This window comes from Kitasatospora sp. NPDC057965 (genome assembly GCF_042887135.1).
In the GTDB taxonomy this organism is placed as follows: domain Bacteria; phylum Actinomycetota; class Actinomycetes; order Streptomycetales; family Streptomycetaceae; genus Kitasatospora.
The window spans coordinates 1-111,443 of record NZ_JBHVPZ010000002.1; the positions used below are offsets into that span (position 1 = coordinate 1).

Annotated in this window: 103 protein-coding genes and 1 pseudogene (1 of these 104 running past the window's edge); 56 read left to right on the forward strand and 48 right to left on the reverse strand. The window is 75.3% G+C overall.

From position 1 onward, the window contains the following. On the forward strand, positions 1–652 hold a 652-nt coding region (locus ACFVVU_RS01895; protein WP_387787741.1), incomplete at its 5' end, for a transglycosylase SLT domain-containing protein. Positions 653–725: 73 nt separating this feature from the next. Continuing rightward, positions 726–1,826 carry a calcium:proton antiporter gene (locus tag ACFVVU_RS01900; RefSeq protein WP_387787744.1) on the forward strand — a complete coding sequence of 367 codons (1,101 nt, stop codon included), beginning with the start codon at positions 726–728 and terminating at the stop codon, positions 1,824–1,826. 110 nt (positions 1,827–1,936) lie between these two features. On the opposite strand, the gene ACFVVU_RS01905 is transcribed toward ACFVVU_RS01900, so the two are convergent. Next, complete coding sequence (locus ACFVVU_RS01905) at positions 1,937–3,127, reverse strand: LPXTG cell wall anchor domain-containing protein (RefSeq protein ID WP_387787745.1); 1,191 nt, start codon at positions 3,125–3,127, stop codon at positions 1,937–1,939. A 358-nt stretch (positions 3,128–3,485) separates the two neighbouring features. Here ACFVVU_RS01905 and ACFVVU_RS01910 point away from each other — a divergent pair, with 358 nt between their 5' ends. Next, on the forward strand, positions 3,486–4,955 hold the full coding sequence (locus tag ACFVVU_RS01910) for a geranylgeranyl reductase family protein (protein ID WP_387787747.1): 1,470 nt from the start codon (positions 3,486–3,488) through the stop codon (positions 4,953–4,955). 92 nt (positions 4,956–5,047) lie between these two features. Here ACFVVU_RS01910 and ACFVVU_RS01915 read toward each other — a convergent pair whose 3' ends face one another. After that, on the reverse strand, positions 5,048–5,437 hold the full coding sequence (locus tag ACFVVU_RS01915) for a hypothetical protein (protein WP_380683624.1): 390 nt from the start codon (positions 5,435–5,437) through the stop codon (positions 5,048–5,050). A gap of 404 nt (positions 5,438–5,841) precedes the next feature. Here ACFVVU_RS01915 and ACFVVU_RS01920 point away from each other — a divergent pair, with 404 nt between their 5' ends. After that, positions 5,842–6,492: a TNT domain-containing protein gene (locus tag ACFVVU_RS01920; protein ID WP_387787750.1), complete on the forward strand. Its 651-nt coding sequence runs from the start codon at positions 5,842–5,844 to the stop codon at positions 6,490–6,492. A gap of 49 nt (positions 6,493–6,541) precedes the next feature. Here the strand turns inward: ACFVVU_RS01920 and ACFVVU_RS01925 are convergent, their stop codons facing one another. Next, the gene (locus tag ACFVVU_RS01925; RefSeq protein WP_387787753.1) at positions 6,542–7,072 is read right to left on the reverse strand and encodes a GNAT family N-acetyltransferase; all 531 of its coding nucleotides are present in this window, start codon (positions 7,070–7,072) and stop codon (positions 6,542–6,544) included. Between the two features lie 98 nt (positions 7,073–7,170). Here ACFVVU_RS01925 and ACFVVU_RS01930 point away from each other — a divergent pair, with 98 nt between their 5' ends. The 5 genes and pseudogenes from ACFVVU_RS01930 to ACFVVU_RS01950 all read left to right on the forward strand — a co-directional run. Beyond that, entirely contained in the window at positions 7,171–7,872 is a 702-nt protein-coding gene (locus ACFVVU_RS01930; protein ID WP_387787755.1) for a GNAT family N-acetyltransferase, read from the forward strand. Positions 7,873–7,990: 118 nt separating this feature from the next. Then, positions 7,991–8,461: an HAD family hydrolase gene (locus tag ACFVVU_RS01935; protein ID WP_387787758.1), complete on the forward strand. Its 471-nt coding sequence runs from the start codon at positions 7,991–7,993 to the stop codon at positions 8,459–8,461. Between the two features lie 68 nt (positions 8,462–8,529). After that, positions 8,530–9,027 carry a hypothetical protein gene (locus tag ACFVVU_RS01940; RefSeq protein WP_380683629.1) on the forward strand — a complete coding sequence of 166 codons (498 nt, stop codon included), beginning with the start codon at positions 8,530–8,532 and terminating at the stop codon, positions 9,025–9,027. Beyond that, complete coding sequence (locus ACFVVU_RS01945; RefSeq protein WP_387787761.1) at positions 9,027–9,365, forward strand: PRC-barrel domain containing protein; 339 nt, start codon at positions 9,027–9,029, stop codon at positions 9,363–9,365. Before ACFVVU_RS01940 ends, ACFVVU_RS01945 begins: the two co-directional genes overlap by 1 nt. A 27-nt stretch (positions 9,366–9,392) precedes the next feature. Further along, positions 9,393–9,959: pseudogene (locus ACFVVU_RS01950) on the forward strand (type 1 glutamine amidotransferase domain-containing protein); the annotation flags it as partial. Between the two features lie 79 nt (positions 9,960–10,038). Here the strand turns inward: ACFVVU_RS01950 and ACFVVU_RS01955 are convergent. From ACFVVU_RS01955 to ACFVVU_RS01985, 7 genes are all read right to left on the reverse strand, one after another. Continuing rightward, positions 10,039–11,172 (reverse strand): hypothetical protein, encoded by a 1,134-nt coding sequence (locus ACFVVU_RS01955; protein ID WP_387787763.1) that lies wholly within the window; start codon positions 11,170–11,172, stop codon positions 10,039–10,041. Positions 11,173–11,233: 61 nt separating this feature from the next. Next, positions 11,234–13,096 carry a non-homologous end-joining DNA ligase gene (ligD, locus tag ACFVVU_RS01960; RefSeq protein ID WP_387787766.1) on the reverse strand — a complete coding sequence of 621 codons (1,863 nt, stop codon included), beginning with the start codon at positions 13,094–13,096 and terminating at the stop codon, positions 11,234–11,236. 125 nt (positions 13,097–13,221) lie between these two features. Continuing rightward, on the reverse strand, positions 13,222–13,803 hold the full coding sequence (locus ACFVVU_RS01965) for a TetR family transcriptional regulator (RefSeq protein ID WP_387787768.1): 582 nt from the start codon (positions 13,801–13,803) through the stop codon (positions 13,222–13,224). 527 nt (positions 13,804–14,330) lie between these two features. After that, entirely contained in the window at positions 14,331–15,455 is a 1,125-nt protein-coding gene (locus ACFVVU_RS01970; protein WP_387787770.1) for a saccharopine dehydrogenase, read from the reverse strand. A gap of 36 nt (positions 15,456–15,491) precedes the next feature. Continuing rightward, positions 15,492–15,863 (reverse strand): MmcQ/YjbR family DNA-binding protein, encoded by a 372-nt coding sequence (locus ACFVVU_RS01975; RefSeq protein WP_387787773.1) that lies wholly within the window; start codon positions 15,861–15,863, stop codon positions 15,492–15,494. Between the two features lie 54 nt (positions 15,864–15,917). After that, entirely contained in the window at positions 15,918–16,391 is a 474-nt protein-coding gene (locus ACFVVU_RS01980) for a VOC family protein (protein ID WP_387787776.1), read from the reverse strand. 70 nt (positions 16,392–16,461) lie between these two features. After that, positions 16,462–17,346: a helix-turn-helix domain-containing protein gene (locus ACFVVU_RS01985; RefSeq protein WP_387787778.1), complete on the reverse strand. Its 885-nt coding sequence runs from the start codon at positions 17,344–17,346 to the stop codon at positions 16,462–16,464. Between the two features lie 190 nt (positions 17,347–17,536). On the opposite strand from ACFVVU_RS01985, the gene ACFVVU_RS01990 reads away from it, so the two are divergent. After that, positions 17,537–17,971 (forward strand): CBS domain-containing protein, encoded by a 435-nt coding sequence (locus ACFVVU_RS01990; protein WP_380683639.1) that lies wholly within the window; start codon positions 17,537–17,539, stop codon positions 17,969–17,971. A gap of 485 nt (positions 17,972–18,456) precedes the next feature. Then, positions 18,457–19,737 (forward strand): sensor histidine kinase, encoded by a 1,281-nt coding sequence (locus ACFVVU_RS01995; protein ID WP_387787781.1) that lies wholly within the window; start codon positions 18,457–18,459, stop codon positions 19,735–19,737. 182 nt (positions 19,738–19,919) lie between these two features. Here the strand turns inward: ACFVVU_RS01995 and ACFVVU_RS02000 are convergent, their stop codons facing one another. Together ACFVVU_RS02000 and ACFVVU_RS02005 are read right to left on the reverse strand one after the other, a co-directional pair. Further along, complete coding sequence (locus ACFVVU_RS02000; protein ID WP_387788290.1) at positions 19,920–21,983, reverse strand: NPCBM/NEW2 domain-containing protein; 2,064 nt, start codon at positions 21,981–21,983, stop codon at positions 19,920–19,922. Between the two features lie 145 nt (positions 21,984–22,128). Then, positions 22,129–24,231: an alpha-galactosidase gene (locus ACFVVU_RS02005; RefSeq protein ID WP_387787784.1), complete on the reverse strand. Its 2,103-nt coding sequence runs from the start codon at positions 24,229–24,231 to the stop codon at positions 22,129–22,131. Between the two features lie 237 nt (positions 24,232–24,468). Here ACFVVU_RS02005 and ACFVVU_RS02010 point away from each other — a divergent pair, with 237 nt between their 5' ends. The 3 genes from ACFVVU_RS02010 to ACFVVU_RS02020 are packed head-to-tail and all read left to right on the forward strand — an operon-like array spanning position 24,469 to position 28,245. Next, complete coding sequence (locus ACFVVU_RS02010) at positions 24,469–25,509, forward strand: substrate-binding domain-containing protein (protein WP_387787787.1); 1,041 nt, start codon at positions 24,469–24,471, stop codon at positions 25,507–25,509. Next, entirely contained in the window at positions 25,502–27,136 is a 1,635-nt protein-coding gene (locus ACFVVU_RS02015; protein WP_387787790.1) for a sugar ABC transporter ATP-binding protein, read from the forward strand. Before ACFVVU_RS02010 ends, ACFVVU_RS02015 begins: the two co-directional genes overlap by 8 nt. Continuing rightward, positions 27,133–28,245, forward strand: coding sequence for an ABC transporter permease (locus ACFVVU_RS02020; RefSeq protein ID WP_387787792.1), 1,113 nt, complete (start codon positions 27,133–27,135; stop codon positions 28,243–28,245). The genes ACFVVU_RS02015 and ACFVVU_RS02020 overlap by 4 nt, the downstream gene beginning before the upstream one ends. Positions 28,246–28,266: 21 nt before the next feature. Here ACFVVU_RS02020 and ACFVVU_RS02025 read toward each other — a convergent pair whose 3' ends face one another. Next, positions 28,267–29,076 (reverse strand): DeoR/GlpR family DNA-binding transcription regulator, encoded by an 810-nt coding sequence (locus ACFVVU_RS02025; RefSeq protein ID WP_380682268.1) that lies wholly within the window; start codon positions 29,074–29,076, stop codon positions 28,267–28,269. Positions 29,077–29,304: 228 nt separating this feature from the next. On the opposite strand from ACFVVU_RS02025, the gene ACFVVU_RS02030 reads away from it, so the two are divergent. After that, positions 29,305–29,898: a pyridoxamine 5'-phosphate oxidase family protein gene (locus tag ACFVVU_RS02030; RefSeq protein WP_387787794.1), complete on the forward strand. Its 594-nt coding sequence runs from the start codon at positions 29,305–29,307 to the stop codon at positions 29,896–29,898. 177 nt (positions 29,899–30,075) lie between these two features. On the opposite strand, the gene ACFVVU_RS02035 is transcribed toward ACFVVU_RS02030, so the two are convergent. Then, positions 30,076–30,468 carry a transglycosylase family protein gene (locus ACFVVU_RS02035; RefSeq protein WP_350567971.1) on the reverse strand — a complete coding sequence of 131 codons (393 nt, stop codon included), beginning with the start codon at positions 30,466–30,468 and terminating at the stop codon, positions 30,076–30,078. Positions 30,469–31,059: 591 nt separating this feature from the next. Between ACFVVU_RS02035 and ACFVVU_RS02040 the strand changes: the two genes are divergently transcribed. Beyond that, on the forward strand, positions 31,060–31,473 hold the full coding sequence (locus tag ACFVVU_RS02040) for a universal stress protein (protein ID WP_387788291.1): 414 nt from the start codon (positions 31,060–31,062) through the stop codon (positions 31,471–31,473). 129 nt (positions 31,474–31,602) lie between these two features. On the opposite strand, the gene ACFVVU_RS02045 is transcribed toward ACFVVU_RS02040, so the two are convergent. Next, on the reverse strand, positions 31,603–31,917 hold the full coding sequence (locus ACFVVU_RS02045) for a chaplin (RefSeq protein WP_380682270.1): 315 nt from the start codon (positions 31,915–31,917) through the stop codon (positions 31,603–31,605). Between the two features lie 316 nt (positions 31,918–32,233). Between ACFVVU_RS02045 and ACFVVU_RS02050 the strand changes: the two genes are divergently transcribed. The 8 genes from ACFVVU_RS02050 to yidD all read left to right on the forward strand — a co-directional run bounded on the left by ACFVVU_RS02050 (position 32,234) and on the right by yidD (position 41,515). Then, positions 32,234–33,700: a PLP-dependent aminotransferase family protein gene (locus ACFVVU_RS02050; protein ID WP_387787799.1), complete on the forward strand. Its 1,467-nt coding sequence runs from the start codon at positions 32,234–32,236 to the stop codon at positions 33,698–33,700. A gap of 250 nt (positions 33,701–33,950) precedes the next feature. Next, positions 33,951–34,460, forward strand: a complete 510-nt coding sequence (locus ACFVVU_RS02055) for a hypothetical protein (protein WP_380682272.1) — start codon at positions 33,951–33,953, stop codon at positions 34,458–34,460. 178 nt (positions 34,461–34,638) lie between these two features. Beyond that, positions 34,639–35,517 carry a DUF1963 domain-containing protein gene (locus ACFVVU_RS02060; protein WP_387787801.1) on the forward strand — a complete coding sequence of 293 codons (879 nt, stop codon included), beginning with the start codon at positions 34,639–34,641 and terminating at the stop codon, positions 35,515–35,517. A gap of 185 nt (positions 35,518–35,702) precedes the next feature. Continuing rightward, on the forward strand, positions 35,703–36,767 hold the full coding sequence (locus ACFVVU_RS02065; protein ID WP_387787804.1) for a hypothetical protein: 1,065 nt from the start codon (positions 35,703–35,705) through the stop codon (positions 36,765–36,767). A gap of 483 nt (positions 36,768–37,250) precedes the next feature. Then, positions 37,251–38,663, forward strand: a complete 1,413-nt coding sequence (locus ACFVVU_RS02070; protein ID WP_380682275.1) for a family 2B encapsulin nanocompartment shell protein — start codon at positions 37,251–37,253, stop codon at positions 38,661–38,663. Between the two features lie 221 nt (positions 38,664–38,884). Next, positions 38,885–39,919, forward strand: a complete 1,035-nt coding sequence (locus ACFVVU_RS02075; protein ID WP_387787807.1) for a hypothetical protein — start codon at positions 38,885–38,887, stop codon at positions 39,917–39,919. Between the two features lie 123 nt (positions 39,920–40,042). Continuing rightward, positions 40,043–40,816, forward strand: coding sequence for a hypothetical protein (locus tag ACFVVU_RS02080; RefSeq protein WP_380689831.1), 774 nt, complete (start codon positions 40,043–40,045; stop codon positions 40,814–40,816). A 111-nt stretch (positions 40,817–40,927) separates the two neighbouring features. Next, positions 40,928–41,515: a membrane protein insertion efficiency factor YidD gene (gene yidD / locus ACFVVU_RS02085; RefSeq protein ID WP_380689829.1), complete on the forward strand. Its 588-nt coding sequence runs from the start codon at positions 40,928–40,930 to the stop codon at positions 41,513–41,515. Between the two features lie 130 nt (positions 41,516–41,645). On the opposite strand, the gene ACFVVU_RS02090 is transcribed toward yidD, so the two are convergent. Continuing rightward, entirely contained in the window at positions 41,646–44,027 is a 2,382-nt protein-coding gene (locus ACFVVU_RS02090; RefSeq protein ID WP_387787810.1) for a glycosyl hydrolase family 18 protein, read from the reverse strand. Positions 44,028–44,345: 318 nt separating this feature from the next. On the opposite strand from ACFVVU_RS02090, the gene ACFVVU_RS02095 reads away from it, so the two are divergent. The 3 genes from ACFVVU_RS02095 to ACFVVU_RS02105 all read left to right on the forward strand — a co-directional run bounded on the left by ACFVVU_RS02095 (position 44,346) and on the right by ACFVVU_RS02105 (position 46,974). Further along, positions 44,346–44,948 (forward strand): class I SAM-dependent methyltransferase, encoded by a 603-nt coding sequence (locus ACFVVU_RS02095; RefSeq protein WP_387787813.1) that lies wholly within the window; start codon positions 44,346–44,348, stop codon positions 44,946–44,948. Positions 44,949–45,112: 164 nt separating this feature from the next. Then, positions 45,113–45,697, forward strand: coding sequence for a TerD family protein (locus tag ACFVVU_RS02100; protein ID WP_380683875.1), 585 nt, complete (start codon positions 45,113–45,115; stop codon positions 45,695–45,697). Positions 45,698–45,852: 155 nt separating this feature from the next. Beyond that, the gene (locus ACFVVU_RS02105) at positions 45,853–46,974 is read left to right on the forward strand and encodes a DUF5954 family protein (RefSeq protein ID WP_380683876.1); all 1,122 of its coding nucleotides are present in this window, start codon (positions 45,853–45,855) and stop codon (positions 46,972–46,974) included. A gap of 85 nt (positions 46,975–47,059) precedes the next feature. On the opposite strand, the gene ACFVVU_RS02110 is transcribed toward ACFVVU_RS02105, so the two are convergent. The 7 genes from ACFVVU_RS02110 to ACFVVU_RS02140 form a co-directional block, all read right to left on the reverse strand. After that, positions 47,060–48,655, reverse strand: coding sequence for a lytic transglycosylase domain-containing protein (locus tag ACFVVU_RS02110; protein ID WP_387787816.1), 1,596 nt, complete (start codon positions 48,653–48,655; stop codon positions 47,060–47,062). A 194-nt stretch (positions 48,656–48,849) separates the two neighbouring features. Beyond that, positions 48,850–49,821 (reverse strand): pyrroloquinoline quinone biosynthesis protein PqqB, encoded by a 972-nt coding sequence (gene pqqB / locus ACFVVU_RS02115; protein ID WP_380683885.1) that lies wholly within the window; start codon positions 49,819–49,821, stop codon positions 48,850–48,852. Between the two features lie 10 nt (positions 49,822–49,831). Beyond that, positions 49,832–51,325, reverse strand: a complete 1,494-nt coding sequence (gene pqqE, locus ACFVVU_RS02120) for a pyrroloquinoline quinone biosynthesis protein PqqE (protein ID WP_387787818.1) — start codon at positions 51,323–51,325, stop codon at positions 49,832–49,834. After that, positions 51,322–52,104 (reverse strand): pyrroloquinoline-quinone synthase PqqC, encoded by a 783-nt coding sequence (gene pqqC / locus ACFVVU_RS02125; RefSeq protein WP_387787820.1) that lies wholly within the window; start codon positions 52,102–52,104, stop codon positions 51,322–51,324. Before pqqC ends, pqqE begins: the two co-directional genes overlap by 4 nt. Further along, the gene (pqqA, locus tag ACFVVU_RS02130; RefSeq protein ID WP_380683880.1) at positions 52,101–52,259 is read right to left on the reverse strand and encodes a pyrroloquinoline quinone precursor peptide PqqA; all 159 of its coding nucleotides are present in this window, start codon (positions 52,257–52,259) and stop codon (positions 52,101–52,103) included. The genes pqqC and pqqA overlap by 4 nt, the downstream gene beginning before the upstream one ends. A 280-nt stretch (positions 52,260–52,539) precedes the next feature. Continuing rightward, a complete protein-coding gene (locus ACFVVU_RS02135) occupies positions 52,540–54,222 on the reverse strand; it encodes a PQQ-binding-like beta-propeller repeat protein (RefSeq protein WP_387787823.1) in 1,683 nt (560 codons plus the stop codon). Between the two features lie 154 nt (positions 54,223–54,376). Beyond that, entirely contained in the window at positions 54,377–55,060 is a 684-nt protein-coding gene (locus tag ACFVVU_RS02140; protein ID WP_387787826.1) for a hypothetical protein, read from the reverse strand. Between the two features lie 456 nt (positions 55,061–55,516). Here ACFVVU_RS02140 and ACFVVU_RS02145 point away from each other — a divergent pair, with 456 nt between their 5' ends. Beyond that, positions 55,517–55,900: a hypothetical protein gene (locus ACFVVU_RS02145; protein WP_355367607.1), complete on the forward strand. Its 384-nt coding sequence runs from the start codon at positions 55,517–55,519 to the stop codon at positions 55,898–55,900. 97 nt (positions 55,901–55,997) lie between these two features. Further along, positions 55,998–56,234, forward strand: coding sequence for a hypothetical protein (locus tag ACFVVU_RS02150; RefSeq protein WP_387787828.1), 237 nt, complete (start codon positions 55,998–56,000; stop codon positions 56,232–56,234). 10 nt (positions 56,235–56,244) lie between these two features. On the opposite strand, the gene ACFVVU_RS02155 is transcribed toward ACFVVU_RS02150, so the two are convergent. Together ACFVVU_RS02155 and ACFVVU_RS02160 are read right to left on the reverse strand one after the other, a co-directional pair. Further along, positions 56,245–56,955: a ribonuclease H gene (locus ACFVVU_RS02155; protein ID WP_380683884.1), complete on the reverse strand. Its 711-nt coding sequence runs from the start codon at positions 56,953–56,955 to the stop codon at positions 56,245–56,247. A 69-nt stretch (positions 56,956–57,024) separates the two neighbouring features. Continuing rightward, on the reverse strand, positions 57,025–57,963 hold the full coding sequence (locus tag ACFVVU_RS02160; RefSeq protein WP_387787831.1) for an NADP-dependent oxidoreductase: 939 nt from the start codon (positions 57,961–57,963) through the stop codon (positions 57,025–57,027). A gap of 137 nt (positions 57,964–58,100) precedes the next feature. Here ACFVVU_RS02160 and ACFVVU_RS02165 point away from each other — a divergent pair, with 137 nt between their 5' ends. Continuing rightward, positions 58,101–58,562, forward strand: a complete 462-nt coding sequence (locus tag ACFVVU_RS02165) for a winged helix-turn-helix transcriptional regulator (protein ID WP_387787834.1) — start codon at positions 58,101–58,103, stop codon at positions 58,560–58,562. Positions 58,563–58,566: 4 nt separating this feature from the next. Then, positions 58,567–59,226, forward strand: coding sequence for an organomercurial lyase (gene merB, locus ACFVVU_RS02170; RefSeq protein WP_387787836.1), 660 nt, complete (start codon positions 58,567–58,569; stop codon positions 59,224–59,226). A gap of 122 nt (positions 59,227–59,348) precedes the next feature. Here the strand turns inward: merB and ACFVVU_RS02175 are convergent, their stop codons facing one another. Then, positions 59,349–63,281 (reverse strand): phosphodiester glycosidase family protein, encoded by a 3,933-nt coding sequence (locus ACFVVU_RS02175; RefSeq protein WP_387787838.1) that lies wholly within the window; start codon positions 63,279–63,281, stop codon positions 59,349–59,351. A gap of 356 nt (positions 63,282–63,637) precedes the next feature. Between ACFVVU_RS02175 and ACFVVU_RS02180 the strand changes: the two genes are divergently transcribed. Then, the gene (locus ACFVVU_RS02180) at positions 63,638–63,931 is read left to right on the forward strand and encodes a hypothetical protein (protein ID WP_355367586.1); all 294 of its coding nucleotides are present in this window, start codon (positions 63,638–63,640) and stop codon (positions 63,929–63,931) included. Here the strand turns inward: ACFVVU_RS02180 and ACFVVU_RS02185 are convergent. Further along, positions 63,916–64,548 (reverse strand): AAA family ATPase, encoded by a 633-nt coding sequence (locus ACFVVU_RS02185; RefSeq protein ID WP_387787841.1) that lies wholly within the window; start codon positions 64,546–64,548, stop codon positions 63,916–63,918. The two genes, ACFVVU_RS02180 and ACFVVU_RS02185, sit on opposite strands and share 16 nt — an antisense overlap. A gap of 32 nt (positions 64,549–64,580) precedes the next feature. After that, positions 64,581–65,132: a MarR family winged helix-turn-helix transcriptional regulator gene (locus tag ACFVVU_RS02190; RefSeq protein ID WP_387787844.1), complete on the reverse strand. Its 552-nt coding sequence runs from the start codon at positions 65,130–65,132 to the stop codon at positions 64,581–64,583. Positions 65,133–65,180: 48 nt separating this feature from the next. Here ACFVVU_RS02190 and ACFVVU_RS02195 point away from each other — a divergent pair, with 48 nt between their 5' ends. From ACFVVU_RS02195 to ACFVVU_RS02205, 3 genes are all read left to right on the forward strand, one after another. Further along, positions 65,181–66,116, forward strand: a complete 936-nt coding sequence (locus tag ACFVVU_RS02195) for an EamA family transporter (protein ID WP_387787847.1) — start codon at positions 65,181–65,183, stop codon at positions 66,114–66,116. A gap of 357 nt (positions 66,117–66,473) precedes the next feature. Continuing rightward, positions 66,474–68,561 (forward strand): elongation factor G, encoded by a 2,088-nt coding sequence (gene fusA, locus ACFVVU_RS02200; RefSeq protein WP_387787850.1) that lies wholly within the window; start codon positions 66,474–66,476, stop codon positions 68,559–68,561. A gap of 264 nt (positions 68,562–68,825) precedes the next feature. Next, on the forward strand, positions 68,826–69,839 hold the full coding sequence (locus ACFVVU_RS02205) for a DUF4073 domain-containing protein (RefSeq protein ID WP_387787853.1): 1,014 nt from the start codon (positions 68,826–68,828) through the stop codon (positions 69,837–69,839). A gap of 40 nt (positions 69,840–69,879) precedes the next feature. Here the strand turns inward: ACFVVU_RS02205 and ACFVVU_RS02210 are convergent, their stop codons facing one another. Next, positions 69,880–70,779, reverse strand: a complete 900-nt coding sequence (locus ACFVVU_RS02210) for an NAD-dependent epimerase/dehydratase family protein (protein WP_387787855.1) — start codon at positions 70,777–70,779, stop codon at positions 69,880–69,882. 200 nt (positions 70,780–70,979) lie between these two features. Here ACFVVU_RS02210 and ACFVVU_RS02215 point away from each other — a divergent pair, with 200 nt between their 5' ends. The 3 genes from ACFVVU_RS02215 (at position 70,980) to ACFVVU_RS02225 (ending at position 73,641) form a co-directional block, all read left to right on the forward strand. Further along, on the forward strand, positions 70,980–71,846 hold the full coding sequence (locus ACFVVU_RS02215; protein WP_380684560.1) for a helix-turn-helix transcriptional regulator: 867 nt from the start codon (positions 70,980–70,982) through the stop codon (positions 71,844–71,846). Positions 71,847–72,236: 390 nt separating this feature from the next. Further along, positions 72,237–73,136: a neutral zinc metallopeptidase gene (locus ACFVVU_RS02220; protein WP_387787859.1), complete on the forward strand. Its 900-nt coding sequence runs from the start codon at positions 72,237–72,239 to the stop codon at positions 73,134–73,136. Between the two features lie 139 nt (positions 73,137–73,275). After that, the gene (locus ACFVVU_RS02225) at positions 73,276–73,641 is read left to right on the forward strand and encodes a hypothetical protein (RefSeq protein ID WP_387787862.1); all 366 of its coding nucleotides are present in this window, start codon (positions 73,276–73,278) and stop codon (positions 73,639–73,641) included. A 116-nt stretch (positions 73,642–73,757) separates the two neighbouring features. Here the strand turns inward: ACFVVU_RS02225 and ACFVVU_RS02230 are convergent, their stop codons facing one another. The 4 genes from ACFVVU_RS02230 to ACFVVU_RS02245 all read right to left on the reverse strand — a co-directional run bounded on the left by ACFVVU_RS02230 (position 73,758) and on the right by ACFVVU_RS02245 (position 77,460). Next, complete coding sequence (locus ACFVVU_RS02230; protein WP_387787864.1) at positions 73,758–73,949, reverse strand: hypothetical protein; 192 nt, start codon at positions 73,947–73,949, stop codon at positions 73,758–73,760. 157 nt (positions 73,950–74,106) lie between these two features. Continuing rightward, a complete protein-coding gene (locus ACFVVU_RS02235) occupies positions 74,107–75,729 on the reverse strand; it encodes an alpha/beta hydrolase (protein WP_387787867.1) in 1,623 nt (540 codons plus the stop codon). Positions 75,730–75,850: 121 nt separating this feature from the next. After that, the gene (locus ACFVVU_RS02240; RefSeq protein ID WP_387787869.1) at positions 75,851–76,489 is read right to left on the reverse strand and encodes an NAD(P)-dependent oxidoreductase; all 639 of its coding nucleotides are present in this window, start codon (positions 76,487–76,489) and stop codon (positions 75,851–75,853) included. A gap of 44 nt (positions 76,490–76,533) precedes the next feature. Next, positions 76,534–77,460: an EamA family transporter gene (locus tag ACFVVU_RS02245; protein ID WP_387787872.1), complete on the reverse strand. Its 927-nt coding sequence runs from the start codon at positions 77,458–77,460 to the stop codon at positions 76,534–76,536. Between the two features lie 99 nt (positions 77,461–77,559). Between ACFVVU_RS02245 and ACFVVU_RS02250 the strand changes: the two genes are divergently transcribed. Beyond that, positions 77,560–78,066 (forward strand): MarR family winged helix-turn-helix transcriptional regulator, encoded by a 507-nt coding sequence (locus ACFVVU_RS02250; RefSeq protein WP_380685201.1) that lies wholly within the window; start codon positions 77,560–77,562, stop codon positions 78,064–78,066. A gap of 7 nt (positions 78,067–78,073) precedes the next feature. Here the strand turns inward: ACFVVU_RS02250 and ACFVVU_RS02255 are convergent, their stop codons facing one another. Beyond that, positions 78,074–78,949, reverse strand: a complete 876-nt coding sequence (locus tag ACFVVU_RS02255; RefSeq protein ID WP_387787875.1) for a methyltransferase domain-containing protein — start codon at positions 78,947–78,949, stop codon at positions 78,074–78,076. Here ACFVVU_RS02255 and ACFVVU_RS02260 point away from each other — a divergent pair. The 7 genes from ACFVVU_RS02260 (at position 78,948) to ACFVVU_RS02290 (ending at position 84,968) form a co-directional block, all read left to right on the forward strand. Next, positions 78,948–80,513 (forward strand): PLP-dependent aminotransferase family protein, encoded by a 1,566-nt coding sequence (locus tag ACFVVU_RS02260; RefSeq protein WP_387787879.1) that lies wholly within the window; start codon positions 78,948–78,950, stop codon positions 80,511–80,513. The genes ACFVVU_RS02255 and ACFVVU_RS02260 overlap by 2 nt on opposite strands. 145 nt (positions 80,514–80,658) lie before the next feature. Next, positions 80,659–81,876, forward strand: coding sequence for a glycoside hydrolase family 3 N-terminal domain-containing protein (locus tag ACFVVU_RS02265; protein WP_387787882.1), 1,218 nt, complete (start codon positions 80,659–80,661; stop codon positions 81,874–81,876). A gap of 109 nt (positions 81,877–81,985) precedes the next feature. Beyond that, positions 81,986–82,555: a GNAT family N-acetyltransferase gene (locus ACFVVU_RS02270; RefSeq protein WP_380685209.1), complete on the forward strand. Its 570-nt coding sequence runs from the start codon at positions 81,986–81,988 to the stop codon at positions 82,553–82,555. A 161-nt stretch (positions 82,556–82,716) separates the two neighbouring features. Continuing rightward, on the forward strand, positions 82,717–83,544 hold the full coding sequence (locus tag ACFVVU_RS02275) for an aminoglycoside adenylyltransferase domain-containing protein (RefSeq protein WP_387787886.1): 828 nt from the start codon (positions 82,717–82,719) through the stop codon (positions 83,542–83,544). A gap of 199 nt (positions 83,545–83,743) precedes the next feature. Beyond that, positions 83,744–84,205, forward strand: coding sequence for a hypothetical protein (locus tag ACFVVU_RS02280; protein WP_380685213.1), 462 nt, complete (start codon positions 83,744–83,746; stop codon positions 84,203–84,205). A gap of 214 nt (positions 84,206–84,419) precedes the next feature. Then, positions 84,420–84,776: a metalloregulator ArsR/SmtB family transcription factor gene (locus tag ACFVVU_RS02285; RefSeq protein WP_355367536.1), complete on the forward strand. Its 357-nt coding sequence runs from the start codon at positions 84,420–84,422 to the stop codon at positions 84,774–84,776. 30 nt (positions 84,777–84,806) lie between these two features. Next, positions 84,807–84,968, forward strand: a complete 162-nt coding sequence (locus ACFVVU_RS02290) for a DUF6126 family protein (protein ID WP_387787891.1) — start codon at positions 84,807–84,809, stop codon at positions 84,966–84,968. A gap of 98 nt (positions 84,969–85,066) precedes the next feature. Here the strand turns inward: ACFVVU_RS02290 and ACFVVU_RS02295 are convergent, their stop codons facing one another. Next, positions 85,067–88,129, reverse strand: coding sequence for a cytochrome P450 (locus ACFVVU_RS02295; RefSeq protein WP_387787895.1), 3,063 nt, complete (start codon positions 88,127–88,129; stop codon positions 85,067–85,069). A gap of 488 nt (positions 88,130–88,617) precedes the next feature. Here ACFVVU_RS02295 and ACFVVU_RS02300 point away from each other — a divergent pair, with 488 nt between their 5' ends. The 3 genes from ACFVVU_RS02300 (at position 88,618) to galE (ending at position 91,697) form a co-directional block, all read left to right on the forward strand. After that, positions 88,618–89,394 carry a sigma 54 modulation/S30EA ribosomal C-terminal domain-containing protein gene (locus tag ACFVVU_RS02300; protein WP_387787898.1) on the forward strand — a complete coding sequence of 259 codons (777 nt, stop codon included), beginning with the start codon at positions 88,618–88,620 and terminating at the stop codon, positions 89,392–89,394. A gap of 87 nt (positions 89,395–89,481) precedes the next feature. After that, a complete protein-coding gene (locus ACFVVU_RS02305; protein WP_380689171.1) occupies positions 89,482–89,958 on the forward strand; it encodes a hypothetical protein in 477 nt (158 codons plus the stop codon). A gap of 719 nt (positions 89,959–90,677) precedes the next feature. Continuing rightward, positions 90,678–91,697: a UDP-glucose 4-epimerase GalE gene (gene galE / locus ACFVVU_RS02310; RefSeq protein ID WP_387787902.1), complete on the forward strand. Its 1,020-nt coding sequence runs from the start codon at positions 90,678–90,680 to the stop codon at positions 91,695–91,697. Between the two features lie 67 nt (positions 91,698–91,764). Here the strand turns inward: galE and ACFVVU_RS02315 are convergent, their stop codons facing one another. Further along, complete coding sequence (locus ACFVVU_RS02315) at positions 91,765–91,959, reverse strand: antitoxin (protein WP_380689365.1); 195 nt, start codon at positions 91,957–91,959, stop codon at positions 91,765–91,767. A 184-nt stretch (positions 91,960–92,143) separates the two neighbouring features. Between ACFVVU_RS02315 and ACFVVU_RS02320 the strand changes: the two genes are divergently transcribed. The 4 genes from ACFVVU_RS02320 (at position 92,144) to ACFVVU_RS02335 (ending at position 96,353) form a co-directional block, all read left to right on the forward strand. Then, positions 92,144–92,965, forward strand: coding sequence for a DUF6542 domain-containing protein (locus ACFVVU_RS02320; protein WP_387787906.1), 822 nt, complete (start codon positions 92,144–92,146; stop codon positions 92,963–92,965). Beyond that, on the forward strand, positions 92,958–94,577 hold the full coding sequence (locus tag ACFVVU_RS02325) for an LCP family protein (protein WP_387787908.1): 1,620 nt from the start codon (positions 92,958–92,960) through the stop codon (positions 94,575–94,577). The genes ACFVVU_RS02320 and ACFVVU_RS02325 overlap by 8 nt, the downstream gene beginning before the upstream one ends. Before the next feature lie 176 nt (positions 94,578–94,753). Next, positions 94,754–95,233, forward strand: a complete 480-nt coding sequence (locus ACFVVU_RS02330) for a ricin-type beta-trefoil lectin domain protein (protein WP_387787911.1) — start codon at positions 94,754–94,756, stop codon at positions 95,231–95,233. Positions 95,234–95,375: 142 nt separating this feature from the next. Then, the gene (locus ACFVVU_RS02335) at positions 95,376–96,353 is read left to right on the forward strand and encodes an endonuclease/exonuclease/phosphatase family protein (protein WP_387787914.1); all 978 of its coding nucleotides are present in this window, start codon (positions 95,376–95,378) and stop codon (positions 96,351–96,353) included. On the opposite strand, the gene ACFVVU_RS02340 is transcribed toward ACFVVU_RS02335, so the two are convergent. Then, positions 96,343–97,614, reverse strand: a complete 1,272-nt coding sequence (locus tag ACFVVU_RS02340; protein ID WP_387787917.1) for an MFS transporter — start codon at positions 97,612–97,614, stop codon at positions 96,343–96,345. The genes ACFVVU_RS02335 and ACFVVU_RS02340 overlap by 11 nt on opposite strands. A gap of 171 nt (positions 97,615–97,785) precedes the next feature. On the opposite strand from ACFVVU_RS02340, the gene ACFVVU_RS02345 reads away from it, so the two are divergent. After that, positions 97,786–98,229 (forward strand): winged helix-turn-helix transcriptional regulator, encoded by a 444-nt coding sequence (locus ACFVVU_RS02345; RefSeq protein WP_380685434.1) that lies wholly within the window; start codon positions 97,786–97,788, stop codon positions 98,227–98,229. 58 nt (positions 98,230–98,287) lie between these two features. Here ACFVVU_RS02345 and ACFVVU_RS02350 read toward each other — a convergent pair whose 3' ends face one another. After that, positions 98,288–98,713, reverse strand: a complete 426-nt coding sequence (locus ACFVVU_RS02350) for a hypothetical protein (RefSeq protein ID WP_380685432.1) — start codon at positions 98,711–98,713, stop codon at positions 98,288–98,290. A gap of 423 nt (positions 98,714–99,136) precedes the next feature. Between ACFVVU_RS02350 and ACFVVU_RS02355 the strand changes: the two genes are divergently transcribed. Beyond that, a complete protein-coding gene (locus ACFVVU_RS02355; protein WP_387787922.1) occupies positions 99,137–100,498 on the forward strand; it encodes a streptophobe family protein in 1,362 nt (453 codons plus the stop codon). 41 nt (positions 100,499–100,539) lie between these two features. Here ACFVVU_RS02355 and ACFVVU_RS02360 read toward each other — a convergent pair whose 3' ends face one another. Then, positions 100,540–100,917, reverse strand: coding sequence for a DUF1304 domain-containing protein (locus ACFVVU_RS02360; protein WP_355367494.1), 378 nt, complete (start codon positions 100,915–100,917; stop codon positions 100,540–100,542). A gap of 233 nt (positions 100,918–101,150) precedes the next feature. Here ACFVVU_RS02360 and ACFVVU_RS02365 point away from each other — a divergent pair, with 233 nt between their 5' ends. Continuing rightward, positions 101,151–102,500, forward strand: a complete 1,350-nt coding sequence (locus ACFVVU_RS02365; RefSeq protein WP_387787926.1) for an acyltransferase — start codon at positions 101,151–101,153, stop codon at positions 102,498–102,500. Between the two features lie 66 nt (positions 102,501–102,566). On the opposite strand, the gene ACFVVU_RS02370 is transcribed toward ACFVVU_RS02365, so the two are convergent. The 9 genes from ACFVVU_RS02370 to ACFVVU_RS02410 all read right to left on the reverse strand — a co-directional run. Beyond that, on the reverse strand, positions 102,567–103,526 hold the full coding sequence (locus ACFVVU_RS02370; RefSeq protein WP_387787929.1) for an alpha-ketoacid dehydrogenase subunit beta: 960 nt from the start codon (positions 103,524–103,526) through the stop codon (positions 102,567–102,569). A 73-nt stretch (positions 103,527–103,599) separates the two neighbouring features. Further along, entirely contained in the window at positions 103,600–104,598 is a 999-nt protein-coding gene (locus ACFVVU_RS02375; protein ID WP_387787932.1) for a thiamine pyrophosphate-dependent dehydrogenase E1 component subunit alpha, read from the reverse strand. Then, positions 104,595–105,518 (reverse strand): phytanoyl-CoA dioxygenase family protein, encoded by a 924-nt coding sequence (locus ACFVVU_RS02380; protein WP_387787935.1) that lies wholly within the window; start codon positions 105,516–105,518, stop codon positions 104,595–104,597. Before ACFVVU_RS02380 ends, ACFVVU_RS02375 begins: the two co-directional genes overlap by 4 nt. A 68-nt stretch (positions 105,519–105,586) precedes the next feature. Next, a complete protein-coding gene (gene hppD / locus ACFVVU_RS02385) occupies positions 105,587–106,600 on the reverse strand; it encodes a 4-hydroxyphenylpyruvate dioxygenase (RefSeq protein WP_380686716.1) in 1,014 nt (337 codons plus the stop codon). A 73-nt stretch (positions 106,601–106,673) separates the two neighbouring features. Then, the gene (locus ACFVVU_RS02390; protein ID WP_387787939.1) at positions 106,674–107,936 is read right to left on the reverse strand and encodes a beta-ketoacyl-[acyl-carrier-protein] synthase family protein; all 1,263 of its coding nucleotides are present in this window, start codon (positions 107,934–107,936) and stop codon (positions 106,674–106,676) included. Beyond that, complete coding sequence (locus tag ACFVVU_RS02395; RefSeq protein WP_380686712.1) at positions 107,933–109,561, reverse strand: class I adenylate-forming enzyme family protein; 1,629 nt, start codon at positions 109,559–109,561, stop codon at positions 107,933–107,935. The genes ACFVVU_RS02390 and ACFVVU_RS02395 overlap by 4 nt, the downstream gene beginning before the upstream one ends. 129 nt (positions 109,562–109,690) lie before the next feature. After that, positions 109,691–110,242: a hypothetical protein gene (locus ACFVVU_RS02400; RefSeq protein WP_387787943.1), complete on the reverse strand. Its 552-nt coding sequence runs from the start codon at positions 110,240–110,242 to the stop codon at positions 109,691–109,693. Beyond that, positions 110,239–111,360, reverse strand: coding sequence for a beta-ketoacyl synthase N-terminal-like domain-containing protein (locus ACFVVU_RS02405; protein WP_380686708.1), 1,122 nt, complete (start codon positions 111,358–111,360; stop codon positions 110,239–110,241). The genes ACFVVU_RS02400 and ACFVVU_RS02405 overlap by 4 nt, the downstream gene beginning before the upstream one ends. Beyond that, positions 111,357–111,443 carry the 3' portion of an acyl carrier protein gene (locus ACFVVU_RS02410; protein WP_380686706.1) on the reverse strand. Its footprint extends 201 nt past the window's final position, so the window shows 87 of its 288 coding nt (coding positions 202–288); its start codon lies off the right edge, out of view; its stop codon occupies positions 111,357–111,359. Before ACFVVU_RS02410 ends, ACFVVU_RS02405 begins: the two co-directional genes overlap by 4 nt.

The following is a 111,443-nucleotide window of genomic DNA, read 5'->3' on the forward strand; positions in this document are numbered from 1 at the left end:
GCCGCGGCGCCGCCGCACCGCCGTGGGCGCGACGGCGCTGCTCGCCGGGGCCGCCGCCCTGCTGGCGCTCACCGGCGCGCCGGAGCCGGCCGAGCCGTCCGCGTCGTCCGCGTCGTCCGCGTCGGCGGTGGCGTCCGGGGCGCCGCCGCCGGTGCGCGGTCCGGTCCGGCCGGGTGCGATCCCGCCGGGCGCCGACGTCCCCGTCGCGCTGCGCACGCCGATCGACGACGCGGCCCGCCGCTGCCCCGAGGCCGAGGTCACCCCGGTGCTGCTGGCCGCGATGATCAAGGCGGAGTCCGGCTTCGACCCGGCCGCCGCCCGCCCCGAGACCGGGGAGTACGGCGTGGCGATGTGGACCCCCTCGGTCTTCAACGCCTGGGCGCAGGACGCCGACCACGACGGCGTGAAGGACTACCTGGACCCCGACGACGCCATCGCCGCGATGGGCGGCTACGTCTGCTGGCTCGCCCAGCGCTTCAAGCAGCGCGGCTATCCCGCCGCCGAGCTGCCCGCCCTGGTGACGGCCGGCTACCGGACGAGCGACAAGACGGTCGCCGACGCCGGCGGTGTACCCGATCGGGTGAAACCGCACGTCGGCAAGGTCCTCGCCTACCTCGCGGAGTACGGCGGGACTACGGTGGCCGGGTCATGAGGTCGGCCACATCCGCGGCCTCCCCGGTGGCGCCGCCGTGGAACCCGTGCTTCCGGATGGGATGCTCGGCGGCATGTTCACCAAGCTCCGACCTGCCGTCACGCAGTGGACCGTCGTCGTGCCCCTGCTGGCCTTCGCCGTCCTCGCCCTGACCTGGCACCGCGATCTCCCCGGCTGGGTGGTCGGCGTGGTGTCGCTGTTCCTGGCGGGCGCCGTGCTCGCCGCCGTGCACCACGCGGAGGTGATCGCCCACAAGGTGGGCGAGCCGTTCGGTTCCCTGGTGCTCGCGGTCGCGGTGACGGTGATCGAGGTCGCGCTGATCGTGACCCTGATGATCGACGGCGGCGACAAGTCGGCGACGCTCGCCCGGGACACCGTGTTCGCCGCGGTGATGATCACCTGCAACGGCATCCTCGGCCTGTCCATCGTGGTGGCGGCCAGCAAGCACCGGGTGGCGGTCTTCAACGCCGAGGGGACGGGCGCGGCGCTGGCCTGCATCGGCACCCTCGCCACGCTCAGCCTGGTGCTGCCGACCTTCACCACCAGCTCGCCCGGCCCGCAGTTCTCGCCCGCCCAGCTGGCCTTCGCGGCCGCCGCCTCGCTCGTGCTCTACGGCCTGTTCGTCGCCACCCTGGCGGTCCGTCACCGGGAGTACTTCCTGCCGGTCACCCCGGAGGGCAAGGTGGTGGAGGAGGACGACCACGCCGAGCCGCCGACGCTGCGGGCCACCATCGTCAGCCTGGCCCTGCTCGGTGTGGCGCTGGTGTCGGTGGTCGGCCTGGCCAAGGGCGTGTCGCCGACCATCGAGTCGGCGGTGCAGTCGGCCGGGCTGCCGAACTCGGTGGTGGGTGTCGTGATCGCGCTGCTCGTCCTGCTGCCGGAGACCATCGCCGCCCTGCGCGCGGCCAAGCGCAACCGGGTGCAGACCAGCCTCAACCTGGCGCTCGGCTCCGCGCTGGCGAGCATCGGCCTGACCATCCCGGCCGTGGCGGTCGCCTCGTACTGGCTCTCCGGGCCGCTGGTGCTCGGCCTGGACTCCTCGCACCTGGTGCTGCTCACGCTGACCATCGTGGTCGGCACGCTGACGGTCATCCCGCGCCGGGCGACGCCGCTCCAGGGAGCGGTGCACCTGGCCATCCTGGCTGCCTACGTGGAGCTGGCGATCACCCCCTGAGCGCCCTGGGGACGGCGGGGACGGGGACGGCGGGGACGGCGAACGGGCCGGTGACCTTGAGGGTCACCGGCCCGTTCGCGTGTCCGGGTGCCGGAGGTCCGGGCGCCGGATCAGGAGGAGCGGCGGGTGCGGCGGGTGTAGACGACGGCGCCCGCGCCGCCGAGCAGCAGGACGGTGCCCGCGCCGGCCATCAGCAGGGTGCCGGTGCCGTTGCTGCCGGTGGACGCGAGGTCCTTGCCGGAGGAGGTGCCACCGGCGATCGGGGTCGGCACGCTGACCTGGGTCGGCATGATCAGCGGGTCGGCCGGGTCGACGACGGTGTCGGCCGGCGCGATGTGCACCGGAACGGTCGCGGTGGGCTTGGGGGCCGGGCCGCTCGCGCTCGGCTCCGGCGCCTGGCCGCCCGGGGTGGCGGTGCCGGACGGGCTCGCCGAACCGGTCGCACCCGGGCTGGCCGAGGGGGTGGCCGACGGGCTCGCGGTGCCGCTGGGCGTGGTGCTCGGCGTGACCGACGGGACCGCGCTCGGCGAGCCGGTCGGGGCGACGGTCGGCGGGACCGTCGGGTTCGGCGGCGTCGTGGTCGGCGGCGTGGACGGGGTCGGCGCCTCGGTCGGCGACGGCGTCTCGCTCGGGGCCACCGTGGGCACCGTGCTCGGGGTGACCGGGACCGTCGGGACCGGCGTCGTCGGCGGGGTGGTCGGCGGGGTGGTCGGCGTCGCGCTGGTGGGCGGCGGCGGGACCGGGGTCGCCTTGGTGGGCGTCGGCACCGGCGTTGGCGTCACCGGCGGCGTGGAGGTGGGCTTGCCGGTCGGGCTCGGCGTGGCGGTCGGGGTGGGGGTGCGGCCGCCGCAGTCCACCTTGAACACCTTGTGCTTCGGGTTGTTGAGCTTCGGCGGCGTCGTCGGCAGCTTGCCGTGGTCAAGCTCCACCGAGGCCCAGTACAGCTTGTACTGGCCGTCCGGCAGGTTGATGTCCTCGGTCCGGATGTGGCCCTTGCCGTCCACCGGGATGTCGCCGTACACGACGGCGGTCTCCTTGTTGTCGGTGTGCATCTGGGCGATCAGCCAGACGATGTCCTGGCCCGGGTCGAAGCCGAACGAGTCCAGGTAGAAGGCGCATACCTTGGGCTCGTTGTTCTTGGGCTCCTCGCCCGTCGAGGAGTCGTGGATCTTGACGGTGCCGTTGTTGCCCTTCGCGGCCTGGCCGCCGGCGGCGGCCTCGGCGGTGGGGGTGGCGAGCAGCAGGGCGGCGACGGCGGGGACGGCGACGAGGGACCGCGCCGTGGTGGAGCGAATGCGCATGGCTGTGTCCAACGGGGATCGGCGGCCCGGCGGGGCCGCGCGTGGAGGTGGGAGCCCTCGGCCGACATCGGTCGGCGGACGAGACGCATCAAAATCCCGTAGCCGGTTCGGCCCCGCAAGGACGGTTTGGCCGAATTGCCAGAAAGCAAAGCAGATTGTCCGACAAATCCATGGCAACGATTCGGTCACCCGGATGTGAGGGGCCGGTGTGCGGGATCGGTCCGATCGGGCCGGGTGGTGTCGGGTGGGGCGGCCGATGCCCGCGTGTCGGGTTCGACGGGGCGTTCGCGGTCCATATCGTCTGTGTCCGCCGAATCCGCTGAGTCCGCCGCAGGACCGACACCCGTGGGAGCGCCGCATGCCCGGCCCAGCAGAGCAGTCGTCCACCCGTCCCGCCCAGCCGGACCCCGCCGGCCCGTCCGGCGGCGCCGAGCCGGTCAGGGCGGCCGAGCCGGTCGGGGGCGCCGGGCAGGCCGGGGGAGCGGAGCGGACCGGGGGAGCGGAGCCGGTCGAGGGGGCGGAGCCGACCGCCGCCGACGGCGCGTCCGGGACCGGCGCGGACACGGCCGATGTGATCGTGGTCGGCGCGGGTCCCGCCGGCTCCACCGCCGCCTACCACCTGGCCCGCACCGGCCTGGACGTCCTCCTGCTGGAGAAGTCGGCCTTCCCTCGGGAGAAGGTCTGCGGCGACGGCCTCACCCCCCGCGCCGTCCGGCAGCTGATCGACCTCGGGATCGACGTCTCCGAATCCGCCGGCTGGCTGCACAACCGCGGCCTGCGGATCGTCGCGGGCGGGCGCCGGGTGGAACTCGACTGGCCGGAGCTGTCCGCCTACCCCGGCTTCGGGCTGGTCCGCCGCCGCGCCGACTTCGACGAGCTGCTCGCCCGGCGGGCTGCCGCGGCCGGCGCCCGGCTGGTGGAGCGGGCCAACGTGGCGGGCCCGGTGCTGGACGAGCGGACCGGCCGGATCACCGGCGTCACCGCCCGGCTCGGCGAGGAGCGCCGGCCCGTCACCTACCGCGCGCCCCTGGTGGTCGCCGCCGACGGCAACTCCACCCGGCTCTCGCTGGCGATGCGGCGCTACCGCCGTACCGACCGCGCGATGGGGGTCGCCTACCGCACCTACTTCACCACCCCGCGCCACGAGGACCGCTACCTGGAGGCCTGGCTCGACCTGCGCGACCCCACCGACCCGGCCCGCCGCCTGCTGCCCGGCTACGCCTGGGTGTTCGGCATGGGCGACGGCACCGCCAACATCGGCCTCGGTGTCGTCGACACCGGCGCGGTGCCCCGCGAGGTGGACTGGCGGCAGCTGCTCCGCCGCTGGTGCGACGATCTCCCCGCCGAGTACGGCTACCACCCCGAGGCCGTCACCGAACCGATCCGCGGCTCCGCCCTTCCGATGGGACTCAACCGCCAACCCCACTACGCCGACGGCCTGTTGCTGGTCGGCGACGCCGGCGGCACGGTCAGTCCGGCCACCGGTGAGGGCATCGCCTACGCGATGGAGTCCGGCCGCTTCGCCGCCGAGGCGATCGTCCAGGCCCTCGCCCGGCGCACCGACCGCGGCCGCGATCTGGCCCTGCGCGCCTACCCGCAGGCCCTGCGCGCCGCCTACGACGGCTACTTCGCGCTCGGGCGGCTCACCGCCGCCGCGCTGAGCCACCCGCGGCTGGTGGGCGCGGCCGGGGCGGCCGGGCTCGGCAACCCGGCCCTGCTGCGGGCGGCGTTCCGGCTGATGGTCAACCTGACGGAGCCCAACTCCCGCGATGCGCTGGACCGCCTGCTGCACCTCCTCGGCCGCCTGGCCCCCAGCAGCCGGGGCTGAACCCGGCGGTCCCCGGTCCGAACCCGGTCCCTGGCCCGAACCCGGTCCCTGGCCTGAGCCCCGCCGTCCCCGCCGCGGGCCGGCGGGCATGCCTAGTCACTGAACCAGGCGCGCCCGTCGGCGGACAGGAACGCCCGCAGGACGAACGCGCCGAGGGCGATGCCGGCCAGGGCGGCGAACGAGCCGGTGGCCACCAGGAGCACGCCGACGGCCACGGACAGGGCCTCGATGACGGCCACCGTCGTCCTGGTCCAGCCGGCCCGGCGCGAGGCGAGGCCGGCACAGGTGCCGAGCAGCAGTCCGACCAGCACGGAGGTCATCGCGACGAAGCGCACCAGCGCGACCTCGTCGCCCTGGTTCCGGCCGAGGGCCCCGAGCAGCAGGAGGCCCGAGCAGCCGCTGAGCGCGGCGTGGATCCACACGCACGCGACCGCCCGCCGGACCGACGTCGGCATCCGCCGTGCGGCGCACTGGTCCGTCATCGCTGACCACCCCCGGTCGTCGAGCGGCCGTGGCCGGCGGCCGGGCCGTACCGGCGAGGATCGGGCCGGCCCGACGCGCTGTCAATGGAACTGATGCGTCCCCCGGCGGCTCCGGCGGGGTCCGCCGCTGGTTGCGGCGGCTGTGCCGGGTCCGAGGCTGGGGGCGCGACCCTCCAGTTTGCACGCCCCCGGCGCCCGACGTGCGCGGGTTGGCCGAAACCGGGGGCTCCGGACCCGTTACGGGCTATCACGGTTGACGCGCGATCAGATGATCCGATTGCCTGGTGCCGGCTTGGCCACGGAGGGTGACCGATCACGCTCCGGTCCGCCCGCCGTGCCGCCGCCGGCTCGTCACCGCACCACCCAACCCGCCTGCCAGCTCACCACCTCATGACGGAGACAACGTGCGCCTTCGCCTGCTCGCCGTACCGCTCGCCGCGGTCGTCGCCCTGCTCGCCCCGACCACCCCGGCCCTCGCCGCCGCGACGGCCGCCACCCCGTCCGACGAGTGCTCGACGGCGGACTTCCACGGCGATCCCCGGCTCGGCCCCGCCGACCTGCCGACCGCCGGCACGGTCGGCCGTGAGCTGATCGGCTACCGGCGGACCGGTGGCCTCGACGAGGCGAAGTTCCTCGCCACCTACTACAGCCCCACCGCCAACAACGGCAGCCCGGGCTGGATATACCCGCCCGCCAACGGCTACGTCACCCTGCCCGACGGCACCCCGGTCGAGTTCGAGATCACCCTCTACCCGAACCAGCGGATCGACCGCTACGGCAGCGAGTACGGCGCGTTCCTCGCCCCCGAGGGCCTGCCCTACGCCAGCCGCTCCATCCCGCCGCAGAGCCTGGACGCCAACCCGGCCGCGAGCTGCAACTACCACGACTACCAGGTGGTCAAGCCCTTCAAGGTGCACGCCGGACCGATAGCGCCCTGGTTCGGCCAGCCCGGCTACGGTCTGCAGTACCAGCTCGACGCCGCGCTCGTCCCCGACGGTCCGGCCCGGCTGAACGTGCTCTGGCTCGTCGACAACGGCTACCTCGCCCGGGTCTGACCCCCTCCGGCGCGACGGCGGTCCCTGGGCTGCGGCCCCCGGGCTCCGGCTACCAGAGGTCGCCGTCGCGCCAGTCGCACACCAACCGCCCGTCGAGGTCCAGCGCCACCGCACCCGGCAGCACGAACACCTCGCCCTCGTCGTCCGGCGTCGGCACCGGGCCGTGCGGCGTCAGCGCGGTGAGCGGACCGCGCCACGGCTGCCGGCCGCGCGCCGCGTAGAACGCCACCGCGTCGTCCGCCGCGCAGAGCGCCCCCAGCTGGTAGCCGCCCCGGACCACCGCCTCCGACGCCGCCATCGGCGCCGCACCGTGGCCGCGCCCGCGCCGGTCCGCGCGCACCACCACGTTCTCCACGTACCCCGTGCGCAGCGCCCGTCCGGCGTGCAGCAGCCGCCGCTGGACCACCGCCGCGTGCCCGATCAGCACACCGCCCTCCCGGACCAGCGCGTGCACGCCGCCGAGCCCGTGCTCCCAGTCCTCCTCGCCCAGGTCGACGAACTCCTCGGCCAGCAGGGCCCGGACCGCCTCCCTGGTGCCGGGGTCCAGGGCGGAGGTGTGGGCGGTGAGGAGTTCGGCCATGGGCCGATCGTGGCACGCCGGGGCTGCGGTGCCGACCGGTTTTCGCGGCGACGGTAAATCCGTTGCCGGGCAGGTGGGACGGGGGATAGGAAGGGCGGATGAGCACCACGCACTCCACCACACCCGTCGGCTCCGCCGCTTCCTCCGCGCCCGCAGCGCCCGTAGGACCGCCGACCGACGGCAGCCGCGGGTTCGTCCCGGCCGTCCTCGACCTGGGCGACGTCGTCCTGCGTCCGTGGCGGCCCGGCCTGGAGGTCCGGGGCGGTGCGGTGGCGAGCCTGACCAAGGCCGCCGCCGATCCGGAGATCGCCCTCTGGAACCCGCTGCGCGCCGCCGACCCGGTGCAGGCCGAGGCGTGCCTCGACCGCTGGGCCACCGGCTGGGAGAACGGCAGCCTCGGCTACTTCGCGATCCTGGACGCCGTGGACTCCGAGCTGTTCGGCACCATCGCCCTGCGGTGGACCGACCGTGCCGACGGGCTCGCCATGGTCGGCTACTGGCTGCTGCCGGCCGCCCGAGGCAGGGGCGTGGTCACCCGGGCCACCCGCACGGTCACCCGCTGGGGCTTCGACACCGCGGGCGCCCGGCGCATCGAACTCGCGCACGCGGTCGACAACCCCGCCTCGTGCCGGGTCGCCGACCGTTGCGGCTTCCCGCTCGAAGGTACCCTGCGTGCCTCCTACCGTTTCGGCGACGGCCGCTACCACGACGAGCACCTCCACGCCCGGCTGGCCACCGACCCCGACACCGAGGCCGGCGCGGGTCCCGGCCCCGAGGCGCGGGGCCGCCGGGACGGCTGAGCCCGCGCGGATGGCATGGGGCTGCCCGGTTCCCCGGCGGGCAGGGGGCGGGGTGCCGGGTGCGGGCCTAACCTGGAAGGGCGCGCCCGTACGTGGTGCGGAACGGGAGCGGTGGGCCATGACGGTCATCTCCGCGGCACTCTTCGGGGCCGATTGGCGTGCGACGCCACGCGGTTCCGCCGATCTGCCGCGCGAGTGCGCCGCCCGTGGCTGGACCGTGGTGCTGACCGCCCCCGGTCCTGCCGCGACCCCCGCGCTCACCGTGACCGACCCCGGCCACGACCCGGTTCGGGCCGCGCTCGACCTGGTCGGTGGAGAGCCCGCGCACGCGGTGTTCGTCGCCGGGAGCGTGCCCGAGGTCCGGGCGGCGCGCCGGGCCGGGGTGGCCTGCGTCGCCGTGCTCGGCGTCGGTGCCACCGCGCCCGAACTGCGGGCCGCGGGCGCCGTCGAGGTGCACCGTGACGCCGCGGCCCTGCTGCGCGTGCTGGACGACAGCCTGCTCGCCCGCCCCCGGGCGTTCCGCGACCGCCGTCCGACCGCGTCGACCGGGTTGACCGCCTCGACCGCCTCGGCGGGCCGGAGCGGTTAGCCCGCACCCCGCCGGGCACTCGCCCGGACGGGAGGACGTCGTCACCGGAAGTGCCGGAGGTGACCGAGATGGACGGACCCGCGCTGAGCGGACGGGAGCGGCGGCTCCTGGCCGAGATCGAGGGCGAGCTGAGCAGGGACACCCGCCTCGACCGGCGGTTGAGCACGATGGGTGCCAAACGGCCGAGCCGGTTGGGGAACGCGTTGGGCGGCCTGGGCCGCCGGATGCCGGCCGGTGTGCTGATGACGGCACTGGTGATGTCGGCGGTCTGCCTCAGCGTCGCGGTGCGCAAGCCCACCGCGGCCGTGGCGATCGCCTCGGCGGCGGTCTGGATCGGCAGCGTCCTGATGGCGGCCGCCCTGTCGACCGTGCTGCGCCGTCGGCGGCGCGCCCGCGTGGAGGAGACGGCGGACGATCTGCTGGACGGCGGGTACCGGGGACCGCGCGCCCGCGGGTGGCCGGGGGAGCCCACGGACGGCGGCGACCGCCCCGGCGATCATCCGGAGGGGCGCCGCGACCGGCAGGACGGCCGCGAGCGCAGGCCCTGGGACTATCCGGAGACGTGATGACCACCGAGCTGTGGGAGTACCGCCCCGGCTCCCACCACGCCGCCGATCTCACGCTGGTCGGCTACGAGGTCGAGGCGACGGACGGCCCGCTGGGCCGGGTGGACCAGGACGCCGGGGACCACCTGCTGGTGGACACCCGGCCGTGGGTGCCGGGCGCCCCGGTCCTGGTACCGGTCGGACTGGTGTCCCGGATCGATCACCTCGAACTGGTCGTCCATCTCGACTGCCCGCGCGCCCGGGTGCGCTCGGCGCCGCCGCCCGCGGCCGTCGACCGGGCGGGAGGGGCGGCCGGGCCCGGTGCGGGCCGTGCGGGCCGTGCGGGCCGTGCGGGCTGAGTCGGCGCGGGACGGGTGGTGAGCGGGGTGAGCCGGACGGAGTTCGTCGCCCTCACCGGCCGCACGGTCGCGTTCCTGGTCGCGCCCGAGGGCGTCGAGCAGACCGAACTGACCTCCTCCTGGCAGGCCGTCGCCGAGGCGGGCGGCACGCCGCGGCTGGTGTCCACCCGGCCCGGACGCGTGCAGGCGTTCCGGCACCTGGACCGGGCGGACACCTTCCCCGTCGACGACCTCGTCGGTGTGGCCGAGCCGGCCGCCTACGACGCGCTGGTCCTGCCGGGCGGCGTCGCCAATCCCGACACCCTGCGGCTGCACCGGGCCGCCGTGGCCTTCGTCCACGAGCTGTCCGCCGCCGGCCGGCCGGTCGGGGTGATCTGCCACGGCGCGTGGACGCTGATCGAGGCGGACGCGGTGCGCGGTCGCACGCTCACCTCCTGGCCGAGCATCCGCACCGACCTGGTCAACGCCGGCGCCTACTGGGTCGACGAGCCGGTCCACGTCTGCCGGGACGGTCCCGGCGTGCTGGTCTCCGGCCGCAAGCCCTCCGACCTGCCGGTCTTCAACGAGACACTGGTGACGGAGTTCGCCCACGCGCACCCGGCCAAGGGCCCGCACCCGCCCTGGCCGGTCGCCCACGAGGCCGCCCCCTCCCGCCACACGGCACCGGAGGACGTCAGCCGAGGAAGCGGTGGACCGGTCCCAGACTGACCGGCAGCTCGTCGCTGACGTCGACGGTGCAGACGTAGGTGACGGCGGCACGCCGGTCGTCGGCCGGGTCGAAGAAGCGCACCATCACGTCCTGGCAGTCGGAGTCCGCCCGGCAGTACGGGCTCCTGGCGACGGTGATCGTGTCCAGGGTGCAGAGGCCGGGCGTGGCCGGTCCGGGCGTGGCGGGGCCGGGCGTGGCGGGGGCGAGTGCGTCGGGCAGCCACTGGGCGGAGAGCGGGCCCTCGCCGAGCAGGCCGCCGCTCAGGAAGGTCTCCGTCACGGCGTGGTTCAGCGCCCGTTCGGCGGCGCTCCGGCCCGGGTTGCGAAGCTGGTAGTACACCTTGTCGAGCAGTGCGCGGACGTGCCCGGTCACCGCTTCGTGGTCGTGATCGTGGTCGTCTCCGTCGTCGTCGTGTCCGTCGTCGGGATTGCGATCGCGCCGGGTGATGCCCTCCGCGACGGTGTCCACGGCGGCCGCGATCAGCGGGGTCTCCGTCCAGCGGGCCAGGCCGACGGCGCTCACCCGGACCACCGGCACGGTCCGGCCGGAGAACAGCCGCATCGAGCGTTCGGTGAGCCGGCCGGGGACGGTGAGTCGGCCGATGCGGCCCGGATCCCCGAGCGGGAGCGACTGGCCGAGCAGCGCCTCGCGCAGCGCCCGGTGGACGGGGTGCACCGGCGGGGCGGCGGCGATCCGGCGCAGCAGCGCGAGCCGTTCCTCCTCGTCCTCCTCGGTCCCGTCCGGCGCGGGGCCGGGGAGCGGGCCGGACCAGTCCATCCCGACGGCGGGTCCGGCCTCCAGGGCATAGACCGGGGTGCTGTCGAGGGTGAGCGTCCAGGTCACCTCGGACGAGGCCCAGGGGTTGCCGACCAGGTGGTCGTACAGCTGCCGGGCGTCCCCGGGATCCGGGGGCGGTCCGCCGGGGACCTCCGCCAGCTGTCGCCGGAAGCCGTCCAGGCGGGCCGCGGAGCGGAAGTCGACGCCGACCCGGCCGACCGCGTACACGGGCGCGCCCTCGGCGGGGCAGGCGTCGGCTTCGGCGGGGTCGGGGCTGGGGCTGGGGTCGGGACTCGGGCTGGGGCTGGGGCTGGGGTTCATGGTGCTGGGCTCCCTCGACGCGGCTCGGTGGGCGGGTACGGCTCGGTGGGCGCGTCCGGGCTCAGTCGCCGCGCAGCCGGACGAAGAGCGCCGTCGGAGGCCGTCCGGTCACGGTCACCTCGGCGCGCAGCGCGGTGGTGACCGGCCGGACGGAGCCGTACTGCGGATCGTGGACGGGCGTGCCGAGCCGTCCGGCCGTCGCCTCCGCCACCTGTCGGGACTGCGGCGGGGAGAGCGGCGGCGAGGAGAGCAGGACCCGGCCGTCGTCCAGTTCCAGGACCACCGCCCTCGGCCGCGCCGGCGGTCCGGTGACGGCGCGCACGGCCGCGTCCACGGTGTCGCCGCGTCGGTACTTCACCCAGACCCGCCCGGCGCCGCGGGCCCGGTACGGGGAGCCGGCCGCTTTGCAGACCAGCCCCTCCACCCCGGTGTCGGCGAGCCGTTCCATCCAGGCCAGTGCCTCGGCCCGGTCGGTGGTCGCCAGGACGGCCTGGACCGGGGGCGGGACGTCGGCCAGCGCGGCCACCAGCAGCCGCCGCCGGTCGGCCAACGGCAGCCCCCGGACGTCCCGACCCGGCAGGGCGAGCACGTCGAAGGCGATCAGCCCGAGCGCCACGTCCTCGGCGGCCCGCGCCTGGCGGGTGCGCAGCAGTTCCTCGAAGGCGAACCGTCCGCCGCGCCAGGCGACCAGCTCCGCGTCCAGCACCAGCCCGGCCGGGAGCCGGGTCACGGCGGCGGCGATCGGCGGGAAGTCGGCCGTGAGGTCCCGCCCCGAGCGGGACTGCAGGAACGACGGACGCCCCGGCCCGCGCGCGAAGGCCACGCAGCGGAAGCCGTCCAGCTTGAGCTCGTACACCACCCCGGCCCCGCCGAGGCCGTCCGCCGGGGGGACGGCGGGCACGGCCGCCGGGCGCATCACCTCCACCGGGGGCTCCAGGACCACCGGATCACGGGCGGCGGCCGAGGGCGCTCTTCGGGGTGAGGTGGTCGGGGTGGTCGGGGCGGTCGAGGTGGCGGCGGTGGAGGGGGTGTGCGGCGAGGCGGCGGGCAGCGGACGGGCGCGTGCCGGATCGAGGAGCGGCGCGAACAGGTCGCCGCGCGCCGCCAGCCGATCCGGCACGTCGGCGATCGTGAACACCAGCTCCTCCACCGACCCGGCCGCGTCCAACTCCGCCCAGGACAGCGGCGCCGACACCGTCGGCCGCTGCTGCGCCCGCACGGTGTACGGCGCGGCGGTGGTCTTCTTGGCCGCGTTCTGCGACCAGTCGACCAGCACCCGGCCGGTGCGACGGGCCTTCGCCATGGTGTGCACGACCAGGTCCGGGTGGGCCGCCTCCAGCTCGGCGGCCAGCTGCTTGGCGTACGCGGAGACCCGGGCGCTCGGCATGGGCTCCAGCGGCACCATCAGGTGCAGGCCCTTGCCGCCGGAGGTCTTCACCCAGGCCTCCAGACCGTCCGCCGCGAGCCGCTCGCGCAGCATCCCGGCCACCGTGCGGCAGGTGAGGACGTCCGCCCCCGCGCCCGGGTCGAGGTCCAGCACCAGCCGGTCCGCCAGCCCCGGCGCGGCGGTGTGCCACTGCGGCACGTGCAGCTCCAGACAGCCCAGGTTCACCAGTGCGAGCAGGGCGGCGCCGTTCTCCAGCACCACCTGGCGCAGCTCGCCGCTGTTGCTCGGCACCTCGGCCGTGCGCACCCAGCGGGGCGTCCCGGGCGGCGGGTTCTTGGCGACGAAGACCTCGGCCGCCACGCCGTCCGGGGTGCGCAGGAAGGACACCGGGCGGTCGCGCAGGTGCGGCAGCAGCGCGGCGTGGACGGCGGCGTAGTAGCGCAGCACCTCGCCCTTGAGGGTGCCGGTCTGCGGGTAGTACACCTTGTCCAGATGCGAGAGCGCGAGCGTGCGCCCGTCAACCACCATCTGCGGCATCGCCGCCTCCGAGGCTGCGCGCGTCCCGGCGCGGCCGGGTCCGTTGCGGCCAGTCTGCCCGGCGCGGGGGCGCGGCGCGAGCCGTCCACGCCCCGGGCAGGTCGCTTGCCCGTTGCCCGGGAGTGTCACGGCCCGAGCAGGTCAAGCGCGGTACGGACCAGCGTGGCATCGGTGTCCGGCGCCCGCTCACCCGCCAGCCCGGAGCGGAACAGCGAGGCGCCCTCGATCAGCATCACGAACACCCCGGCCCTGGCCTGCCGTTCGGCCGGCGACAGCCCGGGCCGTCGCCGGCCGAGGAACGCGGCCACCTGCTCCCGGTAACCGTCGTAGAACTGCCGGACGGCACCGGCCACCGCCGCGTCCCGGGCAGCGAGCGCCCACACCTCGGCGAACAGCCGGACCAGCCGCGCGTCCTCCTGCTCGGCCAGCAGCGCCACCACCACCGCAGCGGCCGTGTCGGTGTCAGGGGCGGTGTCGGTTTCGCGGGCGGTTTCGGGGGCGAGCAGCGGGGCCAACCGCTCCGCCGACCGCCGCAGCACCCGCTCCAGCACAGCCGCGACCAGGTCGGCATGCGTGGGGAAGTAGTACTGGAGATGCCCCAGCCGTACCCCGGCCGCCGCCGCCACGGCCCGCATCGTCAACTCCGCCCCGCCCTCGGCGACCAGCACCCCCTCCGCCGCGTCCAACAGCGCCTCCCGCCGCTCCACCCCCTTCCGTCCCCGCCCCGGGCCCCCCTTGCCGGCACTCCGGGCAACCCGCTCTCCGGACCCAGCTCCCACCGAGCGACTGCCGGAGCCGCCCGGCCCCGGGGCCGCCGTGCCGGCGGCCCCCGCCGAGCCGGCCAGGGCGTGGCCTTCCGGAGCGGTGGCCGGTCCGTGGGCACCGGCGGTGCCTTCGGCTCGCTCCATGGTTGGGGCTGCCACGGTGGCGATTTCCGCCTGCCGTTCGGCTTCCTCCGGTTCGCCTGCGTGCCCAGGGGTGGTGGCGGCGGTTTCGGCCGGGCTGTCGGGGGTGCGGCGTTTCGGAGCGGTGGCCGATCTGTGGGGGCCGGGGGTGGGCTTCGGCCGTGCCGGGCCGGGAGCCGTTGGCGTGCCGGCTTCCGTGGCGGTGTTCGGGGCGGGCGTGGGTGGGGTGGGATCCGGTCGCCGCGTGGCCTTGTGGGGGCGGGGCCGCCCGGGGGGTACCTCGGTGGGGTTGCCCGGGTTCGGGTCTGGCGGTGTGGCGGGGGCGGTGCTCATGCGGCAGCATCCAAGCCGGTGGCGGGGTGGATGTCGACCGAGACACCGAGGGCGGCGAGTGCGGGGAGGAGTTGGGCGGGGCGGGGCGTCCGTTCCGGGAAGGAGACGCCGGCCGGGGCGGGGGCCGCACCGTCCGTGCCGAGGGCGCGGCGGAGGGCGAGCAGGCCGCCGACGGCGGTGAGGTGGGCCTGGCCGGCGCGGTCCTCGACGACGGCGGTGAGGGTGCGGCCGCCGTGCGTGACGTCGATCCGCAGGAGCGCGGTGCCGCCGTCGCCGGGTGAGTACAGCATGGCGCGGCGGGCGGACTGCCAGCGCTCGCCCCGGCCCCAGCGGAAGAAGCCGGCGTGCTTGGCGGCCAGCAGGGCCCGGGTGCTGAGGCCGGAACTGAAGCCGATCCGGGTGGTGGCGGTCGTGGTGCCGAGGGTGAGCGGCAGGGTGAACTGCTCGGGCGTGTCGATCCGGGCGACCCGGGTGGGACGGTCGCCGATCCGGACGGTGCCCGCGTCACTCAACGGGGCGACCGTGCTGCGCCGGCCCTCGCGGATGACCTCGTAGTCCAGCCCCAGCCGGTCCATGAACTCGACGGAGTCCGCGCCGGCCCGGTCGGCGAGGTCCCAGCGGATGGCGGTCTCGACCCGGTCCGCCCCGCCGAGCCGGTTTGCCAGCGCGGCGGCGACCAGGCTGACGACGCCGCCCATCCACGCGGAGGAGAGCAGCACCGGTTCGGTCGGGCGCAGCAGGGCGGCCAGGGTGGCGGCCCGCTGGAGCCGGACGGTCCAGCGGGTGATGTCCGCGTACGGCACCCCGCCGACGATCGCTGCTCGCAGCACCCGGTCGTCCGGGTCGTTGACCACGCCCACGACGGCCCGGACCGCGGCCTGGAACGGTGCCGGGTCGGCGAGGTCCCAGCGGCGGACCGCGGCGTGCGGGGCTCCGCCGAGGTCGTGGACCAGCGCTGCTCCCCGTTCCTCGGACCGGCCGGTGAGCAGTACGGGGTGGTCGGCCGCCACCAGGCGGGCGAGTTCGGCGCCGACCGTCCCGTAGCCGCCGACCAGGAGGACGGGCCCGTGCGGGTCGTGGGTGAGGGTGTCGGGGGCGGAGACGTGTGCGGGTGTGGTCATGGAAGAAAAAATAGGTCACCTGACCTAAAAATATTGTCAAGGTGCGCGGCCGGTCACCAGGGCGTGCGCGTCGGCGACCAGGTCCTCGATCCGCTTCCAGTCGAGCGGTGTCACATCGAGGCGGACGCCGACCCAGCCCCGGTGGCCGACGTGGGGCGGCCGGAAGAACCGGTCCGGCGCCTCGGCGACCAGGAACTCCTGGGCGCCGGCCGCCGCCGGACACCAGAACGCGAGGTGGTCGTCGCGGTGGTCGGAGAGCATCACGAGGACCCGCGCCCGGCGGCCGGCACCGGCGAACCAGGTCGGCTCACCGTGGCTGACCCGCTCGTCCACCTCGGGCAGTGCCAGGCAGACGGCCCGCAGTCGCTGCACGGCCGCCGCCTCGCCGGAGGAATCGGCTGCGGTCACGTCGCCGGTCGTGTCACCGCTCGTGTCACCGCTCGTATCGCCGGGGCGCACGGCTCAGCCCGCCGTGGGTCGGGGCGCGCCCGGGTAGGTGCCGAAGTACCAGTGGTTGCCCTCCGGATCGGCGGCGGCGAAGTCGCGCGAACCGTAGTCCGTGTCGAACGGCGCGGTGGTGATCCGTGCCCCGGCGGCGACGGCCCGCGCGTGCAGGGCGTCCGGGTCCGCCGTGACCACGTACGCGCTGAACGTGCCGGGGCCGCCGGGCCAGGGCTCGGCGCCCTCGGGCGTCGGGCGGTCGGAACCGAGCATCACACCACCGCCCTCCGGCCAGGCCAGCTCCGCGTGGGCCACGAACGCGCCCTCGCCGTAGGCGACCACCTCCTCGAAGCCGAACGCCTCCGAGAGGAAGCGGATCAGCGCGTGGGCGTCGCGGGCCCGCAGGCTCGGCCAGACCTGCGGCGCAGGCGCCGTTCCGCCGGAGTTGATGTCGGCGGTGTTTGTGGGGCCGGTGTCGGTGGTGTCGGTGCCCATGGCGGGTGCCTCCTCCGGGTCGTGGCGGCCGGTCCCGGACGGGCACCGGGCCGGACCGCCGTCATGCCTCTCACTCTGGCGCGGGCCCGGTGGCCCCGCCTTGGACATTTCGGAACTTCGCCGCGTCCGGCCCCTCCTCGGCCAGCCAGGTACTCGGCGCGCACCCGGCCAGCGCGCGGAACTCGCGGGCCAGGTGGGCCTGGTCGGCGAAGCCGCAGTATGCCGCGAGCTCCGCCAGCCGGGGCGTCCCGCCGGGCGCGGCCAGCAGCCGGCGGGCCCGGTCGAACCGCATCACGCGGGCGGCGGCCTTCGGGCTGAGGCCGGTCTCCCGGCGGAACCGGTCCAGCAGGTGCCGTTCGCTCCACCCGGTCTCCCGGGCGAGCGCGGCCACCGGCAGAGCCCCGCCGCTGCGCCGCAGCGCGGACCAGGCGTGGACGACCTCCGGCGGCACCTGGCCGGAAGGGCGCGCGAGCCGCAGCAGCGCGCCGTCCAGCGCCGCGAAGCGCTCCGGCCAGTCGCGGGCCTCCCGGGCCGCCTCCCGGAGGCTCGCGGCCGCCGCCCCGAGCACTGCCTCGGCCGGGACGTCCAGCCCGGACAGGGCCCGCGCCGCGAGCGGGTGGACGGCGAGCTGGATGCCGGACTGCCGGCCGTCGTGGCTGATCAGCGCGGGCGCCGTGTGCACGCCGCCGATCAGCGTGGCGTACCGGGCGGGCGGCTGCCCCGGGTCCGGGTGGCCGGCCACCGTGAGCGGATCGTCCAGGGTCAGGATGAAGGTGAGGTGCGGGGACGGCAGACCCCGGTGCAGCGCGGGTGGCACACCGTGCCGGCGGTAGCCCGAGTACCAGGCCACGTACGGGCGCAGCGCCGTCGTGGGCCGCACCCGGACCGCCTCGTCGAGCGGGTCGTCGCCAGCCGCCGTCCTGCCGGGCGGTGCCCCGGCGAACTCGTCCGTCACGCCCCCAGTATCGGTCCGCCCCGTCGCCCGCCGCAGCGGCAGGGCCCGTGCCGGGCCCTGCTCCCGCACGGCCCGGCGGTGACCGCACGTAGCACCCGGGGCGATGCGCTCGCGGACCGTCGGCGGGGTGCATAGGGTGGGCGCAGCGGACCGTTCGCTGCTCGGGGGAAGACCCTGAGGAGGAGTCCCCGTGACCACAGCCCGAGACATCATGCACCCCGGCGCCCAGTGCGTCGACGCCGAACAGAGCCTCGCCGACGCCGCCCGGATGATGCGCGACATGAACGTCGGCGCCCTCCCGATCTGCGGTGGCGACCAGAAGCTGAAGGGCATCATCACCGACCGCGACATCATCGTCCGATGTATCGCGGAGGGACGGGACCCGGCCGCCGTGAAGGCCATGGAACTGGCCGGCCACCTGCACTGCGTCCGTGCCGAGGACGGCATCGACGCCGTGCTCCAGAAGATGGAGCAGCACCAGATCCGCCGGATCCCGGTGATCGACGGTGACCGGCTGGTCGGCATGATCAGCGAGGCCGACCTGGCGATGGGCCACCGTCAGGGCCACCGCCTGACGGACCAGCAGATCATCGACTTCATGGACAGCGTCTACATGAAGCGGTGACGCCGGCCGTCCCGGACCTGACGGGGCGGGGCCGGCGGGCCCCGCCCCGCGAGGACGCCCGCGCCGGGCCGCGCGAGGGTCCTCGCCGACGCTTCCGGACCCGGGTCGCAGGGCGACGGCGGCGACTGCCGGGACGAGGGCCGCGAGGACGGCGATGGACGCCAGGACCGTCAGGGCCCGGCCGGGTCGGCGAAGGCGCGGTCGGATGATCCGATGGCCTGTCAGAACGCTGTGGTGCATGGATGTTCACTCCTCGTTCCGAGCTCCCGGGGACAGGCCGGGAGGGGCGCTGAACCTGACGCTGATGAGGCTAGGGGTCCGCGCAGGGGGCCAAGAAGTGCCGATCTGCACATGTTCGCGCGGTCTGTGCCCCGGCCCTCCATGACCTTTGGCCAATCTTTGTGCGAGGGAGGGGAGGGTGCCGGGAACGCGGGTACAGTCCCGGCGTGGTCGGGACCGGCCCGGTCGGCACTGAGGAGGGGTGGATGGAACAGCGCGCCGTGCGGTGGATCCCGCCCGTGCTCTACACCGTGGTCCTGGCCGGTGGCTTCTACCACGCGGCGGTCGCCGCCGGTGAGTTCGGCGGTGCCCGGCTCACCGTCTTCGCCGCCGGTCTGCTGGCCCTGCTCGCCCTGGAGGCGCCCGGGCCGGACTCGGCGCCGGCCGCGCGGCTGCCCGCGGAACCGCTGCTGGCGGCGCGGGTGGCGCTGTTCGCGGTGGTCGCGGTGGTGGACGGCTCCGGGGTGTCGCGGGCGCTGTTCGTCCTGGTGCCGTTCACCGCGTACCTGGCCTTCGGCCGGTGGGTGGCGCTCGTCTGCGCCGCCGGGAGCGTCGGGCTGCTGCTGGTCGGGCTGACGGTCCTGGCACCGGGGTGGTGGGTGCGTCCGGTCTACGTGTCCGACGTGCTGGTGTTCGGCCTCGCCCTGGCGCTGGTCCTGTCGGTGGCCGGGTCGGCGGTCCGTGAACAGGAGACGCGGGTACGGCTGGAGGAGTCGCGCGAGCGGCTGGCCCGCTACGCGGAGCGGGTCGCGGAACTGTCCGCGGCGGAGGAGCGCAGCCGGGCGGCCGGGGAGATCCACGACAGCCTCGGCCACCGGCTCACCGCCGCCGGTGTGCAGTTGGAGAAGGCCGAGGCGTTCCGAGTACTGGACCAGGAGGTTTCGGCGCGGGCCCTCGCGGACGCGCGTCGGTCGGTGGGGCGGGCACTGGAGGAGGTGCGCGAGTCGGTGGGCGTGCTGCGCGGGGCGCGCCCGTTCTCCCTGGTCCGCTCGCTCGCCGAGCTCGTCCGGTACCTCGGCGACGATCGGCTGGCGGTGGAGCTCACGGTCACCGGCGAGGAGTCGGGCCACGACGCCGGGACGCTCACCACCCTCTACCGCGCCGCCCAGGAGGCGATCACCAACGCCCGCCGGCGTGGCCGGGCGACCAGGGTGGAGGTCCGGCTCGTCCTGGACGGTCCGGCCGCCCGGCTGACCGTCACCGACAACGGGAGGGGGATCGCCCGGGGCTCCGAACCGGGCCACGGCATACGCGGGCTGCGCGAGCGGGTGGCGCTGCTCGGCGGCCGGGTGGACATCCGGGGCGGGGTTGATGGGGTCGGCGGGGTCGACGACGCGGGTGAACCCGGGGGCGTAGCCGTCACCGTGACGGTTCCCCGCCGGTCGCCCGCCGGAGCCGGAGCCGGAGCCGACGTCACGACGACGGCAGCGACCGCCGCAGCGGCGGCGACCAGGGCCGACCGTGCGACCGGTCGAGTTACCGGATGAACGCCGACGATTGGGACGGGTTCTGACGGCACGACACCCAGACCGTCGACGCCGCGACCGCCGACACCCGAGCCCGCCACGAGCCCGCCACGAGCCCGCCATGAGCCCGCCACGAGCCCGCCATGAGCCCGCCACGAGACGGGCGCGGCGCCGAGGACCGCTCGGCACCGCGCCCGCCCCGGTCAGCAGGTGAGCACCGGTGCGGCCCAGTCGGCGTGGTCGCTGTTGGTGCCGTCGCCGCCGTCCGTCACCACGAGCCGCAGCTCGTTGGCCCCGGTCAGCGCCGCCGTCAGGTGCTTGGCCCCGGAGGCGGCGGTCATCCGCCCGCTGTCGGCGACCTTGCTGTCGTCGGCGTAGATCTCGAAGGAGACCGAACCCCGGCCCTGCGCCTCGTCGTCGACGCCCACGTCGGTGCTCAGCGCGGAGCAGGACCCGCCGAGGTAGTAGACGATCTCGCTGAACGCGTTGACGCCCAGGCCCTTGGGGTACTTGGTGCCCGCGATGCTGATCGCGGAGCCGTCGCGGGCCTGGTTGTCACCATTGCTCATGTCCCGCTCGACCGGACCCCAGCTGTTGCCCGCGGCGGACCAGGCGAGGTCGGAGAGCTGGTAGGTGCCGGCGGCCGGGCCGCTGCCGCAGGCGATCCGGACGTTCGCCCAGTCGGCGTGGTCCCAACTGGTGCCGTCGCCGCCGTCGGTGACCACCAGCCGCAGTTCCCCGGCCCCGGTGAGGTCGGCGGTGAGCCGCTTCGCCGCGTCCCGGCCGGTGACCGGGCCGCTGTCGGCGGCCTTCACCCCGTCCGCGTAGACCTGGAACACCACCGAGCCGTTGCCGTACGCCTCGTCGTCGATCCCGACGTCGGTGACCAGGTTGCGGCAGGTGCCGCCCAGGTGGACGCCGATCTCGCTGGGGGCGTGCACCCCCAGGCCGTAGGGGTACTGGACGCCGCGGACGGTGATGGTCCGTCCGTCGCCGGCCGCGTGGTCGCCGTTGCTGTGGTCGCGCTCCACCGGGCCCCAGAAGTTGGAGACGGAGGTGAACGGCAGGTCGCTCAACCGCGTGACCCCGTTGGGCGGGGAGACCGGCGAGCTCGGGGTGACCCGGAACATCGCCGTGCCGTGCCCCGGGACGACCGCGCCGATCGCCCCGGTGCTGGTCGTGCTCTGCTTGGACCACAGGTCCTTGACCGTGTACGACGCCGCGCCGCCGATGCCGATGGCCTGCGCCGTGGTGCTGATGGTGGTGTCGTAGGAGCGCTCGTTGGTGAGGGTCACCGAACGGCTGCCGTCCGCCAGCGGCTTGCTCATCACCACGAGCCCGTTCACCCGGGAGACCACGGAGCCCTGCCGGCCGAGCGGGTCCTGGTCCACCGCGATGACGTCCTTGTTGGTGAGGATCTCCAGGGTCTCCGGTTCGGCGCTGCGCAGGTCGGAGCCGATCAGCAGCGGTGCGGCCATCTGGGCCCAGAGGCTGAAGTGGGTCCGGTACTCGGTGCCGGTCATGCCGCCGTTGCCGACCTCCAGCATGTCCGGGTCGTTGAAGGCGCCGGGCTTGGCGTAGTTGGCCAGGCCCTGGTTGGCCTGCGCGATGGAGATCATGCTCTCCCAGTTGTCGCTGATGTCACCGGTGGTGCGCCAGGAGTTGCCCACCGGCTGCGCCCAGTTCCACGGCCCGGTGCTGCCCCACTCGCAGATGCTGTAGAGGATCGGCCGGCCGGTCCGCTTCAGCGCGTCGCCCATGGCCCGGTAGCGGGTCTGCGCGTCGACGCCCTGGTTGCGGCAGTTGTCGTACTTGAGGTAGTCGACGCCCCAGGATGCCCACAGATCCGCGTCCTGCTGCTCGTGGCCGAGGCCGCCGGGGAAGCCCTTGGTGTCGCAGGTGTGGTCCCCGGCGCTGGAGTAGAGGCCGAACTTCAGCCCCTTGCCGTGCACGTAGTCGGCGAGCGCCTTGATGCCGTGCGGGAAGCGGACCGGGTCGGGAACGAGGTTGCCGGCCCCGTCGCGCTGGGGCATCGCCCAGCAGTCGTCGAGGTTGACGTACTGGTAGCCGGCGGCCTTGAGGCCCTTGTCGACGAAGATGTCGGCGATGTTCCTGATCATCGCCTCGTTGAACTGCTCCCCGCAGGCGGTGGAGTTCCAGTTGTTGAACCCCATCTGCGGGGTCAGGTTGAGGCCGTTGTCGAGGGCCGCGGCCGGTGGCGCGGTGGCGAGTTGGAGCCCGACGGTGAGGGCGCCGCCGCCCGCCATCAGGGTGAGCGCGGTCAGTGCGGCCGCGAAGCGGCGGCCCGGCCGGATTTCGGGGGTGCGCAAGAATCCTCCAGGTGAGGGAGCCGAAAGGATGGTCGGGTCGGGGGAGTTGGACCCGGGCAAGGAAGGAACGGAACGCGGCCGCTCAGTTGAGCAGTGTCCAGGCCTGACCGGGGGCGGCCGGGTTCGGCGCGCCGAGGACGACCGCGGAAGTCGGTGCGCTCTGCGGGGCCTCCAGGGCCAGCCCGGTGGCGACATTGGTGATGATCAGTGCGCCGGTGGCGGTGTTCTGCACGACCCGCCACTTCTGGTGCGGGCTCGCCGGGTCCCAGCGGTTGAGCACCCAGGCGGCCGAGCCGGGCCCGTTGCCGCCGGTCAGCGTGCCGTGTACCTGGGTGGGCGTGTCGCAGTTGTCGGTGATGTGCACGGTGCCGTCGGGGTTCGGGGTGAACTTCCACTGCTCCGAGGTGTGCCAGTCCCACCAGGTGTTGATGTCGGTGGTGGAGCCGTCCGGCGCGGCGCACATGCCGCGGACCTCCAGGGCCTGGCCGCCGGTGCCGCCCGCGCTGATGCCGTGGTAGCGGCCGTCGCCGACGACCGCGGCCGGAACGGTGGCGGGCAGCGCCTTGAGGCGGTACAGCGTGACGCCGTGCGGCGCCACCGAGGCCCCGACGGTGTTGGTGAAGACACCGGTGGCGCCGGTCCAGAGGTCCTTGACCGTGTAGCCGGGGCCGGTCAGCCCGAGGTCGGTGAGCGTGGTGGTGATGTTCTTCCAGCCGGCCGGGTCCTGGTTGACCAGCAGCACGGCGGTGTCACCGTCGGCCAGTTGGCGCTTGAGTACGATCGGCGCGGCGGGGCTGTTGGGCGGGGCGCCGACCAGGGTGGCCGGCTTGCCGAGGCGGTCCTGGTCCACCGCGATGACATCGGTGTTCTTGTAGATCGCGAGGGCGGAGTCGGTGATGCCGGTGGTCCAGCTGACGCCCTGGTCGGTGTGCCGGGTGTCCGCCGCGGTGCGCAGGTCGGCGCCGCTGATCAGCGGGGCGGCCATCATCGCGAGGATGGACATCTCGCTGCGCGCCTCGTCGTCGGTCATCGGCTTGTGGCAGGTGCAGTTGTCGGTGGTGCCGTAGACGCCGTAGGGGGACAGCCAGCCCGCGAACATCATGTCCATGTCATTCCAGCTGCCGGGCCGGACGTTGCCCGGGTACTCCAGCGCGGTCCGCAGCTGGCCGTTGTAGAGCACGCCGTCCAGGTCGGGGCCGCGGTCGCCGCCGATCCGGCACAGGTTGGCGACCTGGCCGCACCACTTGCCGGTCGGCGCGTAGCCGGGCGCCTCGAACGGGGGCGTGCCGGCGGCGACGACGACCGGGTCGGTGCGGGCGGGGTCGTCGGCCGCCAGCAGGTACGGGACGCCGGTGTGCACGGGCTGGGCGGAGATGCTCAGGGTGACCCGGGGCCGGTTCCGCGCGGCGGAGGAGGCGTCCAGTGCCCGGCGGAAGTCCTGGGCGCGGGCGTAGATGGAGCGGGTGAGCTCCCGGCCGATGCCCTGGGTGTAGTAGTTGTGGCCGTCCGGCCCGGTGATCTGGGGCCCGTAGGGGCAGTCGTCGTACTTGACGTAGTCGACGCCCCAGGCCACGAAGTCGTCGGCGTCGGTGCTCTCGTGGCCCAGGCTGCCGGGGTGGCCCTGGCAGGTGGTGTAGGTGGTGGTGGCGTAGATGCCGAGCTTCATGCCCTTGCTGTGCGCGTACCAGGAGAGGTACTCGATGCCGTTGACGGTGCGGCCGTTGACGGTGCGGGAGGGGAAGTGCGCCGGGTCGGGCACCAGGTGGCCGCTGGTGACGTCGAGGCCCGTGCCGTCGGTGCCGCTGACCGGGTTGCGGTTGGCGTCGTAGAGCTGCATGGCGCCCTCGGCGGTCTTCGCGAAGTCGGCGCTCTGGCCGTCGCGGTGGCCGAGCGACCATCCGTCGTCGATCGTGACGGTGTCGTAGCCGGCCGCGACCAGTCCGCGGGCGACCATGAAGTCGATGGTCTGGACGACCTGTTCCTGGGTGACGCCGGTGCCGAGGATGTTCCAGGAGTTCCAGCCCATCGGCGGGGTGAGGGCCTGTCCGTTCTCGACGGTGACGGCCGTGGGCGCGGCAGCGGCGGGGGTCGCCGCCGGGCCGAGGGCGAGCGTGCCGAGGCCGGACGCGGCGAGGGCCAGCGCCAGCAGGGTGCGGGGGACGATTCGGGGCGCGGATCTGCGCATGGGCGCTCCAGAAGTGCGCGGGTGGGGGCGCATGAGGTTCGCTGGTGAAGGGGAGTCGCGCTGGTGCTTTCTGTCTCATTTTCAAACAGAAAGCAACGCAGCATAGGTCTGGCGGGAGCCGACATTCAAGAGCACCTTTCTGCTGCACGGGGCTTGACGGTCTGTCAGTGCCGGGTGTGATATTTCACATCGCGTTGAAATCTGTTTGGTTCTGCTTGATGAGGAGCGGTCCAGTCCATGACCAGAAGCACCAGCCGTCGCGCTGCGGTCGGCTCCCTCCTGCTCGCCCTCGGCCTGACCGCCGCCTGCTCCGACGGGCAGGAGACGACCACCGGCAACGCCTCGGCGGCACCCGTCGGCGGGAAGATCTCGATCACCTACCTGCAGAAGCAGGGCGACCAGGAGTACTTCATCGGCGAGGCCGCCGGCGCCAAGGCCAAGGCCGCCGAACTCGGCATCGACCTCAAGGTGGTCAACCTCGGCAGCGACGCCAACAAGACGGTCAGCGAGGTGCAGGGAGCCGTCGCCCGGAAGACCAACGGGGTGATCGTCGTCGTCCCCGACCCGGCCGTCGGACCGCAGGTCGTGCGGACGCTCCGGGACGCCGGGACCGCCCTGCTCACCTCCGACGACCAGGTCTGCGCCACCGGCCCCGACCCGGCCGCCTGCGCCAAGGCCGACCTGGTGCCGCGGATCGGCTTCAGCGGCGCGCAGATGGGCGCCGAGGTCGGCCGGCGCGCCGCCGAGGAGTACGCCAAGGCGGGCTGGTCGGCGGCCGACACCCGGGTCGTCTCGGCCTGGAAGCAGGACGTCACCGTCTGCGGGGACCGCGTCAAGGGGGCCAAGGAGGCCTTCGACGCGGCCGTCCCCGGCGTGCGGACCATCGACGTCGCCACCGACAACACCCCCACCGGCGCGCAGGACAAGGTCGCCGCGACCGTCACCGCCAACCCGGGCGTCAAGCACTGGGTGGTGTGGGGCTGCAACGACGAGAACGTGCACGGCGCCGTCACCGCGCTGCAGAACGCCGGCCTCGGCGCGAACGACGTGATCGGCGTCGGCCTCGGCGCCTACCTCGCCTGCAAGGACTGGAGCGCGGGCAAGCCGACCGGGATGAAGGCCGCGCTGTTCATCAACGGACGGGAAGTCGGCGCGCTCGCCGTCCAGACGATGTACGACAAGCTCAAGAACAGCAAGGAGTTCCCGGCCGAGCTGTTCGCACGCGCCACCATGGTCGATGCCGCCACCTGGCAGGGCGCGGGAGTCACCTGTGGCTGACCGGGCCACCGAGCCGCCGGCCACCCCGGAGCCGCCCGGGTCCCGGTCGCCCGCCGGACAGCGGCCCACCCCGCAACCGCCCGGCACCACCGGCGTCGCGGCCCTCACCAAGACCTTCGGCGCCGTCCGGGCCCTGAGCGGCGTCACCCTCGACTTCCCCCGCGGAACGGTCACCGCGCTGATGGGCGAGAACGGCGCCGGCAAGTCCACCCTGCTGAAGATCCTCACCGGCGACCACCGGCCCACCGAGGGCCGCGTCCTGCTCGACGGCCGCCCCGTCGACCTGCGCTCCCCGGCCCAGGCCCGCGCCCTCGGCATCCGCATCGTCCCGCAGGAACCGGAGATCGTCCCGCACGTCTCGGTCGCCGAGAACGTCTACGCCGGCGCCCTCCCCACCGGCCGGGGCCGCCGGCTGGACCGCGCCGCGCTGCGCCGCCGGATCACCGCCGACCTGGACCGGCTCGGCTTCACCGGCGTCCTCGACCCCGACCTGCCCGGCTCCCGGCTCACCGCCGCCCAGCGCCAGCTGGTCGAGATCATGCGCGCGCTGACCGGTGGGGCCGGCGAGGCCAAGCTGATCGCCTTCGACGAGCCCACCTCCTCGCTGTCCGAGCACGAGGCCGACACCCTCTTCGCGCTCATCGGCCGGCTGCGCGCCGAGGGCGTCGCGGTCGTCTACGTCTCGCACCGGATGCGCGAGATCTTCCGGCTCGCCGACCGGATCGCCGTGCTGCGCGACGGCGCGCTGGCCGGCGTCCAGGACACACGCGACACCACCGAGGGCGACCTCGTGCGGCAGATGGTCGGCCGCGACCTGTCCGCCCTGTTCGTCCGCGGCGACGTCGCCACCGACCGGGTGGTGCTGCGGGCCCGCGGCCTGACCACCGACCACGTGCGCGACATCGACCTCACCGTCCGGGCCGGGGAGGTGGTCGGTCTGGCCGGGCTGATCGGCGCGGGGCGCTCGGAACTCGCGCTGGCGCTCGCCGGGGACCTGCCGGTCCGCTCCGGCACGGTCACCCTCGACGAGCGACCGCTGCCCGCCGGCCGCCCCGGCCGGGTGATCCGTGCCGGCCTGGGCCTCGCCCCCGAGGAGCGCAAGGCCCAGGCCCTCTTCCTGCACCGCTCGATCCGCGACAACACCTCGATCGCCGTCCTGGACCGGCTGCGCCGCTGGCGCTTCGTCAGGCGCGCGGCCGAACGCGACCTGGCCCGCGTGTACACGGACCGGCTGCGGGTGCGCGCCCCGTCGATCGAGCACGAGGTCCGCAAGCTCTCCGGCGGCAACCAGCAGAAGGTCGTGCTCGCCCGCTGGCTGGCCCGCCGGCCCAAGCTGCTGATCCTCGACGAGCCGACCCGCGGCATCGACGTCGGTGCCAAGACCGAGATCCACCGGATCATCGCCGACCTGGCCGAGGAGGGCGTCGCCCTGCTGGTCATCTCCTCCGAACTGCCCGAACTCCTGGGCCTGGCCGACCGGATCGTCGTCCTGCAGAACGGCCGGATCACCGGCGAACTCGACCGCGCGGCCGCCACCGAGGAGGCGGTCCTGCAGCTCGCCATGGCCGACGACATCACCGCGGTCGCCACCGCCGACCGCCCGACCTCCCCGGGAGCACCCTCATGACCAGCGCCGCCACTCCGCCCGCCGTCGGGAGCCCCGGTCCCGGCGGCCCCGGTCCCGGCGACCCCGGGTCCGGAGAACCCGGCTCCGGCCGCGGACCGGGCTCCGGGCACGGCCGCCGGCGGCGCACGGGAGGCCGTCCGCTCGCCCTGCTCGCCGGGATCGGCGGCCAGAACCTCAGCCTGCTCGGCGCCCTGGCCCTGGTCCTCACCGTCTTCGGCCTGCTCGACGACAACTACCTCGGCTGGACCAACCTCCAGGTGATCGCCGAGGCCGCGACCATCACCGGCCTGCTCGCCGTCGTCCAGACGGTCGTGATCATCTGTGGCGGTCTGGACATCTCGGTCGGCTCACAGGCGGGCCTGGCCTCCGTGGTCAGCGCCATGGCCTTCACCTCGGCCGGGTCGAACGCCCTCGCCGGGACGGCCGCCGCGGTGGCCGTCGGCGTTCTCGTCGGCACCGTCAACGGCCTGGTCATCGTCCGAGGCCGGGTCAACGCGACGATCGCCACCCTGGCCGGCCTCGCCGCCTACAAGGGCATCGCCCAACTCGTCTCGGACGGGCGGGCGCAGGGCTATGTGCTCGGCGACCCGGTGTTCGTCTTCCTCGGCCGCGGCAAGATCGCCGGACTGCCGGTGATGGTCTGGATCCTGATCCTCGTCGCGCTCGCCGTGCACATCCTGCTCACCTACACCGACCTCGGCCGCAACCTCTACGCGATCGGCGGCAACGACACCGCCGCCCGGCTGGCCGGCATCGCGATCAACAAGTACCTGGTGGCCGTCTACGCCCTGATCGGCGCGGTCGCCGCGCTCGCCGGCATCCTGCTCACCGCCCGCACCGGCTCGGGCCAGCCGGTCTCCGGCAGCGAGGGCCTGGAACTCAAGGCGATCACCGCCGCGGCACTCGGCGGCTGTGCCCTCAAGGGCGGCCGGGGCGGGATCGGCGGCACCCTGCTGGCCGTCGCCCTGCTCGGGGCCCTGGAGAACGGGCTCACCGTCGAGGGCATCAACTCCTTCTGGCAGAACGTCGCCCAGGGCCTGCTGCTGGTGGTGGCCGTCGTCGTCCAGCAGTCCCGCTCCGGCGACCGCGCGGTCGGCCTGCCCGGCTAGAGCGTGTCGCCCCGGGCGGCCTCAGTCCGTCGGGACCGGAGCGACGACCAGCTCCCCGACGGCCTCCGCCAGGGCGGTGCGGGCCTGGGCGTTGAGGCCCGCGTCGGTGACGAACACGTCGATCTCGTCCAGCGCGGCGAACCCGCTGAGCGCGACCACGCCCCACTTGGTGTGGTCGGCCACCACCGCGACCCGGCGGGCGGAGGCGACCAGTGCCCGGTTGGTCTGCGCCTCGGCGAGGTTGGGGGTGGTCAGACCGGCCTTCTCGCTGACCCCGTGCGCCCCGAGGATCAGCAGGTCGACATGGAGCGAGCGGACCGCCTGGTCGGCCAGCGGGCCGACCAGCGCCGCCGAGGGGGTGGGCGAGCCGCCGGTCAGCAGCAGCGTGGGCGCGCCGGCCGCCGGCTCGTCGCCCGTCGAGCGGATCAGCTCCGCGACCGGCAGCGAGTTGGTGACGACGGTGAGGCGCGGGACGTGCAGCAGCCGGGCGGCGACCGCGTACGCCGTGGTGCCCGCCGCGACGGCGACCACGCTGCCGGGCTCGACCAGGGTGGCCGCGGCCTCCGCCACGGCGGCCTTCGCGGCCGATTCCAGCGCCGACTTCGCCTCGAAACCCGGCTCGTCGATGGCCGTGCCGGCGGCGGCGACGGCCCCGCCGTGCACCTTCTTCACCACGCCGGACCGCTCCAGGGCGTCGAGGTCGCGGCGCACGGTCATGTCCGAGACGCCCAGCTGCTCGACCAGCTCGGCGACGCGTACGGCTCCGCTGCGGCGCACCATCTCGGCGATCATCGCCTGCCGCTGATGGGCCAGCAGCCCGCTGTCGGCCAAGACCCCACTCCTCACGCTGATACGCCCTGCAGGACCGGGCGGCCCGCGAGTCCGTCAAGGATACTGTCCGACCGGGTACGGCCGACCGGGTACGGCCGACCGGGTACGGCCGACCGGGTACGGCCGACCGGGTACGGCCGACCGGGTACGGCCGACCGCAGAGGTGCGGGGGCGTCCGGCATACGGAACTCGATCTCTCCGCGGGCGGCCCGACGGCAGAATCACCGCATGGGAAAGACATACGAGAAGATCGACGACCGCCTGCGCGCGTTCATCGAGGCCCAGCCCGTCTTCTTCGTGGCGACCGCGGCGCTCGCCGCCGACGGGCACGTCAACCTCTCGCCCAAGGGCCGGTCCGGGTCGCTCGCCGTGTTCGACGAACGCACCCTCGCCTACCTGGACTTCGGCGGCTCGGCGGCGGAGACGGTGGCGCACGTGCGGGAGAACGGGCGGATCACCCTGATGTGGTGCGCCTTCACCGGCCCGCCGAAGATCCTGCGGGTGCACGGCCACGGCGAGGCGGTGTTCCGCGACGACCCGCGGTTCGCCGTGCTGCTCGCGCGCTTCGACCCGGCCGCGGACGGACCCTCGCTGCGCGCGATCGTCCTGGTGACGGCCGAGCGGGTGAGCGACTCCTGCGGCTACGCGGTTCCGCTGATGGACTACCAGGAGGACCGGGACCTGCACGCGCAGTACTTCGGCCGCCAGACGGACGAGGAGTTCAGCGACTACTGCGCGCGCAAGTCGCAGGTGGCCACCAGCCTCGACGGCCTGCCGGCGATCCCGCTGCCGCTCCCCGCCCGCCCCGGCCCGGCCGGCTGACGGCGTACGCGGCGCGGAACGCACGACGCCGTGGAACGCACGACGCCGCTGGACGCCGACCGGCCCTTCAGGGGCCCGGTCGGGTGCAGCGGCGTTGTCGTGGTGCTCCCCGGCGAGGGGGTGCGGTGCTCCCCGGCGAGGGGAGGCGAGGCGCGGGGGCCTGCCCGGTCAGGGGTCTTACTTGCTCAGACCGGCCTTGACGGAGCACACGGGCCAGGCGCCGGGGCCCTGCGCGGCGAGGACCTTCTCGCCGACGGCGATCTGCTGCGCCTTGGTGGCCTGGTGGGCCTGCGGCGCGTAGGCGGTGCCACCGAAGGCGGCCCAGGTGCTGGAGGTGAACTGCAGGCCGCCGTAGAAGCCGTTGCCCGAGTTGATGGCCCAGTTACCGGTGGCCTCGCACTGCGCGACCTTGTCCCACACGGAGACCGGCGCGGCGGAGGCGCCGTTCGCCGCGACGAGGCCGGCCACCGGGAGAGCGGTGAGCGCCCCGGCCATCAGAGCCATCCGGACGCGGTTGCGGCGCTTGGTGGCGGTGGTGGTGGCAGCGGCGGTCTCGTTACGGAAGGTCATGGGTTTCCTTTCGGAGAGGGTTTGCGAGCGTGCGGAACCAGGCCCTCGGAAGGCCGTCGGTTTCGGGGACTCAGCACTCGCGTGGTCTTGCACCGTCCGACTCCCGGGGCGGTGAGGCCCTGGTGAGCGGCTTGCTCGGTGCAACGACTTCGAAGTTACGGGGGCTGTGGGGCCGTTTCAAGGAATCGCAGGTTTAGCCACGTCAGGGCGGGGTTACCGCTAGTAAGGATCAAGAAAATGGGTGGATTTGAAGGCAAATGTCCCGATTTTCAAGATCAAACCTTCCGGGAAAGTGGCCTGGCGCACATCCCGGGCCCTGTGAGGCCGCGCACACGGTCGACGGCGCGTGACGGGTGCTCGCCGCGCCGTGCGCGAATCCGCCCCTCCGGGGGCCGGGGGCCGGGGGCACGGGTGGCCCGCACCACAGCCCTCACCGGCCGTGCCCCCTGCGGTCACCCGCCGTGTCCGGCATAGCCTCTGGCCATGACCAACGAGAGCGATGCGGAGCGGGACGAGGCGGACTTCGAGGCCGAGGAGCCGGGCGGTGCGGTCGCGCCGGCCGGGTTCGAGCTGGGCACTGACGGCCCCAGGATGCTCCTGGCGGGCCTGGACGGCTCGGACTCCTCCTGGCGTGCCACCGCCTACGCGGCCGGCCTGGCCCGGCGGCAGAACGCCACCCTGGCGATCGCCTACATCCAGCCGGTCCTGGGCGCGGCCACCGCCCTGGCCGGCGCGGCGGTGGAGGAGACCACCCGGGAGATCGCCGAGGAACTGCTCACCGCGATCCGCGAGGCCGAGCACCGGCTGCGCGACGTCTGGCAGGTGGACTGGCGGTTCCTGACCGTGCGCGGCGACCCGTACGCGGGGCTGGCGCGGCTGGCGGACGAGCTGCGGGCCGACGGGGTGGTGGTCGGCGCCTCCGAGCAGGCCGGGCACCGGGTGATCGGCTCGGTCGCGGTGCGGCTGGTCAAGGCGGGCCGCTGGCCGGTCACGGTGGTCCCGTAGGCGTCCGCGGGGAGGGGGCGGCAGGTGGGGAAGGAGAACGGGCTGCGGCCCCGGGGGTTCCGGGACCGCAGCCCTCGGCGTGCGGGGGCGCGTCGGCGAGGCGTCGGCGCGCGGGTGGGCGGGCTTCGGTCAGAGGATGGACAGACTGTTGCCGCAGACGTTGATCGGGACGCTGATCGGGATCTGGACCTGGTTGCCGGACAGCACCCCCGGCGAGTTGGCCACCACGCCGCTGGCGTAGGCCCCGCCCTCGTTGATACAGGTCGTTCCGCCGCCCTCGTGGGGGGTGGGGGAGTGGAACGCGGGGGCGTGCTGCCCCGGCTGGTGGTGCCCGTGCCCGTGCTCGGGCTCGTCGCAGTCGCCGGCGAAGGCGGGGCCGGCGGACAGGACCGCCAGCGCGGCACCGAGGCCCGCGGCGATCAGGTACTTCCTGGTGTTGGTCATGCCGAAGGAATAGCCAGCCGACACGCTGAGGGCGACACAATCCGACCATCGGATCACCCGATCGCAGTCGGAAGCACACACCGATGCAGGACGCCGCCGCCCACCCGGCGCGGCCGACCGGGCGACGGCCCCGGGCCGCCCCGGGGCGGCGGGGCCCGGCCCCGGGGCCCGGACGGGCCCGGCGCTAAGGTGCATGACCATGACGGACACCCCGGTCGATCCGCCCCGGACACCCCGCCGCCGTCCCGCCGGATCAGGCGGACCGGCACACCCCGTCGCCGGTCCGGCCCACCACCCCGGGCGCCGGACGGACGACGTGAACGCCACCACCGCCGCCCCCCGATCCGCCGCCCCTCGCTCCGCCGCCGGCCCGTCCGGCACCGACCTGCACCTCGACCTGCCCGCCACGGGCAGCCGCCGGTCCGCCCTGATGACCGCCCTGCGCGAGGCGATCCGCAGCGGCCGGCTCGCCCCCGGCACCCGGCTGCCGCCCTACCGCACGCTCGCCGCCGACCTCGGCATCGCCCGCAACACCGCCGCCGACGCCTATGCGGAACTGGTCGCCGAGGGCTGGCTCACCGCCCGCCAGGGCTCGGGCACCGCCGTCGCCGAACGGGCCGAACCGGTCGCCGCGAACCGCGCCCGCCGCTCCTCCCTTCCGCCGCGCCCCACCCACGACCTGCGACAGGGCCGGCCCGACGCGTCCGCCTTCCCCCGCACCGCCTGGCTCGCCGCCGGACGCCGGGCGCTCACCGCCGCGCCCAACGAGGCGTTCGGACCGGGCGACCCGCAGGGCCGGCGCGAGCTGCGCGAGGCCCTCGCCGACCACCTCGCCCGGGCCCGCGGGGTGCGGACCGGCCCGGACCGGATCGTGGTCTGCTCCGGCTTCGCCCACGCGCTGCGCCTGCTGTTCGACGGCCCGGGCGCCGTGCTCCCCGCCCGCGGCCGGGGCCCGCTCGCCGTCGAGGGCTACGGGCTGCCCTTCCACCGCGGTCTGCTGGCCGCGGCCGGGGTCACCACCGTCCCGCTCCCGCTCGACGAGCACGGCGCCCGGGTCGGCGCGCTCGCGGACCAGCGCGAGGTCCGGACCGCGCTGCTCACCCCCGCCCACCAGTTCCCGACCGGGGGACCGCTGCACGCGGGCCGCCGGGCGGCCGTGGTGGACTGGGCGCGCGGGCGTGGTGGACTGGTCCTGGAGGACGACTACGACGGCGAGTTCCGCTACGACCGGCAGCCGGTCGGCGCGGTGCAGGGCCTGGACCCGGAGCGGGTGGTCTACCTCGGGACGGCCAGCAAGAGCCTCAGCCCGGCCCTGCGGCTCGGCTGGATGGTGCTGCCCGACCACCTGGTGGACCGGGTGGTCGCCGCCAAGGGGGAGCGCGAGGGCTGGGCGAGCGCGCTGGACCAGCTGACCCTGGCGGAGTTCATCGACTCGGGCGGCTACGACCGGCACGTGCGGCGGATGCGCCGCCGCTACCGCGAGCGCCGCGACCGGCTGGTCGACGCCCTGGCCGAGCGGGCCCCGCACGTCGAGGTCACCGGGATCGCGGCCGGACTGCACGCGGTGCTCCGGCTCGCGCCCGGTACCGAGCGCTCGGTGCTCAGGACGGCGGCCGGCCGGGGGCTGGCCCTGGACGGGCTGGCGGACTTCCGGCACCCGCTGCTGGCTCCGGAGGCGATGCCGGCGGTGGACGGCCTGGTGGTGGGCTACGCGACCCCGCCCGACCACGCCTACCCGGCGGCCGTGGACGCGCTCTGCGCGGTCCTGCCGTCGCCGCTCTGACGGAGCACGGGCCCGGCCGGCCCGCCGGCCGCCCGGCGCCCGGTCCGCCGGACCGCTCCGCCGCCAGGCGCCCGGCCCGTGGGCGAGCCGCCGTCCGGTGCGGCGGGAGGGGAGGGTAGGGCTCCGGACACCCGGGCGCGAAGCGAACCGGAAGGTAATGGCCCCGGTGTCCGCTCGCCGGTCATATGCCGGTACGGACCGGGGCGGAAGCCGCCACCGCGGACCGGACCGCCGCCTACGCTCACTGGTCATGCGCACTTCACTCAAGAGCCGTCTCGGCCTCCCCGCGGTCCTCGCCTTCCTCGTCGCCCTGCTGCTGTCGGCGACCCCCGCCCACGCCGGCACCCCGGTGCTGTCCGTCGCCGTCGACAAGGCGACCGCCACCCCGGGATCCTCCGTCACCCTCACACTCACCCTGACCAACCCGCACGACACCGCCGCGCAGTTCGTCTACGAGTCCATCCAGCCGACCTACGCCACCACCCTGAACACCGGCCTCAAGTACGGCTTCTCCGCCTGCGGCGGCAACGTCACCAGCTGTGACACCGGTGCCACCAGCGGCCTGGTCCACCACTCCGTCCCGGTCGCGGCCGGCGCGACCACCACGGTCACGCTGACCTACGCCATCGGCGCCGACTCGGTCTGCGGCAACGGCGCGCGGATCGACTTCTACACCTACCTCTACTACGAGTACGCGAACGGCACCGCCAGCGACTCCGGCATCTTCCAGGTGCCCGGCAACGAGGTCGTCTGCGCCTGACGGCCCGTGCCCCCCGCTCTTCCATGACCCCCCGTCAGGTGCCGGTCGCCCCCGTGGCGGCACCTGACGGGGGCTCCGTTCCCGGTGCCCGTCGGTGTGCCCGTTCCGGTGCCCGTCCGCCCACCGGGGCAGCGGCTGCCGCCCCGGCGTTGTCGTACCCCCGTGACAGGCTTGGCGCATGGCCGAACTCGTGACCACCGACACCCGCCCGACCATTCCCGGCGAGGGCGTGCCGCCGATACCCGGCGAGGTCGCGGAGCTGATCCGCGCCCGGGCCGGCGAGCGGCTGGCGCCGCTGGTCCACGGGCTGTTCCGCTCCTCCCTCGTCCTCGATCCCGTGGCGGACACCGAGGACGCCGAAGACGCCGGCGACGCCGAAGACGCCGGGGATGCCGCGGGCGCCGGGGATGCCGACGGTGCCGCGCACGACGGCGTGGCCGGCCGGCTCGGCGGCCTGCCCGCGCTGCCGGCGGGCACGGCATGGCCGGAGTTCGGCGACCGCCCGATGCAGCTGCTCGCCCAGCTCGACTGCGCCGCGCTCGCCGCGGCCTTCCTGGCCACCGGACCGGACACCGGCGGCTGGCCGCTGCCCGCCGACGGACTGCTGCTCTTCTTCCACGACGAGTGGCTCACCGACTTCACCGGCCGCGGCTGCCGGGTCCTGCACGTCGCCGCCGGCGCGCCACCGCGGCCGGCGCCGCTCGCCGAGCGCGGCACTCCCGCCGTTCCGGGCGTCCCGGTCAGGGCCGCCCGGGCGCTGTCCGCGCCGTCCTACCAGGACCGCGAGCTGGAGCGGCTGTTCCCCGACGACTTCCTGATCGCCCTCGACCTCGCCCAGGACCTCGCCGAGCAGCTGTCCCGCCCCGCGGTCCGGGTGCTCGGCTGGTGCGACACCGACACCGGCCGTCCCGAGGGCCACCGCCCGCTGCTCCAGATCGAGAGCGGCGTGCTGGCCGCCGACTGGGGCGAGTGCGTCAACGTCTCCTTCTGGATCACCCCCGACGACCTCGCGGCCGGCCGCTTCGACCGGGTCCGGCAGGGCTTCGAGATCGCCTGAGCGGCGGGAGGCCGGATCCGCGCCCCCGGGGGCGGAGTCCGCGTGATCGGGGGTGCCCCCCGTCCGGAGGCGGGGGCGCATGGCCCGGCAGGCGCGAGTTCGAGGGCAGCACCTAGGCTGGGAGGAGCCCGGGCGAGGCGTCGGCCCGGGTGTGGCCGGAGCGCGCGGCGGACGGTGGGACGGACGTGGCCCCAACGACAGACCCGGGCCCCGGGCGCCCGGAACAGCCCGGGGCACCCGGGGCCGACGAGAGCGCCCCCGTCGTCGAGCTGATGCGCTCGATGCGCGCCCACCCGGCCCGGATGCCGGAGCTGCTCGCGGTTTTCGCCGTCCGCCACCGCGGGCCCCGGGCCGCCCGTCGAGTCGCGGAGCTCCGGGCGGCGCATCCGGGCGCCCCGGAGCGCGACCTGGCCCAGCGGGCCGTCGACCGCGCCCGCCGGGTCAGCCAGAACGAGGGAGCGTTCGTCGCGGGCCCCTTCCTCTGGATGGCCCCGTTCGCCTTCTGCATCGCGCTGCTGGCCCAGGGGCAGCTGCTGCTGGAGCTCGCCGCCCTCGCGGGCAAGGACCCCACGGACCGGGCCCGCGCCCCCGAACTGCTCGTCCTCCAGGGAGCGCACCCGGATCTCGTGAGCGCCGAGCGGGCCATCGCGGCCGGCCCGCCGCCGGAGGAGGACGTCGTTCGGCCCGGCCGGTTCCGGGGGTTCGCCGCGCTGGTGTGGCGGATGGCCCGGCTGCTCGGGCTGACCAGCGAGGACGTCGTCCCGCCGCCGTCCCGGTGGCGGACGGCAGGGGAGTGGGCGCTGCTCGCCCTGGTGTTCCTGGTCGGCACCGTCGCCCCGCTGATCTGGCTGCCCTACATGGCGTTCTCCTACAACCGCGCCACCGACCGGCTGGCTGCCCGCGCCGTCGCCTTCCACTTCGGCGGTGAGCCGGCCGACTGGCCCGGTCCCCGGCGGGCCAGGACCGACCCCGGGGTGGTGACCGCCGCCGCCCGGGCCGCGTTCGCGCTGCTCGTCCCGGTCGCCGGGGTGGGGGTCCTGCTGGTCGCCGACATCCGGCTCGCCGACAGCCGCTGGCCGGCTCTGGCCCTGGTGCTGATCGGCCTCTCGGTCGTGGTGAGCGGGCTCTGGTGGATGGCGCACTGGCGCTCCCTGCACCCGCCGCGGAACCGGCAGCCATCCCGCCGCCGCAAGGGTCCGTCCGCCGCCCGGCGGACCCCGCCCGACAGCCGGCCGCGACGCGAGGATTAGGCTGCCCGCAGGCCCCGGTCGAGGCCGACGCCGTTCGAACGCAGGTCCTGATCCGGACCCCTGTCCGCGGCCCCCAATCGCACAGTGTTCGAATCTCGAACACATGTTTGACGGTCTCGCGCCCCGGGGGCTGGGGCGTGGGCGCTCGCGCTCCTCCGTTCGGGCGGGGTGAATCGTTCCTGCGTCTGGGCGATTCGCATGCGCATGAACGTGCGGCCGTGGTCGCGTGCGGTTCTCGGATTCAAACCTTCCGATCGGAGAGATTCACCCTATCGGGGGGCAGTCGGCTGCCGTGCGGGGTTGCCAGGGTCTTGGTGATCTAGGGTTCCGATGGATCGCCCGAGCGGGGCGCACAGCATCGCGAAGGCCGCCAAAACTCCCACCGATACGCGTATCTGATGATCCGTCGAAACCGATGCTCCGGCTGTCGCCGGCCGTCCGACGGGTCGGCGTGACCCGATCACACGAAGGAGATCCCTGCCGATGTCCGTGGAGACGACCACCCCGGAGACACCGCAGGTGGCCCAGCAGTCCAGCCTGACGACGGCTGCGGCCCGCAATCTTGCCACGACCACCAAGTCCGCACCGCAGATGCAGGAGATCACCTCCCGCTGGCTGCTCAAGGTGCTGCCCTGGGTGCAGGCCGCCGGTGGCGCCTACCGGGTCAACCGCCGACTGACCTACACGGTCGGTGACGGCCGGGTCGAGTTCATCAAGACCGGTTCCCAGGTCCGGGTCATCCCGCAGGAGCTCGGCGAACTCGCCCTGCTGCGCGGCTTCGAGGACGACGAGGTGCTCACCGCGCTGGCCGACCGCTGCGAGCAGCGCGACTTCGGCCCCGGTGAGGTGCTCGCCGACCGCGGCACGTCCGCGGACCGGATCTACCTGATCGCGCACGGCAAGATCAACCAGATCGGCACCGGCAAGTACGGTGACGAGACGGTGGTCAGCGTGCTCGGCGACGGTGACCGCTTCGGCGAGAACGCCGTGCTCGACCCCGACGCCGTCTGGGAGTTCACCGCCAAGACGGCGACCGCCGGTACGGTGCTGTCGCTGCTCCGCCGGGACTTCGAGCAGATCCGCGACAACTCGCCCGCGCTGCGGGAGCACCTGGAGGCCTTCCTCGCGCTGCCGCTGCAGGCCCAGAACGAGCGTGGCGAGGCCGAGATCGCCATGTCGGCGGGCCACCACGGCGAGTACGAGCTCCCCGGCGCCTTCGTGGACTACGAGCTCAAGCCGCGCGAGTACGAGCTGAGCGTCGCCCAGACGATCCTCAAGGTGCACACCCGGGTCGCCGACCTCTACAACCAGCCGATGAACCAGATCGAGCACCAGCTGCGGCTGACCATCGAGGCGCTGCGCGAGCGCCAGGAGCACGAGCTCGTCAACAACCCGGAGTTCGGCCTGCTCAACAACGCCGACTTCGACCAGCGGATCCAGACCCACTCCGGCCCGCCCACCCCGGACGACCTGGACGAGCTGCTCAACCGCCGCCGCGACCCCGACTACCTGCTCGCCCACCCGCGGACCATCGCCGCGATCGGCCGTGAGCTGAACGCGCGCGGGCTCTACCCGCACCACGTCGACCTCGGCGGGCAGCAGGTGCCGGCGTGGCGCGGCGTTCCGATCCTGCCGTGCAACAAGATCCCGATCAGCAAGGAGAACACCAGCTCGATCCTGGTGATCCGTACCGGCGAGGACAACCAGGGCGTCATCGGCCTGCACCAGACCGGCATTCCGGACGAGTACCAGCCGAGCCTGTCCGTCCGGTTCATGGGCATCGACGAGAAGGCGATCATCTCCTACCTTGTGAGTGCCTACTACTCCGCCGCGATCCTGGTGCCGGACGCGGTGGGTGTGCTGGAGAACGTCGAGATCGCGCACGGGCGCCGCTGAGGCGCAGTTCGGACGGGCCCTCTCCGGAGGGCCCGCCACGGACCGGGCGTAACCGGTCCACCCCGATGATCGTTCAACCGGATACCGGACGGCCCGCCCCCGTGGCGGGCCGTCCGGTGTCGGCCCCCTCCCGGCGCGGCCGACCTCCTGACGACGCGAGAGGTGCACGGAGCGATGCCGCTGCCCCAGCCGCCCCGGCGGATATCGATGGACGGGCCGTCGTGACGGCGGACCGGAGCCCGGCGTCCGTCGCCGCCGGGCACGGTGGCTCCGGCGGCCCTCGCGCGCGGCGGATCCGGCTGGTCGGTGCGGCGGCCGGGGTGGCCGCGCTCTGCGCGCTGGTGAGCGGCTCGGCCGCCGCCCGCCCCACGGGGGACCAGCACGGCGGCGGTCGGCCGCACGGCCCGGTCGTCGAGACCTGCGTCTGCGCCGGGACGGATGTCGCGGTCGGGGCCGGCCGGGACGGCGTGGACGTCGAGGTGGACGTGGACGTGGCGGTCGGCGTGGACGTCGACCTCGCCGGGATCCTGCACCACCCGCACCCGCACCCGCACCCGCATCCGACAAGGCCGACGCACCACCCCTGCCCGTCGCCGTCGCCGAGCCCGACGCCCACCCCGACGCCCACCCCGACGCCCACCTCGTCGCCGTCGCCGAGCCCCAGCCCGACGCCGACCCCGACGCCCCGGCCCACGCCGACTCCCACGCCGACGCCGACGCCCGTCGAGACGCCGACGCCGACGCCGATCGTCACCCCGATCCCCACCCCGGTGCCGACCTCGCCGCCGGCCCCGGCCCCGGTGCAGCCGGCCCCGCCCGCCCCGCCGGTACCGACGCCGCGGCCCACGCCGTCGGCCACCCCGCCGCCCGTGTCGCCCCGGCCCCCGGCGCCCGCGCCCACCCCCACGCCGAGACCGGCGACCCCGCCGCCCGCGCCGGTGGTCCCGCCGCCACCTCCGCCCCCGGCGCCCGCGCCCGAAGCGCCCGCGCCCGAAGCGCCCGCGCCGCCCGCGCCGACCCCGTTGCCCCCGGCTCCCAGCCCGGTGCGGTCGGACCCGACGCTGCGACCCGTGCCACCGGCTCCGCCCGTCCAGGCGCCGGAGCGGCACCACGGCGGCTCCACGACCCGGACCATGCTGGTCGTCACCGTGCCCGCCGTGCTCGCGGCGGCGGCGCTGCGCCCACGCGGCCGGGCCGGTCGCGGCGGTGGCGGCTCCGGCGGTTCCCGGAGTTCCGGCGGAACCAGCGGCTCCTGACGCCGCCTCCCCTTCCCCCTTCCTCCCTTTCGCTTGCCGTTCGTCGAACCGCACCGGTCCCGACGAACGGTCCCGACTGCTTCCGATCGACCCTGTCGATTTCCGACCGAGAAAGGAGTTCCCATGTCCGAGTGGTTGGCGCTGGCCATCGCCATGCTGGCGGCCGGCGCCGTCGTGGTGGCGGTGGTGCTGCTGAAGCACCGCCGCGCCGGTGTGAACGAGGACGCCGACGAGACGCCCGACGTCATCGAGTACATGACGATGATGATCGGTGTGGTCTACGCGATCGTGCTCGGCCTCGCCATCGCCGGTGTCTGGGAGGCGCGCGGCCAGGCGCAGGACGACGTCTTCCGCGAGGCGCAGTCGCTGCACGAGGTCAGCGAGCGGGCACAGGTCTACCCGGTGGAGTTCCGGGACCAGGTCCGCGCCGACGTCGACGCCTACGTCTCCTACGTGGTGGACGTGGAATGGACGTACATGCGCGAGAACGGCGAGATCTCCGACCGGGGAACCGAGCTGCTGGAGAAGCTGCGCACCGACGTGGCGACCCGCACCCCGGCCTCCGACCTGGAGGCCCAGGCGTATCAGCCGATCATGGACCGGATCAGCATCGCCGACGACGCCCGCAGCGCGCGCGGGCAGAACGCCGGCCCGACCATGCCGGGCGTGGTCTGGTTCGGTCTGATCGTGGGCGCCGTGGTGACGGTCGGCATGGTGTTCGCCCTGCAGATCCGCCGCTCCGCACGCGAGTTGCTGCTCGCCGGTGCGTTCAGCGCCCTGATCGCCTTCCTGCTGTTCCTCATCTGGGACTTCGACGACCCGTTCGGCCGCAGCGTCTCGGTCACCACCCAGACGTTCACCGACCTGTTCCCCACGCTCGGCGGCGGGAGCGACTGAGCGTCCTTCCCGGTCCTCGCCCTGGCCGGCCCCCGCGATCACGGCCTTCGATAGTCTGATCGAGCCGTTGGGGGCCGGCCCCGGCGTGCGCGCCGAGAGGAATCACCAGCGTTGTCCCATCAGCAGCCCGGCCAGGGCGAACAGTTCCCGACGACCGGACGCCCCGGACGGGCCTGGTGGTGGCTGCCGGCCGAGGAGCGGCGCCGGCGCAGGCGGCAGCAGCAGGAGTGGAAGGCGTACCTGCGCGCGCACGGGGAGAAGAAGAAGCAGAAGGACGACGTGGACGACTGCCTTCCCTCCGGCTGCGGCGGTGGGGGTGGCGGAGGTTGCGGCGGCGACGGGTGCGACGGTCCCTGCCTGATCGGCCTCTTCCCGGTGATGATGGCCGCCGGCCTCCGGTTCGCCCTCACCGGCGGCCGGACGCGGCGCGCGGCGCACCGCACCGATCCGGCCGCGCCCCCGCCGCGGGGCCTGGCCGCCGGGATGCTGTACGGCGCGGTGCGGCACTACCGTGCCGAGATCAGCCCGAACCGCCCGGCCTGCTGCCCGTACACCCCGACCTGCTCGACCTACGCCGTCCAGGCGCTGCACCGCCACGGCGCGCTGCGCGGTGCCCGTCTGACGGCGGGCCGGCTGCTGCGCTGCCGCCCCGGCGTGGCCCGGCGCGGCGGCGGCGTCGACCCGGTGCCGGAGCGCTGACCCGGCACCGGTGCGCTGGGCCGGCGTCCGGGGGCATCGGCCGGCCCACCGTCCGGGAGACGACGAGGCCCCGGAGGGCCGGCCGGTGCACCACCACCGGCCGGCCCTCCGGGGCCGCTGAAGCGGAGCGTCAGTTCAGGCTGTTGCTCATCGCGTTGAGCATGGTCGCGGAGGCGTCGTCGTTCTCCAGGGAGAAGGCGAACATGCCCGCGAGGCCCTTGCTCTTGGCGTACGCGCCGCGGGCCTGGACGGCCTGCGGGGTGTCACCGGTCCAGAAGTTGGTGCCGTCGTACACCCAGGAGGACTCGGTCACCGGGTCCCAGTGGGTGTTGGCGGCGGTCGGGTTGAGCTCCTTCCAGGCGGCCAGGCCGGCCTCCGCGCTCAGCGGCTTGGCCGGGGTCGGGCCGGTCGCGCTCTGGTAGAGGCCGAAGTTGTCGCCGGCCGGCACGCCGGTCCAGCCGCGCCAGTAGAACGGCACGCCGAGCACGATCTTGTTGGCCGGGAACCCGCCGGTGATGCCGTACTCCGGCAGGCCGGTGGTGTAGGCGGCCAGGGTGGTGTCGATGTTGTACTTGCGGGTGCCGGGGGTGATCGGCGTGGTCGGGTCGGCCGGGCTGTCGTGCAGCGGGTCCTGGTGGTTGGTCGGGCCCTTGGCGTCCCACGACCCGTGCATGTCGTAGGTCATGATGTCGGCGTAGTCCAGGTAGGCGCCGATCTTGTCGGTCTCCAGCTGCGCGATCTTGTCCTGGCCGCTGGGCAGCGCCGCGGTCAGCAGGAACCGCTTGCCCTGGGCGTTGCCGAGGGCGTCCAGCTGGGTGCGGAACTCCTTGAGCAGCAGGGTGAAGTTCTGCTTGTCGGCGGGGGAGTAGTGGTTGCCGGTGTGGCCGCCGGCCGAGCCCGGGTACTCCCAGTCGATGTCGACGCCGTCGAAGAGGCCGGCCGCCGAGGCCGCGCCGCCTGCCGGGTCACCGGCGACGTTGGCCGGCAGGTTCCCCTTGAGGAACATGTCGAGGCAGGAGGAGACGAACTTCTTGCGCGAGGCGTCGGTGGCGGACGCGTCCGAGAAGTACTTGGAGTACGTCCAGCCGCCGAGCGAGATGGTGAAGCGCAGGTTCGGGTACTTGGCCTTCAGCTGGCGCAGCTGGTTGAAGTTGCCCTTGACCGGCTGCTCCCAGGTGTCGGCCGTGCCGTCCACGCTGGTGGCGGCGTTGTAGTCGGCCTGGTAGTCGGCGTAGGCGTCACCGGCGCCGTCACCGGCGTTCGGGTTGTTCTCGTTCGCCGAGTCCGAGGCCTTGACCGCCTGGAAGCAGGTCAGGTTGGTGGGGTGGATGTTGGCGAACGCGTAGTTGATGACGTCCAGCTTGCCGGCCGCGCCGCTGGTGTCGACGTTCTTCGCGTGGTAGGCGTTCTCGTAGACGCCCCACTGGTCGAAGTAGGCCGAGCGGAACGGGCTGTTGGCGGGCGCCGCGGCGGTGGTGGTGTTCACCGGGGCGGACTGCGCGGAGGCGTGGCTGCCGGAGTAGCCCTGGACGGTGAAGGTGTAGCCGCGGGTCGGCAGCAGCGAGCTGACCGCGACCGAGGTGCCCATCGAGGTGGCCACCAACTGGTCGCCCGCGTAGACCTTGTAGGCGACCGGGAGGTCGCCGGCGCTCACGGTGGCCGGCTGCCAGTTGAGGACCACGGCGTTGTGGGTGACCTTGGTGACGGTGAGGCCGGTCGGCGTGGTGACCTTGCCGTCCCCGGTGGGGCCGGTGCCGGTCGAGGTGGCGGTGGGCGTCACGGTCGGGCTGTTGGTGGCGGTGGGGCTGTTGGTGGCGGTGGGGCTGTTGGTCGCGGTCGGGCTGTTGGTGGCGGTGGGGCTGTTGGTCGCGGTGGGGCTGCTCGTGGCCGTCGGGCTGTTGGTCGCGGTCGGGCTGCTCGTGGCGGTGGGGCTGTTGGTCGCCGTCGGGCTGGCCGTGCCGGTCGGGCCCGCCGGGCCGGTCAGGGTGAGGTCGTCGGCCTGGTACGCGCCGGTGCCGTACCAGCCGTGCGTGAAGACCGTCACCGAGGTGGTGCTCGCACCTGTGGTGAAGGTGGTGCTCAGCTGCGTCCAGGCGGTGGCACTGGGCGCCCAGCTCTGGGAGTTGACGCCGGTTCCGGTCGCGCCCAGGTAGACGTAGTTGCCGCGCACCCAGCCGGCCAGGGTGTAGGTGGTGTTCGGCTGGACGGCGACCGTCTGCTGGCACTGCGCGGTGTCGGACGCCGAGGCGGCGCCGTTGAGCGCGTAACTTCCGCCGTGCACCGGGGTGGTGACGACCGATCCGTTGGCGCAGGTCCAGCCGGCCAGCGTGCCGGTCTCGAAATCGGCGTTGGTGAGCAGGTTGACGGGGGCGGCCGAGGCGGTGTTGAGGGAGAGCGCGAGGGCGGCGCTGCCGGTGCTGAGCGTGGCGGCCAGGGCGAGGGCGAGCGCGCGGCGGCGCGGAGCGGCGGCCCGGCGCTCAGCGGGGCGCGCGGACATGACACGGTCGTGCATGCGGTGGTCCTCCGGAGGAGTGGGGGTTCCGGCGGTGCGGTGGCCCGGGTGGGCCGTGGGAGCCGGACCGCGAGCTGTGGGGGCGCGCGGTCGGGTGAAGCACGTGCGGCAGGGCAGGATGCGGCAGGGCGTGCGGGTCCGTGCCGTGGACCGGCCCGGAGGCCGCCGCGGTCACGACATCACAGATTGGACTGGACCAATATTCGCCGTCAAGGGGGTCCGGTGGGCGGATGGTCGGCGGCCGTACGACCGGTGCGCGGAGCGCCGGCCCGGTACGGTGGCCTCCCGAGAGGTCCCGCGTCGAACGGAGAACGGGTCATGGACAGCCGCGCCTGGGACGACCGCTACGCCGCCAGCGAGCTGGTCTGGGGCACCGAGGCCAACCGCTGGGTGGTCCGCGAACTGGCCGGGCACACCCCCGGGCGCGCCCTGGACCTCGCCGCCGGGGAGGGCCGCAACGCCATGTGGCTGGCCGCTCTGGGCTGGGAGGTCACCGGCCTGGACTTCTCCACCGTCGCCCTCGGCCGCGCCGAACGGCTCACCGCGGCGCTGCCCGACGAGGTCGCCGACCGCCTCACCTGGCGGCACGGCGACGCCCGGACATTCGAGGCCCCGCCCGAGGGCTACGACCTGGTGCTGGTCGCCTACCTCCAACTCCCGGCCGCGGATCGCCGGGCTGCGCTGCGCCGTGCCGCCGCGGCCCTCGCCCCCGGCGGCACCCTGCTGGTGGTCGGACACGACTCCGGCAACTTGACCGAGGGGGTCGGCGGTCCCCAGGACCCGGCGGTGCTCTTCACGCCCGACGACGTCCTCGCCGACCTGGCCGACGCCGGGCTGCGCACCGTCCGCGCCGAGGGGGTCCGCCGCCCGGTGGGCGAGGCGGAGGCGATCGACGCCCTGGTCCGCCTGGAGCGGGCGTAGGGCCGGGCCCGCGGGAGGCCGGGCCCGATGACGGCCGGGGATTCGCTTCCCGGGCGCGTCCGCGGGGTATGCAGGTGTCCCGGGACGAGGGCGTACGCGGGGCGCGGAAAAGATCTACATTGCTGTAGATTCGAGGCGCGCAGGCGAGCAACGAGGAGGGCGCGATGAGCGTTTCGCTGGCGAAGGGTCAGAAGCTGAGCCTGGAGAAGCCGGGTGGAGGCCGACTGGGCGTGGTGCGGATGGGCCTCGGCTGGCGCGCCGCGCAGAAGAAGGGCTTCCTCGCGAAGCTGTTCGCCGCCCAGGACATCGACCTGGACGCCTCGGCGGTGCTGTTCGCCGCGGGCAAGCCGGTCGACGTGGTCTTCTTCCAGCACCTCACCAGCAACGACGGCTCGGTGCGGCACAGCGGCGACAACCTGACCGGCGGCGCCGGGGACGCGACGGACGACGAGACCATCACCGTCGACCTCACCGCCGTGCCGGCCGAGGTGGACCAGATCCTGTTCACCGTCAACTCGTTCACCGGCCAGACCTTCCAGGAGGTCGAGAACGCCTTCTGCCGGCTGGTCGACACCCAGACCGGTGCCGAGCTGGCCCGCTACACGCTCACCGGCGGCGGCGCGTACACCGCGCAGATCATGGCCAAGGTGCAGCGCGCCGCGGGCGGCTGGCAGATGACCGCGATCGGGCAGCCGGCCAGCGGGCGCACCTTCCAGGACCTCATGCCGGAGCTGGTCAAGCACCTCTGAGCGAGGGCTCCGACGGCCCGTCCGGGGGACCCGGGTGGGCCGTCGGCCGTTCCGGCGGTGCCCGTCGGCGGTGCCGGGAGCAGGCCGTGCCCGGTCGGGTGGAGTTTCCGCGATAGCCGTGCGGTGCGCTCCGCGCGTCCGCTAACACTGGCCGCATGGACGATGACGCTGTGCAGTTGCCCGAGCACCTCACCATCCGGGTCACCCACACCGACGACCCGGTCGCCGCCGTGGCCGGCCTGGAAGCCTGGGCGTCCCGCGAGAAGTACCCCGACCTGATGATGATGCCGCCCGTCTTCGGCTGCCTGGAGCGGACCGACACGGGCGCCTGGCAGATCCTCGGGTTCCACGCCATCACCCCGCAGGCGGCCAGGGACGAGCTGGGGCACACCTTCCGGGCCTGGGCGGTGGCCGAACCGGGTACGAGCCTGGCCGCCCCCCGGCCGCTCGGCGACGAGGAACGCGCCGCCTACACCGAGGCCTACGAGCGGCTGGAGTGGGAGGCGCTCGACGAGATCTCGGTGGCCGGCCGGGACTACCGGATCTTCCGGGCCGAGCAGGTGCTGCGCTCGGGCCCGGACGGGATCGAGCCGCCCCGGCCCACCGACCCGGACCCGGCCGCCGTCGGCGAGGGGTACCGGGTGCCCTCCCGGGTGAACGGCTTCGTGATCGACCCGGCCGCCGGCGTCACGCTGGTCGACGGGATCCTGCGGCTGGACCTGATGACGCTGGTGCCGACCGGCCGGTTCATCCCGGAGGACGTCCGGGCCGAGGCACGGCTCGCCTCGCACCTCTACCCCAACGTGCTGGTCCTGCCGGTCCACTGCGCCGTCGCGGAGTTCCGAAACGGCCGCTGGGGGCCGATGACCGGCGCCTGCGAGACCCCGCAGGGCGCCCGGGACAGCCTGGCCGCCTATCTGCGCGAGTTCGCGCCCCGGCTGGACCCGAACCTCGGGAAGGAGGAGCTGGCCCGGTACGCGGAGGCCGCCGACCGGCTGGACGCCGAGCGGGCCGACGAGGTGCGGGCCGCCGACCGCCGGTTCCGGCTGGTCCGGGTGGAGCCGGTGGTCCGCCTCGGGCCGGACGGGCCGGAGCTTCCCCGCACCTCGGACTGGGACCCGGACGTGCCGCTGCGGGTGCAGGAGCAGCGCGACCGCGCCGCCGGCATCGTCTACGGCGAGGACGAGGAGGACGAGGAGGGCGAGGAGGACCCGGCGGGCGGGCGGGCCGAGGAGTCGGAGGGATCGCAGGGGGCGCAGCGGTCGGAGGACGGCTGAGGGACGGCTGCCCCGCGCGCGTCGGCCCGCCTCCCGGACGAACGGGAGACGGGCCGATGTCGCGGCGCTGGTCCGCCCGGGCCGGTCAGTGCGCCGAGGGGGCGGCGGCCGAGGGGGAGAGCGCGGCGCTCGGGGAGGCGGAGTCGGACGGCGCCGCCGTCGGGGCCGCCGAAGGGGCGGTCGGCGTGGGGCAGCCGGGGCCGGTCGGGGTGGCGGTCGCGCTCGGCGTGGCCGAGGGGCTGGCGCTCGCGGACGGGCTGGCGCTCGCGCTCGGGGTGCCGGTGGGGGCGCCCGTCGGCGTCGCGCAGCCGGTGGGCGTCTCGGTGGGCGTCCCCGTCGGCGTGGCGCTCGGGGTACCGGTCGGGGTGCCGCTCGGTGTCGTCGACGGGGTCCCGGACGGCGTCGTGGTCGGCGTCGCGCTGGGCGTCGTGCTGGGCGTGTCGGTCGGGGTGGCGCTCGCGGAGGGGCTCGCGCTGCCGGACGGCGTGGTGCCGGGCGTGGTCGGCGGGGTGGTGCCCGGCTGCTCCGAGGGCGAGGACGACGGCGAGCCGGAGGGCGTCGCGCTCGGCGACGGAGCGCCGGTCGGGGTGCCGGTGGGCGCCGTGGACGGCGTGCCGGACGGCGTCGTGGTCGGGCCGGAACCCTGCTCCGGGGTCGGCTGCGCGCCGGTGGTCGGGCTCGGCGTCACCGGCGCGAGCGGGCTCGGCGGTGTGACGGGCAGGAGCGGGGCGAGCGGGCTCACCGTGCCCGGGCGGTCCGGGGTGGTGACCGGGCTGCCGCTGCCGAAGTGCGCCATCCAGTTCCGGACGGTGCGCAGGTACTCGTTGGAGTGGTTGTAGCCGAGGATCGCCCGGTCCAGCTGGGCCTGGTCGGACAGGTCGCGGCCGCCCGCGCACAGGTACCGGCCGGCCGCCTCGGAGGCGTCGAAGATGTTGTTCGGGTCGGCCTTGCCGTCCCCGTTGGCGTCGACTCCGTAGGACGCCCAGGTGGAGGGGATGAACTGCATCGGGCCGACGGCGCGGTCCCAGGCGGCGTCGCCGTCGTAGCGCCCGCCGTCGGTGTCGGCGATCGCCGCGAAGCCGGCGCCGTTCAGCACCGGGCCGAGGATCGGGCGGAACGTCGTCCCGGCGGCGTCGACCGCGCCGCGGCCGGCCTGGCCGGACTCGACCTCGCCGATCGCGGCGAGCAGCTGCCAGGGGAGGTGGCAGCCGGGCGAGCGCTGCGCGAGCGCGGCCTCGGCCTTGCGGTAGGCGGCGAAGACCGTCTCCGGCAGGGACGGCCCGGTGCGCAGCGGGTCGGCGAAGGGCGAGGTGAGCGGGGAGAGCGGCGGCTGGAGCAGCGGCAGGGTGCCGCCGCCGTCGACCGGAGCGGTGCCGAGCGTGCCGGGAAGAGCGGGGATGCCGGTGGTGAAGGGCGAGGCGGTGCTGCCGTCGGCCGCGCCGCCGGGGACCGTCGTGGCCGTGCCGGGCAGCGCCTCCGCGGCACCCGCCGCGGCGACCGGGGAGAAGCCGAGACCGGTCTGAGAACCGGTCAGCGCCGCGAGCGCGGTGAACACCGCCAGCATCCCGGTCACCCGCTTGCCGAGCCGCAGTCGGCGGCCGGCCGTCCGGCCCGCCCGTCGCTCCCCGGTTCCGGCGGGTTTCCCGCCGTCCCGTGCGGCCTCGCCGTTCCTGCTCACCATGCCGTGCCCCTCCCGTCACCGTCCGGTCCCCCCGGGAACGGACGGGTTGTCACCATCGTGCCCGCCGGTGCATGACAGCCGTCGCTACCGGAATGATTAGTATCACGACGATCCGACAGGGGCTTGGTGTCCGGGGACGATCCCGGGCGCCACCGTTCGGTGAACGGACGGTGGCCGCGTTCGACCGGACGCGGTCAGACGGCCGTCCGGGGCGGCGAACCTCCCAGGTCGAGCAGCATCCCGTCCTCGGCGACGGCCGCGCCCGCCGCCGCCAGCGCCGGCGCCAGGGCGGCGGCCTCCGGTGAACCCCGGTGGGCGAGCGGGTTGGTGTTGTTGAGGTGGGTGTAGAGGTAGCGCGGCCCGGGCCGGCGGGCCAGTTCGGGGAGCGAGTCGGCGACGGCGAGATGTCCCATGCCGCGTGAGGTGCGGGCGCCGCCGGTGCGTTCGGCGAGTTCGTCGTCGGTGGCGAAGGTGCCGTCCAGGATCACCACGTCGGCGTCGGCCACCGACCGGTCGAGGCCGGGTGTCCAGGCGGCGAGGCCGGGCGCGTAGACGGCGCGGGCCGGGCCGTCCGCCTCGGTGAAGCGGTAGCCGACCACCCAGTCCGTCCGCTCGCCGGAGGGGCTGCCGGAGGGGTCGTCGGACGGGCTGCCGGCGGCCGGGGCGAGCGGGTCGGCGGCGTAGCGGGGGCGCTTGCCGCCGAGCGCCAGCGGCTCGGCGACCAGCCCGCCGGCCAGCTCGACGGGCGTTCCCGCGGTGACGGTGTGCCAGTGCGCCTTGGTGTAGGGGGCCAGCAGCGGGCCGACCGGGAACGCCTCGTGGAGCGCGGTGCGGACCGGTGCGGTGGCGTGCACGGAGAGCTCGGCGGCCTCCCGCAGGGTCACCAGGCCCAGGGTGTGGTCGAGTTCGCCGCTGGTGAGCAGCACACCGCGCAGCGGGGTGGCCCGGGTGCCCGGCGCGGGCGCCAGCTCGGGCGCGGCGAGCAGCTGGGAGCGCAGGTCCGGGGAGGCGTTGACCAGGTACCAGGCGGCGCCGTCGGCACTGATCGCCAGGCAGTCCTGGCTGCGGACGGCGCCGGTGCGGCGGGCGGTGGCGCAGCCCGCGCAGCCGCAGTTCCACTGGGGCAGGCCGCCGCCGGCGGCGGTGCCGAGGATCCGGATCTTCAGCGGGTGCTCCTCAGGCCGGGTCCGGGGCGGGCCGACCGGCGGGCCGGACCGGTGGTGCGGGCAGGACGGGCGGGACCGGCGCGGTGAATCGGCGCGGAACCGGTGCCGGTGCCGGCGCGGGCTCCGCGTCCGGTTCTCCCCGCACCAGGTGGTGGTGCGGGGAGAACCGGCAGGCCGGGTCGGTGACGCCCGGGTCGCCGGTGAACTGGAAGGCCTGGCAGCGGCAGCCGCCGAAGTCCTGCTCGCGCAGCGCGCAGCCGCGGCACGGTTCGGGCATCCAGTCGGTGCCGCGGTACCGGTTGAAGGCGGGCGAGTCGTGCCAGCTCGCCGCCAGCCCGTCGGTGACCGCGTTCGGCAGCACCAGGTCCGGCAGTTGGGCGGCGGCCAGGCACGGCAGCACGGCGCCGTCCGGTGCGACGACCAGTTGTTCGTTCCCCCAGCCGTTCATGCACGGCTTCGCGGTGCCGCCGTGGTGGTCGGCGACCACGTGGGTGATCTCGATCCGGTCGCCGTGCCGCGCCCGGGCCTCGGCGACGTCCCGTTCGGCCCGGCGGACCTGCTCGTCGTCGGGCGCGAGGTGGGCCCGGTTGACCCACGCCCAGCCGTAGAACTGGGTGTGCGCGAGCTCGACCCGGTCGGCGCCCAGCTCGACGGCGAGGTCGGCGATGGCGCCGAGCCGGGCGACGTTGTCCCGGTGCAGCACCGCGTTGACGGTGAGCGGCAGGCCGGCGCCGGTGAGCAGGGCGGCCGAGGCGAGCTTGCGCTCGTGGCCGGTGGGGCCGGTCAGCCGGGTCAGTCCGGCGATGGTGTCGGCCCGGTGCGGATCGGCGTCCTGGACCGAGAGCTGGACGTGGTCGAGCCCCGCCGCGGCGAGTTCGGCGGCGCGCGGGCCGTCCAGCGGCAGACCGCTGGTGATCAGGTTGGTGTAGAGGCCGAGGCCGCGGGCGTGCGCGACGATGACGGCCAGGTCGCGGCGGAGCAGCGGTTCGCCGCCGGTGAGGTGGACCTGCAGCACGCCCAGGCCGCGCGCCTGGTCGAGGATGCGCAGCCACTGCTCGGTGTCCAACTCGTCGCGCTGCCGGATGAGTTCGACCGGGTTCGCACAGTAGGAGCACTGCAGCGGGCAGCGGTGGGTGAGTTCGGCGACCAGGCCGAGCGGGGCGGGCGCCCGCTTTCCGGTGGCGGCGCCGGGCAGTCCGGCCGCCGGGTGGGGCTCGGCGGGTGCGCCGGTGCCGTCGAGGGTGAGCAGTCGGCGCGCGGCGAGGTCGGTGAGCAGGGCCAGCACCTGGCCGGCGTCCACGCCCTCGTACTCCTCGGCGAGCCGGGCGGTGATCCGGGCCGCGTCGCGCCGGCCGTCGATGTGCCGCAGCACGGCGGCGGCGGTCGCGTTGAGCAGCAGCACGCCCTCCGGGTAGAGCAGCGCGGCCTGTTGGCGTACCGGGTCGTCGACCAGCCGCACCCCGCGCCGCAGCCCGGGGGCCGCGGCGGCGGGTGCGGCGTTCACCCGGCGGTCCCGGCGGTCCCGGCGGCCACCGACGTCTCCGCCGGTGCGGCGGGCCCGGTCGGCGCGGCGCCCTCCGGCCCGTAGTCGACGGCGTCGAGCATCGCGCGCAGCACCTCGCACTTGAACGCGAGCGCGTCCACCGCGGCCCGCTGCTGCTCGGCCGTCACGCAGTGGTCCAGCACCAGATCGAGGGTCTGCGCGCTGTCCCGGCGGGCGTCGGGGATCCGGTGCTCGAAGTACGCGTAGCCGGCCGGGTCGATCCAGTCGTAGTGCTTCTGCCAGGCGACCACCCGGTCGGCCATGTGGTCGGGCGAGAACATCTCGGTCAGCGCCGCCGCCACGCCCTCGGTCCACGGCCGGGTCCGGCAGAAGTTCAGGTAGGCGTCGACGGCGAAGCGCGTGCCGCGGGCCACGTGCCGTTCGTCCAGGACCTCGGCGCGGTCCAGGCCGACGGCCTCGGCGAGCACCAGCCAGTCGGCCAGCCCGCCCTCGCCCTCGTGCGGGCCGTCCTGGTAGCCGAGCCGCCGGGTCCACTCCCTGCGGACCTCCGGCAGCGGGCAGTTGGCGATGATCGCGGCGTTCTTGCGGGTCAGGACCAGCTGGTAGTACCAGCGGTTGGCGACCCAGCGCCGCAGCTCCGGCGGCGTGCAGCCGCCGGAGTGCAGGCGCAGATGGAACGGGTGGGTGTCCCAGTACCGTCCCCGCAGGCCGTACAGCCTGGCCGCGAACTCCTCGCGGGTCGACGCGGTGGTGGAAGCGCCGGTGGGGGCGTGGGTCACCGAGTGGTCCGCGCGGCGTACGCGGTGACCTCGGCGCCGGTACGGTGGCACTCCACCGCCGGGGCGGACCAGACGGGCTTGGCCGGGGCCGCCGCGGCGGCCGGCGGGGTGGTGGCGGTGGTGGCGGTCAGCGGGGCAGTGAGCGTGGACTTCATGGGAGTTGCCCTCCTCGGTGAAGTGGGGTTCGGGGCTTCGGGGCCCGGCGGCCCCTGGAGCAGGACGCTACGAGCCGCCGGGCCCGCCCGCCGGGCCAACCCGCGCGACAGCGTGCCAAACGCGCTCGAACGGGTGACGCGACGGGCTCCGCGGCCGGACCGGGCCCGCGCGGCAAACCGGTGTCGAGTGTGCCGCGCGGGAAGTGCCGTGTCGAGTGGGCCGACAGAGGGTCTGTCAGGTGGTGCCTCCAAGGCGCCTCCCGGGGGAGCCGTCATCGGGTCAGGCGCTGCGGCCGAACGCCAGCAGGTGGCCGTCCTTGGTGCCGACGAACACCCGCCCGCCGTCCGTCGCGGGCACCGAGAACCTGGTCACCGTGCCGAGCGCGAAGCTGCGCCGCAGGGCGAGCGTGCCGTTGACCGGAAGCGCGTCGTAGACCCGCAGTTCGCCGTTCTGGCCGCCCGGTCCGGTGCCCGAGTAGACGGTCCACACCAGGGCCGAGCCGGTGGCCGTCCCGTTGGAGGTGACGACGGGTGAGCCGGAGGCGTAGCCGAAGCCCTCGGCGCTCGTCGCGGCGCTCGTCAACCGCGGGTTCCCGGCGCCGTCCACCGCGTACTTGAGGGCCCGCAGCGCACCGTAGTTCTCGACCAGGTAGACGTAGCCGCCGTCGCCGCCCCAGACGCCCGGGTGGCCCCAGACGCCCTTGAACGGGCCGGTGGTGCCGACCACGCCGTCGGTGCCGCCCGGGCCCTGGCCCATGCCGCCGAGGCGGTCCCGGTCGAGCAGGAAGATCCGGCCGTCCTTGCCGACCTGCACCATGAGGCGCGGGTGCGCGGCGGTGCCGAAACCGGACGGCAGGGCGGCCGGGCCGCCGGAGCCGAGGTCGATGTCCCCGTGGTCCATCGCCCGGTTGTCGGTGGGGCTGAAGAAGTCCCGTGGGGCGAGGCTGCCGTCGGCGGCGACGCCCAGCCGGACGACGGACTCGGCGAAGTGGCCGCCGGGCCGGTCGCCGGGGCCCTTCGGCGGGGAGGCGCCGTCGCCCGCGCCGTTCCCGGTGGCCAGGAAGATCCGCCCGGGGCCGTCCGAGACCAGGCCGCCGCCGCTCATCCAGACGCCCCCGTTCTGCGAGGCGGAGCCGGACTCGGTGGACCAGAGGGTGAGTCTGCGGGTGCTGGTGCTGACGCCGGCGACCGTGCCGACGTAGGTGCCGACCCCGCAGTCGGAGGCGAACCCGAAGTAGACCGCGCCGTCCAGCAGCAGCAGTCCGGCCCGTTGGGCGGAGGTGGCCGGGTCGAACGGCACGCCGGGGCTGTTCACCGCCGAGCCCTCGACGGCGACCGGCCAGCCGGCGCGCTCGGCGCCCGAGGCGGTGTCCAGGGCGTGCACCGAGAAGCGCGCGCCGCCCCCGTCGCCGGACTTGGAGACCAGGTAGACCGTCCTGCTCGCCTTGTCGTAGACCGGGGTGGAGATGACGCCGGTGCCGGGGGAGAGGCACGCGGTGGAGGCCGGCACCGGGGCGCCGAGCGAGCGCTGCCACAGGATCCGGCCGTCGGCCGCGTCGACGCCGTAGACGTGGTTGGTCGCGGTGGCGACCACCACGGTCGAACCGGCCACCAGCGGCTGGGCGTACACCGCGCCGTCCACGGCGGTGGACCAGCGGCGACCGAAGTCGGAAGAGGACACCCTGGCCGGGGCGAGATCCGGTTCGGCGGCGTCCCAGGCGGTGCGCAGATTGTTGACGGAGACGGTCGGATTGTCGGCCCGGGTGGGCGTCGCACCGCCGAGCGCGCCGGCGGCGAGCGCCGGGACGAGCAGCGCCAGCCCGGAGAGCAGGGCCGCCGCCGACCGCGGCGGCCGGCCGGGCCGGGCGGGTCGGGCGGGGCGGAAGGGCCGGAGGAGTCGGACGGGATCAGGGGCGTCCGGGGCCGGTCCGGTGACGCGCGCGGGTGGGTGAGATCGGCTCATGCGATCCGCCTTGGCTGTCGGGGGGAGTACGGACAACGGCGCCGTGGCGTCGTTGTGCGAACGACCGTCCCGCACCCGCGGCCGCCCGGCACCACCGTGCCCGCCCCGTTCACGCCCCGGGGGGAACCGGCTGCGCCGGGCGGAGGTGCGGCGGCTACACCCCCTTGGACAGCAGCAGCGCCAGTCCGGTGGCGGCGGCCGCCTCGGCGTCGGCGTTGACGTCGTCGCCCGGGCCGCGGTCCTTGACCACCTCGACGGAGTACGCGTGGCCGTCGGCGGTGAGGAAGTTCACCTCGGGACGGCGGCCGTTCTTGTCGCGGAGCAGGTAGGCGTCCTGGCCGGTACCGGGGACCGGGGTGGAGGTGAACTCCGGGTTGGACTTCAGCGAGGTGAACAGGGCGGGGTCCATCTCCTGGATGTGGGCGAAGGACTGCCGGGAGCCCCAGGTGCAGCCCCAGACCGGCTTGCCGTTCTTGGGATCGGGGTGGGTGCCGGTGAACGGTCCGCCGGTGCCGACGGCGGCGACCACCTGGGGGGAGGTCAGCAGGGTGCAGGCGTCCGTGGGGCGCTTGCCGGTGCCGGTGGGCGTACCGGCCGGCGTGCCGGCGGTGGGGGCGGCCGTGGTCGCGGTCGGGGCCGGGGCGGCGGTGGCCGGCGCGGTGGTGGCGGGCGCGGCCGCGGTGGTCGTCGGAGCGGCGGCGGTGGTGGCCGGGGCAGAGGCGGCCGTGGTCGAGCCGCCGCCCGAGGAGGAGCAGCCGGCCACCGCGACGGCCGCGAGGGCCAGCGCGGGCAGCCAGCCGTACCGGCGGCCGGACATGATCGGTGACCTGCGGTCCATGGAACCCCCTCCGATGGCGCCCACCGGTGCGGCGGGCGGCGACGTGGCAGGATCCTACGGCGTCGGGCGGCCCGCGATTTCCTGTTTGTGCTACAGGAGTTGGACGGCTCCGTCACGGGCGCGAGCGGGTCGTCGGCCGGCCGCGGGACCGGCGCGCCGGGGCGCCCGGGACGGCGGTCCGGAGCACGGGGGTGGTACGCGCACGTGCGGCCGGGCTCCGGGCGGCGCCCGCGCCGGGGCGAGCTGACCTGCCCGAATGTCCGGGCCCCTCATTATCAGTGCGGCCGGTCCGGTGTCGAGCGCGGGACGGCGTCTTCCCCGGACGGGTGACGTTCTGGTGAAAGTGGTCATGCCAGGAACGGCGGCCCGGCATCCTTTGCCCGTGATCATGCGGATCCCGGGACGGGGCGGGGCGCGCGACCGAGCGGATGCCCATTGGGACGGAGGCCCTGAGAGATGAGCACCAACCTGCCGGAGACCGTGGTGGAGGCCCCGGCCGTCCTGCCCGCGCCGCCCCGGGTGGTCGACGACCTCGCCCGTGATCTGACCCGGGCGGCGGCCGCCGTCCGCTCCGCCTCCAGAGACGGCCGCAGCGGCGGCGACCTCGCGGTGGCCGCCTACACCGCCGTGGTCTGCACCGGACGGTCGGCGGCCCGCGCCCTGGAAGAGGCCGCCGCCTGGTGCCGGCAGGCGCCCGAGGCCGAGGTGCACTCGCTGGCCTGGGCGCGGGTACCGGGTCACCGCGACGACGTCGACGAGTACCGGGTCACCCTCGCCGTCAGCTTCCCCGACCAGGAGACCGGCGAGCACGTCGGCGACACCCACCGCGCCCGGCGCTGAACCCCGGGACCGGGCCGGCCGATCGGCGGGGTCCGACCCCGGGTGTCCGCGTGGCAGACTCGCCGTCATGGACACCCCGGGGGCGAAGGATCCTGTTGTGACCGAGCGTGAACTGCCCGTCGGGGCGGCCGTGGTGGTCACGGTGCTGGCCGGGCTCTGCGGCGCGGCGCTGCTGCTGGCCGTGCTGCACTGGCTGGGCTGGACCGTCCCCGGCCTCGGCCGGCTGCTCGCCAAGGGGGCCGTGAAGGTCGGGGTCGGCGGAGCGGTCGGCCTGACGGCCGCCGTCGCCTGGTTCCGGGTCCGCCGCGCCGGCCGGGGACGGGACGTTTCCTGAGCGGCCCGCCTCAGGACCGGGTGGCCGCGCACTCCAGGTGGCCCCAGCTGGTACCCACCTTGGTGATCTTGTCGCCCTTGGCGTACGGGCGGGAGCACGGGCAGGTGCCGGGGAAGCGGGCGGAGAGCGTCGGCGCGCCGCCGGAGCCGGTGGAGGTCCGGCGCTTGGCCGAGGCCGTGGACGAGGTCGTGGCGGGGGCGGTACGACGGCTCCGCGCCGGGGCGCTCGTGACCGGGTCCGGGACCGGCAGGTCGGCGGCGGTCCCGCCGGCCGCCTCCTGGGTGCGGGCGGCGTCGCTGGCGGCCTTGTCGGCGATGGCGTTCAGCGGATCGCCGTCCACCTGGTGGGCGGGCACGTAGACGAACGCGACCTCGCGTCCCTCCAGGAGCCCGTCGATCCGCTGGATCAGCTCCTGGTTGGCCACCGGCTTGCCGGCGGCGGTCTTCCAGCCGTTGCGCTTCCAGCCCTTCAGCCACTTCGTCACCGCGTCGCGGGTGTACGTGCTGTCCAGCCGGACCTCCAGCGGCACGGCGGGATCGGTGGCGGCCAGCAGCTGCTCCAGGGCCGTGAGCTCGCCCACGTTGTTGGTGCTGCGCCCAAGCGGGCCGGCCTGCCAGCGCTGCGGCACCCCCGCACCGTCGGCCACCACGTAGGCCCAGGCCGCCGGGCCCGGGTTCCCCTTGGCCGCCCCGTCACAGGCGGCGATGATTCGGTCGTTCATCCTGCGATCATGCCAGCCCGCGCGGGCCCCGCGGACCGCGCGGCGTCCCGGGGCCGGGCCGCTGCGCGGTCAGGGCAGCAGGACCAGCCGCCCGCGCAGACCGCCCCGCGCCAGCCGGCGGTGCGCCTCGGCGGCCCGTTCCAGCGGCAGGGTGCCGGCCACCGGCAGCGCCAGCTCGCGGTTTGCGGCCAGGGCCGCGAGCCCGGCGAGCGCGGCGCCGTCCGCCGCCACCCAGACGTGCACGACCCGGATCCCGCGCAGCCCGGGCGGCGCCGCACCCGCCGACAGCGCGACGAAGGACCCCCGGTTGCGCACCGCGCCGAGCGCCGCCACCCCGAGCAGCGCCGCGTCCAGCGCGCCGTCCACGCCGCCGGGCACCAGCGCGCGGACCTCGGCGGCCGTGTCGGGTGCGTCGCGCGGCAGGCACCACCGCGCCCCCAGTTCCCGCAGCCGCCCGGCGTCCCGCTCGCCCGCCACCGCGACCACGCGCAGTCCGCGGCGCGCCGCCAGCTGGACCGCGAAGCCGCCGACCGCGCCCGCCGCGCCGGTGACCAGCAGCGTCGACCCGGGCGGCAGGTTCAGCAGGTCCAGCGCCTGGAGGGCGGTGAGCCCGTTGAGCGGCAGCGTCGCCGCCTCGACGGCCGGCACGCCCGGCGGCGCGGCGGCGAGCGCCGAGGCGTCCAGCACCACGGCGTCGGCGTAGCCGCCGAGCGGGACGTCCAGCCGGTCGCGCAGCCCGATCACCGCGTCCCCGACCGCGAACCCGGACACCCCGGGGCCGATCCGCTGCACCGTGCCGGCGACGTCCCAGCCGATCCCGACGACCTCCCGCGGCGCCATCAGCCCGGCCTGCGCCAGCACCCCGGCGCGGGTCACCGCGTCCACCGGGTTGACCCCGGCGGCCGCCACCCGCACCCGCACCTGGCCCGGCCCCGGCTCGGGGACGGGCACCTCGACCAGCTCCAGGACCTCCGGACCGCCGAACCGGCGGACGACCACGGCGCGCATCGCGCTCTCCTTCCAGCAGGGGCCGCCACCGCCCGCGGCGGCCGGCGGGGCTTGCCAACGGCACCCAACCTAGGGAGAGTTGCTTCCCTGCGGGAAGTACGCACCCGTGAGTGCGTACCGTACGGAGAGGAGAGCCGATGGCGACCACGACCGCCGCCCAGCGCCGCTCGGCCGCCCGGGCCGACTACGACGCCTACCTCGCCGAGTGCCCCGCGCGGCAGCTGCTGGAGCGGATCGGCGACAAGTGGGTCAGCCTGATCGTCAACGCCCTGGCCGACGGGCCGCAGCGCTACAGCGACCTGCGCCGCCGCCTCGCCGGGGTCAGCGAGAAGATGCTCACCCAGACCCTGCGCGCCCTGGAGCGGGACGGCCTGCTGACCCGGACGGTCACCGGGGCGGTCCCGGCCCGGGTCGACTACGCGCTCACCCCACTCGGTGCCGGGCTGCTCCCCCTGCTGCGGGCGATCAAGGACTGGGCGGAGGAGAACATGCCCGAGGTGCTGGCCCACCGGGAGACCCACGACAGCCTGGCCGGCCGAGGGGACGGCGGATTGACGGGCCCTCAGGGAGTGGAGCCGGAACCGGTCGTGGCAGGCTGACGGCATGGACACCGAAGAGCTGAGACTCGCGGTCTACCGTGCCTTCGCCGCCACCGGCCGGGCCCCCGGGCACGACCGGCTGGCCGCCGAACTGGGCGTCACCGCACCGGAGATCCGCGCCGGCCTGCGCGGGCTCGCGGACGCCCGGCACCTGGCGCTCGGCCCCGACGACACGATCGTCATGGCCCACCCGTTCTCCGCCGTGCCGCTGGGCTTCTCGGTGATGGCCGGCGCCACCCTGTGGTTCGGCGGCTGCGCCTGGGACTCCTTCGCGCTGCCGCACCTGGTGCCCGGCGCCGATCCGGCGCTGGTCGCCACCACCTGTCCGGCCTGCGGGCGCGCGCACGCCTGGACCGTCACCCGGTCGGCCCCGCCGGAGGGTGAGCAGGTGGCGCACTTCCTGGTGCCCGCCGCCCGGATGTGGCAGGACGTCGTCCACACCTGCGCCCACCAGCGGCTGTTCTGCTCCACCGACTGCGTCGACGACTGGCTCGCCGTCACCGGCCACCCGCGCGGCGCCGTCCTCGACCTGGCCACCCTCTGGCGGCTCGCCGCGCACTGGTACGAGGGCCGGCTCGGCTCGCCGTACACCCGGCGCGAGCCGGCCGAGGCCGCCGACCACCTGCGCTCGGTGGGGCTGAGCGGGGAGTTCTGGGGGCTGTGAACCGCTGACACGGGCTTGAGCAACAGCGTAGGAGTACCGGAGGAACGCCGAAGGCCCGCGCGGCCGCCGCCGTCGAGGCGGTGGCGGCCGCGCGGGCCGGGGTCAGGAACGGGACGGCGGCGTCACAGGGCGCCGCACTGGCCGCCCTTCGGGCCGTTCACGGTGTTGCCGTGGCCGCCGTTGCCGGGGGCCGGGGTGTTGCCCGCGCAGTCCAGCGGACCGCGCACGGTGCTGCCGGCGACGGCGGTGCCGCCGGTGTTGAGGGCCAGGTGGGCCGGGCCCTCGACGGTCGACCAGAGCAGGGCGACCTGGCCGGTGGAGCCGCTGACCGCGACCGGGCCGGACACCTGGGAGTCGGTCAGCACGAAGGCCGCCGCGCCGCGGGCCGAGACCGGGCCCTTGAAGGTCGAGCCGGTGGCGACCAGCGCCGCGCCCGGCTGGACCAGCACCGGGCCGGTGACCGTCGCGCCGTCCAGGCAGGTGACGCCGGAGGTGACCGCGAGCTTCTTCTGGGTGCCGCGCAGCGTGGTGGTGCACGCCGGGACGGAGCCGACGGTGAGCGCGCGCTCCGCCGTCACGCCGCCGACGGTGACGCTCAGCGTCGCGCTGCCCGGCCGCAGGCCGGTGAGCGTGCGGGTGGCCGGGTCGTACGCGGCGATGCTGCCGTGCGGGGCCTTGGCGGCCGGGCCGACGAACACCCCCCGGCCGCCCCACCGGGCGGTGACCGGCCAGGCGACCGGCACCGTCCGCTCGCCGTCCTGGGTGAACGTCGCGCTGACCGGCGCGGAGTCCAGCAGGCCGAGCGACTCGGGGACGGTCAGCTGCACCGCGTCGGCGCGGGCCCGCACCTCGGCGCGCAGCCAGGCCGAGGCGTCGTCCGGCACCGCGTACGGGTCGGTGACCTTGCCGGCGGCCGGGTTGATGCCGAGCATCGTCCAGCCGGTGAAGCCGCCGCGGTCCGGCTCGGCGGCCGGGCCCTTGCCCGAGTTGCCGTTGATCAGGTACGGGACGCCGTCGACGCTGCTCGCGTGGAAGGCGCCGACGTGGCCGCTGACCATGGCGGCGGACTTGCCGCCCGCGCGGAAGCCGGCCAGCCACTGCTCGACCAGCGCGGCCTCCTTGCGGTCACCGAGCCGGCTGCCCTGGTCGGGCAGCGGGTCGCGGGTCGGGTGGTGGTCGAACAGCAGCAGGCCGGTGACCGAGGGGTCCTGCGCGGCCGCGTCCAGGGTGGTGCGCAGCTTGGCGATCTGGTCGAAGCCGCTCGCCCGGAAGGAGCCCAGCGAGCTGTTCAGGGTGATGAAGCGGGTGCCCTTGACGTCGAACACCTCGCTGGTCTCGCCGAAGGCGGCCTTGAAGTTGTCGATGGTGCCGGGGCCCATCACCTCGTGGTTGCCGGGCACGTAGTGCCAGGGGATGCTGCGGCCGGTGAGCTGGTCGAACTCGTCCAGCACCTTGCGGGCGAGGGCGAAGTCGGCCGGGCTCGCCTCGTCGACCAGGTCGCCGGCGATGACCAGCAGGTCGGGCTTGGCAGCGGCGATGTCGCGCAGCGTGCGGCGGGCGGCCTGCACGATGTCGCTCTCCGGGGCGCGGGCGATGAACTGGGCGTCCGACATCACCGCGACCCGCAGCGGCCTGCCGTCCACGGTGCCGTCGGTGAGCACCACCGGGTCGGTGACCCGCGGGCGCACCGGCAGTTCGACGTCCGGCGCCACCTTGACCCGCAGGTCGGCCAGGGTCAGCGCGCCGGTGTAGGAGCGCGCGGCGCCGGTCTCCATCAGCCGGAAGCGCTGGAAGGTCAGCGGGTACTGCACACCGGCCGGGATCGGGAACTCGACCTTCTGCCAGCCGGTCCAGGTGACCATCGGCGCGTCCAGGTTGGCGGTGACGCCGGCGGCGGTGCGGTACTGGATGCGCGGCCAGGCGCCGTTGCCGTCGCCCTCGATCCACATCGTGATCGATCGCGGCTGGCCGGGCAGCACGATGCCCTCGGGGGCGATCGCGTACTGGCCGCGGGTGCCGGTCGACTTGGTGAAGTCGTACGTCAGGCGCAGGCCCTTGCCGCCGTCGTGGCCGGCGGCCGGGGCGATGCCGCCGCCGGGCGCCCGGTCGTTGCCGGACTTCCAGGCGGCCGCGTCGGAGAAGTCGGCGAACGGCTTCTCGGTCATGCCGACGGTGACGGCGACGGCGGTCTCCAGGCCGCCCACGGTCAGCCTGAGGGTGGCGGAGGTGCCGTCGGCGAGCGCCTTGAGGGCGATCGATCCGTCGTCGGCGGCGGAGGTCCCGACCACGCCCGCGCCGCCGGTGACGGTGATGTCCGCGGCCTCGACCGGGGCGGCGTGGCCCTGGGCGTCGTATCCGGTGACGGCGATCTTCGCGGTGGCGCCGGCGCCCTCCAGACCGATCGGGTCGGTGCCGGCGGCGATCCGCACCGGTGCGCCGAGCACGGTCAGCGGCAGGGTGGCGGTCTCGGCGCCGTCGGCGGCGGCGGTGACGGCGGCCGGGCCGGAGGTGCGGCCGGTGACGACGGCCTCGGTGCCCTTGCCGGACACCTCGACGGCGCCGCTGCCCGACGCGCCGCCGGTCGCGCCGCCGGTCGTGCCCTTCGCGGCCGACCAGCGGACCGGCGGAGTGGCGCCGGCCACCGGGCCGAAGGTCTCGTCGTGCGGCAGCGCGCGCACGGTGCGGTGCAGGCCGGGGAAGACCCGGGTCGCGGTGTCCACGGTCTCCGCGGGCCGGACCCGGAAGCCCTTGACCTGGCCGGAGCCCGGCGCGGAGAACAGGCCGAGCCCATTGGCGACGGCACGCTCCCCGCCGTTGTCGGACGGACTGCTGACGGTGCCGGCGCGGGCGGCGCCGGGCAGCCGGGCGGCCATCGCCGCCGAACCGCCGCCGTCCATGTTGAGCGCGTTCTGCGCGCCCATGTCCCGCATCAGCACCGCGAGGTCGGGCAGGCTGATGCCGGGGCTGTCGGCCTGCCGGCCGTCGATCGTGACCAGGTACATCCGCTTGTTGTCGGCGGAGAAGCCCACGGCGGTCCGGGCGTTGGGCTCGTTGCCGTCGTTCTCGCCGGGCCGCATCGCGACGCCGTCGCGGACCAGCACCTGGTAGCCGCCGACCGCCACCGCGACCTCGCCGAAGGAGGCGCGCGGCCGGTAGCCGGTGGAGACCTGGTCGCCGGGCTTGAGCTCGCGCAGCGCGCGGGCGCCGGCCTCCCGGCCGACCAGCACGGTGGCGCCCTCGGGCACGGCGGCGCCCGGCTGCTCGCGGACGGCGGTGACCCGGCCGTCGCGCAGCTCCACCTCGACGACCTCCGAGGAGCCGCCGGCGACCTTGGCCCGGGAGGCCTGGCCCCAGGCGGGGGTGAACAGGCCGACGCCGTCGGTGGGCAGGCCGTAGGTGTTGACGCCGTCGAGGGTCAGCTCGCGGCCGCCGGGCAGCGCGGCGTGGCCCTCCAGGAACACCTCGGCCATCCGGGCCAGGCCGTCGGTGCCGACGGTCACGGCCTGGTTCCAGCCCTCGATCGGGGCGTGCACGAGGCCGCCCTCGCGGGAGACGCCGACGCCGAGCGGCGCCTCGGAGGCGTTCATGTCGAAGTAGTCGCCGTTGATGGCGGCGACCGCCCCGGCGCCGCGGGCCATGTCGGTGACGGTCTGCCGGGTCGTCACCTGGCCGGAGGACAGGTAGTCGACGCTCAGGCCCTTGGTGGCGAGGTCGGCGACCAGGACCTTGCCGCGCAGCCAGCCGGTCGTCCCGAGCCGGTCGAAGGCGGTCATGGTCAGCCCCGGGGCGATCGGGGTGACCTCGCGCCGGGTGACGACCGACTCGCCGGGGCGGTCGAGCACCAGGCCGGGGTCGGCGGCGGTGCCCTCGGCGCCGGCCGTGGCCGGTCCGCCGGGCGCGGCCCAGGCGGTGGAGGTGGCGAGGGCGGGCAGGCCGGCGGCGACCAGCGCGCAGAGCGCGACCACCGCGGCGGGCCGCCGGCGGCGGCGCGCCCCGGGTGCGGCGGCGGGTGCGGGAACGGGGGCGGTCGTCGTGGGGGTGACGGGCGGTGACATCGGTGGTTCAGCTCCTCGTACTGCTACGGGACGTGTGTGCCGCCGGTGCGAGCGCAGGACGCGGTCGGTGGCACGGGGCGCCGCTGGACGGCGCGGCCCGGGAGCATGATCACCGAGCCGACGGCAGCCAATCGTCCACGAAAGACCTTCACACCACGCGTCGGTGAACCGACCCGTTCGGCCGCGCGAACAAAAGCCCCATTCCTCTCGGGAACATGACACAACAGGACGTCCGGGCAGGGGTGGTGAGGATCGCCGGTTTCCCGTCCTGCTGCAGAGTTCGACGCCCGCCGGGGGCGCACAGTGGAGCGCGCACCACCCCGTCCTCGTCAACGAGCCCCATCGGAGGGGAAGTCATGAGCATCCGTACCGCGGCCGCGGCCGTCGCAGCCACCGCCGCCCTCGCCGTCCCGGTCCTCGCCGCCGTCCCGGCCACGGCCGCGCCCGCCCGGGTGGCGACCTGTTCGACGTACAGCAACTACGTCAGCTACGGCGTGGCCTGCGACGGCACCCGCAGCTACTACGCCTGGGCCGTCTGTGCCAACAACCAGGTGGTGTACGGGGCCACCCGCTCGGGCGGGGTCTGGTCCTACGCCTACTGCAGCAACGTCGGTTCGACCTTCCGCAGCGGTGGTTACACGCTGATCTGACCGCCGGGGGAGTCGCCCGCGGCGGCCAGGGCGCGGTCCACGCGGTCGGCGAGCGTCGACCACGGGCGGCAGTCGACCACCGGGAGCGCGTGCCGGCGGGCCTCGGCGGCGAGCCGGTGCGAGTACCGGGCGCTGACCTCGGCGCGGTCCGCCTGCACGCCGCTCCCCGGTTCGCGGGCCGCGTAGTTGGCGGTGATCCGGGCGGCGTCGCCCTCGTGCAGGAACAGCGCCCGGACGTCCCGCCCCGCCGCCCGGCCCAGCGCGAGCGCGCGGGCGCAGCCGGCCGGGGTGAGGTAGTCGCCCTCGACGACGGCGGGGACCGGGACGGTCAGCCGGTTGCGCACCACCCCGAGCAGGGCCGGCTCCAGCGCCTCGGCGGTGGCGATCTGGAGGTCCAGCACCCGCTCGGGCGTCAGCTCCTCGACCGCGCCGCCCTCGCCGAAGTGGTGCAGGGCGGGGTGCTGTTCGGGGGTGGTGAGCTCCTGGACGGCGGCGACCACGTCGTCGAACTCGACGACGAAGGCGCCCGTGCCGGCCGCGATGCGGGCGGCGGCCAGGCTCTTGCCGACGCCGGAGGCGCCGCCGAGCAGGAGGAGGTCCCAGGTCCGGTTCGTCACCCCGCGACGCTATCGTGCGGGATCCGGTCGGATCATCCGGATTTCCCCGTCGGGCCCTCGCTGTGGTCGAGCCGCCGCTGCCACGTCGTCAGCAGGCCCTCCAGTGCGGCCGCCTCCTCGGGGGTGAGCAGGTCGAGCAGGCGGTGCTCATTGCGCATGTGGGCGGTGAACGCCTCGTCGATCAGCCGGCGGCCCGCCTCGGTGAGGGCGACCACGCGGCCGCGCCCGTCCGCCTCGCTGCGCCGGCGGGTGACCAGGCCCGCCCGCTCCAGCCGGTCGATCCGCTTGCTCATCGCGCCGGTGGTGACCATGGTGCGGGCGGCCAGTTCCCCGGGTGCCCGCTCGAACGGCGCGCCCGCCCGGCGCAGCGCGGCCAGCACGTCGAACTCGCCCTCGCCCAGCCCGTAGCGGCCGTAGACCAGGCAGAGCTCGTCGGTGAGCCGGCCGGCCAGCCGGTGCAGCCGTCCGATCACCGCCTGCGGGGAGACGTCGAGGTCGGGCCGCTCACGGCCCCAGTCGGCCTGGATGAGGGCGACGTGGTCGGGGGCCGGATCCGTCGGGTGGCTGTCTCGGCTGTGCTCCATGTCCGGCATCCTAGCCCGATGACTTCCCGGGAAGTTATATTGTCTTCCATGGAAGCAAGTTTTCGGTGGGTGTTGCTGACCGCCGTCGCGCCGGTGGCCTGGGGCGCCAACTACTACGTCACCCGCGAGTTCCTCCCGGCCGACCGCCCGCTGTGGGGCGCCGCGCTGCGGGCCCTGCCGGCCGGACTGCTCCTGTTGGCGCTGCGCCCGCGTCTGCCGCGCGGGGCCTGGTGGTGGCGGTCGGCACTGCTCGGGCTGCTCAACACCGCGGGCTTCTTCGTCCTCCTCTACATCGCCTCGCAGTCGCTGGCCACCAGCGTCGCCTCCACGGTGATGGCGGCCTCACCGCTGGCGATGCTGCTGCTGGCCTGGGCCCTGACCGCCGCCCGTCCCTCCCGGGCCCATCTGCTCGGCGCGCTGGTCGGCCTGGGCGGGGTCGGGCTGATGCTGCTGACCCGGGCCGAACCGGTCTCCCAGGCGGGCCTGGCCGCCTCGGCGGCGGCGATGCTCGTCTCCTCGTTCGGCTACGTGCTGGCCGGCCGCTGGCGCGACGGCCCGGACGTGCTCGCCACCACCGCCTGGCAGCTGGTGGCCGGCGGGCTGGTCCTGCTGCCGCCGGCCGCGGTGGTCGAGGGCGCGCCCGCGGTGCCCACCGGGCGGGAGCTGCTCGCCTTCGGCTACGTGGCGGTGGTGGCGACCGGGCTGGCCTTCACGGTCTGGTTCGCCGGCCTGCGCCGGCTGTCGCCCGGGACGGTCGGGCTGGTGGGACTGCTCAACCCGCTGACCGGCGTCCTGCTCGGCACGGCGGTGGCGGGCGAGGCGCTCGGCCCGCTCCAGTACGCCGGGCTGCTGCTGGTCCTGGCCGGGGTCGCCCTCGGGACCGTCTTCGGAGCCCCGCCCGCCGGGCGACGCCGGGCGGCCGGGGACGGCCCCGGCCCGGGTCGGGGCGCTGTCCGGACGAAGGCGCTCGGACGGCGCGGATGACCTCCCCTTCCGTCGCCGCCGGTTGACGGCCGGTCGGAGGGAAAACCGGGTGACCCGGGGCGGGCCGGTTCCTACACTCGACACCCAGAGGCGCGCCGCCCGGGATTCCGGCGGCGGCGCGCGCCGTGACGAGTCGAGGGAGGACCGGTCGTGCGCCACCGCACCGCTGCCGTCGTCCCCTCGTCCCGGTTCGAGGTGATCCTGGTGTCCTCGTGCTTCCGGTGCCCGCTGCGCGGCCGGCACCGGGGGCGTGCGACGACCTTCTGACCCGGGCGCGGGAACACCCTCCGCCGGTCGCCGTCGCCGCCGCAATCGCGCTGCCCTTCTCCTCCCGAGAGCTTCGAAAGGCACCGGGCCATGCGCACCGACGTCACCACCACCATCGCCGCCGTCCGCAACCTGGGCATCCTCGCCCATGTGGACGCGGGCAAGACCACGGTCACCGAGCGGATCCTCTTCCTGACCGGCGAGACCCACCGGCGCGGCGAGGTCCACGACGGCACCACCGTCACCGACTGCCACCCGCAGGAACGCGAGCGGGGCATCACGATCTCCGCGGCGGCCGTCGCCTGCGTCTGGGACGGCCACCGGATCAACCTCATCGACACCCCCGGCCACGTCGACTTCGCCGACGAGGTCGAGCGCTCGCTGCGGGTGCTGGACGGGGCGGTCGCGGTGTTCGACGCCGTCGCGGGTGTGGAACCGCAGAGCGAGAGCGTCTGGCGCCAGGCCGACCGGCACGGCGTGCCACGGATCGCGTTCGTCAACAAGATGGACCGGGCCGGTGCCGACCTGGACGCTGCCGTCGCCTCCGTCCGGGAGCGGCTGCACCCCGCCCCGCTCGCGGTACAGCTGCCGATCGGACGGGAGGGCGGCTTCACCGGTGTGGTCGACCTGCTGACGATGCGTGCCCTGACCTGGGACGACGGCCCCGACCGGGACGGCTTCCGGGAGGGGACGGTGCCCGACGGGCTGAGGGCCGAGGCCGAGCGGCGGCGCCGGCTGCTGGACGAGGCGGTGGCCGGGCTCCATCCGGCCGCGCTGGAGGAGTACGTCGAGCACTCGGCGCTCTCCGGCGCGACCCTGGCCGCGGCGCTGCGGGACCTCACCCGCAGCGGCGAGGCCGTGGTGGTGCTGTGCGGCTCGGCCTACCGCAACCGCGGGATCGAGCCCCTGCTGGACGCCGTCACGGCCTACCTGCCGTCACCGCTGGACGTCCCGGCGGTGCGCGGCGCCGCGGTCGGCACGGCGGACGGCACGGCGGACGGTGTGGAGGTGGAACGATCCGCCGATCCCGGCGGGCCGCTCACCGCGCTGGTGTTCAAGGTGAACGTCACCGCCACCGGCCGGCTCACCTACCTGCGGCTGTACGCGGGCACGCTGCGCAAGGGGGACACCGTGCTGGACGCCGGCGCCGGTCGCACCGAACGGATCGCCCGGATCCTGCGGGTGCAGGCCGACAACCACACCGAGACGGACACGGCCGTGGCCGGGGACATCGTCGCGGTGATCGGCGTCAAGGCGGCGCGCGCCGGCGCGACGCTCTGCGCGCCCGGCGCACCGGTGGTCCTGGAGCCGGCCGTCGCGGCGGTGCCGGTGGTGACGGTGGCCGTCGAGGCGCGGCGCACGGTCGACACCGACCGGCTGGCCGTCGCGCTCGCCCGGCTCGCCGAGGAGGACCCGTCGCTGGTCGTCCGCACCGACCCGGAGACCGGGCAGCGGGTGCTGTCCGGGCTGGGCGAACTGCACCTGGAGGTGGCGGTGGAGCGGATCCGCCGGCTCGGACTGGAGGTGGCCGTCGGCCGCCCGGAGGTCGCCCACCGGGAGACCGTGGAACGCGGGGTCACCGGGCATGTCCACCGGCACGTCAAACAGGACGGCGGCGCCGGCCAGTTCGCCCACGTGGTGCTCGACGTGGCGCCGCTGGACGGCCCGGCCGGGCAGCAGGAAGGGGGATTCGTGTTCGCGTCCACCGTCACCGGCGGGCGGGTGCCGAAGGAGTACGTCCAAGCGGTCGAGGCGGGCTGCCGGGACGCGCTCGCGGAGGGCCCGCTGGGCGGCCACCCGGTCACCGGCCTGCGGGTCGTGCTGACCGACGGGGCCACCCACCCGAAGGACTCCTCGGAGCTCGCCTTCCGCACCGCCGGCCGGCTGGCGCTGCGCGAGGCCCTGCGGGCCTGCCGGACGGTGCTGCTGGAACCGGTCGCCGAGGTGACGGTGACCGTGCCGCAGGAGTCGGTGGGCGGGGTCCTCGGTGACCTCGCCGCCCGCCGGGGCCGCGTCCAGGGCTCGTCCCCGCGCGGCGGGACGGCGGTGGTGACGGCCGTGGTGCCGCTCGCCGAGCTGTTCGGCTACGCGACCGCCCTGCGCAGCCGCACCCAGGGCCGGGGCACCTTCACCACCCGGCCGGCCGGGTACGCCCCGGCACCGGCCGCCGTCCGGTAGGGCGGGTGCTGGCCGGCGCCGGGCCGTCGGGACCACCTCGGTGGCCCGGTGGCCCGGCGCCGTCTCCCGCGGGTTCCCCCGCCGTACCCGCGGGTGTAACTGACGCGGGCTCGGGCGCGAGGGCCTCGACCAGGTGTCAGTGCGTGTTCACCTGACCGCCCACTTGGTTGCCCACTTGGTCGCGTATTCATAACGGGTCTGGTCCAAAGTGCGCGGAGGTGACGTCTCCCCCCGGCCCCGCGCGACAGTCGAGAGGAAGAGACCATGGAACGCAGATCCCTGCTCGGTGCGACCGCCGGAGCGCTGGTGCTCGGAGGTCTCGCCCAGGCGCCCGCCCACGCGGCTCCCGCCGACGGCGGCGAGGGGCTCGTGACCACGTTCAACGTCATCAGCGACATCCAGGGCGACCTCGGCGACTTCGCCCAGGCCCTCAAGGACATCAGGGCCACCAACCCGCGTTCCTCGGGCCTGGCCGTCGCCGGGGACATCACGCCGCGCGGCTACGACTTCGAGTACGCCGACGTCCAGAAGGTGCTGGACCAGGGCCCGAAGCCCCGTGAGGTCGCCTGGGCCATCGGCAACCACGAGTTCTACGTCCCCAAGTGGTCCGACCCGAACACGCTCGCGCAGAGCACCTGGCCCAACGGGACCACCGAGGACTCCCTCTTCCGCAGCTTCTACCGGTTCGCCAAGCGTTCGGCCGTCTACGCGGAGACGACGTTCGGCGGCATCCCGGTCCTGACCCTGGGCACCGAGCGCTACATGCACTTCCACGACAAGTCCCTGTGGGACGAGGTGTGGATCAGCGAGGCGCAGTTCCAGTGGCTGGAGGACCGCCTGCGGTACTGGGAGAAGCGCCGCAAGCCGGTCATGGTCATCACCCACCACCCGCTGCCCAACACCGTCTCCGGGACCCGGAGCAAGATCTACCTGAGCGACTACCTCCAGCCCGACCGCCTCCTCGGCCTCCTCGGGCGCTACCGCGACGTGTTCCTCTTCAGCGGCCACACCCACTGGGACCTGACCCTCTCCGACTGGTACGTGCGCCGCGTCGTGCCCGGCACCGCCAATCTCGACGGTTTCTCGGTGATCAACACCGGCGCCGTGCAGACCGGCTTCGCCGACAACGGGCAGGGCGGCGAGGTCACCGTCCCCGGCCACTTCAACCAGGGGCTCCAGGTGGACGTGCACCGCGACCGCGTCGTCGTCAGGGCACGCGACTTCGCGACCGGCAGTTGGATGAAGCAGATCACGGTGCCGCTGTCCACCCGGATCTGACCCGACCCCGGACGGGCCGGCGGGCGCGCTGTGGCGGCTGCTACAGCGCGCCCGCGTCGCGGGCCGTCCACACCGACGGGTACAGCGGGCGCCAGTTCAGCTCCCGGCGGATCGCGGCGGTCGAGACCTGGCCCTCCCACGGGTCGCCGGCGCCGAACGTCGCGGGCCCGGCGCCGCCCTCCGGGGTGGTCCAGGACGCCGGGTCGGTCCAGGCCGCCGGGTGCGGCGCGTCGTTGATCCCGTGCAGGTCCCAGGCGGTCACCGGGGCGTCGTCCGCCACGTTGTAACTGCGCCCCGCCACCCCCGGGGTCACCGCCGCGCTCCACAACGCCCGCGCCACATCGGCGTGGTGGACCACGGGCAGGCGCTGGTGCGAGGGCCAGCGGCCGGCCCAGTGCAGCGCGTCCGCGAGGTGCGGGTCGCCCTCGCCGTACACGAACGCGGGACGGACCACGACCAGCGGCAGCCGGTCGCCGAGCGCGCGCAGCCCCTCCTCCGCCGCGGCCTTGGAGGCGGCGTAGGAACCCCAGGCCGCGTCCGGGGCCAGCGGGTCGTCCTCCACGGCCGGGCGGCCCGGCGTGCGCCCGTACACCAGATTGGTGCTGGTGTGCACGAACCGCCGGACCCCGGCCGCGGCCGCGTCCCGCCCGAGGGCGACGGTCGCGTCCCGGTTCACCGCGAAGGCCTCCTCGTCCGACACCCCGCGCAGCGCGGCGGCCACGTGCACCACCACGTCCACGCCCTCCAGCGCCCGCGCCCGGTCGGCCGGCTCCCGCACGTCCCCGACCACCGCCCGCAGCCCCGCCGCGCCGGCCGCCCGCGCCTGCGCGTCCTGCCGCACCAGCACCCGGACCGCGCCCGGCCCGGCCCACTGCGCCAGCCGGGGCACGAACCGGCGGCCGACCTGGCCGGTGGAACCCGTCACCAGAAACGTCGTCATCACTGCCTCACTCCCTGAAGGTGGCCGTTCCCCGGCCCGCTCCTCGGCCCGCGCAACGGCGGGGGCGGCGCCCGTCCGTCCGGCACCGTCCTCCCGGACACCACGATGGCGGGGCGCCGACGACGGTGGGAGAGACCTCCTCAACCAGGGATCGGCGATCCCTGGTTGAGCGGCTCGCGCGGGCGGAGAATACGAGGGTGATCGACCGACCGGCCCTCGCCGACTTCCTGACCCGCCGTCGCGCCGGACTCGCCCCCGCCGACGTCGGCCTGCCGCCCGGCGCGCGCCGCCGCACTCCCGGCCTGCGCCGCGAGGAGGTGGCGCAGCTCGCCGGACTCTCGGTGGACTACTACGCGCGCCTGGAGCAGGGACGCGGCCCGCAGCCCTCGCCGCAACTGGTCGCGGCCCTCGCCCGGGCCCTGCGGCTGACCGAGGACGAGCGGGACCACCTGTGCCACCTGGCCGGCCACCGGCCGCCGCGCCGGCACAGCCCGCTCACCCACGTCCGGCCCGGTCTGCTGCTGATCCTGGACCGTCTGCACGACACCCCGGCCCAGGTGGTGTCGGACGTGGGCGACGTCCTCGCCCAGAACCCGATGGCCGCCGCCCTGTTCGGCGACGTCTCGCAGCAGGGCCCGGAGCAGCGCAATGTGGTCCTGCGCTGGTTCACCGACCCCGCCGCCCGCGCGCTGTTCCCCGCCGAGCAGCACGAGGAGGTGGCCCGCGCACACGTCGCCCACCTGCGCGCCGCCCACGCGGCCCGGCCCGGGGACGCGCACCTGGACGGGCTGGTGGCACGCCTGCTCGCCACCGGCGGGGAGTTCGCCGCCCACTGGGCCCGGCACGACGTCGCCGTGCGGCGCAGCGGCCGCAAGACGGTGCTGCACCCGGTGGTCGGGCGGCTCGACCTCGACTGCGAGGTGCTGGCCGCCGCGGGCCAGGACCAGCTGCTGCTCGTCCACACCGCGCCGCCCGGCAGCACGACCGCCGAGCGCCTCGAACTGCTCCGGGTGGTCGGGTGCCAGCAGCTCGACCCCGGGCCGGCCGAGGGCGCGGGTGTGTCATGAGCCGCCGCCCCCGTTCCTCCGGAGCCGGGGCCCCGCAGCCCGTCGTTGCGCCCCGGAGGTCTGGACGGCGCGCCCCGAGCTCGCCGCCCGGCTCGCCGCCGCCCTCCGCGGGGTGGCGGCCGGCCCGGCGCCGGACCTCCCGGAGGAGGTGCGACGCCGGGCCGAGGTGTTCCTGACGGCCGGGCGCGCGGCTGCGGACGCTCCGTCCCCCGGCAGCGGGTGACGGCCTCGCCACGGCGGGTCACCGGCCGTTCCGTTGCCCCGGGGAACCGGTTCTGACCTGCGCGTCCGTTTTCGGCGGCGGCCCGCGGAGCGGCTACCGTGGCCGGGCGGCCGGGCCCGGCCGCCCGGCGCCGCGGGCGCCGTCGGCACCACAAGGGACGGACCGGAATGCAGTTCGACGACCAGGGCGACCTCGACACCTCGCAGGTGGACGACCGGCGCGGCATCCCCGGCGGGAAGATCGCCATCGGCGGTGGCGCGGTCGGTCTGGTCGCCGTGCTGATCGCGGTGCTCTTCGGCGTCGACCCGAGCATCCTCGGGCTCTCCGACGGCGGCGGATCGAGCGCCGGGTCCGGCCGGACCACCACCGCGGGGGAGGTGCAGCAGGCCTGCAGGACGGGTGCCGACGCCAACCGCCGTCAGGACTGCCGGATCGTCGCCGTCACCAACAGCCTCCAGGACTACTGGGGCGGCCAGCTGCCCAAGTCCGGCGTCGCCTACCGGCCCGCCGAGACGGTCCTGTTCACCGGCCGGGTCTCCACCGCCTGCGGCGCGGCGAGCTCGGCGGTCGGCCCGTTCTACTGCTCCGGCGACCGGCGCGCCTACTTCGACCTCGGCTTCTTCGACGAGCTGTCCACCCGCTTCGGCGCGCGCGGCGGCCCGTTCGCCGAGGCCTACGTCGTCGCCCACGAGTACGGCCACCACATCCAGAACCTGACCGGCACGATGCAGAAGGTCGGCCAGGACCGGCAGGGCCGGGACAGCGCCTCGGTCAAACTGGAGCTCCAGGCCGACTGTTACGCCGGCGTCTGGGCCCACCACGCCACCACCACCCCGCAGGCCTCCACCGGCCGGCCGCTGATCAGTACCCTCACCGACCAGGACATCGCCCAGGGCCTGGACGCCGCGGCGGCCGTCGGCGACGACCGGATCCAGAAGCAGGCCACCGGCCGGATCGACCCCGACACCTGGACCCACGGCTCCTCCGACCAGCGCAAGACCTGGTTCACCACCGGCTACCGCAGCGGCGACCCGGCCCGCTGCGACACCTTCGCGGCGCAGCGCTGACCCCTCCGCTCGCCGGCCGCGCCCGGCCCGCCCGCCCCGGCACCCTGTCATCCGTCAGGGACCGGGGCGGGCGGCTGCTCCCTACGCTGCTGAGCACCGGCCGGACAACGGGCCGACCAGCACCTGAGGGAGAACCACCATGCGCAAGATCCTGCACGCCGCCGCCGCGCTCGCCCTCGCGGCCGTTGCCGCCACCACGGCGGGGGCCTCCGGCGCCCGGGCCGCCGACGGCTCCTGGGACGGCTGCCCGTACGGGGCGGTCTGTATCTACCCGCAGGACTCCGACACCAGCAGGCCGCCGACCGACGTCTTCTGGAGCTACGGAGCCCACAACCTCCGCAACCAGATCGGCCGGCACTGGGTGCTCAACAACCAGTCCGGCGGGGCGCACGCCCACCTGTGCACCGGCTCCAACGGCACCGCCTGCGGCGAGGACCTCGCCGCCGAGACGGGCGTCTACGCCGATCTGACGCCGATCAACTCCCTCACGCTCGACCGTCCCTGACCGGCCGAGGGCCGCCCGGTCCTCGGCCGACGCCGTCCGCGGCGGGTCCTTCGGGGGGAGGATCCGCCGCGGACGGCCGTGTCCGGGGCGCCTTCAGGCCCTGGGCGCGGCCGTGATCAGGAGTACCACCGGTGCTCGACCTGCTTCTGGAGGCCCAGGGTGAACAGGTCGATCCGGTCGGCGTCCCAGGACACGGCGCCCACTGTGGTCGGCGCGGCCGGTGCCGAGACGGCGGCCGGTGCGAGTGCGGCCGCGCCCAGCAGGGTGAGTCCGACGGCGAGCCGTGCGGAGAGCGGACGGTGTGACATCTCCCGGGTCCCCCTCGGACGATGGTCAAATCGACTGCGCATCAGATCAGTTGACGCTGCACGGGCAAGCCGTCAGGGGGCGGCCACCGCCGTCCGGGGGATCGCGAAGGGCGTGCGCCGGCCGTGGCGGGAGAGCTCCCGCACCCCGGCGCGCGGCTCAGCCCGCCTCCGGCGAAGGGCAGCTGAGGTCGCCGGGCGGCAGCGCCCCGGTGAGCAGGTAGGACTCCACGGTGGAGCGCACGCACGGGTTGGGCCCGGGGTACTGGCCGTGGTCCCCGTTGCCGGTGACCGTCACCAGGCGCGAGCCGCGCAGCGCCCGGTGCGCGGACAGCGCGGCCTCGATGGGCGTCGCGGGGTCGTTCACCGAGTTGAGCATCAGGGTCGGCGGCAGGCCCGCGCCGGTGACCCGCACCGGGGGCGCCGTCGGTACCGGCCAGGTGGCGCAGACCGCGGCGAAGGCGAGCGTGCGGGCCCCGACCAGCGGCCAGCGCGCGGTGCTCTCGGCGCTCCGCTCCGCCCAGACGGACAGGTCGCGGGTCCACGGGGTGTCGTTGCAGGTGACGGCGAAGTACTCGGCGAGGAACTCCGGGTCGAGGTACTGCTCGAAGGCCTGGCGGGCGGCGGCGCGGGCGGCCGGCCCGGCGTTCGGCCAGTCGTCGAGCGCCGTCAGCGCGGTGGCCAGGAGGGGGAAGTTGTGCGCGCGGTAGACGACCTGGATGGCTCCGTTGTCGAACTGGTTGGGCCCGATGGTGAGCGGGCCGTCGACGACCGGCGCCTCGCGCAGGGCCGCCCGGCGCGCCTCCCAGCGGGCCTTCACCTCGGCGGCGGTCGTGCCGTAGTGGTAGGTGGCGTCCCGGGCGGCCAGCCAGGGCAGGAAGTCCTCCTCGAACCGGCGCTGGAAGCTCATCGGCAGCCGCTGCTGGAACCGCTCCCAGGTGCCGTCGAAGCCGGTGTTGCTGTCCAGCACCATCCGCTCGACCCGCTGCGGGAAGAGCGTCGCGTAGTACGCGCCGATCCTGGTGGCGTAGGAGGGGCCGTAGAAGCTGACCCGGCGTTCGCCCAGCAGAGCGCGCAGCAGGTCGAGGTCCCGGGCGGTCTGCTCGGTCGTCAGATAGGGGAGCAGGCCCTCGCTGCGCCGCTCGCAGTCGGCGGCGAACCCGCGTGAGGCGGCGATCACCCGGGCCCGGTCGGCCGGCGTGTCGTCGCGGAAGTCCCCGGCGAAGAACGCCTGGAACTCCTCGGGCGTCTGGCAGACGGCCCGGGTGCTCAGGCCGACGCCGCGCTGGTCGAAGCCCACGACGTCGTAGGCGGCGCCCAGCGCGGGCGCCTTGGTGACGAAGTCCGCCGGGCGCGCCAGGCCCTTGCCGCCGGGGCCGCCGGAGGCCGTCAGCAGGGTGCCGATCCGCCGGCCGGGCTCGCTCGCGCGGTGCCGCGAGACCGCGATGGTGAGGTCGGGGCCGTGCCCGGGGTGGTGCCAGTCCCGGGGCGCGGTCATGGTGGCGCACTCCAGCGTGGCCTTGTCCGCGCAGGGCTGCCAGTCGAGTCGCTGGTGGGCGTAGCGCGCGGGGACGGGGGCCGGGGCCGGTCCGGTGGGAACCGCGACGGCGCCGGCCGTGCCCGCCGTCTGGGCCAGCGCGACGACGGCGAGCAGCGCCGCGGTGCGCCGGCCGAGGGCGGAGAGCCCGGGGTGGCGCATCCGGCCGGTCCGTGCGCTGGGTGCGCTGGCTGCGGTGGGTGCGGTGGGTGCGGCGGATGTGGTCCGTGTGCTCGGCGTGGTCATGGGTCGATCATGGCCGCCGGAACGGTCGTGGTCGATCCAGTAGGCCCCCGTCTTCTCCCGGGTGCCTGGACCACCCTTGACGGTAAGTCAGCTCCAGGTCGGTCCCCTCCCGGGGAACGCTTCAGTAGCCGACGGTGAAGCGGAGGCGGTGGTGGGCCGGGCGCTCGGCCTCGTCGAGGAGGGCGAGGGCGAAGTCCTCCATGGAGATGGCCGAGGTGCCGTCCGGGCCGACGAGGAGCTCGTCGCGGCCCAGCCGGTAGTGGCCGGTCCGCTCACCCGGTTCGAGCAGCGCGGCCGGGCTGAGGTAGGTCCAGTCGACCTCGGCGTCCGCGCGGCAGAGGGCGAGCTGCTCGCCGCAGGCGTCGGCGATCGGGCGCAGGGCGGCGGGGAAGTCCGGGGCGTCCACCAGGGCGACGCCGTTCCCGCCGGGCAGGGTGAGGCTGCCGGCGCCGCCGACGACCAGCAGCCGCACGCCCGTTCCGGCCAGGCCGGTCAGCAGGCCCTTGGTCGCGGTGGCGAGTTCGTCCTCGTGGCCAGGGGCCGGCCGGGTGGCCGCGACCAGCAGGTCCTGTCCGGCGGCGAGGCGGCGGACGTCGGCGGGGTCGCGGGCGTCGCCGGTGGCGGTCGCGACCGTCGGCGGGAGCCGGTGCGGGCCGGCGGGGTCGCGCAGCACGGCGGTGACCCGGTGGCCGCGGGCGGTGGCCTCGGCCACGACCCGGCTGCCGACGTTGCCGTTCGCGCCGAACACGGTGATGCGCATGGGGAGTTCTCCTCGGGGTCGGTCGGGAGGGAGGCGGGGGACGGTCAGACGGTCTGGCGGCCGCGGGTACCGGAGGCAGCCGCGGCCGGCGCCCCGGCGACGACCTTCGACGGGGCGCTCGGGCGCTGGGTCTGCGCGGCGACGAGCGAGCCGAGCACGATCAGCGCGCCGACGGCCTGGACGGGCGCGAGGTCCTGGCCGAGCACCAGCCAGCCGAGGGCGGTGGCGACCACGGGGCTGAGCAGGCCGAGGAAGGTGACCGAGGTGGGCGGCAGGGCGCGGATGCCGCGGAACCAGAGCGCGTACGCGACGGCCGCGCCGATCAGGCCGAGGTAGCCGTAGCCGAGCAGGTTGGCGCCGGTGAGGTGGGACGGCGGCGGTCCTTCGACCAGCAGCGCGACCGGAAGGAGCAGCAGGCCGCCCGCGGTGAGCTGCCAGCCGGTGGTGGCCAGCAGCGGGGCCGGCGAGGTCCAGCGCTTGGAGAGGACGACGCCGGTGGCCATCACCACCGCGCCGCCGAGGGCGGCCACGACGCCCAGCGCGTCCAGCTGGGCGTCGGCGCGCAGCACGAGCAGGCTGACCCCGGTCACGCCGGCGATGCCGGAGACGAGGGTGCGCGCGGAGAGGCGGTCGCCGAGGAGCGCGGCCGACAGGCCCGCGGCGATCAGCGGCTGGACGGCGCCGACGGTGGCGGCGACGCCGCCGGGCAGGCGGTAGGCGGCGACGAAGAGGAGGGCGAAGAAGGCGCCGATGTTCAGGGCCCCGAGGACGAGCGAGCGCCACCACCAGCTGCCCTTCGGCAGGCGGCGGGTGAGGGCGATCAGCAGCAGTCCGGCGGGCAGGGCGCGGAGCACTCCGGCGAGCAGCGGCCGCCCGGGCGGCAGCAGTTCGGTGGTGACGAGGTAGGTGGAGCCCCAGATGGCGGGCGCGAGGGCGGTCAGCAGCACGATGGCGAGTCGATTCCTTAGCACTAAGCCAATGTATCTCAGCGCTAAGGAATCTGGGTGGGGAGTGGGCGGATGGGCGCTGTGAGGTATCTCACCGCTAAGGCATCGTTTAGGGTGGAGGGCATGGCAGAGCGCGAAGATCATGTGGACCGGGTGGTCCGGCAGTGGGGCGCGGAGCGTCCCGACCTCGATGTCTCCCCGATGGAGGTGATCGGCCGCCTCAAGCGGCTGAGCCGCCTGGTCGACGCCGAGCTGAAGGAGACCTTCGCCCGGCACGACCTCGACGCCGCCTCCTTCGACGTGCTCGCCACCCTGCGGCGCAGCGGCCCGCCGTACCGGCTCACCCCGACCGGCCTGATGCAGTCCGCGATGGTCACCTCCGGGGCGATCAGCCAGCGCCTCGACCGGCTGGAGGCCCGCGGCCTGGTCACCCGGACCCCCAGCGGCTCCGACGGCCGCAGCCGCGAGGTCGCGCTCACCGACGAGGGGTACGCCCTGATGGACCGCGCCCTGCCCGACCACCTCGCCACCGAGCGCCGCGTCCTGGCCGGCCTGGACGAGGCGCGGACCGCCGCCTTCGTCGACGCCCTGCGGACGGTGCTCGCCACCCTCGGCGACGGCCCCGGGTGACCGCCGCTCAGGGGTTGACCGCGACCGCCTTGAAGAAGGTGTAGTGGAAGGTCCCGCCCGGCTCCGCCGCGCGGCGCAGCTCCGTGAGGCCCCGGTCGAACGCCTCCGCCGTGGTGAGCCCGGCCGCGACCGCCTCGGCCCGCACCGCCTCGACCATCGCCACGAAGGTGCGCCGGGTGAACCCCTCCACCAGCGTCGGCCGGGCACCGTCCGCGTACACCGTGCGCGGTCCCACCACGACGTCCCGGAACCCGGCGCCGGTGAGCAGCGGGTACAGCCGGCGCCCGATCAGGGCGTCCCCGCCGCCGTCCGCCTGGAGCCGGACCAGCTGGTCGACGACGCGCTGCGCCGCCTCGCCGCGCGGGTGGAAGAACGCCGAGCCGTGGTCGCCCTCGATCACGGTGACGGTGCCGCCGGGCCGTAGCAGCCGGCGCAGCGCGGCCAGCGCCGCCACCGGGTCGGCGAGGTGTTCCAGGACGAAGCAGACGAAGAGGTGGTCGAAGGAGCCGTCGGGGAAGGGCAGCCGGTGCAGATCGCCGTGGTGCCAGCGGACGTCCGCGCCGGGCAGCTGCTCGGCGACCCGGTCCCGGGCCCGCGCGAGCGAGTCCGCCGAGACGTCGGCGGCGGTCAGCAGCACGCCGGGGTTGGCGGTCAGCAGGTGCACCGTCTGCGCGCCGACGCCGCACCCGGCCTCCAGGACCCGGCTGCCCGCCGGGTAGGCGGTGCCGGCGTGCAGCAGGGCGGCCAGGGTGTCGGCCTGCTCGCCGAGGCGCCGGGCCTCGGTGGGGGAGTAGCCGTGCACGTAGCCAGTGTCGGGGGCGGCGTCGGCTTCGGCGGCCGGCTCGGGGCGGAGTGCGGCGGACTGCGGGGTGCTCGTGGTCATGCCTCCACCCTCCCGGCACAATGGACCGGTGCCCAGGTCCAATGAGCGGTCGCCCGACAGGTCCACAACGGCCGGTGCCGACTTCCTCCAGCTCGACCCCCGCGAGGCCCCGGCCGGCGGACTCGCCGACTGGCTGGCCCGCCGGCTGCGGCAGGCGATCGCCGACGGCCGGCTGCCGGCGGGCAGCCGCCTGCCCGCCACCCGCCTGCTCGCCGCCGACCTGCGGGTCTCCCGGGGCGTGGTCACCGACGCCTACCGCCGGCTCGCCGAGGAGGGCCGGATCGCCGGCCGGGGCAGGGGCGGCACCGTCGTGGTCGACCCGTTCCCCCGCCCCTCGGCGCCCCAGCCGCCTGCTGTCCCCGCCCCCACCCGCGTGCCCGCCTCCGCCGCCGCGTCCCCGCCCGGTTCGCCGTTCGACGGCCCGCTCGTCCCGGCCGGCTTCGACACCCTGCGCAACGCCCCCGCCCGGATCGACCTCTCGCCCGGAGCCCCGGACCTCGCCGCCTTCCCCCGCACCGCCTGGCTGCGCGCCGAACGCGCCGTCCTCCACGACCTCGCCGCCCGGGACTTCGGCTACGGCGACCCGCGCGGCACCCCCGCGCTGCGCCGCGCCGTCGCCGACTGGCTCGGCCGCAACCGCGGCATCCGCGCCGACCCCGAGGACGTCCTCGTCGTGGCCGGGGCCGCCCAGGCCCTCGCCCTGGCCGGCGAGGTGCTGCGCACGGTCGGCCTCGACGTCGTCGCCGCCGAGGACCCGGGCTCCCTCGGCACCCGGCAGCACCTCGGCCACCGGATCACCGCCACCCCGCCGGTCCCGGTCGACGCCGAGGGCATCCGGGTCGACGCGCTGCGCGCCACCGGCGCCCGCGCCGTCCTGCTCACCCCCGCCCACCAGTTCCCGACCGGCGTGGTGCTCGCCGGCGCTCGCCGGCGCGAGCTGCTCCGGTGGGCGGCCGAGGGCGGGCTCGTCATCGAGGACGACTACGACGCCGAACACCGCTACGACCGCCCGCCGGTGCCCGCGCTGCGCGGCGTCCTCCCCGAACAGGTCCTCTACCTCGGCAGCGTCTCCAAGCTCCTCGCCCCCGCGCTGCGCACCGGCTGGATGCTCGCCCCCGCCCGCTACCGGGACCTGCTGGTCGACGCCAAGCGGCTCAGCGACCTCGGCAACCCGGCACTGCCGCAACTCGTCCTCGCCCGCCTGATGGACTCCGGCGCGCTGGAACGCCACCTGCGGCTGCTGCGCCCGCGCCACCGGCGCCGCCGCGACGCGATGACCGCCGCCGTCGCCGCCCACCTGCCCGGCGCCGTCGTGCACGGCGCGGCGGCCGGGCTGCACCTCACGGTCACCTTCCCCGACGGTCCGGGCCGCACCGACACCGAGCTCGCCGCGGCGGCGCTGGCCCGTGGCGTCAAGGTGCAGCCGCTGTCCTGGCACGCCCGGCTGCCGCACCCGCCCGGGCTCGTCCTCGGCTACGCGGCCGTCGCGCCCGGCGAGATCGAGGAGGGCGTCGCCGTCCTCGGACGGCTGCTCCGGGAGGCGGGCCGCCCGCTCCCCGGGTGAGGCTGGTGACACCTTGCGCACCGCGCGGGGTGCCGACGGCGGGCGTGCGGCAGCCGCCCCGCCGTCGCGGCCCGGGTGCCCCGGGCGAACCCGGACGCGCGCCGCTCCCCGGACCGCCCGGACCCGAACGACCGAGGGAGGCCGGATGCCGATATCCCGCCGAACGATCCGTCTCGCCCTGCTCGCCCTGCTGCTCTCCGCCCTCGCCCCGTCCGCCTCGTCCACCCCGCTCTCCCCGCTCGCCCCGCCCGTCCGGGGTGCGGCGGCGGAGCCCACCGGCGAGGGGACCGGACCCGCGGCGACGGCTCCGACCCGCTCCACCCCTACGGAGAGGACCACCCCCGTGTCCACCACCGATGCGCTCCAGCTCGCCGGCCGGCGGGTGGTCTACTCGTACCCGGGGCCCACCCCGCCGCCGGAACTGCTGAGCACCGTCCGCGCGGGCCGCGCCGCCGGCGTCATCTTCTTCAAGGACAACATCCCCTCGCTGCCCCAGCTCCAGACGGCCGTCGGCCAGTTGCGGCAGGCCGCGGCCGAGGCCCCGTCCGCCGCGCCGCTGCTGCTGATGACCGACCAGGAGGGCGGCCGGATCCGTCGGCTGACGGGTGCCCCGGAGCTCTCCGCCAAGCAGACCGGCCTCGCCCCCGACCCGGCCGGCGCGGCCGCCGGCGCCGGGGCCGGAGCGGCCCGCACCCTGAGCGGGGCGGGCCTGAACGTCAACCTTGCGCCCGTGCTCGACGTCTTCGACGCGCCCGACAACTTCATCGACCACTTCGAGCGCTCGTACAGCCAGAAGCCGGACGTGGTCGCCGAGCTGGGTTCCGCCTTCCTCGCCGCGCAGCAGAGCCTGGGGGTGGCCGCGACGGCCAAGCACTTCCCCGGCCTCGGCGCGGCCCCGGCCGGCGCGAACACCGATGCCGAACCCGTCGTCCTCCCCGTCCCGCTCGCGGACCTGCGGGAGCGCGGCGAGGAGCCGTACCGCGCCGCCATCGCGGCCGGGGTCCGGCTGGTGATGGCCTCCTGGGCGGTCTATCCGGCCCTGGACGCCTACCGCCCGGCGGGCCTGTCGCGCACCGTCGTCCACGGTGAGCTGCGCGAGCGGCTCGGCTTCCGCGGGGTGACCATCACCGACGCCCTGGAGGCCGGCGCGCTCGCCTCCTTCGGTGACGCCGGCGAGCGGGCCGTCGCCGCCGCGGACGCCGGGATGGACCTGCTGCTCTGCTCCGGCCGCGAGGTCGGACAGGGCGACGCCGCGGTCGCGGCCCTCGCGGCCGCCCTCGACAGCGGCCGCCTCGACGAAGCCGGGTTCACCGAGGCCGTCCACCGCGTCGACGCCCTCCGCGCCTCGCTGACCGGCTCCTGACCGGCTCCTGACTGGTTCCTGACCGGCGGTCCGCGGCCTCCCGCGGTGCCCGTCCTCCCGGGGGCGCCCGACCTCCGGCGGCCCGCGCTCGCCTGCGATCATGCGTGCCATGGCAATGGACTGGAATCGCGCACAGGTGGTCCTCGAACCGGCCGGACCCGACCGCACGGCCGAGGTGCTGGAGGTCCTGGACGATGCGGCCGGATGGCTCGGCTCGCGCGGGATCGCACAGTGGCCCGCACGCTTCGAGGCCGCCCGGATCGCGGGAGCGCTCTCCCGCGGGGAGACCTGGCTGGCGGTCGTCGGCCCCGGGGACGAGCCTGCCGGTCGGGGCCGGGTGGCCGGGACGGTCACCCTGGACTGGGCGGACCCGCTGTGGGCGGACGCCGCCGGTGCGGCCGGCTACGTGCACCGCCTGGCCGTGCGCCGCTGGGCGGCCGGGCTCGGCGGGCACGTGCTCGACTGGGCCGCCGATGCCGCGCGGGCGCGCGGGGCGGGCTTCCTGCGGCTGGACTGCGTGGCGACGAACGCGCGGTTGCGCGCCTACTACGAGTCGCGCGGCTTCGCCCATCGCGGGGACGTGCAGGTGGCGGGCGCCCCGGGCGGACCCGCGGCCGAGCGGCCCGTCATCCGGCACAGCCGCTACGAGCTCGCCCTGGCCGGTGCCGCCACACGCTGACGCGGGGCGGCCCGGGTGACGGAGGCCGGCAAGGGTGGCGCGGAGGTGGCGCGAAAAGGGGCGAGGGTGGCGCGAAGAGGGTGCACGAGCGATCAACACGCGCCGATCCTCAGCGGAAACGAGCGGACACGGAGGGTCATCCTGATGGCAGGCTTTCCGCCGTGACTGTGCACCCTCTCGTACACGAGATCGCCGACGCCTACCTGGCCCTGGTCGACGCCGCCGCGCCCGGGCTGGTCGAGGGCCTGTACGTGGTCGGTTCGACGGCCCTGGACGACTTCCACCCGGCACGGAGCGACATCGACTTCGTGGCCGTGACCGCGGATCCGGTCACGGCGGAGCAGCTCGGCGCGCTGGAACGCGCGCACGCCCTGCTCGCGGTGCGCCATCCGCGCCCGGCCTTCGACGGGCCCTACCTCACCTGGGACGAGCTGGCGGGCTCGCCCGCGCAGGCGCCACCGGGTCCGCAGGTGTTCGGGGGGACGGTCCGGCACCGGGTCGCATCGGACCGCACGCCGGTGCTCTGGCACACGCTGGCGCGGCACGGCGTCACGCTGTGCGGGCCGCGGGCCCAGGAACTGATGATCGACACCAACCCGGAGGAGCTCGCCGGCTGGACGGTCGCCAACCTGGAGGAGTACTGGCGTCCGTGGTGGCGGCGCTCCTCCCGGTTGGTGTCGCGCCCGGGGCTGGCCTGCCTCAACGGGTCGGGGCCGGTCTGGGGCGTGCTCGGGGTGAGCCGGCTGCACTACACGCTGGCCACCGGGCGGATCGCCTCCAAGCGCGGCGCCGGCGAGTACGCCCGGGCGGTGTTCGACGAGCGGTGGCACCGGATCGTGGACGAGTGCCTGCGGATCCGCGCCGGCGGGCGGGGACGCTCGCACTACCCGAACCCGTTCGTCCGGCGGGCCGAGGCGCTCGCGTTCATGGACATGGCGATCGAGAGCGCCCGGTGGCTGGGGGCGGACCGGCTGCCGCTCGGGGACTAGCGGGAGACATCGGCACTGGTCAAGGCCCTTGATCACGCCATCCAAGGCCAGTTTCCAGTCTGATCATCAACTGTTTGGATCTTCGCCCTTTTCGGCATTCGATTCAGCTGTCAGAGTTTCGACGTGCCACATGTGACATGTCACATGTGGCACTGGGATGCCCATGAGAACGAAGAGAAGAAAGCGGAGGAGCGGAATCATGCGGATGAACCGACTCACCCTGACCGCGGCCGGCATCGCCGGCGCGGCGGCCCTGCTGGCCGTCCCGGCCCAGGCGAACGCGGCCCAGACCACCACCACCGGCACCACCGTGACCTGCGGCGCCTCCGGCCTGCAGGCCGGCCTGTCGACCCGGGTGTGCGCGGAGATCACCGGCGACAGCATCAAGCTGTACGGCGAGGTCAGCCTGGCCGGCCCGCCGAGCCCGGGCACCCCGTGGCCGCCGAGCATCGACCTGATCACCAGCACCTCCGGCAACATCGTCGGTGGCGCCTCGCTCGGCACGGTCAGCGGCCCGGCCCACTTCGCCGGCAGCACCATCAAGGTTCCCGGCCTGACCAGCACCGTGCCGGCCGGCTCGACCGTGCACGGCAGCTTCAGCGCCGCCACCTTCCCGTGGTCCCCGGCTCCGGTGACCATCGACGTCGTGGTGCCCGGCTGATGACGCGGTCCTAGCGGACTGACGGGGGTGGGCGGGCCCGGGGTGCGAGTCACCCCGGGCCCGCCCTGTTTCCGCCCGTCCCTTCCCCCCGTGCGGCCGGCCGACCGTGACGACTTGAAGAAATCTTCATCTGCGGCGAAGATGCTTCCCGCCGAGCAGGCCGATCCACGGCCCGTCCGGACCCCATCCGGCGACGAGCAGGGAGAGACGGACGATGCCGGTCCCGCTGTACCAGGCGAAGGCGGAGTTCTTCCGGACGCTCGGGCACCCGGTGCGCATCCGGGTCCTGGAGCTGCTCCAGGACGGACCGCGCCCGGTGCGCGAGCTGCTGGCCGCGATCGAGATCGAGCCCTCGAACCTCTCCCAGCAGCTCGCGGTGCTGCGCCGCACCCAGCTGGTCACGGCGACCCGCGAGGGCAACACCGTCGTCTACGCCCTGAGCACGCCGGACGTCGCCGAACTGCTGCGCGCCGCACGGCGGATCCTGACCGAGCTGATCACCGACCAGGGCACGCTGCTCACCGAGCTGCGGGCGCCGCAGGCCGGGGCCTCGCCCGCGGGCAACCGATGACCGGCCCGTCGAGCGAAGGAGTGCCCGGCCATGAGTGAGGACACCGGCGAGCAGCGGCGGGAGGACACCGCCACCCGGGAGGAGAAGGCGCGGCGCAAGGCCATGCTGATCCGAGCGGGCATCTACATCTTCGCCACCCACCTGTTCGCGGGGTTCGTCCTGCTGCTGTTCGCCCTCGGCGGCCGGAAGTGACCGGGACGCCCTGAGGCCCGGCCCGGGGCCCTCCGGGCGGTCCCGGCCGGGTGGCGGCCGGGACCGGTCCGGTGCGGCCGGGCGGCCGTCGACCGGGATCAGTGCGCGGTGTCCTCCCCGGTGTAGCGGCGGCTGGTGCTGGTCCAGGCGTAGACGCCCTCGACCAGTTCCCGGGTGCCGTCGAGGTACCACCCGCCCGCCGGGTGCCGCACCTGCAGACTGCGGCGCAGCTCCTCGCTCTGGGCCGTCAGCCGGGCGATCCTGGCCCCGACCGCGCGGGCGGCCCGGCTGCGGGTGCAGCCGCGGATCCGCTGCAGGGTGAGCACGGTGTTGAAGGCCGCGACGTTCTGGCGTTCCTCGCGGTCCGCCGAGTAGAGGTCGTTGATCAGCGTCGCCGCGTCGGCGGTGTTGGCGCGCAGGCGGTGCAGCGCGGGGTCCGCGTGCAGTCCGGCCGGTGCCTCGCCGCCGTGGACGTGCTCCAGTATGTCCATGAACGGGTAGAGGCAGCTCGCATGGCGGCGCAGCCGCACCGTCTCGGCGAGGTCGGGCTGGGTGCGGGCGGCCCGGTGGGCGGTCTCGGCGAGGAAGGTCTCCAGGCACGACCGCCACTCGACGGCGGCGCGCCGGCGCCAGCCGGGCGGCATGGGGGCGCTCTGGCGTTGCCACAACTCCCGCCAGGCGTCCAGCAGATGGGGCTGGGAGGTGCCGGTGGGGACGGGCCGCCCGGCGAGGACGGCGAGCAGCGGCTCGACGATCGCTCGGGCCTCGACGGGGTCGCGGCCGGGCGGGCCGTCGAAGCGGTCGTCGAGGATGGTGAACCAGCCGAGGATGTCGATCAGCAGGTCCAGCTCGGTGTCGCGGGCGCGGGGGTACGAGTGGCCGATCAGCTCGGGCAGCGCGTAGGTGTGGTAGCGGGCGAGGTCCTCCGGGGCGAGCAGGCCGTGGGCGAGCGCCCATGCGCTGTGCCGGGCCTCGGCGGCGTGCAGTTCGCCCGGCGCGCGCGGCTCGTCCTGCGGGCGCAGCGCGTGGGGCGCGCGCCGGGCGGCCGGGGGGGCGGCCGGGAAGGGCCGTGCCTCGGTCCGGGCCGGTGGCGCGGGCCGGGGGGCGACGGCGAGCCGCCCGGCCGTGGTGACCTGCCGGACGATCGCGGGCGGTCCCAGCGTGGTGACCGGCACGAGGGTGGTGAGCGGGCCCAGGTAGGTGGCCGGGCACACGGGGAGGGCCGTGACGCTCCGGGGGGCGCCGCCGGGACGCGGGGAGCCGGTGCGCGAGGTGCTGTGCTCGGCCGGCCGGGCGGCGGTCTGCGGTGCCTTCGCGTGCGCGCGTTCGGTGGCCGCGGACCGGCGGGTGGCGAGGGAGGACTGGGCGGGGAGCACGGCGGAGCGTCGGGGCCCCGCCGAGCCCGGGGGCCGCAGCGGTTCGACCGGGACGGCCGCTCCGCCGGGGGCGGCCGGACCGGCGGCGCCCACCGGACAGCCCTCGCCCGGTCGCGGGCCGGCCGGGCCCAGCGGGCCGCCCGCGCCTCGTGGGCCGCGCGGAGCGGACTCGGGCCGGTGGGGGTCGGACTCGGGTCGGCGGGGACCGATGATCGGGATCCTTTGGGCGGGCGTGTCGTCGAGGCCGGCCGACGGCGTGCGGCGCGGGCCGGGGGCGTGCGGCGCGCGTCCGCCGCGCGCGGCGAGCCGCACGCGCAGGCCCTGGGCCTGGACGGTCGTCCACACCACCTCGCGGGCCCGGGAGCCGGGGACGGCCGTCGGGCGCCAGCGGCGCAGGATGGCGGCGGCGGCCACGGTCAGCTCGGCCCAGGCGAAGGCCTCGCCGATGCACTTGTGCTTGCCGGCCCCGAACGGCAGGAACGCCTGCCGGACCGCACCCCCGCCGCCGGCCGCGCCCGGCGCCCGGCCGTCGCCGTACCAGCGGCCGGGGCGGAAGCGGAGCGGCTCCGGGTACAGGGCGGGGTCGCGGTGGATCGCGGTGAGGCTGTAGAGCAGTTCGGTGCCGGCCGGGATGCGGTACCGGCCCAGCTCGACCGGTTCGCGCGCGGTGCGCATCAGGAAGGCGTTCGGCGCGTGCAGCCGGACGACCTCCTGGGTGACCGCGCGGGTGTAGCCCAGACGGGCGAGCGCCTCGGGGGTGGGCACGGTGCCGGCCGGGAGGTGCTCGTCCAGCTCGGCCAGTACGCGGGCCTCGACCCGGGGGTGCCGGATCAGCTCGTCGATCAGCCAGGTGAGCGTGGTGGAGACGGTCTCGGTGCCGGCGCCGAACATGGTGATCGCCTCGGAGCGGACGTCCGCCTCGGTGAGCGGCCGTCCGGTCGCGGGGTCGACGGCGGCGCGCAGCAGCGCGGGCAGCGAGGCGCCGCGCCGGCCGCCGGGGCCGGTCACCGGGCAGCCGCCGTCCGGCGCGGTGCCGAACGCGCTCTCGAAGGCGTCCTCGAACGGGTCGCCGGGCGCGGTGCCGTTGACGGCCTGGTCGACGACCTGGTTGAGCACCCGCACGGCCGCGTCGAAACGCCGGTTGACCGGCAGCGGCAGCCGGGCGAGGGAGCGGTGGGGGTAGAGCGACTGGACGATCTGGCCCTTCACCATGTCGGGCAGGGCCCGGTGGAAGGCGAGCGTGGCGTCCTCGCTCAGCCGGGCGTCGAAGAGCGCCCGGGTGACGATCTCCAGTGCGAGGTGGTTCATCTCCTTGCCCACGTCGAGCACCTCGCCGGGGCGCCAGCGCCCGGCCCGCTCCTCGGTGACCCGGTGCATCACGGCGACGTACTCGGCCATCCGGTCCGCCCCGAAGGCGGGCTGGATGATCCGGCGGCGGTCGCGGTGGGCGCGGCCCTCGGACATCAGCAGGCCGTCGCCGAAGGCGGTCTTGAGGGTGTCCTGGACGGCGCCGCGCGGGCAGTCGTGGGCGAGCGCCACCAGCAGGGTGTGGACCAGGGCGGCGTCGGTGACCACGCAGACCGTGCGCGGTCCGAGCCGGATCCGGACCACCTCGCCGTGCCGGGAGAGCGAGCCGAGGAAGCCGAGCGGGTCGCGCAGCAGCGCGGGGGCGTGGCCGAGGCCGGGCACGGCGCCGGGGGCGAGCGGGGGGACGGCCGCGCGGCTCTCCGCCGAGGGGGTTCTGGGCGGGGCAGGCGGTCTGCGGGTCTCGTTCGTCAGGATCATGACATCACCTCTCACCAGATGGACCGGGGGGACGGACCGGTGGGACGGACCGGTGTGTCCGGCCGGGTGTCGGACCGGTCGACCGGCCCGGCGCTGCTGCGGTACCACCGGAGCCGCCGCCGCGACAGCCGGGATTCGGAAGCCTGTTGACGCAGACCCCCGCGCGCGCCACGGACAGAGGGCGCACGCCATGGGAAACGCGCCGGTCCCGCGAGCGTTGCGCCGGACCCGGATGGATCACTCCATCGGTGGAGTGTCCTCAAGATGTGCGCGGTGCGTCCCGATGGGGGCGCGCCGTCGGACGCGGTCCGCGGAGCCGGTCGCGCCACCCCGCACGCCACCCCGCGCGGGTGCCGACGCGGAGGCCGGCCCGGGTGCCGGCGCGGCCGCCGGTCGGGGCCGTCCTGCCTGGCAGGCAGGGCCTTTCGGCCCTCGGCGGGACGGTGCGCACCGGTCCAGCATGGTGCAGAACGAAGGAGGACCCTCTGATGACCCGTCTGCGCCACCGGCCGGCACTCGACGTCCGCGTGGAGATCCGGGGCGAACTGCCCCGGGAGGACGCCGAGTACGCCCGGGCCCGGTCGCTGGCGCTGATCACGGACCTCGGGCCGGACGCGCACGCAGCCCGGCTGCGGCTCACCCGGCCGCGCGACCGGTCGGTCACCAGGCCCGCCGTCGCGCAGGCCTCGGTGGACCTGGAGGGCGCCGGACGGGTGCGGGTGGAACTGGCCACCGTGGCGGTGCGCGAGGCGGTCGACCTGGCGCTCGGCACGCTCGCCGGGCGCGCCGCGCGACTGCGCGAGCTGGGCGACATAGGGCTCGCCTCGGCGTACGAGAGCTCCTGGCGGCCGCAGTACGCGGCGCGCCCGCTCGCCGACCGGCGGATCGTCCGGCACAAGTCCGTGCGACTGGCCCGCCGCACGCCCGAGCAGGCGGTCCGCGAGATGCTGGCGCTGGACTACCGCTTCCACCTCTTCTCGGACGCGCTGACCGGCCAGGACAGCCTGGTCCACCGCAGGCCCGGCGTCGGGTTCCGGCTGGTCCGGGCGCACTCCACGGCCCGGCCGGGCGGTCGGTGGCCGTCGGTCACCGAGAGCCCGGACCCGGCGCCCCGGCTGGAGCCGGCCGAAGCCGCCCGCCAACTCTGGCTCACCTGCTGGCCGTTCGTCTTCCACGCCGATCCCGGCGACGGCCGCGGCCGGGTGCTCTACCGCCGCTACGACGGCCACTATGGCTTGATCACGCCGATAGCGGGAGCCCACTGACGGGCAGGTAATGATCGGCACGGGCTGACCGGTACACGACCGACAACGGACGAGCACACCTTCACGCTCTCGACGGGAACTGGGACCATGGACTGCGAAGAAGTCATGCTGACCGTCAGGATCACGGCCGCCGAGCGGGCCCTGCTGCGCGAACTCGCGCGCGGCCACGGCACCGACGTGTCGGACGTGGTCGTGGACGGCCTGCTGGACGTCATCCCCGGCCTGCACGTCCTGCCGGTGCTGTCCGTGCCGCCGGCCGGGCGGGTGCTGCCCGCCGTCGCCGGGGACCCGGGCGTCTCGCGGCTGCTGCGCGTGCTGGCCCGGCCCGCCCCGTGCGCGGTGACCCTCTGGCTGCCGGCCCCGGTGGCGGACCTGCTCCCGCTGGTCGGTGAGCGGATCGCCGCCGTCAGCGGGCTGCGGATCGGCCCGGCGAGCGCGGCGCTGGCCGCCGCACTGCGGTTCTGGCTGACCGGGGATCCGGGGCGGCTCGCCGCGGGCCTCGCCGGGCTGCACCGGCACGGCGCCGGCCGCCTCGCGGTCCAGCGGCTCGACGTCGCGGCCTGAGCCGAGCCCGGGCGAACGGGGTGCGGGCGGGCGGGGTGTGACGGACGGTGCTTCCGCCGACCGTCCGGATCCGGCCGCTCCGCGCGAGCCGGTTCCGGGGGGCACCCGGGCGCTCAAGGGCGCGTGGGGAGGCGTGCCGGGGGCGGCCGGGCGCTCGTCGTGCCTCGGCGCTCCGTCGCCCGGTGCGGGCCGGACGGGCCTCCGCCCGATGGTCGACGGACCGTCGGGCCGGGCGGGGCCGGAGCGGTTCCTGGGGGTCAAGTGGCATGTCCTGGACGGGAATTTAGCTGGTCAGAGCTCTGGTCACGACCTGCGCGCAGGTCTAGCATTCCGGTCACGGCAACCGGTGTCCGGACCCCCGGACGACCGGTGCGGTGGCCGCCACCACCCCCTGCCGGGGAGCGTACACCCCCCGGGTACGCTCCCCGGCGCCGCTTTGTGCGCGGTGGCCGTCGGGCCGCTCCCAGGCCCGGCGCTGCCGCGGATTGTCCGCCCCGCGCTCGGTAGCCGCATCGTCCGGCGCGCGCCCCCGTCGGTGTGGCCGCGCGCCCCCATGGGGGCGCGCACGCCCGGCGCGCGCCACCGGCCACGCCGTCGAGCCGCCGCACGGGTGCCGAACGTTCGTTCTCCGGAAGGCCGGGAACCGTCGCGTGCGAACCGGACGTCCCCACCCCGACAGGCGCCACCGGGTGCCCGCCCGAGGCAAGGAGCGTCCGACTGTGCGCAAGGTACTGATCACCGGCGGAGCCGGCTACATCGGCAGCACCGTGGCGTCGGCCCTGCTGGACGCGGGCATCACCCCGGTCGTCCTCGACGACCTCTCCCGGGGCCGGGCCGAGTTCGTCGAGGGCCGGGTGTTCTACCAGGGGGACATCGCGGATCCGGAGCTGGTCGACCGGATCTTCGCCGAACACCCCGACATCGACGCCGCCCTGCACTGCGCCGCGCGGATCGTCGTCCCCGAATCGGTCTCCCGGCCGCTCTTCTACTACCGCGAGAACGTCGGCAAGACCGTCGACCTGCTGGAGTCGCTCCAGCGCAACGGCTGCACCCGGGTGGTCTTCAGCAGTTCCGCCTCGATCTACCGGCCCACGCCGACCGGCCGGGTCGACGAGTCCTGTCCGGTCGAGGCGAACAGTCCCTACGCGCGCACCAAGCAGATGATGGAGCAGGTGCTCCAGGACTGGACGCGCGGTGACGGGGCCGATGGGACGCGGGTCATCGCGCTGCGGTACTTCAATCCGATCGGCGCCGACCCGCAGCTGCGCACCGGGCTGCAGGACCTCCGGCCGACCCACGCGCTGGGCAAGTTGATCGAGGCGCACACCAACGGCACGCCGTTCACCATCACCGGGGTCGCCTGGGAGACCCGGGACGGCTCGGGCATCCGCGACTACATCCACGTCCAGGACGTCGCCGAGGCCCATGTCGCCGCGCTGCTCCGGTTCGACGAGGTGGTCGGGGCCGCCGGGGAGGAGCGCTACCGGGTCGTCAACATCGGGACCGGTGACGGCACCACCGTGCGCGAGCTGGTGACCGCCTTCGAACAGGCGGTCGGTGCGAAGCTGGACGTCCGGGAGGCCGAACCGCGGCCCGGCGACGTCCTCGGCTGTTACAGCGACGTGACGGCCGCGCGCGACCTGCTCGGCTGGACGGCGCGCCGGAGCATCGCCGAGGGTGTCGTGGACGCGCTCGCCTGGCGGGCCCGCTGGTCGGCCCGCCTGGCCGCCACCGTCTGATCCTCGCCCGGCCCCGGCCCGGCCGGGTCCGTGTTCGACCGGCCCGGGCCGGGGCGCGGTGCCGGCGTTACTTGGACTCGTCGAGACCGTTGATGAAGTCCTTGGCCTTGTCGGCGGCGGTGTCTATCTGGCCGCTGTACTTGCCGTCGGTCTTGTCGTCGATGACGTCGGCGACCTTGTCCAGGCCCTGGGAGATGGCGCCGCTGTGCTCGCGGGCGAGGTCGGTGGCCTTGTCGGCGAGGTTCTTGAGGTTCTCGAACATGATGGTCCTTCTGTTCGTCCGGCGTTCGCGGCCATCCTAGCCGCCGCCGACCCGGCCTGAGCTGGCGTTTCCCCGCGGCGGGGGCCTGGCGGGATGACTTTGCGGGGGTGGGTTTGTATGCTCCTGGCTTGTTCTACAGCATTGTAGAAGTTCGCTGGCGGGTACCGCGGAAGGGGTGTGGGGCATGGCAGGGCAACGAGCGAGAACCTCGGAGCGGGAGGCCGGACCGCGTTCCGGCGCGGCCCCCGTGCCGGCCCCGCGCCGTGCCGCCGAGCGCCGGGCGACCCCGCGCCGGGCGGCCGGCCGCGATCGCCGGGCGGGCGACCGGAGCACGGGTGGTCGAAGGGCGGGCGACCGGGGCACGGGCGACCGCCGTACGGCCGACCGCCGTGCCGGGGCCCGGCGGTCCGGCGGCGCGCTGCCGGTGCTGCTCGCCGCGCTCGGGCTGCCGGCGGCCGGCGCGGTGGCCGGTGAACTGACCGGGTCGGGCGGCGGCGCGCTGTTCGCGGCCGGCGCCGTGCTCGGTTTCGGCGTCGCGGCGGCGCTCTGCGGCCGGGCCGGGCGCTGGTGGGTCGTCATGGCCGCGCCGCCCGTGGTCCTGGCCGCCCGGGCCGGCACCGCCTACCTCGCCGACCGCGACGGCCTCCAGGGCAAGGCGCTCGCCTCGGCGGCGGTGCGCTGGGTGGTCGGCGCCTTCCCGGTGATGGCGTGGGCGGTGGCGGTCGCGTTGCTGGTCGTCGCGGTGCGGGCGGTCCTCGACCGGCGCACCCGCCGGGGCCGGCGGTCCGCCGACCGTCGCCGGGCCGCCGGAACCCGCGCACCGGCGACGTCCGACTCCGCGACGGACGGCACCGCGACGGACGGCACCGCGAAGGACGGCACGGCGAAGGACGGCGCCACGAAGGAGGGTGCCGCGGAGAACGACTCCGCGACGCCCGACACCGCGACCGGCGGGCCCCGGACCGTCCGGACCCCGACCCCCACCCGGAGGAGCCACCGTGGCTGAGTCCCGCACCAGGCCGCTCACCGTCGCCGGCCGCGTCCTCGCCGGCACCGTCTCGGTGGCCGTCCTCGCCGGCACCGTCTCGGTGGCCGTCCTCGGCGCCAGCGGCTTCACCTGGTACGAGTACCGCCAACTGGACGGCGGCATGGTCAAGTCGGCGGCGCTCACCGAGGCGAGGAAGAACGCGCCGGCGCACCTCGACAAGTCCGTCAACCTGCTGCTGATCGGCCTCGACAGCCGCAAGGACATGGACGGCAACGACCTCCCCAAGGAGTTCGTCGAGGACGAGCTGCACGCCGGCTCCAGCGAGATCGGCGGTTACAACACCAATGCGCTGATCGTCCTGCACATACCGGCCAACGGCGGCAAGGTGACGGCGCTGTCCGTCCCGCGCGACGACTACGTGCAGACCGTCGGCGCGGACGGGAAGATGCACAAGATCAAGGAGGCCTACGGGATCGCCAAGGAGGCCGCCGAGCAGAAGCTGGGCGGCAAGGGGCTGTCCAAGTCCGAGCTGGAGCGGCAGAGCCGCGAGGCCGGCCGGGCCGCGACCCTGCAGACCGTGCAGGCCTTCCTGGACATCCCGATCGACCACTTCGCGGAGGTGAACCTGATCGGCTTCTACGACATCGCCAAGGCCGTCGAGCCGATCCAGGTCTGCCTCAACAATCCGGTCGACGACCCGATCGTGGCCCGGACGGCGACCCACGAGGGCGGCGGCACCGGGCTCAAGCTCCCGGCGGGCGTCAGCTCGCTCGACGCCCGGCAGGCGCTGTCCTTCGTCCGCCAGCGACACCACCTGAAGAACGGCGACCTGGACCGGACCCACCGCCAGCAGGCCTTCATCTCCTCGGTCGTGTACAAGCTCAAGCAGCAGGGCGTGGTCAGCGACTTCGGCCAGCTCCAGCGGCTGTTCGACGTGGTGAAGAAGGACGTGGTGATCGACGACCAGTGGAACGTGCTCGACTTCGCCCAGCAGGCGCCCAACCTGACCGGCGGCAACGTCGAGTTCAACACGCTGCCGATCACCGGGTTCAAGACGATCGGCGGCCAGGAGGTCAACACGGTCGACCCGGACCAGATCAAGCGCATCGTGAAGCAGGTGTTCGGGCACGAGCCGCCGCCGGCCGCGCCCGACGCGGCCGCGCCGGCGGCGGCGTCCACCGCGCCGGCCGAACCGTCCGCCGCAGCGCCTGCCGCCACCGCGCCGTCCGCCACCGCGCCGTCCGCCGCACCGGGCAAGGCGCGGGCCGTCGTGGACGTCCGCGGCGCGAGCGCGGAGGCGGCCGCCGCGGAGTCCAAGGCGCTGGCCGAACTCGGCTACCCGGCGGGCAAGGCGACCGAGACGGCCGCCGCCGGGCGGGCGAAGGCGACGACGGTCTCCTACGGCACGGGGGCCAAGGCCGACGCCGAGCAGGTCGCGGCCCGCTACGGCACCACCGCCACCGCCTCCTCCGCGGTCCCGTCCGGCCACGTCGTCGTCACCCTCGCCGCCGCCCGTACGCCCGCGCCGTCCACCTCCGCCGGTACGGCCGCGCCGACCGACGACCCGACCCCCGAGCCGCCCATGCAGGGCCCGGCGGTCAAGGCGGGCGGCATCCCCTGCGTGGACTGAGGCGCGACGGCCGGCCGGTACGGCCCGTTCGGATGAACGCTCAGCCCAGCTGCAGCAGTTGAGCGGTGATCGGTGCTACCAATGTCCATGCGCTCGGGCCCGGGCGGAGACAGTAACTCATGGCCGTGCGCGCACCGCACCGCACGGCCGGTCACCGCGAGAACGGAATCCACTTCATGGCCATCGCCATCCGCAAGACGCTCGCCGTTACCACGCTGGCCCTGACGGCCGCCTTCCTGCCCGCCGCGGAGGTCGGGGTCGCCGGAACCGCCCAGGCGGCCCAGCGCACCCCGGGCGTCTACTGCCTCGCCAACACCTGGAACACCCCGACCACCTCCGTCAAGCCGTGCAACTCCGGTGACCAGGGCCAGCACTGGACCGTCTCGGGCGAGCAGATCTCGCTCACCAACGCGCGGGCCTACTGTCTCGCCAACACCTGGAACGCCCCCGACGTCTCGACCAAGCCGTGCAACCCCGGTGACCAGGGGCAGTACTGGACCGTCTCGGGCCAGCAGATCTCGCTCACCTTCGCCCCGGCCTACTGCCTCGCCAACAGCTGGGGCACCCCGAAGATCTCGACGAAGCCGTGCGACACCACGGACCCCGGCCAGCACTGGGTGGTCTTCAACGACCAGATCAGCCTGGCCCTCGCCTGATGCACCCCGCCGTGCCCGGGACCGTCGGAAGCCGCCCCGGGCGCGGCGCTCTCGTCCGTACGGCGGGAACCGGGACGCGGGTCGGGGCGTCCTGGGACCGGAGGGCGGGCTTGGGGCCGGAGTGGCGGACGGGGGAGACCGGGTGGCGCGGGCGGGTTGGCGGCTGTGGCTGCGACGGGTGTTGGTGGGGGCCTGCGGGGTCGTGGCGGCCGTGGAGGCCGCGCTGACGGCGGTCCGCCTCGGCGGGTGGGACGACGGGACGTGGCTCGCGATGGCCGTGGTCGGGCTGCCGTACGCGGCGCTCGCCGGTCTGGTCGCGCTCGGTGTGCTGCTGGCCCTGCGGTCGTGGTGGCCGGCCGCGGTGGCCGGAGTCCTGGTGGCGGTGCAACTCGTCTGGCTGGTACCGAGGTTGGTCCCGGACGGCGGCGGCGCCCCGGCGGCCGACGCACCGCGGCTGCGGGTCGCGACCAGCAACGCCTACCTGAGCCGGGCCGACGCGGACGCACTGGTCCGGCTGGTGCGCGAGCAGCGGGTCGACGTGCTCGCGGTGGAGGAGTTCGGCCCCGGGGCCGCCGACCGGCTGGACCGGGCGGGGATCGCCGAGGTGCTGCCGTACCGGGAGGCGCGGCCGGGCCGGGACACCGCGATCTACTCCCGGCTGCCGCTGACCCCGCTGGACGGCTCGGCCCCGGAGGCGGCCCGGGACCAGATCGCGGCCGAGGTGGCGGTCGGCGGGCGCACCGTGCGGCTGACGGCCGTGCACACCTACTACCCGATGGGCGACGCCCGGCGCTGGGCGGAGGACTTCGACGGGCTGCGGGCGGCGGTGAGCGGAGCCACCCGCAACGCCGTCCTGCTGGGGGACTTCAACGCGACGCTCGACCACACGCCGATGCGGGACCTGCTCGACACCGGCCTCACGGACAGCCACGCCGAGCTCGGGCATGGCGTCGCGCCGACCTGGCCGGAGTCCAACACCTACTTCTCCGGTCTCCGGCCGCTGATCCAGATCGACCACGTGCTGCACGGGGAGGCGCTGCGCGCGGTGTCGGTGGCCGAGCACACGGTGCGCGGCACCGACCACCGCGCGGTGGTCGCCGAGCTGGCGGTCACGGACTGACGGCGCTCCCGGCCGCGTCCCGGTCGTCGGCGCCGTGCGCGTAGGCACTGCGGTCGGTGACCCACCAGAAGGCGAGCGCGAGCAGGCTGACGCCGGCGCCCAGCAGGCAGACCGCCGTCCAGCCGCCCCGCTCGTAGGCCACGGTGGAGAGGATCGCGCCGAGGGCGCTGCCGGCGGAGTAGAGCAGCATGTAGCCGGCGGTCATCCGGCTCTGCGCCTCGGGGCGGACCTGGTAGAGCAGGTGCTGGTTGACCACGTGCACCGACTGCAGGCCGTAGTCGATCACCACCGTGGCGAGCACCAGCCACCACACCGAGTGCGGCAGCAGCGCGGCGATCGGCCAGCCGGCGAGCATCGCGATGAGCCCGATCACCAGGGTGTGCCGCGCCCGCCCCCGGTCGGCCTGGCGTCCGGCGCGCCCGGCGCCGAGCGCGCCCGCGGCGCCGGCCAGGCCGAAGAGCCCGATCACGGTGTGGCTGAGCCCGAACGGCGGGGCGGCCAGCGCCAGCACCATCGGGGTGAGCAGCACGGTGACGGCGGTGAAGATCAGCAGCGCGAGCCCGGCCCGGATCCGGAGCACGGGCTCCCGGGCGAACAGCGTGAACACCGAGCCGACCAGCCGCGGGTAGCGGATCCGCTCCGGCCGGCGGCGCGCCTCGGCCGGGACGACGGTGGCGAGGAGGACGGCCATGGCGGCCGTCGCGGCGGCGGAGACGACGTAGACGGCGCGCCAGCCGGCGAGGTCGCCGATGGTTCCGGCGACGGTCCGGGCGAGCAGGATGCCGACCACGATGCCGCTGGTGACGGTGCCGACCACCCGGCCCCGGTCGGCGGGGTCGGCGAGCGAGGCCGCGTGGGCGACCATCACCTGCGCCACCACGGCGAGCACCCCGACCGCCGCCGTGGCGAGCAGCATCAGCGGGGCCGAGGGGGCGACGGCCACGGCGCCGAGCGCCACCACGGAGAGGCCGAGCTGGGCGGTGGTCAGCAGTCGGCGGTCGAGGTGGTCGCCGAGCGGGACGAGGAGCACCAGGCCGACGGCGTACCCGATCTGGGTGAGGGTGCCGACCAGGCCGACGGTGGCGCGGCCGATGCCGAGGTCGTCGCCGATGAGGTCGAGCAGCGGCTGGGAGTAGTAGACGTTGGCGACGGCCAGGCCGCTCGCCACGGAGAACAGCCAGGCGACGGCAGGGGAGAGCCGATGGGCGGTGGTGGCGGGGGTGTGGGTGGTACTGGCGGACGGGGCCACGGGGACAGGCACGGGCGAGGGCTCCTTCGCACGGCAAAGTGGTTTCAAAGTGCTACCGCGCCACCCTCGCACGGGGAGGTTTCTTTAAGCAACCACCAGCCTCGTCGGGAAGCGGCACGGTAGGGTTGCACGGTGAAACCGGCCCCGCCGGAGCGCGGGACCGCAGGTGAGAGGAGGGGGCGCGTGCCGAAACGCACCTCGCACGAGGACTCGGCCTGCCCGGTCGCCCGGCCGCTGGACGTCCTCGGCGACGGCTGGACGCTGCTGATCGTCCGTGACGCCTTCGACGGGCTGCGCCGCTTCGGGCAGTTCCAGAAGAACCTCGGCCTGGCGAAGAACATCCTCTCCGCCCGCCTCGCCACCCTGGTCGCCAACGGCGTCTTCGCACTCGCCCCGGCCGCCGACGGCAGCCCGTACCAGGAGTACGTGCTCACCGAGAAGGGGCGGGCGCTCTTTCCCGTCGTCACCGCGCTGCGCCAGTGGGGCGAGCAGTACTTCTTCACCGACGACGAGCCGCGCGCCCGCCTGGTCGACCGGGCCGCCGGTGCGCCGGTCGCCCGGGTGGAGGTCCGGGCGGCCGACGGCCGGGTGCTCGGGCCGGACGACGCCGAGGTGCTGCTGCCCTGACCGCGCGCAGCGCCCCGCCCACCGGAGTCGTGGGCGGGGCGCTGGTGGCCGGGGGGTGTCAGCAGTTCCGGATCGACCGCACGGGCGTCCAGTCCTGGGTGTGGTTGGCGCCCCCGTCGGCGGTGAAGGACTTCAGGACGCGGCCGTTCGCGTCGTAGAAGGAGGACCTCGTGCCGCTGGTCTGGTTGTCGGCGTAGAACCCGTGGCCGCTCCAGCCGCTGAGGCTGTACCGGGCGCAGGTGTAGAGGTAGAAGATCTTGTAGTCGCCGGTCGTGGGGTCCCAGACCAGGGTGCAGAGGTTGCCCGGGGCGCACTGGTAGTCGCTGTTGGCCGGGACGTGCCCGGAGGGGGCCGCCGGTGAGACGGTCGGCGAGACGGCGGCGGGCGCGGCCTGGGCCGGGGCGGTGCCGGCGAAGGCCGTCAGCAGGGCGGTGAGAGCGCCGGCGGCGCCGAGGGCCGAGCGCTTGGGGCGAGAGCGGAGCATGGGTCCTCCCACTGTTCGGATCGGCTCGGCCGGTGGGTCCGGCGGCTGCCGCGGGCTCTTCGGCGGAGGTCTTCGGCGCGGTGGCAGGGGTGGCACGGGTGGCACGGCCGGCATTCGCCCGATGGGGTGAACGGCGCCGGGCCCGGGTCCCGCGGACGGACGACCGGTCCGTCCGGCCGGCGCAGCGGGTTCCTGCCACTCGCATCCATTTCTCCCCCCGCTCCCCGCCGGTCGCAACAGCAGCCCGCCCGGCACCCGCCCGGCGACCGGTGCGCCACCCGGGGCGTTGCGTCGTCCGCCCGGCCGTGCGCGCGCCGCGCTGCCCGGGCGGGGCGGCGCGGCGTGGGCCACCCTGGTGCCAGGCGAGGGGGCGGGGCCGGGAACGGACGCGTGGGGGAAACCGACCCCGACAGGGAGGCCCGCATGCAGCAGCAGGCCCGTTCGAGCCCGCCGCCCGGCGCGGCGGCGGCCGGACCGCCCGGCGCCCTGCACGACTGGCTGGACGCGGTGGCCGTCGTCGTGGCCGGCCTCGCCGCGATGCTGGTGGTGGCCGCACTCGGCCTCTGGGCGGCCGGCGCCGACGCGCTGCCCGGCGGGGCCTTCCCGTTCGTGCTCGCCGCCACGCTCGCGCTCGCCGTCGGCGGATCGGTCGAGCTCGACGGCGGCGCCGGCTTCTTCGCCTCGGTCGACGCCGGGATCACCGCGATGCCGCTCTCCGTCGGCCTGGCCGGCGCGCTCGCCGTGGCCGAGGTGTTCCTGAGCCAACTGCGCTACCGCGCGGTGGCCGGCGGCCGTGAACTGCTCGGCCGCGTCGCCCGGACGGCGGTGGTCTGGCTGGTCGCGCTGGCGCTGCTCTGCGCCGTCGCCCGGCACACCTTCACGGTGACGCTCGGCGACGGCCTGGCCGAACAGCTCGGCGGCGCCCTCGGCCTCCACCCCGAGGTGGGCTTCTACGCGGAGCCCGCCGGCACCCTCGGGCTCGGGCTGCTCTGGCTGCTCGTCGTGCTCGCCGCGACCTTCGCCGTCTCCCGCCGGGCGCCGCTGCCGCGCTCCCTGCTGCCCTTCCAGCAGGCCGTCCGCCCGGCCGCGTTCGCGATGCTGCTGGTGCTGCTCGGCTATGTGCTGCTCGGGGTGGCGGCCGCGATCGGCACGGCGGTCGTGCACGGTGACGCCCGGCAGGTCGCCGCCGTCGCGCTGCTCGCCCTGCCCAACCTGGTCTGGATGGCCTTCGGCGTCGGCCTCGGCGGAGAGTGGCACGGCCACCTGGTCGGGGCGGTCGGGCTGCCGGTGCCCAAACCGCTGGCCGCCGTGCTGCGCACCGGCGGGGGCGGGGGCGGCACGGTGAGCCTCGGCACGCTCGCCGAGCAGGACGGCCGGGCCTGGTGGCTGCTCCCGCTGGCCGCCGTCCTGATGCTCGCGGCCGGGGTGCTGGCCGCCCACCGCTCACCGCGCGGGGTCCGCCTCTGGCAGCACGCCGTGCGGCTGGCGGTGGCCGCCGCCGTCACCGTGCTGCTGGTCGGCGTCTGGACCAGGGTCTCCGCCGACTACGGCCTCTCGGTGCTCGGCGTCGGGCTCGGCGAGGGCGGCCTGGGGAACCTGCTGAGCTCCGTCCTCGGCCCGGCCGCCGGCCCGGCCGGGCCCGCCGCCGCCCTTGCCGGGGGCACCCTCACCCTCGACCCCCAGCTGTGGACGCTGGTCCCGCTGGCCGCCGGCTGGGGCCTGCTGGCCGGTGCCCTCGGCGCGCTCGCCGCCACCCGCCTCCCCCGTCGCGGCGAGACCGGGTAGCCCGGGGCGGGCGTGCGGCCGGGCGGCCGGCTGGGCGGCCGTCAGCTCGCGGCCTCGGCCAGCAGGACGACGGCCGGGGGGAGCGCCTGACCGAGGGCACCCGGCCAGAGCCGGGGCTCGGAGACGACGAGGGTGGTGCCGGCCGCGATCATGAAGGCGCTGAGGTAGGTGATCAGGGTGCGGCCGACCACGGGCTCGCCGCGGTGCAGTGCGACCAGTCCGGCGACCAGGCCGAGGGCGAGGAAGAGGTTGTAGAAGCCGACGTTGACCCGCCAGAGACGGACCTGGGGGGCGTCGGAGGTGGAGGCGGTGAGCAGCCGACGGACCCTCGGGTGGCCGTAGAGGAAGCTCTCCAGCGGCCACACCACGAGGTGGACGGCGGCGGCGATCAGCGCGAACACCTGGCTGACGGCGTTCATCCGGAACTCCTGCGCGCGGGTCGATCGGCTGCGGATCATTCTAGTCCGCACCCGGTCCGGCCGCCGTCCTCATGCCGTCCGCCCGGAGTTCCGTACCGTCCGTCCGGTCCGATACCACGGAATTGGACTGGACCACTGGATCACTGCCGGGAGCCTGCCCTATCGTTCGGAGAGATCTGCACGGTCGTCCGGGGCATTCCGCACGACTCACTCGACCGCCCCGGGATGAATCGATGAGCGTCTGGCCGAAGTTGCGCGACACCCGTACGGTCAGAGCGGGCACCGCCCCGGGAACGGTGGTCCGCTGCGGTCTGGCCGACACCATGCTCGCCGACCTCGCCGTCTCGGTCGTCCTCTTCTTCGAGCGCGCGCTGGACGAGGACCGCCTCGCCGCCGGCCTGGCCCGGGCGCTGGAGCGCGTCCCGGTCTTCGCCGGCCGACTGCGCACCGTCGACGGGGTGTTGGAGGCGGTCTGCGACGACTCCGGTGTCCCGATGGTGAGTTACCGCGTCGACGGCACGCTCGCCGAGTCCATGGGGCGGGTCACCGCGCCCGGCGCGCTGCACGTCGACCCGCTGGACGCCCGGGCCGCCCGCACCGGCGGCGGACCGCTGCTCGCCGTCCGGGTGACCCGCACCGGTGACGGCGGCACCGTGCTCGGCTGCTCCTGGCACCACGCCGTCGGCGACCTGCACAGCTTCGCGCTGCTGCTGCGCGCCTGGTCGGCGGCGGTCGAGGGCGAGGAGCTCCCGGCGGCCGAACTCGTCGAGGACCAGGACGCCTTGCTCGACCAGGTGCTGCCCGCCGAGGACTGCGGCCGGCCCGGATTCCGGGTCCCCGGACCGGCCGAGCGCGCCGTGCTGGACCGCGAGGTGGCGGCCGGTCCGCGCGCCAACCGGACCGTCCAGATGTACTTCGGTGATGCCGAGACAGCCCGGATGCGCGAGGAGTTCGGCGCCGCGGCCGGCCGCTGGGTCTCCTCCGGCGACGCGGTCTGCGCCCATGTCGTGCACACTCTGCGGGAGTTGGACGGCGACCGGGAGACCCGCTGGCTCACCGTCCCGGTCAACGCCCGGCGCCCGCTCGGCCTGTCGGACGCCCTGGTCGGCAACCTGCTCGGCGACATCCACCTGCCGTACACCCCCGAAGAGGGCCCGGCGGCCCTCGCCGGGGCGCTGCGCACCGCCGTCCTGGGGTACGCCGATGGCCACCTCAACCTGCGTGCCAATCTGCGCTTCCTGGCCGAGCTGGGCCGCCCCGGACTGGGCTCCTGCGTGCCGATCGGCTTCGACCCGGCGCGGCGCCGGATCAGCTTCTCCAACTGGAGCCGCTTCGGCCTCTATGACGCGACCTTCCAGGGCCAGCGACCGGTCTTCTTTAGCCCCGCCGCCAACTACCCGCTGCCGTGGGTCTGCTGGGCCGTCGAGGGCTTCGGCGGCACCGGACTGCTGACCACGGCGGTGCTCCCGGCCCGGCTGGCCGCGCGGCTGCGCGGGACGGAGGGACGGGCGCTGCTGCACCGCTACCGCGACCCGTCCGACGAGCTGCCGGCCCTGCTGGCGGACGTGCCCAAGGTGCTCTGAGTCCCGGACCGGACGACAGGGGGGCGGCCACAAGGACCGCCCCCCTGGAACACGATTGATGAAACGTCATTTCATGATGGCGCGCAGTGCGTGTCGCAGCTGCTCCCGGTCCGGCTGCAGCGCCCGGTCGAGCACGGGGGCGAACGGCAGCACCGCGCCGTCCGGCCGGGTGACCCGGCGCGGCGGGGCGGTGAGCCGGAACTCCTCGGCGGCGGTGGCCAGCACCTCGGCGCCGATCCCGCAGCTGCGGTTGGAGTCGTCGATCACCACCAGCCGCCCGGTGCGCTCCAGCGAGGCGCCCAGCGCGGCCCAGTCGAACGGGTACAGCGTGCGCGGATCGAGCACCTCGACCGAGATCTCCCCGGCGAGTTCCTCGGCCACCGCCAGCGCGTCGTGCACCAGGTGCCCGACGGCGACCAGGGTGACGTCCGTGCCGCTGCGGTGCACCCGGGCGGTGCCGAGCGGGATCGGCGCCAGCTCCCAGGTGACGGTCTCGCGGACCGGCAGCGCGGCGGCCGGGGCGAAGACCACCACCGGGTCCGGGTCCCGGATCGCCGAGCGGAGCAGCCCGTAGGCGTCGGTCGGCGTGGCCGGGACGACGGTCTTCATCCCGGCGTGCGCGAAGAGGCTGTACGGGTGGTCGGAGTGCTGGCCCGCCCAGCCGTCCCGGGAGCCCGAGCCGGGTACCAGACAGGTGAGCGGGACGCCCGCCTGGCCGCCGGTCATCAGCGAGAACTTGTGCGCCTGGTTGACGAGTTGCTCGAAGACCAGGAACAGCAGCGAGGGGATCTGGAACTCCAGCACCGGCCGCCGCCCGGCCAGTGCCGCGCCGAGCGCCATCGCGGTGAACGCCTGCTCGGAGAGCGGGGTGTCGACGATCCGCTCCGGCCCGAACCGGTCCAGCAGACCGAGCGTGGGCCCGGCCATCCCGGCACCGATGTCCTCGCCGAACACGCAGACCGCCGGATCGTCGGCCAGCTCGTCGGCCAGCGCCCGGTTGAGCGCCTTGGTGTACGAGAGTCTCATGCCGCCGCCCCGCTTCGCCCGGCAGGGGCATGCGCCCATCCGCACCTTCTGATGATTCGCCTGCTTCGCCCGCTCATGTCACCGCCCCCGCCCGGGGCCGCAGCCCGGAGGCGTACAGGTGGTCGGTGGCGCCGGCCGGGTCCGGGTGCGGCGAGGCGAGCGCGAACTCCTCGGCGGCCACGATCGCGGCGGCCACCTCGGCGTCCAGGGCGGCGGCGCGGTCGGCGCCGATCGCGGCGGCGGCCCGGGGGAGCGGGTCGCGCTCGCGCCAGGCGGCCACCTCCTCGGGCGTGCGGTAGTGCAGTTTCATCCGCCGTTCCATGGTGTGGTGGCCCTCGAAGCGGTAGGTGCGGCACTCCAGGAAGCCGGGACCGCCGCCGGCCCTCGCCCGGGCGACGGCCTGCTCGGCGGCGGCCCGGACCGCCTCGGTGTCCATGCCGTCGACCTCGGCGGCGGGGATGCCGAAGGCTGTGGCCCGCCCGGTCGCGCTGCCCGCCACCGCGGTACCGGCGGGCAGGGTGGTGGCGTAACCGTTGTTCTCGCAGACGAAGAGCACCGGCAGCCGCCACATCGCGGCCAGGTTGAGCGACTCCAGCAGCACACCCTGGTTGAGCGCGCCGTCGCCGAAGAACGCGACCGCCACCGCGTCCGAGCCCGCCTGCCGGTCGGCCCAGGCGGCGCCGACCGCGATCGGCGCGCCGGCGCCGACGATGCCGTTGGCGCCGAGGATGCCTAGCCGCAGGTCGGCGGCGTGCATCGAGCCGCCCCGGCCTCGGTTGGAGCCGCCGGTGCGCCCGGCCAGTTCGGCCAGCAGCCGGGCCGGGTCGAGACCGCGGGCCAGCACGTGGCCGTGCCCGCGGTGGGTGGAGGCGAGCCGGTCGCCGGCCCGGAGCGCGGCGCAGACGCCGACCGCGACGGCCTCCTGCCCGATGTACGGGTGGATGCCGCCGGTGATCACCCCGGACCTCACCAGGTCGAGCGCCCGTTCCTCGAAGGACCGGATCAGCCGCAGCATCCGGTACCGCCGCTCGGGCGTGTCGAGTGCGGCGACGGCGGGTGCCGTGGTCGTCACCGGGCGCCCCGCCACACTGTCGGGCAGAACTCCGGGTCGGCGTAGTCGGGGTGACCGTCGGCGGTGCTGCGCACCAGGACGTCGTGGTTGTAGACGACCGTCCCGCCGTCCGGGCGGGTGGCGCGCCGGTAGGCGTTGGCGCCGTCCTGGAGGTGCAGCGAGACGGCGCGGCGCGGGTAGGCGGCCAGGTTGGGTCCGCTGCCGTGGTACGTGCGGCAGTGGTGGAAGCTGACGTGGCCGCGAGGGATGGTCATCGGGACCTTGCGGACCTCGGTCCCGTTGTACGCCGCGTTGGCGTCCAGGATCGCGTCCAGCTCGGAGTTGTCGCGGTCGGCGAAGTGGCGGGTGGAGTCCTCCTCGGAGGGCAGCTCCTTCCAGCGGTGACTGCCGTCCACCATGGTGATGGTGCCGTTCTCCTCGGCGCAGTCGTGGAACGGCAGGAACGCGGTGAGCATCCGGTCCGAGCTCGACGTCTGCCAGTAGTGCTTGTCGAAGTGCCACGGCACCTGGTTGCTGGGCTCGCCCGGCACCGGGGGCTTGTAGATGAGGGTGGCCTGGAAGATCCGCACTTCCTCGGCCTCGGCGAGCAGCGCGGCGACGGCGCCCAGCAGCGGCTTGCGCAGGATCGCGCCGATCGCGTCGCTCTCGTAGTGCACGTAGTCGTTGTGGCGCTGGACCGGGCCGTGCGCCGGCTCCCAGGAGGCCAGCCGGGGCGGGCGGACCGGCAGGGCGCGGTCGCGGTGGCCCTCGTAGTAGCGCTCGGTGGCGGCCTGCAGGGTGTCCAGCTCCTCGTCGCTGAACAGCTTGCGGGACAGGTACCAGCCGTGCTCCAGGTAGCCGGCCACCTCCTCGGGGGTGGGCAGCAGGGCGCGTTCGGCCTCGGTGAGGTGGAACTCGGGTGCGGCGGGCGCGGTGGTCATGGGGGACGGGCCTCCTGTGGTGGTGAGGGCTCGGGTGGACGCCGGCCGTGGTGCGGCCGGGCGGCGGCTCAGACGGCGGCGGCGGCGCGCTGCCGCTCGACGGCCTCGTAGAGGGCCTTGATGTTGGCGGTGCCGAAGGTACCGGCGCCCTGGCGCTCGATCAGCTCCACGAAGTACGTCCGCCGGGGGTGTGTCGAGCGGGCGAAGATCTGGAACAGCTGACCGCCGTGGTCCTGGTCGACCAGCACGTCCAGCTCGCGCAGCGTCCCGACCGGGATCGCGGTGCCGCCGAGCCGCTCGGCGAGCGCGTCGTAGTAGGTGCCGGGGGTGGTCAGGAACGCCACGCCGCGCTCGCGGATGGTGCGCACGGCGGTGGCGATGTCGCCGGTGCGGAACGCCAGGTGCTGGACGCCGGCGCCCTCGTGGTCGGCGAGGAAGGTGTCGATCTGCCCGGGGCGGCGGGTGGTGTCGGGCTCGATGAGGGTGAAGGTGACCTCGCCGGAGGCGCTCTGCACCACGCTGGAGTCCATCGCCTGCTCGCCGACCTCGATGTACTCGCCGAAGATGCGGTGCATGCCGAGCGCGGCCTCGCAGAACTTCACGGCGTCCGCCAGCTCGCCGGCCGGCAGGCAGATCGCGGCGTGGTCGAGGGCGTCCAGCAGGCGCGGTGAGCCGTCGGCGGGCTCGGGGGCGGCCGGCGCCTCCGGGACGAACCGCAGGGCGGTGTCGCCGAAGCCGGCCACCAGCCCGCCGGCCCGGTCCAGCACTCGGGCGCCGTGCCGCTCGGCGCGGTCCAGGGCGGCCTGCGGGTCGGGGCAGGAGAGCGCGAGGACCGCGACGCCCTCGCCGTGCCGGGCGGCGTAGCGGGCCACCGGGTGCGCCGGGTCGGTGGCGGAGCGCACCAGGAAGCGGATGGTGCCCTGCTGCACCAGCAGGGTGCGGGCGTGCGCGGACTCGGCCGCGGCGAGTTGGTCCGGATCGGGTGTCGCGGCGGCGAAGCCGTAGTCGGCGCAGAGTTCCGCGGCGGTGGCGTCGGCGTCGGCGCAGTGGTACTCGACGTGGGCGATGGACTGGATGGACAACGGGATCTCCCCGGGGGATCGCGAGTTGACGAGGGGCCTGGCACGGGTGTCCGCGCCGCGTCGCCGGGCGGCGTCAGCGGAGGGACGGGGTGGAGGCGGGCTCGAAGACCAGGCTGAGGTTGTGCCCGCCGAAGGCGAAGGCGTTGCTCAGGGCGGCGGTGAGCGGGACGGCGCGGGCCGCGCCCCGGACGTGGTCCAGGTCGCAGGCCGGGTCCGGCTCGTCCAGGTTGACGGTCGGCGGCAGGGTCCCCCGGGCCACCGCGAGCGCGGTGACCGCGGCCTCCAACGCGCCCGCGGCGCCCAGTAGATGGCCGGTGGCGCCCTTGGTGGAGCTGACCGCGGGGCGGTGCGGGCCGAAGACGGCGTTCAGCGCGGCGCTCTCGGCGACGTCGCCGAGCTTGGTGCCGGTGCCGTGGGCGTTGACGTAGCCGATGTCGGCGGGCGCGAGACCGGCGTTGGCGATCGCGGTGCGCATCGCGTCGGCGGCGCCCGCGCCGTCGGGACGCGGCATGGTCGGGTGGTGGGCGTCGGTGGAAGCGCCCCAGCCGGTGAGCTCGGCGTAGCCGGCGGCGCCGCGGGCGGCAGCGTGCTCGGCGCTCTCCAGCACCAGGACGGCGCTGCCCTCGCCCAGCACGAAGCCGTTGCGGCGCCGGTCGAAGGGCCGGCTGGCCTGCGTCGGGTCCTCCCAACCGGAGGACAGCGCACGGGCGTTGGTGAACGCGGCGGCGATCGTCGGGTGCAGCGAGGACTCGGTGCCGCCGCACACCACCACGTCCGCGTCGCCGGAGCGGATCAGCCGCAGCCCCTCGGCGACGGCCTGGGCGCCGGCCGCGCAGGCCGTCACGATGGCCGTGCTGAAGCCGCGGATCCCGTGCTTGATGGCGATCCGGGCGGTGGCCATGTTGGAGAGCATGCCGGGCAGCAGGTACGGGCTGACGCCGGGGCGACCGCGTTCCAGGCGGCGGTGGGACTGCTGCTCGAAGGTCTCCAGACCGCCGCCGCCGGTGGCCAGCACCACGGCGGTGCGGTGCGGGTCGGCGTCCTCGCCGACCACCAGGGCGGCGTCGGCGAGCGCGTCGTCGGCGGCGGCCAGGGCGAGCAGGACGAAGCGGTCCACGCAGCGGGTCTCGGTGGGCGGCAGCACCTCGCGGCCGTCCACCGCCGGGGCGAGGCCGGCCGCGGTCAGCCAGCCGTGGGCGGCGTGGCCCTCGGGCAGGGAGCGGATGCCGGTGCGGCCGGCGGTGAGCGCGTCGAAGACCTCGGCGGGCTTGCGGCCGAGCGGGGTGACCAGGCCGATGCCGGTGACCACGGCGCCCGGGCGGCGGGCGGCGCTCATGCGCTCACCCCGGCGGCGACCGCGTCCAGGTAGCGCTGGCGCAGCAGCACCTTGCGCACCTTGCCGGTCGGGCCGAGCGGGATGTCCTCCCCGGCCACCACGACGACCTGGCGGACGGTGGCCGCGGCGGCCTCGTCCAGCGCGGCGGTGACGGCCTTGGTCCGGTCGGCGGCCGGGTCGGCCCCGGCGGCCAGGACCAGCAGCACATCGGTGACCACCCGTTCGCCGTCGCGCACCGCGACCACCGTGCAGTCCAGCACCTCGGGGCAGGCGGCGAGCACCCGCTCCTCCGACATCGCGGTGAACAGCCGCTTGCCGTCGCCGAGTTCGACCGAGTCCACGGCCCGGTCGACGTGGTAGTAGTAGCCCTCCTCGTCCCGGTACATCAGGTCGCCGGTGAGGAAGCGCCCGCGCAGCCTGGTGCGGTAGGTGGTGGCCGAGTCGTTCCAGTAGCCGAGCGCCAAGGTCGGTGAGGTGGTCGCGAGTTCGCCGACCTCGCCGGGGCCGAGCGGTTCGCCGTCCGGGCCGACCAGCTCGCAGTCGACGAAGGCGTGCGGGCGCCCGACGCAGCGGCCGTAGCGCTCGGTGCCCGGGCCGTGGGTGATGAAGAAGTGCGAGTGGCCCATCTCGGTGGAGCCGAGGCCGTCGACGAACAGCGAGCCGGGAACCCGGACCCGGCCCTCGCGGGTCACCGACTCACGGCTGCCGGCGGCGACCAGGCGGCGGATGTGCACCTCGTGGGCGCAGTCGCCGGTGTTCCACCAGAGCGCGACGGAGTCCAGGTCCCGCGCGGCCAGGTCGTGGTGGGCGAGGTCGGCCCAGGTGGCGGCGAAGCCGACCACTCCGCTGGGGCGCCACCGCTCGATCGCGTCCAGCACGCCGGCGCCGGACTGGCTGGACAGCACGGCGAGTCGGGTGTGCGAGGCGAGGGCGAGGTTGACCGCGATCAGGGTGGCGGCGTGCGGGGCGGGCAGCGCGCTGAGCATCCGCTCCTGGCCCTGCGGGCGGGGCAGCCGGGCGCGGTGGCGGATCGCCGCGTACAGGCTCGCGTGCGAGTGCACCACGGCCTTGGGCATGCCGGTGGTGCCGGAGGAATGGGTGATCGCGACCGGGTCGCCGGCCCAGTGCCGGTAGGGCTCGGGGGCGGCCTCGGGGTCGCCGGAGCCGAGGGTGGCGATCTCGGGCAGCGCGGGGGCGCCGGGCTCGTGGCCGGCCAGCGCGGCCAGGTGCGGGGCGTCGGCGAGGATGCCGACCGGGCCGAGCTTGGCGATGTAGCGGGCCGCCCGCTCGCCGTCCAGGTGCGGGTTGAGCAGAGCGGGGACGGCGCCGAGCCGGGCCAGCGCGAGGAAGGCGAGCACGTGGTCGGCGGCGTCGCTCGCGTACACCACCACCGGGTCGCGCCGGCCGATGCCGAGGGCGTGCAGGGCGGCGGCCCGGGCCCGGACGGCGCGGTCCAGCTCGGTGAGGGTGAAGGGCTGCCAGGCGGCGTGGTCGTCCACCGGGGTGTCGAAGGTCAGCAGCGGCTCGTCGAGACCGAGGCCGAGCGCGAGGCGGCTGGTGAGGACGTTTCCGGCGCCGACGGCCGGGTCGTCCGCCAGCAGGGTGCGGATACTGCGGATGCTCACGGGGTGGATCCCTCCCGGGGTGCGGGCGTGCGGGGCGTGCTGCGGCGGGACGCGGCGGGTGGGGGACCGCTCGCGCCGGTGGTGCGCGGGGGTGGGCTGCGGCGGTTCGGGTCGGTCTCGGAACGGGGGTCAGACGGCGGTCACCAGCAGGGCCACCGCCCGGTCGGTGCCGTCGCCGGTGGAGTCGGTGGAGTCGGCGGAGGCGGCGGGGTCGGCCTGCTCGGCGGCGATGACGAGGACCTGCTCGGCGTCGCCGTCGGCGAGCAGCAGCTCCGCCAGGTCGAGCGCGTCCTGCGGGACCCGTCCGGGTGGCGGGGCCTGCACCGGACTGATCGCCACCACCGGGCCGGTCAGGCCCCAGCGGGCGGCGATGTGGCCGAGCACGGCGTTCGGGTTGGACTGGAAGAACAGCAGCGGGGGCATTCGCCGGCCGGTGTCGGCGGCGGCCTCGTCGATGGCGCGGGCGGTGGCCCGGTCGCCGCCCGCGCTCGCCAGCAGCAGCGCGGTGCGGCCGGGGGCCGGGGCCGCGCCGTGACGGGCGCGCAGGCAGCGTTCGGCGGTCTCGGCCACCAGGGGGTTGAAGGAGGAGGCGGCGAAGCCGGGCAGCGGAGGGAGCGGCTCGGGCTCGCGGGCGTCGGGGTCGGGCCAGGCGGCCTCGGCGAGGATGCGCAGCGTGGTCATCGGGCGGCCACCAGGAGTGCGGTGTTGGCGCCGCCGAAGGCGGAGTTGAGGGTGAGCGCGTAGCGCGGCCGGGCGGCGCGCGGGCCGTCCAGCACGAGGTCGAGACCGATGTCCGGGTCCGGGCCCAGCCAGCCGGCGTTGACCGGCAGCGCGCCGTCGGTCAGCGCGCCGATGGTGACGACGAGTTCGAGCAGTGCCGAGGCTTCGAGGGCGTGGCCGTGGACGGCCTTGCTGGAGCTGACGGGCAGCCGCGCGGTGTGCGCGCCGAAGACCCGGTGCAGGGCCTTGGCCTCCGCGAGGTCGGACAGCGGGGAGCCGGTGCCGTTGGCGTTGACGTAGCCGACCTCGGCCGGCGCGATCCCGGCCCGGCCCAGCGCGGCCTCGACCGCCCGTGCCACGCCGTCGCCCTCGGGTTCGGGGCGGCAGACGTGGTGGGCGTCGCCGGCCCGGCCCCAGCCGGCCAGCCGCGCCAGCACGGGCGCCCCGCGTCGCTCGGCCTCCGGTTCGGCCTCCACCAGTACGGCGGCGGCCGCGTCGCCGAGCAGGGTGCCGCTGCGGCCGGCGCTGAACGGGCGCAGCTCGCCGTCGCGGGCCAGCGCCCGGCCGGCGTCGAAGGCGGCGAAGACGCCCGGCTCCACCAGGTGTCCGGCGGCGACCAGGACCCGGGGGTGGCGGCCGGTGGCGACCAGCGCGGCGGCGTCGGCGACGGCGGTCGCGGCCGCCACGCAGGCGCCGGTGTAGGCGCGGGTGACCCCGGGGGAGCCCCAGGCGGCGGTGGTTCCGGCCGCGACCGCGGCGACGGCGGCCCGGGTGTGCAGGTCGCTGTGCAGGGCGAACAGCACGGGCGGACCGCCCTCGGGCGCGGCCGGGTCCAGGCCGGCGCGGCGGCAGGCCTGGCCGACGGCGGCGAGCACGGCGTCCGCGAGCGGGCGCGGCTCGGGCAGCAGCGCGGCGCGCACGGTGCGGCGTGCCGAGACGTCGAACCGGGTGACCGTGCCGAACGCGGCCTTGCCGTGGACGACGGCCTCGGTGAGCGCGGCCGGTCCGTCGCCGGCCGCGCTGAGCACGCCGACACCGGTCACCACGGGCCGGACGGCGGGCGGGGCGTGGCGGTTCATGGCCGCGCGGCCCCCGCGGTGCTGTCCACGGGGGAGCCCGCGGCGTTCACGGCGGCGTCCACGGCGGCGCGGAACACCGCCAC

Bases quoted from the DNA above. Each gene is read 5' to 3' on its own strand.
- ACFVVU_RS01900 (WP_387787744.1), top strand. From the start codon at position 726: ATGTTCACCAAGCTCCGACCTGCCGTCACGCAGTGGACCGTCGTCGTG.
- ACFVVU_RS01905 (WP_387787745.1), bottom strand. From the start codon at position 3,127: ATGCGCATTCGCTCCACCACGGCGCGGTCCCTCGTCGCCGTCCCCGCC.
- ACFVVU_RS01910 (WP_387787747.1), top strand. From the start codon at position 3,486: ATGCCCGGCCCAGCAGAGCAGTCGTCCACCCGTCCCGCCCAGCCGGAC.
- ACFVVU_RS01915 (WP_380683624.1), bottom strand. From the start codon at position 5,437: ATGACGGACCAGTGCGCCGCACGGCGGATGCCGACGTCGGTCCGGCGG.
- ACFVVU_RS01925 (WP_387787753.1), bottom strand. From the start codon at position 7,072: ATGGCCGAACTCCTCACCGCCCACACCTCCGCCCTGGACCCCGGCACC.
- ACFVVU_RS01930 (WP_387787755.1), top strand. From the start codon at position 7,171: ATGAGCACCACGCACTCCACCACACCCGTCGGCTCCGCCGCTTCCTCC.
- ACFVVU_RS01935 (WP_387787758.1), top strand. From the start codon at position 7,991: ATGACGGTCATCTCCGCGGCACTCTTCGGGGCCGATTGGCGTGCGACG.
- ACFVVU_RS01940 (WP_380683629.1), top strand. From the start codon at position 8,530: ATGGACGGACCCGCGCTGAGCGGACGGGAGCGGCGGCTCCTGGCCGAG.
- ACFVVU_RS01945 (WP_387787761.1), top strand. From the start codon at position 9,027: ATGACCACCGAGCTGTGGGAGTACCGCCCCGGCTCCCACCACGCCGCC.
- ACFVVU_RS01955 (WP_387787763.1), bottom strand. From the start codon at position 11,172: ATGAACCCCAGCCCCAGCCCCAGCCCGAGTCCCGACCCCAGCCCCAGC.
- ligD (WP_387787766.1), bottom strand. From the start codon at position 13,096: ATGCCGCAGATGGTGGTTGACGGGCGCACGCTCGCGCTCTCGCATCTG.
- ACFVVU_RS01970 (WP_387787770.1), bottom strand. From the start codon at position 15,455: ATGACCACACCCGCACACGTCTCCGCCCCCGACACCCTCACCCACGAC.
- ACFVVU_RS01980 (WP_387787776.1), bottom strand. From the start codon at position 16,391: ATGGGCACCGACACCACCGACACCGGCCCCACAAACACCGCCGACATC.
- ACFVVU_RS01995 (WP_387787781.1), top strand. From the start codon at position 18,457: ATGGAACAGCGCGCCGTGCGGTGGATCCCGCCCGTGCTCTACACCGTG.
- ACFVVU_RS02000 (WP_387788290.1), bottom strand. From the start codon at position 21,983: ATGGCGGGCGGCGGCGCCCTCACCGTCGGGCTCCAACTCGCCACCGCG.
- ACFVVU_RS02005 (WP_387787784.1), bottom strand. From the start codon at position 24,231: ATGCGCAGATCCGCGCCCCGAATCGTCCCCCGCACCCTGCTGGCGCTG.
- ACFVVU_RS02010 (WP_387787787.1), top strand. From the start codon at position 24,469: ATGACCAGAAGCACCAGCCGTCGCGCTGCGGTCGGCTCCCTCCTGCTC.
- ACFVVU_RS02020 (WP_387787792.1), top strand. From the start codon at position 27,133: ATGACCAGCGCCGCCACTCCGCCCGCCGTCGGGAGCCCCGGTCCCGGC.
- ACFVVU_RS02030 (WP_387787794.1), top strand. From the start codon at position 29,305: ATGGGAAAGACATACGAGAAGATCGACGACCGCCTGCGCGCGTTCATC.
- ACFVVU_RS02035 (WP_350567971.1), bottom strand. From the start codon at position 30,468: ATGACCTTCCGTAACGAGACCGCCGCTGCCACCACCACCGCCACCAAG.
- ACFVVU_RS02040 (WP_387788291.1), top strand. From the start codon at position 31,060: ATGCTCCTGGCGGGCCTGGACGGCTCGGACTCCTCCTGGCGTGCCACC.
- ACFVVU_RS02045 (WP_380682270.1), bottom strand. From the start codon at position 31,917: ATGACCAACACCAGGAAGTACCTGATCGCCGCGGGCCTCGGTGCCGCG.
- ACFVVU_RS02055 (WP_380682272.1), top strand. From the start codon at position 33,951: ATGCGCACTTCACTCAAGAGCCGTCTCGGCCTCCCCGCGGTCCTCGCC.
- ACFVVU_RS02060 (WP_387787801.1), top strand. From the start codon at position 34,639: ATGGCCGAACTCGTGACCACCGACACCCGCCCGACCATTCCCGGCGAG.
- ACFVVU_RS02070 (WP_380682275.1), top strand. From the start codon at position 37,251: ATGTCCGTGGAGACGACCACCCCGGAGACACCGCAGGTGGCCCAGCAG.
- ACFVVU_RS02080 (WP_380689831.1), top strand. From the start codon at position 40,043: ATGTCCGAGTGGTTGGCGCTGGCCATCGCCATGCTGGCGGCCGGCGCC.
- ACFVVU_RS02090 (WP_387787810.1), bottom strand. From the start codon at position 44,027: ATGCACGACCGTGTCATGTCCGCGCGCCCCGCTGAGCGCCGGGCCGCC.
- ACFVVU_RS02095 (WP_387787813.1), top strand. From the start codon at position 44,346: ATGGACAGCCGCGCCTGGGACGACCGCTACGCCGCCAGCGAGCTGGTC.
- ACFVVU_RS02100 (WP_380683875.1), top strand. From the start codon at position 45,113: ATGAGCGTTTCGCTGGCGAAGGGTCAGAAGCTGAGCCTGGAGAAGCCG.
- ACFVVU_RS02105 (WP_380683876.1), top strand. From the start codon at position 45,853: ATGGACGATGACGCTGTGCAGTTGCCCGAGCACCTCACCATCCGGGTC.
- ACFVVU_RS02110 (WP_387787816.1), bottom strand. From the start codon at position 48,655: ATGGTGAGCAGGAACGGCGAGGCCGCACGGGACGGCGGGAAACCCGCC.
- pqqA (WP_380683880.1), bottom strand. From the start codon at position 52,259: ATGAAGTCCACGCTCACTGCCCCGCTGACCGCCACCACCGCCACCACC.
- ACFVVU_RS02135 (WP_387787823.1), bottom strand. From the start codon at position 54,222: ATGAGCCGATCTCACCCACCCGCGCGCGTCACCGGACCGGCCCCGGAC.
- ACFVVU_RS02140 (WP_387787826.1), bottom strand. From the start codon at position 55,060: ATGGACCGCAGGTCACCGATCATGTCCGGCCGCCGGTACGGCTGGCTG.
- ACFVVU_RS02145 (WP_355367607.1), top strand. From the start codon at position 55,517: ATGAGCACCAACCTGCCGGAGACCGTGGTGGAGGCCCCGGCCGTCCTG.
- ACFVVU_RS02155 (WP_380683884.1), bottom strand. From the start codon at position 56,955: ATGAACGACCGAATCATCGCCGCCTGTGACGGGGCGGCCAAGGGGAAC.
- ACFVVU_RS02160 (WP_387787831.1), bottom strand. From the start codon at position 57,963: ATGCGCGCCGTGGTCGTCCGCCGGTTCGGCGGTCCGGAGGTCCTGGAG.
- ACFVVU_RS02165 (WP_387787834.1), top strand. From the start codon at position 58,101: ATGGCGACCACGACCGCCGCCCAGCGCCGCTCGGCCGCCCGGGCCGAC.
- merB (WP_387787836.1), top strand. From the start codon at position 58,567: ATGGACACCGAAGAGCTGAGACTCGCGGTCTACCGTGCCTTCGCCGCC.
- ACFVVU_RS02175 (WP_387787838.1), bottom strand. From the start codon at position 63,281: ATGTCACCGCCCGTCACCCCCACGACGACCGCCCCCGTTCCCGCACCC.
- ACFVVU_RS02180 (WP_355367586.1), top strand. From the start codon at position 63,638: ATGAGCATCCGTACCGCGGCCGCGGCCGTCGCAGCCACCGCCGCCCTC.
- ACFVVU_RS02190 (WP_387787844.1), bottom strand. From the start codon at position 65,132: ATGGAGCACAGCCGAGACAGCCACCCGACGGATCCGGCCCCCGACCAC.
- ACFVVU_RS02195 (WP_387787847.1), top strand. From the start codon at position 65,181: ATGGAAGCAAGTTTTCGGTGGGTGTTGCTGACCGCCGTCGCGCCGGTG.
- fusA (WP_387787850.1), top strand. From the start codon at position 66,474: ATGCGCACCGACGTCACCACCACCATCGCCGCCGTCCGCAACCTGGGC.
- ACFVVU_RS02205 (WP_387787853.1), top strand. From the start codon at position 68,826: ATGGAACGCAGATCCCTGCTCGGTGCGACCGCCGGAGCGCTGGTGCTC.
- ACFVVU_RS02210 (WP_387787855.1), bottom strand. From the start codon at position 70,779: ATGACGACGTTTCTGGTGACGGGTTCCACCGGCCAGGTCGGCCGCCGG.
- ACFVVU_RS02220 (WP_387787859.1), top strand. From the start codon at position 72,237: ATGCAGTTCGACGACCAGGGCGACCTCGACACCTCGCAGGTGGACGAC.
- ACFVVU_RS02225 (WP_387787862.1), top strand. From the start codon at position 73,276: ATGCGCAAGATCCTGCACGCCGCCGCCGCGCTCGCCCTCGCGGCCGTT.
- ACFVVU_RS02230 (WP_387787864.1), bottom strand. From the start codon at position 73,949: ATGTCACACCGTCCGCTCTCCGCACGGCTCGCCGTCGGACTCACCCTG.
- ACFVVU_RS02235 (WP_387787867.1), bottom strand. From the start codon at position 75,729: ATGACCACGCCGAGCACACGGACCACATCCGCCGCACCCACCGCACCC.
- ACFVVU_RS02240 (WP_387787869.1), bottom strand. From the start codon at position 76,489: ATGCGCATCACCGTGTTCGGCGCGAACGGCAACGTCGGCAGCCGGGTC.
- ACFVVU_RS02250 (WP_380685201.1), top strand. From the start codon at position 77,560: ATGGCAGAGCGCGAAGATCATGTGGACCGGGTGGTCCGGCAGTGGGGC.
- ACFVVU_RS02260 (WP_387787879.1), top strand. From the start codon at position 78,948: ATGCCTCCACCCTCCCGGCACAATGGACCGGTGCCCAGGTCCAATGAG.
- ACFVVU_RS02255 (WP_387787875.1), bottom strand. From the start codon at position 78,949: ATGACCACGAGCACCCCGCAGTCCGCCGCACTCCGCCCCGAGCCGGCC.
- ACFVVU_RS02265 (WP_387787882.1), top strand. From the start codon at position 80,659: ATGCCGATATCCCGCCGAACGATCCGTCTCGCCCTGCTCGCCCTGCTG.
- ACFVVU_RS02270 (WP_380685209.1), top strand. From the start codon at position 81,986: ATGGCAATGGACTGGAATCGCGCACAGGTGGTCCTCGAACCGGCCGGA.
- ACFVVU_RS02280 (WP_380685213.1), top strand. From the start codon at position 83,744: ATGCGGATGAACCGACTCACCCTGACCGCGGCCGGCATCGCCGGCGCG.
- ACFVVU_RS02285 (WP_355367536.1), top strand. From the start codon at position 84,420: ATGCCGGTCCCGCTGTACCAGGCGAAGGCGGAGTTCTTCCGGACGCTC.
- ACFVVU_RS02290 (WP_387787891.1), top strand. From the start codon at position 84,807: ATGAGTGAGGACACCGGCGAGCAGCGGCGGGAGGACACCGCCACCCGG.
- ACFVVU_RS02295 (WP_387787895.1), bottom strand. From the start codon at position 88,129: ATGATCCTGACGAACGAGACCCGCAGACCGCCTGCCCCGCCCAGAACC.
- ACFVVU_RS02300 (WP_387787898.1), top strand. From the start codon at position 88,618: ATGACCCGTCTGCGCCACCGGCCGGCACTCGACGTCCGCGTGGAGATC.
- ACFVVU_RS02305 (WP_380689171.1), top strand. From the start codon at position 89,482: ATGGACTGCGAAGAAGTCATGCTGACCGTCAGGATCACGGCCGCCGAG.
- ACFVVU_RS02315 (WP_380689365.1), bottom strand. From the start codon at position 91,959: ATGTTCGAGAACCTCAAGAACCTCGCCGACAAGGCCACCGACCTCGCC.
- ACFVVU_RS02320 (WP_387787906.1), top strand. From the start codon at position 92,144: ATGGCAGGGCAACGAGCGAGAACCTCGGAGCGGGAGGCCGGACCGCGT.
- ACFVVU_RS02330 (WP_387787911.1), top strand. From the start codon at position 94,754: ATGGCCATCGCCATCCGCAAGACGCTCGCCGTTACCACGCTGGCCCTG.
- ACFVVU_RS02350 (WP_380685432.1), bottom strand. From the start codon at position 98,713: ATGCTCCGCTCTCGCCCCAAGCGCTCGGCCCTCGGCGCCGCCGGCGCT.
- ACFVVU_RS02355 (WP_387787922.1), top strand. From the start codon at position 99,137: ATGCAGCAGCAGGCCCGTTCGAGCCCGCCGCCCGGCGCGGCGGCGGCC.
- ACFVVU_RS02360 (WP_355367494.1), bottom strand. From the start codon at position 100,917: ATGAACGCCGTCAGCCAGGTGTTCGCGCTGATCGCCGCCGCCGTCCAC.
- ACFVVU_RS02365 (WP_387787926.1), top strand. From the start codon at position 101,151: ATGAGCGTCTGGCCGAAGTTGCGCGACACCCGTACGGTCAGAGCGGGC.
- ACFVVU_RS02370 (WP_387787929.1), bottom strand. From the start codon at position 103,526: ATGAGACTCTCGTACACCAAGGCGCTCAACCGGGCGCTGGCCGACGAG.
- ACFVVU_RS02380 (WP_387787935.1), bottom strand. From the start codon at position 105,518: ATGACCACCGCGCCCGCCGCACCCGAGTTCCACCTCACCGAGGCCGAA.
- ACFVVU_RS02390 (WP_387787939.1), bottom strand. From the start codon at position 107,936: ATGAGCGCCGCCCGCCGCCCGGGCGCCGTGGTCACCGGCATCGGCCTG.
- ACFVVU_RS02400 (WP_387787943.1), bottom strand. From the start codon at position 110,242: ATGACCACGCTGCGCATCCTCGCCGAGGCCGCCTGGCCCGACCCCGAC.
- ACFVVU_RS02405 (WP_380686708.1), bottom strand. From the start codon at position 111,360: ATGAACCGCCACGCCCCGCCCGCCGTCCGGCCCGTGGTGACCGGTGTC.